This window comes from Magnetovibrio sp. (genome assembly GCF_036568125.1).
GTDB lineage: Bacteria > Pseudomonadota > Alphaproteobacteria > Rhodospirillales > Magnetovibrionaceae > Magnetovibrio.
Window position 1 is genome coordinate 171,788 of the sequence record NZ_DATCTF010000019.1, and the last position, 115,343, is coordinate 287,130.

The 115,343-nt window shown below is 56.8% G+C and carries 102 protein-coding genes and 1 pseudogene (1 of these 103 cut by a window edge); 41 read left to right on the plus strand and 62 right to left on the minus strand.

Annotated elements, in window-relative coordinates:
* Nucleotides 1-563: 563 nt before the first annotated feature.
* From VIN96_RS16055 to VIN96_RS16145, 19 genes are all read right to left on the minus strand, one after another.
* A complete protein-coding gene (locus tag VIN96_RS16055; protein ID WP_331897598.1) occupies nucleotides 564-1,499 on the minus strand; it encodes a flagellin in 936 nt (311 codons plus the stop codon).
* The gene (flgK, locus tag VIN96_RS16060; RefSeq protein WP_331897600.1) at nucleotides 1,483-3,228 is read right to left on the minus strand and encodes a flagellar hook-associated protein FlgK; all 1,746 of its coding nucleotides are present in this window, start codon (nucleotides 3,226-3,228) and stop codon (nucleotides 1,483-1,485) included. The genes VIN96_RS16055 and flgK overlap by 17 nt, the downstream gene beginning before the upstream one ends.
* A 12-nt stretch (nucleotides 3,229-3,240) precedes the next feature.
* Complete coding sequence (locus tag VIN96_RS16065; protein ID WP_331897602.1) at nucleotides 3,241-3,684, minus strand: hypothetical protein; 444 nt, start codon at nucleotides 3,682-3,684, stop codon at nucleotides 3,241-3,243.
* Nucleotides 3,665-4,018 carry a hypothetical protein gene (locus VIN96_RS16070; RefSeq protein WP_331897604.1) on the minus strand — a complete coding sequence of 118 codons (354 nt, stop codon included), beginning with the start codon at nucleotides 4,016-4,018 and terminating at the stop codon, nucleotides 3,665-3,667. The genes VIN96_RS16065 and VIN96_RS16070 overlap by 20 nt, the downstream gene beginning before the upstream one ends.
* Before the next feature lie 36 nt (nucleotides 4,019-4,054).
* Nucleotides 4,055-5,332: a flagellar hook protein FlgE gene (gene flgE, locus VIN96_RS16075; protein WP_331897606.1), complete on the minus strand. Its 1,278-nt coding sequence runs from the start codon at nucleotides 5,330-5,332 to the stop codon at nucleotides 4,055-4,057.
* 30 nt (nucleotides 5,333-5,362) lie between these two features.
* Complete coding sequence (locus VIN96_RS16080; protein WP_331897608.1) at nucleotides 5,363-6,031, minus strand: flagellar hook assembly protein FlgD; 669 nt, start codon at nucleotides 6,029-6,031, stop codon at nucleotides 5,363-5,365.
* Nucleotides 6,032-6,197: 166 nt separating this feature from the next.
* On the minus strand, nucleotides 6,198-6,728 hold the full coding sequence (locus VIN96_RS16085; RefSeq protein WP_331897610.1) for a hypothetical protein: 531 nt from the start codon (nucleotides 6,726-6,728) through the stop codon (nucleotides 6,198-6,200).
* 23 nt (nucleotides 6,729-6,751) lie between these two features.
* A complete protein-coding gene (locus VIN96_RS16090; RefSeq protein ID WP_331897612.1) occupies nucleotides 6,752-7,237 on the minus strand; it encodes a hypothetical protein in 486 nt (161 codons plus the stop codon).
* A complete protein-coding gene (locus VIN96_RS16095; RefSeq protein ID WP_331897613.1) occupies nucleotides 7,234-7,938 on the minus strand; it encodes a sigma-70 family RNA polymerase sigma factor in 705 nt (234 codons plus the stop codon). The genes VIN96_RS16090 and VIN96_RS16095 overlap by 4 nt, the downstream gene beginning before the upstream one ends.
* A complete protein-coding gene (locus tag VIN96_RS16100; protein WP_331897615.1) occupies nucleotides 7,938-8,396 on the minus strand; it encodes a flagellar protein FliS in 459 nt (152 codons plus the stop codon). Before VIN96_RS16100 ends, VIN96_RS16095 begins: the two co-directional genes overlap by 1 nt.
* A 15-nt stretch (nucleotides 8,397-8,411) precedes the next feature.
* On the minus strand, nucleotides 8,412-10,109 hold the full coding sequence (fliD, locus tag VIN96_RS16105) for a flagellar filament capping protein FliD (protein WP_331897617.1): 1,698 nt from the start codon (nucleotides 10,107-10,109) through the stop codon (nucleotides 8,412-8,414).
* Between the two features lie 62 nt (nucleotides 10,110-10,171).
* Complete coding sequence (locus VIN96_RS16110; RefSeq protein WP_331897618.1) at nucleotides 10,172-11,014, minus strand: flagellin; 843 nt, start codon at nucleotides 11,012-11,014, stop codon at nucleotides 10,172-10,174.
* 202 nt (nucleotides 11,015-11,216) lie between these two features.
* The gene (locus tag VIN96_RS16115; protein ID WP_331897619.1) at nucleotides 11,217-14,315 is read right to left on the minus strand and encodes an efflux RND transporter permease subunit; all 3,099 of its coding nucleotides are present in this window, start codon (nucleotides 14,313-14,315) and stop codon (nucleotides 11,217-11,219) included.
* Nucleotides 14,312-15,646 carry an efflux RND transporter periplasmic adaptor subunit gene (locus VIN96_RS16120; protein WP_331897621.1) on the minus strand — a complete coding sequence of 445 codons (1,335 nt, stop codon included), beginning with the start codon at nucleotides 15,644-15,646 and terminating at the stop codon, nucleotides 14,312-14,314. The genes VIN96_RS16115 and VIN96_RS16120 overlap by 4 nt, the downstream gene beginning before the upstream one ends.
* Nucleotides 15,647-15,758: 112 nt before the next feature.
* Entirely contained in the window at nucleotides 15,759-16,358 is a 600-nt protein-coding gene (locus tag VIN96_RS16125) for a TetR/AcrR family transcriptional regulator (RefSeq protein ID WP_331897623.1), read from the minus strand.
* A gap of 5 nt (nucleotides 16,359-16,363) precedes the next feature.
* Entirely contained in the window at nucleotides 16,364-16,765 is a 402-nt protein-coding gene (locus VIN96_RS16130) for a hypothetical protein (protein ID WP_349257171.1), read from the minus strand.
* Nucleotides 16,766-16,769: 4 nt separating this feature from the next.
* Entirely contained in the window at nucleotides 16,770-17,093 is a 324-nt protein-coding gene (locus VIN96_RS16135; protein ID WP_331897627.1) for a hypothetical protein, read from the minus strand.
* A 346-nt stretch (nucleotides 17,094-17,439) separates the two neighbouring features.
* The gene (locus VIN96_RS16140) at nucleotides 17,440-17,796 is read right to left on the minus strand and encodes a hypothetical protein (protein WP_331897629.1); all 357 of its coding nucleotides are present in this window, start codon (nucleotides 17,794-17,796) and stop codon (nucleotides 17,440-17,442) included.
* 108 nt (nucleotides 17,797-17,904) lie between these two features.
* The gene (locus tag VIN96_RS16145) at nucleotides 17,905-18,381 is read right to left on the minus strand and encodes an RT0821/Lpp0805 family surface protein (protein ID WP_331897630.1); all 477 of its coding nucleotides are present in this window, start codon (nucleotides 18,379-18,381) and stop codon (nucleotides 17,905-17,907) included.
* A 562-nt stretch (nucleotides 18,382-18,943) separates the two neighbouring features.
* Here VIN96_RS16145 and VIN96_RS16150 point away from each other — a divergent pair.
* Entirely contained in the window at nucleotides 18,944-19,396 is a 453-nt protein-coding gene (locus VIN96_RS16150; protein ID WP_331897632.1) for a group III truncated hemoglobin, read from the plus strand.
* 262 nt (nucleotides 19,397-19,658) lie between these two features.
* On the opposite strand, the gene VIN96_RS16155 is transcribed toward VIN96_RS16150, so the two are convergent.
* A complete protein-coding gene (locus tag VIN96_RS16155; RefSeq protein WP_331897634.1) occupies nucleotides 19,659-20,255 on the minus strand; it encodes an HPP family protein in 597 nt (198 codons plus the stop codon).
* Between the two features lie 284 nt (nucleotides 20,256-20,539).
* On the opposite strand from VIN96_RS16155, the gene VIN96_RS16160 reads away from it, so the two are divergent.
* The 5 genes and pseudogenes from VIN96_RS16160 to VIN96_RS16175 all read left to right on the plus strand — a co-directional run bounded on the left by VIN96_RS16160 (nucleotide 20,540) and on the right by VIN96_RS16175 (nucleotide 23,475).
* Complete coding sequence (locus VIN96_RS16160; RefSeq protein ID WP_331897636.1) at nucleotides 20,540-20,995, plus strand: Rrf2 family transcriptional regulator; 456 nt, start codon at nucleotides 20,540-20,542, stop codon at nucleotides 20,993-20,995.
* A 52-nt stretch (nucleotides 20,996-21,047) separates the two neighbouring features.
* On the plus strand, nucleotides 21,048-21,374 hold the full coding sequence (locus VIN96_RS16165) for a TusE/DsrC/DsvC family sulfur relay protein (protein WP_331897638.1): 327 nt from the start codon (nucleotides 21,048-21,050) through the stop codon (nucleotides 21,372-21,374).
* 18 nt (nucleotides 21,375-21,392) lie between these two features.
* Entirely contained in the window at nucleotides 21,393-22,016 is a 624-nt protein-coding gene (locus VIN96_RS16170) for a CBS domain-containing protein (protein ID WP_331897640.1), read from the plus strand.
* A gap of 610 nt (nucleotides 22,017-22,626) precedes the next feature.
* A pseudogene (locus VIN96_RS16720) lies at nucleotides 22,627-22,782 on the plus strand (HNH endonuclease); the annotation flags it as partial.
* 45 nt (nucleotides 22,783-22,827) lie between these two features.
* Nucleotides 22,828-23,475 carry a hypothetical protein gene (locus tag VIN96_RS16175; RefSeq protein ID WP_331897641.1) on the plus strand — a complete coding sequence of 216 codons (648 nt, stop codon included), beginning with the start codon at nucleotides 22,828-22,830 and terminating at the stop codon, nucleotides 23,473-23,475.
* A gap of 23 nt (nucleotides 23,476-23,498) precedes the next feature.
* Here VIN96_RS16175 and VIN96_RS16180 read toward each other — a convergent pair whose 3' ends face one another.
* The 4 genes from VIN96_RS16180 to VIN96_RS16195 form a co-directional block, all read right to left on the minus strand.
* Nucleotides 23,499-23,948, minus strand: a complete 450-nt coding sequence (locus tag VIN96_RS16180; protein WP_331897642.1) for an ASCH domain-containing protein — start codon at nucleotides 23,946-23,948, stop codon at nucleotides 23,499-23,501.
* Nucleotides 23,941-26,061 (minus strand): GNAT family N-acetyltransferase, encoded by a 2,121-nt coding sequence (locus VIN96_RS16185; RefSeq protein WP_331897644.1) that lies wholly within the window; start codon nucleotides 26,059-26,061, stop codon nucleotides 23,941-23,943. The genes VIN96_RS16180 and VIN96_RS16185 overlap by 8 nt, the downstream gene beginning before the upstream one ends.
* 176 nt (nucleotides 26,062-26,237) lie before the next feature.
* Nucleotides 26,238-27,371, minus strand: coding sequence for a hypothetical protein (locus tag VIN96_RS16190; RefSeq protein ID WP_331897646.1), 1,134 nt, complete (start codon nucleotides 27,369-27,371; stop codon nucleotides 26,238-26,240).
* A gap of 36 nt (nucleotides 27,372-27,407) precedes the next feature.
* Nucleotides 27,408-28,607, minus strand: coding sequence for a hypothetical protein (locus VIN96_RS16195; RefSeq protein WP_331897648.1), 1,200 nt, complete (start codon nucleotides 28,605-28,607; stop codon nucleotides 27,408-27,410).
* Nucleotides 28,608-28,963: 356 nt separating this feature from the next.
* Between VIN96_RS16195 and VIN96_RS16725 the strand changes: the two genes are divergently transcribed.
* Complete coding sequence (locus tag VIN96_RS16725) at nucleotides 28,964-29,107, plus strand: hypothetical protein (RefSeq protein ID WP_414675633.1); 144 nt, start codon at nucleotides 28,964-28,966, stop codon at nucleotides 29,105-29,107.
* Between the two features lie 332 nt (nucleotides 29,108-29,439).
* Here VIN96_RS16725 and VIN96_RS16200 read toward each other — a convergent pair whose 3' ends face one another.
* From VIN96_RS16200 to VIN96_RS16210, 3 genes are all read right to left on the minus strand, one after another.
* Nucleotides 29,440-30,690, minus strand: a complete 1,251-nt coding sequence (locus VIN96_RS16200) for a site-specific integrase (protein WP_331897650.1) — start codon at nucleotides 30,688-30,690, stop codon at nucleotides 29,440-29,442.
* A gap of 197 nt (nucleotides 30,691-30,887) precedes the next feature.
* Nucleotides 30,888-31,274 (minus strand): (2Fe-2S) ferredoxin domain-containing protein, encoded by a 387-nt coding sequence (locus VIN96_RS16205; RefSeq protein ID WP_331897651.1) that lies wholly within the window; start codon nucleotides 31,272-31,274, stop codon nucleotides 30,888-30,890.
* A gap of 128 nt (nucleotides 31,275-31,402) precedes the next feature.
* The gene (locus tag VIN96_RS16210) at nucleotides 31,403-31,780 is read right to left on the minus strand and encodes a hypothetical protein (RefSeq protein ID WP_331897652.1); all 378 of its coding nucleotides are present in this window, start codon (nucleotides 31,778-31,780) and stop codon (nucleotides 31,403-31,405) included.
* A 159-nt stretch (nucleotides 31,781-31,939) separates the two neighbouring features.
* Here VIN96_RS16210 and VIN96_RS16215 point away from each other — a divergent pair, with 159 nt between their 5' ends.
* Nucleotides 31,940-32,500: a hypothetical protein gene (locus VIN96_RS16215; protein ID WP_331897654.1), complete on the plus strand. Its 561-nt coding sequence runs from the start codon at nucleotides 31,940-31,942 to the stop codon at nucleotides 32,498-32,500.
* Between the two features lie 5 nt (nucleotides 32,501-32,505).
* Here the strand turns inward: VIN96_RS16215 and VIN96_RS16220 are convergent, their stop codons facing one another.
* The 12 genes from VIN96_RS16220 to VIN96_RS16275 form a co-directional block, all read right to left on the minus strand.
* Entirely contained in the window at nucleotides 32,506-32,931 is a 426-nt protein-coding gene (locus tag VIN96_RS16220; RefSeq protein ID WP_331897656.1) for a universal stress protein, read from the minus strand.
* A gap of 2 nt (nucleotides 32,932-32,933) precedes the next feature.
* Nucleotides 32,934-35,042 carry a TRAP transporter permease gene (locus tag VIN96_RS16225; protein ID WP_331897658.1) on the minus strand — a complete coding sequence of 703 codons (2,109 nt, stop codon included), beginning with the start codon at nucleotides 35,040-35,042 and terminating at the stop codon, nucleotides 32,934-32,936.
* Between the two features lie 100 nt (nucleotides 35,043-35,142).
* Nucleotides 35,143-36,168, minus strand: a complete 1,026-nt coding sequence (locus VIN96_RS16230) for a TAXI family TRAP transporter solute-binding subunit (RefSeq protein ID WP_331897659.1) — start codon at nucleotides 36,166-36,168, stop codon at nucleotides 35,143-35,145.
* A gap of 189 nt (nucleotides 36,169-36,357) precedes the next feature.
* Nucleotides 36,358-37,743 (minus strand): sigma-54 dependent transcriptional regulator, encoded by a 1,386-nt coding sequence (locus VIN96_RS16235; RefSeq protein ID WP_331897661.1) that lies wholly within the window; start codon nucleotides 37,741-37,743, stop codon nucleotides 36,358-36,360.
* A complete protein-coding gene (locus VIN96_RS16240) occupies nucleotides 37,736-39,514 on the minus strand; it encodes a sensor histidine kinase (RefSeq protein WP_331897663.1) in 1,779 nt (592 codons plus the stop codon). Before VIN96_RS16240 ends, VIN96_RS16235 begins: the two co-directional genes overlap by 8 nt.
* Nucleotides 39,515-39,532: 18 nt before the next feature.
* Complete coding sequence (locus tag VIN96_RS16245) at nucleotides 39,533-40,522, minus strand: NAD(P)H-dependent glycerol-3-phosphate dehydrogenase (RefSeq protein ID WP_331897664.1); 990 nt, start codon at nucleotides 40,520-40,522, stop codon at nucleotides 39,533-39,535.
* A gap of 47 nt (nucleotides 40,523-40,569) precedes the next feature.
* Nucleotides 40,570-41,424 carry an ABC transporter permease gene (locus VIN96_RS16250; protein ID WP_331897665.1) on the minus strand — a complete coding sequence of 285 codons (855 nt, stop codon included), beginning with the start codon at nucleotides 41,422-41,424 and terminating at the stop codon, nucleotides 40,570-40,572.
* 9 nt (nucleotides 41,425-41,433) lie between these two features.
* Nucleotides 41,434-42,297, minus strand: coding sequence for an ABC transporter permease (locus tag VIN96_RS16255; protein ID WP_331897666.1), 864 nt, complete (start codon nucleotides 42,295-42,297; stop codon nucleotides 41,434-41,436).
* On the minus strand, nucleotides 42,294-43,439 hold the full coding sequence (locus VIN96_RS16260; RefSeq protein ID WP_331897667.1) for an ABC transporter ATP-binding protein: 1,146 nt from the start codon (nucleotides 43,437-43,439) through the stop codon (nucleotides 42,294-42,296). The genes VIN96_RS16255 and VIN96_RS16260 overlap by 4 nt, the downstream gene beginning before the upstream one ends.
* A 105-nt stretch (nucleotides 43,440-43,544) precedes the next feature.
* Nucleotides 43,545-44,621 carry an extracellular solute-binding protein gene (locus VIN96_RS16265; protein WP_331897669.1) on the minus strand — a complete coding sequence of 359 codons (1,077 nt, stop codon included), beginning with the start codon at nucleotides 44,619-44,621 and terminating at the stop codon, nucleotides 43,545-43,547.
* Nucleotides 44,622-45,108: 487 nt separating this feature from the next.
* Nucleotides 45,109-45,324 carry a hypothetical protein gene (locus tag VIN96_RS16270; protein ID WP_331897671.1) on the minus strand — a complete coding sequence of 72 codons (216 nt, stop codon included), beginning with the start codon at nucleotides 45,322-45,324 and terminating at the stop codon, nucleotides 45,109-45,111.
* Between the two features lie 81 nt (nucleotides 45,325-45,405).
* Nucleotides 45,406-48,291 carry a hypothetical protein gene (locus VIN96_RS16275; protein WP_331897672.1) on the minus strand — a complete coding sequence of 962 codons (2,886 nt, stop codon included), beginning with the start codon at nucleotides 48,289-48,291 and terminating at the stop codon, nucleotides 45,406-45,408.
* Nucleotides 48,292-48,633: 342 nt separating this feature from the next.
* Here VIN96_RS16275 and VIN96_RS16280 point away from each other — a divergent pair, with 342 nt between their 5' ends.
* The 3 genes from VIN96_RS16280 to VIN96_RS16290 all read left to right on the plus strand — a co-directional run bounded on the left by VIN96_RS16280 (nucleotide 48,634) and on the right by VIN96_RS16290 (nucleotide 50,982).
* Complete coding sequence (locus VIN96_RS16280) at nucleotides 48,634-49,137, plus strand: DUF4402 domain-containing protein (RefSeq protein WP_331897674.1); 504 nt, start codon at nucleotides 48,634-48,636, stop codon at nucleotides 49,135-49,137.
* 192 nt (nucleotides 49,138-49,329) lie between these two features.
* A complete protein-coding gene (locus VIN96_RS16285; RefSeq protein ID WP_331897676.1) occupies nucleotides 49,330-49,989 on the plus strand; it encodes a DUF4402 domain-containing protein in 660 nt (219 codons plus the stop codon).
* Between the two features lie 117 nt (nucleotides 49,990-50,106).
* Nucleotides 50,107-50,982, plus strand: a complete 876-nt coding sequence (locus tag VIN96_RS16290; protein ID WP_331897677.1) for a fimbrial biogenesis chaperone — start codon at nucleotides 50,107-50,109, stop codon at nucleotides 50,980-50,982.
* A gap of 11 nt (nucleotides 50,983-50,993) precedes the next feature.
* Here VIN96_RS16290 and VIN96_RS16295 read toward each other — a convergent pair whose 3' ends face one another.
* The 5 genes from VIN96_RS16295 to VIN96_RS16315 all read right to left on the minus strand — a co-directional run bounded on the left by VIN96_RS16295 (nucleotide 50,994) and on the right by VIN96_RS16315 (nucleotide 55,571).
* Entirely contained in the window at nucleotides 50,994-51,452 is a 459-nt protein-coding gene (locus VIN96_RS16295) for a DUF4402 domain-containing protein (protein WP_331897678.1), read from the minus strand.
* A gap of 192 nt (nucleotides 51,453-51,644) precedes the next feature.
* A complete protein-coding gene (locus VIN96_RS16300) occupies nucleotides 51,645-51,962 on the minus strand; it encodes a Flp family type IVb pilin (protein ID WP_331897680.1) in 318 nt (105 codons plus the stop codon).
* Nucleotides 51,959-53,278, minus strand: a complete 1,320-nt coding sequence (locus VIN96_RS16305; protein WP_331897682.1) for a hypothetical protein — start codon at nucleotides 53,276-53,278, stop codon at nucleotides 51,959-51,961. The genes VIN96_RS16300 and VIN96_RS16305 overlap by 4 nt, the downstream gene beginning before the upstream one ends.
* A gap of 167 nt (nucleotides 53,279-53,445) precedes the next feature.
* Entirely contained in the window at nucleotides 53,446-54,114 is a 669-nt protein-coding gene (locus VIN96_RS16310; RefSeq protein WP_331897684.1) for a hypothetical protein, read from the minus strand.
* A 53-nt stretch (nucleotides 54,115-54,167) separates the two neighbouring features.
* Nucleotides 54,168-55,571 (minus strand): diguanylate cyclase domain-containing protein, encoded by a 1,404-nt coding sequence (locus VIN96_RS16315; RefSeq protein ID WP_331897686.1) that lies wholly within the window; start codon nucleotides 55,569-55,571, stop codon nucleotides 54,168-54,170.
* Nucleotides 55,572-55,764: 193 nt separating this feature from the next.
* Between VIN96_RS16315 and VIN96_RS16320 the strand changes: the two genes are divergently transcribed.
* Together VIN96_RS16320 and VIN96_RS16325 are read left to right on the plus strand one after the other, a co-directional pair.
* Entirely contained in the window at nucleotides 55,765-56,961 is a 1,197-nt protein-coding gene (locus VIN96_RS16320; protein WP_331897688.1) for an iron-containing alcohol dehydrogenase, read from the plus strand.
* Nucleotides 56,962-56,978: 17 nt separating this feature from the next.
* A complete protein-coding gene (locus VIN96_RS16325; protein WP_331897690.1) occupies nucleotides 56,979-57,422 on the plus strand; it encodes a hypothetical protein in 444 nt (147 codons plus the stop codon).
* Here the strand turns inward: VIN96_RS16325 and VIN96_RS16330 are convergent.
* Nucleotides 57,404-58,801 (minus strand): mechanosensitive ion channel family protein, encoded by a 1,398-nt coding sequence (locus VIN96_RS16330; RefSeq protein WP_331897692.1) that lies wholly within the window; start codon nucleotides 58,799-58,801, stop codon nucleotides 57,404-57,406. The two genes, VIN96_RS16325 and VIN96_RS16330, sit on opposite strands and share 19 nt — an antisense overlap.
* Nucleotides 58,802-58,966: 165 nt before the next feature.
* Here VIN96_RS16330 and VIN96_RS16335 point away from each other — a divergent pair, with 165 nt between their 5' ends.
* The 3 genes from VIN96_RS16335 to VIN96_RS16345 all read left to right on the plus strand — a co-directional run bounded on the left by VIN96_RS16335 (nucleotide 58,967) and on the right by VIN96_RS16345 (nucleotide 60,541).
* Nucleotides 58,967-59,746, plus strand: a complete 780-nt coding sequence (locus VIN96_RS16335; RefSeq protein ID WP_331897693.1) for an AzlC family ABC transporter permease — start codon at nucleotides 58,967-58,969, stop codon at nucleotides 59,744-59,746.
* Nucleotides 59,719-60,081, plus strand: coding sequence for an AzlD domain-containing protein (locus VIN96_RS16340; protein ID WP_331897694.1), 363 nt, complete (start codon nucleotides 59,719-59,721; stop codon nucleotides 60,079-60,081). Before VIN96_RS16335 ends, VIN96_RS16340 begins: the two co-directional genes overlap by 28 nt.
* A 127-nt stretch (nucleotides 60,082-60,208) precedes the next feature.
* Complete coding sequence (locus VIN96_RS16345; RefSeq protein WP_331897696.1) at nucleotides 60,209-60,541, plus strand: hypothetical protein; 333 nt, start codon at nucleotides 60,209-60,211, stop codon at nucleotides 60,539-60,541.
* 2 nt (nucleotides 60,542-60,543) lie between these two features.
* Here VIN96_RS16345 and VIN96_RS16350 read toward each other — a convergent pair whose 3' ends face one another.
* From VIN96_RS16350 to VIN96_RS16365, 4 genes are all read right to left on the minus strand, one after another.
* Nucleotides 60,544-61,422, minus strand: a complete 879-nt coding sequence (locus tag VIN96_RS16350; protein ID WP_331897698.1) for a 50S ribosomal protein L11 methyltransferase — start codon at nucleotides 61,420-61,422, stop codon at nucleotides 60,544-60,546.
* 436 nt (nucleotides 61,423-61,858) lie between these two features.
* The gene (locus tag VIN96_RS16355; RefSeq protein ID WP_331897700.1) at nucleotides 61,859-64,123 is read right to left on the minus strand and encodes an ATP-dependent helicase; all 2,265 of its coding nucleotides are present in this window, start codon (nucleotides 64,121-64,123) and stop codon (nucleotides 61,859-61,861) included.
* Nucleotides 64,124-64,171: 48 nt separating this feature from the next.
* Nucleotides 64,172-65,959 (minus strand): chloride channel protein, encoded by a 1,788-nt coding sequence (locus VIN96_RS16360; RefSeq protein ID WP_331897701.1) that lies wholly within the window; start codon nucleotides 65,957-65,959, stop codon nucleotides 64,172-64,174.
* An 89-nt stretch (nucleotides 65,960-66,048) separates the two neighbouring features.
* Nucleotides 66,049-67,044 (minus strand): GGDEF domain-containing protein, encoded by a 996-nt coding sequence (locus VIN96_RS16365; protein ID WP_331897702.1) that lies wholly within the window; start codon nucleotides 67,042-67,044, stop codon nucleotides 66,049-66,051.
* A gap of 298 nt (nucleotides 67,045-67,342) precedes the next feature.
* Between VIN96_RS16365 and VIN96_RS16370 the strand changes: the two genes are divergently transcribed.
* The 6 genes from VIN96_RS16370 to VIN96_RS16395 all read left to right on the plus strand — a co-directional run bounded on the left by VIN96_RS16370 (nucleotide 67,343) and on the right by VIN96_RS16395 (nucleotide 73,358).
* On the plus strand, nucleotides 67,343-68,107 hold the full coding sequence (locus VIN96_RS16370) for a glycosyltransferase family 2 protein (RefSeq protein ID WP_331897703.1): 765 nt from the start codon (nucleotides 67,343-67,345) through the stop codon (nucleotides 68,105-68,107).
* A 15-nt stretch (nucleotides 68,108-68,122) separates the two neighbouring features.
* Nucleotides 68,123-68,845: a TVP38/TMEM64 family protein gene (locus tag VIN96_RS16375; RefSeq protein WP_331897704.1), complete on the plus strand. Its 723-nt coding sequence runs from the start codon at nucleotides 68,123-68,125 to the stop codon at nucleotides 68,843-68,845.
* A 14-nt stretch (nucleotides 68,846-68,859) separates the two neighbouring features.
* Nucleotides 68,860-70,533 carry a phospholipid carrier-dependent glycosyltransferase gene (locus VIN96_RS16380; RefSeq protein WP_331897705.1) on the plus strand — a complete coding sequence of 558 codons (1,674 nt, stop codon included), beginning with the start codon at nucleotides 68,860-68,862 and terminating at the stop codon, nucleotides 70,531-70,533.
* A gap of 189 nt (nucleotides 70,534-70,722) precedes the next feature.
* On the plus strand, nucleotides 70,723-71,034 hold the full coding sequence (locus tag VIN96_RS16385) for a co-chaperone GroES (protein ID WP_331897707.1): 312 nt from the start codon (nucleotides 70,723-70,725) through the stop codon (nucleotides 71,032-71,034).
* Between the two features lie 68 nt (nucleotides 71,035-71,102).
* The gene (groL, locus tag VIN96_RS16390) at nucleotides 71,103-72,767 is read left to right on the plus strand and encodes a chaperonin GroEL (protein WP_331897709.1); all 1,665 of its coding nucleotides are present in this window, start codon (nucleotides 71,103-71,105) and stop codon (nucleotides 72,765-72,767) included.
* A gap of 111 nt (nucleotides 72,768-72,878) precedes the next feature.
* Nucleotides 72,879-73,358, plus strand: coding sequence for a GNAT family N-acetyltransferase (locus VIN96_RS16395; protein ID WP_331897710.1), 480 nt, complete (start codon nucleotides 72,879-72,881; stop codon nucleotides 73,356-73,358).
* Between the two features lie 6 nt (nucleotides 73,359-73,364).
* Here VIN96_RS16395 and VIN96_RS16730 read toward each other — a convergent pair whose 3' ends face one another.
* On the minus strand, nucleotides 73,365-73,751 hold the full coding sequence (locus tag VIN96_RS16730; protein WP_414675635.1) for a VOC family protein: 387 nt from the start codon (nucleotides 73,749-73,751) through the stop codon (nucleotides 73,365-73,367).
* 3 nt (nucleotides 73,752-73,754) lie between these two features.
* Between VIN96_RS16730 and VIN96_RS16400 the strand changes: the two genes are divergently transcribed.
* Nucleotides 73,755-74,534, plus strand: a complete 780-nt coding sequence (locus VIN96_RS16400) for a sensor histidine kinase (protein WP_414675636.1) — start codon at nucleotides 73,755-73,757, stop codon at nucleotides 74,532-74,534.
* A gap of 17 nt (nucleotides 74,535-74,551) precedes the next feature.
* Here the strand turns inward: VIN96_RS16400 and VIN96_RS16405 are convergent, their stop codons facing one another.
* The 4 genes from VIN96_RS16405 to VIN96_RS16420 all read right to left on the minus strand — a co-directional run bounded on the left by VIN96_RS16405 (nucleotide 74,552) and on the right by VIN96_RS16420 (nucleotide 79,212).
* The gene (locus tag VIN96_RS16405; protein WP_331897714.1) at nucleotides 74,552-74,983 is read right to left on the minus strand and encodes a hypothetical protein; all 432 of its coding nucleotides are present in this window, start codon (nucleotides 74,981-74,983) and stop codon (nucleotides 74,552-74,554) included.
* 58 nt (nucleotides 74,984-75,041) lie between these two features.
* Nucleotides 75,042-77,831 carry an ATP-dependent DNA helicase gene (locus VIN96_RS16410; RefSeq protein WP_331897716.1) on the minus strand — a complete coding sequence of 930 codons (2,790 nt, stop codon included), beginning with the start codon at nucleotides 77,829-77,831 and terminating at the stop codon, nucleotides 75,042-75,044.
* Nucleotides 77,832-77,912: 81 nt separating this feature from the next.
* Entirely contained in the window at nucleotides 77,913-78,233 is a 321-nt protein-coding gene (locus VIN96_RS16415; RefSeq protein ID WP_331897718.1) for a P-II family nitrogen regulator, read from the minus strand.
* Between the two features lie 10 nt (nucleotides 78,234-78,243).
* On the minus strand, nucleotides 78,244-79,212 hold the full coding sequence (locus VIN96_RS16420; protein ID WP_331897720.1) for a sodium-dependent bicarbonate transport family permease: 969 nt from the start codon (nucleotides 79,210-79,212) through the stop codon (nucleotides 78,244-78,246).
* 259 nt (nucleotides 79,213-79,471) lie between these two features.
* On the opposite strand from VIN96_RS16420, the gene VIN96_RS16425 reads away from it, so the two are divergent.
* Nucleotides 79,472-82,507: a FecR domain-containing protein gene (locus tag VIN96_RS16425; RefSeq protein WP_331897721.1), complete on the plus strand. Its 3,036-nt coding sequence runs from the start codon at nucleotides 79,472-79,474 to the stop codon at nucleotides 82,505-82,507.
* Here the strand turns inward: VIN96_RS16425 and VIN96_RS16430 are convergent.
* The gene (locus VIN96_RS16430) at nucleotides 82,485-83,822 is read right to left on the minus strand and encodes a TolC family outer membrane protein (protein WP_331897722.1); all 1,338 of its coding nucleotides are present in this window, start codon (nucleotides 83,820-83,822) and stop codon (nucleotides 82,485-82,487) included. The two genes, VIN96_RS16425 and VIN96_RS16430, sit on opposite strands and share 23 nt — an antisense overlap.
* A 290-nt stretch (nucleotides 83,823-84,112) precedes the next feature.
* On the opposite strand from VIN96_RS16430, the gene VIN96_RS16435 reads away from it, so the two are divergent.
* The 5 genes from VIN96_RS16435 to VIN96_RS16455 all read left to right on the plus strand — a co-directional run bounded on the left by VIN96_RS16435 (nucleotide 84,113) and on the right by VIN96_RS16455 (nucleotide 93,901).
* Nucleotides 84,113-84,853 carry a peptidylprolyl isomerase gene (locus VIN96_RS16435; protein ID WP_331897723.1) on the plus strand — a complete coding sequence of 247 codons (741 nt, stop codon included), beginning with the start codon at nucleotides 84,113-84,115 and terminating at the stop codon, nucleotides 84,851-84,853.
* A 401-nt stretch (nucleotides 84,854-85,254) separates the two neighbouring features.
* Nucleotides 85,255-86,055 (plus strand): peptidylprolyl isomerase, encoded by an 801-nt coding sequence (locus VIN96_RS16440; protein WP_331897724.1) that lies wholly within the window; start codon nucleotides 85,255-85,257, stop codon nucleotides 86,053-86,055.
* 63 nt (nucleotides 86,056-86,118) lie between these two features.
* Nucleotides 86,119-89,187 (plus strand): peptidase domain-containing ABC transporter, encoded by a 3,069-nt coding sequence (locus tag VIN96_RS16445; protein WP_331897726.1) that lies wholly within the window; start codon nucleotides 86,119-86,121, stop codon nucleotides 89,185-89,187.
* Nucleotides 89,188-89,250: 63 nt separating this feature from the next.
* Nucleotides 89,251-90,744 carry an HlyD family efflux transporter periplasmic adaptor subunit gene (locus VIN96_RS16450; RefSeq protein WP_331897728.1) on the plus strand — a complete coding sequence of 498 codons (1,494 nt, stop codon included), beginning with the start codon at nucleotides 89,251-89,253 and terminating at the stop codon, nucleotides 90,742-90,744.
* A 31-nt stretch (nucleotides 90,745-90,775) separates the two neighbouring features.
* Entirely contained in the window at nucleotides 90,776-93,901 is a 3,126-nt protein-coding gene (locus VIN96_RS16455; protein WP_331897730.1) for an ABC transporter transmembrane domain-containing protein, read from the plus strand.
* 113 nt (nucleotides 93,902-94,014) lie between these two features.
* Here the strand turns inward: VIN96_RS16455 and VIN96_RS16460 are convergent, their stop codons facing one another.
* Nucleotides 94,015-94,347: a hypothetical protein gene (locus VIN96_RS16460; protein ID WP_331897732.1), complete on the minus strand. Its 333-nt coding sequence runs from the start codon at nucleotides 94,345-94,347 to the stop codon at nucleotides 94,015-94,017.
* 423 nt (nucleotides 94,348-94,770) lie between these two features.
* Here VIN96_RS16460 and VIN96_RS16465 point away from each other — a divergent pair, with 423 nt between their 5' ends.
* From VIN96_RS16465 to VIN96_RS16505, 9 genes are all read left to right on the plus strand, one after another.
* Complete coding sequence (locus VIN96_RS16465) at nucleotides 94,771-95,883, plus strand: Glu/Leu/Phe/Val dehydrogenase (RefSeq protein ID WP_331897733.1); 1,113 nt, start codon at nucleotides 94,771-94,773, stop codon at nucleotides 95,881-95,883.
* A gap of 58 nt (nucleotides 95,884-95,941) precedes the next feature.
* The gene (locus VIN96_RS16470) at nucleotides 95,942-96,856 is read left to right on the plus strand and encodes a 2-oxoacid:acceptor oxidoreductase family protein (protein ID WP_331897735.1); all 915 of its coding nucleotides are present in this window, start codon (nucleotides 95,942-95,944) and stop codon (nucleotides 96,854-96,856) included.
* The gene (locus VIN96_RS16475) at nucleotides 96,853-98,103 is read left to right on the plus strand and encodes a transketolase C-terminal domain-containing protein (RefSeq protein ID WP_331897737.1); all 1,251 of its coding nucleotides are present in this window, start codon (nucleotides 96,853-96,855) and stop codon (nucleotides 98,101-98,103) included. Before VIN96_RS16470 ends, VIN96_RS16475 begins: the two co-directional genes overlap by 4 nt.
* Nucleotides 98,100-99,023 carry a thiamine pyrophosphate-dependent enzyme gene (locus tag VIN96_RS16480; RefSeq protein WP_331897738.1) on the plus strand — a complete coding sequence of 308 codons (924 nt, stop codon included), beginning with the start codon at nucleotides 98,100-98,102 and terminating at the stop codon, nucleotides 99,021-99,023. The genes VIN96_RS16475 and VIN96_RS16480 overlap by 4 nt, the downstream gene beginning before the upstream one ends.
* Complete coding sequence (locus tag VIN96_RS16485; protein ID WP_331897739.1) at nucleotides 99,010-100,689, plus strand: AMP-binding protein; 1,680 nt, start codon at nucleotides 99,010-99,012, stop codon at nucleotides 100,687-100,689. The genes VIN96_RS16480 and VIN96_RS16485 overlap by 14 nt, the downstream gene beginning before the upstream one ends.
* A gap of 39 nt (nucleotides 100,690-100,728) precedes the next feature.
* A complete protein-coding gene (locus tag VIN96_RS16490; protein ID WP_414675637.1) occupies nucleotides 100,729-101,322 on the plus strand; it encodes an ABC transporter ATP-binding protein in 594 nt (197 codons plus the stop codon).
* Nucleotides 101,319-102,122, plus strand: coding sequence for an ABC transporter permease (locus VIN96_RS16495; protein WP_331897742.1), 804 nt, complete (start codon nucleotides 101,319-101,321; stop codon nucleotides 102,120-102,122). Before VIN96_RS16490 ends, VIN96_RS16495 begins: the two co-directional genes overlap by 4 nt.
* Nucleotides 102,123-102,191: 69 nt before the next feature.
* Nucleotides 102,192-102,467: a hypothetical protein gene (locus VIN96_RS16500; protein WP_331897743.1), complete on the plus strand. Its 276-nt coding sequence runs from the start codon at nucleotides 102,192-102,194 to the stop codon at nucleotides 102,465-102,467.
* Nucleotides 102,468-102,565: 98 nt separating this feature from the next.
* Nucleotides 102,566-103,000, plus strand: a complete 435-nt coding sequence (locus VIN96_RS16505; protein WP_331897744.1) for a hemerythrin domain-containing protein — start codon at nucleotides 102,566-102,568, stop codon at nucleotides 102,998-103,000.
* A gap of 4 nt (nucleotides 103,001-103,004) precedes the next feature.
* Here the strand turns inward: VIN96_RS16505 and VIN96_RS16510 are convergent, their stop codons facing one another.
* Nucleotides 103,005-104,651 carry an FAD-dependent oxidoreductase gene (locus VIN96_RS16510; RefSeq protein WP_331897746.1) on the minus strand — a complete coding sequence of 549 codons (1,647 nt, stop codon included), beginning with the start codon at nucleotides 104,649-104,651 and terminating at the stop codon, nucleotides 103,005-103,007.
* Nucleotides 104,652-105,272: 621 nt separating this feature from the next.
* On the opposite strand from VIN96_RS16510, the gene VIN96_RS16515 reads away from it, so the two are divergent.
* A complete protein-coding gene (locus VIN96_RS16515) occupies nucleotides 105,273-105,920 on the plus strand; it encodes a hypothetical protein (protein WP_331897748.1) in 648 nt (215 codons plus the stop codon).
* A 53-nt stretch (nucleotides 105,921-105,973) separates the two neighbouring features.
* Here VIN96_RS16515 and VIN96_RS16520 read toward each other — a convergent pair whose 3' ends face one another.
* The 4 genes from VIN96_RS16520 to VIN96_RS16535 are packed head-to-tail and all read right to left on the minus strand — an operon-like array spanning nucleotide 105,974 to nucleotide 112,110.
* Nucleotides 105,974-106,480 carry a TIGR00645 family protein gene (locus VIN96_RS16520; RefSeq protein ID WP_349257172.1) on the minus strand — a complete coding sequence of 169 codons (507 nt, stop codon included), beginning with the start codon at nucleotides 106,478-106,480 and terminating at the stop codon, nucleotides 105,974-105,976.
* Nucleotides 106,481-106,502: 22 nt separating this feature from the next.
* On the minus strand, nucleotides 106,503-110,201 hold the full coding sequence (gene metH / locus VIN96_RS16525; protein WP_331897752.1) for a methionine synthase: 3,699 nt from the start codon (nucleotides 110,199-110,201) through the stop codon (nucleotides 106,503-106,505).
* A 14-nt stretch (nucleotides 110,202-110,215) separates the two neighbouring features.
* Complete coding sequence (metF, locus tag VIN96_RS16530; protein WP_331897754.1) at nucleotides 110,216-111,139, minus strand: methylenetetrahydrofolate reductase; 924 nt, start codon at nucleotides 111,137-111,139, stop codon at nucleotides 110,216-110,218.
* A complete protein-coding gene (locus tag VIN96_RS16535; RefSeq protein WP_331897756.1) occupies nucleotides 111,136-112,110 on the minus strand; it encodes a metalloregulator ArsR/SmtB family transcription factor in 975 nt (324 codons plus the stop codon). The genes metF and VIN96_RS16535 overlap by 4 nt, the downstream gene beginning before the upstream one ends.
* Nucleotides 112,111-112,530: 420 nt before the next feature.
* Here VIN96_RS16535 and VIN96_RS16540 point away from each other — a divergent pair, with 420 nt between their 5' ends.
* Together VIN96_RS16540 and VIN96_RS16545 are read left to right on the plus strand one after the other, a co-directional pair.
* Nucleotides 112,531-113,424, plus strand: coding sequence for a VacJ family lipoprotein (locus tag VIN96_RS16540; protein ID WP_331897758.1), 894 nt, complete (start codon nucleotides 112,531-112,533; stop codon nucleotides 113,422-113,424).
* 123 nt (nucleotides 113,425-113,547) lie between these two features.
* Nucleotides 113,548-114,099, plus strand: a complete 552-nt coding sequence (locus VIN96_RS16545) for a cytochrome C (protein WP_331897759.1) — start codon at nucleotides 113,548-113,550, stop codon at nucleotides 114,097-114,099.
* Nucleotides 114,100-114,169: 70 nt separating this feature from the next.
* Here VIN96_RS16545 and ettA read toward each other — a convergent pair whose 3' ends face one another.
* Nucleotides 114,170-115,343, minus strand: partial view of an energy-dependent translational throttle protein EttA gene (gene ettA, locus VIN96_RS16550; RefSeq protein ID WP_331897760.1) — the 3' portion only. 506 nt of this gene lie beyond the right edge of the window; only the last 1,174 of its 1,680 coding nucleotides appear in the window; the start codon falls outside the window, past its right edge — the gene reads right to left on this strand; it ends in the stop codon at nucleotides 114,170-114,172.

The following is a 115,343-nucleotide window of genomic DNA, read 5'->3' on the forward strand; positions in this document are numbered from 1 at the left end:
GATCAAACCAGTTTAGCCAGCGATCCAGCACACCTGAAATCCAGTGCCTATACGGTTACAGGTATTACGTTTCGCTATTCCTGCAAAACCTATGGCTTAGTCTTGACGCAGATAACGAATTGAAATTAAAAATTGTTTTATGCTTCGATCGATAACGCGAAAGCTTTGATTGTGGCGTCGCATTAATTTTTTACAAATCTGTTGTGACTGCCTCCAAAATGGATGTGGCCCTATGCATTTTACTCGTGGCGCACCACAAATCACCTGTAACCCTCAGCCAATCGGTTGTGACCCATTTTTGAGGCAGTAGTGATTGACTGAGCAGTTCCTAAAATTGGGGAGCAACAAGGGGAGTTTTTTTATGATGACAACCGAAACGAACCGGGATTATTTGCTAGGTAATCCGACAGGATCAGACTACTTCGTTCGCTACCTGACAGGCCAACTGACGCCAGATGAAATTACCGAAGTCGAACGCCAGTTTCACGGACCACGAACTCCGTCCTGGCCACCAACTAATTGCCCGCACACGACGTCACTTATCATTGGGTGATGTTTTCTACTCATAGAAAGTCACTTAGTCTTAACTGAGATATTTTGGCCGTGGCTGAATAACTCGCTTCAAGCTGTGCTTGGATTTGCTCCTGTTGAGTAATTACGGCTGCAAGGTCGACGTGCTTGATATCGCTAACCATCGCATCCAAATAAAGCTGATACTCGATTTCGCCATCAATCACATCCGACAAACTGCTCGCGCTTGCAGACAGGCTGGATTGAATCACCAAGAGTTCATCAATCGCTTGATTGACCAAGTCGTAGGCCTCGTTAAGGCTAGTGTTGTCCTGCGGGTTTTCCGAGGCATTGGCCCCGATGCTCAGGGCCCGTATCGCTTTTTCGAAACCACTGGCGTTGGCCGTAACGCCGTATTCAATTTCTCTGGTTTGCGACGTACGGATCGAGGCAATCGCGTCATCGCCTTGGTAATAAGAGGTGTCCGCCGATGTCGGCGCCGTTTGTGGCGCATACGGCGGGTTGCCTATATCGACAGGAGGGCGATCCGTAACACCGCCGCCAAACAGATAGCGCCCCGAAACTTCAAGGTTGGCAAGATCCGCGAAACTTTCCAGAGCCACCTGGGCATTCTCATTGAGCGCCGAAGCCCCAGCATTTTGCCCACTGATCGCGGAACTCAGGTCCACCTGATAGTTTGACAACACATCCACCATAGCGTCGACGGCGCTGTACTGGGATTCGATCCGCGCTTGCACAAGCCCACCCTGCTCGACCACCTTGTTCGAACGCGTCACTTCATTTTCCAAGCTCACCACACGTTCGGTGTTGGAAGACAAGTCCCTGTAACTTTCGGCCTTTTGTTCCGATGAAAGTTGTTTTTGAACGGCCGCGAAGTCGGATTCGATCCGCATCATGCTTGTGATGGACATCTGATACTGGCCCATGGTTGAGACTCTACTCATGGCTTCCTCATCTCGATACGGCATGTAAAAGGGAATCGAACATTTCCGAGAGTACGCCGAGCACTTGAGCCGAAGCCGAATAATGTTCTTCGAGGGCGGTTATTTTCGCGGTTTCTTCATCCAAGTTGACGCCGCTTTCGTTGTTCAACTGCAGCTTCAAGTCGTCGTGAACAAGGGCCTCGGTTTGGGCCGCATCATCAACAATCGATGCTTCGACGGATAGGGAGGAGAGAATACTCGTCGCATACTCCGAAAGCGTCGATGTCTGAGCGCCAAGATCACCGATCTGGCCGAACGCATAATCTTGAGACAAAGCCTCCTCCATCGCTTGCGCGACACTTGCATCCCCGGCACTCAGAGCCTGATCCCCCACCGTCAGCCCTGCCGCTGCGTTCAATTGGCCCGTAGAAAGATGTTTGGGGTTATCGATGAGGTCTTGGTGGACAGCTATGGTGTCTGATGAAGTGCCCGTAAACACGGAGTTGAAACCAAAAAAAGAAGACACCCCAATTCCTGAAGCCCCCACAGCACTGTCCATTTCACCGACCGACACCCCCAGGCTGGGGTTATCGCTGGATATCGTCAGGTGCCCACCCGCATCGAATCCCGCGCTGAGACCGGGGATGGCGTTGATGGCGTCGGCCAACTGTTGGTTGGTGGGGTAGAGAGACAAGTCCAGATCCGCAACGGAAACCGCTATGCCCGTGCTGTCCACCAAAGCCAACCTCATCGTGCCGGTTCCCGAAAAGGCATTGCCGGGGATCTGAACCTCAGATCCCGTCACGGCATTGAGCGGTGGGTTGGGTGTGCCGACATTGTGCGCCGCGTTAACCCCATCTATAAGGGTTTTGGCAAACGCATCCAACTCGGCCTGTTTGGCGACAAGCGTGTCATCACGAAGTTCAATCAAAGCGCCAATTTCGCCAGATTTGAGCGACCCTGTAATATCTCGACCGCTGAGCACAACTGCATCGAAACCGCCCGGGTAGGCCGTTCCCGATGTGACGGTTCCTGCGGGGGTGTAGCTCAATTCACGTGCGTGACTGTCAACAAGCGGCTTTCCGTCCGTTGTATAGATATGCAGTTCTTTGTTTGCCGTCTCGAAGTACGTCACCTCCAAGAGACTGGATACCTCTTCGAGTTCGATACGACGACGGTCTTGTAAGTCAGCTGTCGATTCACCTTTAACGGTACGCGTCGATATTTCTGCGTTCAGGCTCTCGATGTTTGCGAGCTTTTGATTGAGTTCGTCGACTTTCTGATCAATCTGAGAATCAATCTGCGTGCGTTGCTTTTGGATACCATCGCTCAGCGTATTAAGTTCATCGGCGAGCGTGCCAAAAGACGAAACCGCGGCTTCTTTTTGCGTCGTACTTTCCGGCGTCACCACCAGATCGCCAACGGCCGCTTGTACGTTCACGGTCTTATGGGACAAGCTATCCGCGCTATACGGCGTACCGAACGTATTGAGCGTTTTTTCAAGATAAGCCGATTTGGTGGTGCTGTAAGCATGACGCGAGGTCGCATCGACCAACGACTTGACGAGATCCTCGTTCATATACGACGACACCTTGTCGGCCCTGACGCCCGTGGCGACCCCGCCGCTCATGGTGGTTTGCGAGGCCGATCTTTTAACGCTGTAACCTTCGACTGAAGCATTGGCGATGTTTTTCGACGAAATCGAAGTCTGATATTCGCTGGTCGTCAAAGCGCTGACGGCTGCGTTGCGAGCTGCACGTAGATCCATAGCCATCTTGCACGATCCCTATATGAGCCGCCCCAGGGCAACCCCCAAAGGCAGACCTTGATCACATGTATCCCCATCGGCGCGATACGGCTGCAACGTGCGGTTTTGATGCCGCTTCCAAGCACCGATGCCGACACTTATTTTTTCTGCGCTGGATATTTTTTGCGCCGTCAACAACCTGATGTTCATTTTCATGGTTTCCCTGACCGCAGCCAACTGCGGCTCGAGATTTTCCAGATGATTTTGCGGCTCATCGAGGCCGTCCAAAAACTGTTCCCGATACGATGCCCATAAACGCTGCAAGTATCTCCCTGTGCGTTTTTTCGAATCTGCTGTTTGCCGTAAAACGTTGATATCGCCATTTTGAATCGCGCTGTTTTCCAGCACCAAAATGTCCTCCAAAGCTTGCAAGGCATTGTTCAATTCGAGGATGCAGTCCAGTTCAGGTTTTGTTTCTCGCAATGTGATGCCCTCCGTTTGCGTAGCAAGACGCCACTTGACGTCGCACCGTCAAAGCATGAATTTCCGCGCCGACCTTGGCTTGCTCGTCACCAAGACGGCGCGCAATGCTCTGAATGCTTTCAAGGTTGCTGATGATTTGAGCCTCGATGCGGCGGCGCTCTGGACCCTGTACACTTGAGAGAGCCTGGGTAATGTTTGTCGCCGCCAATTCAGCAGTCTTCGGGGTCAGTTCATCAACACCGAAAAAAGCCCGACACTGAGCCAATACACGCTGGCTATCGGCATCCAATTTTGCGTCATTTTCTACGCTTTTGTATTGGTTCTTGGGTTTCATGTCGGCAACCTCTTTTCACAGAATCAAAGGGACGGGTTACAAGGCGTTCATCAACTCTCGGAACATATCGTCAGAGGTGCTGATGATTTGCGAAGCCGCCGAATAAGCTTGCTGGGCAACAATCATGTCGGTCAGTTCTTTTGATGTATCGACGGTTGAGGATTCCAACGCGAACCCCATCACAAAACCCGCGCCGCCATGCCCTGGGTTGTTGAGCACGTAATCGCCGGATTGTTCCGAGGCTAGGTAAACGTTTCCTGTGCCGGCGATAAGGCCATCCGGGTTGTTGAACGTGGCCAGGGGAATTTGATAAATCGGCCGCTCCTGGCCATTATCGAAGGTGGCGACGATACGGCCGCTGTTATCGATATATGCTGTTTCAAACGCACCAAGACGCAGACCGTTTTGCGAGGCCGAAGTCAAATCGACGGCGGGGTTGCTTCCATTGCTGCTGGCATATTGGCTCAACCCATCTGCACGCCCGACCGTTCCGAGATCATATGTGATCGTGCTGTTCGCGGCGCCTGAGGTCCAGCCGGTGACCGTCAAATCAACCTGTGCCGGGGTAGTGCTGGCAAGTGTGCCATCGGGATTGAAAACGATTTGCACCGGTCCGCCCGCCGAGGTGCCTGTGGTGATTGTCGGATCGGCGGTGCTCACCGGATCGGAAAAGCTAAGCTCCCAAGTGTTGATGCCGGTTTTCTGCCACGCATAATCGATGGTATGGCTGACACCAAGCGAATCATATGCCTCCGTAGAGGTGACGAACGCATCACCCACCGCTGCGTCCGCAGGTAGGTTGGCGACAAAGCCAATGTCTGTGGTTGCCGCCGCAGACCCCGTTACAGCCGATACATTTACGACCTCCAGGCTAGAAACCGATCCGTTGGCAGCCGTCACAGCATTGCCCGCTGAATCGAGCGGCCACCCTTGAAGGTAATACCCGCTGTCATTCACCAGATAGCCTTCAGAATCGGTCGAGAACCCTCCCGCGCGGGTATAAGCGAAATTCTCACCGTTTGCCGTATCGCTGACCACGAAGAACCCATTTCCGTCGATGGCCATATCCGTTGACGACCCCGCGCTTTCGACCAAGCCCTGCATCGCCACGTTTTGCGTGGAGCTATAAGTCACCCCGCCACTGCTGGTCGAGTTTTGCGAATATGGGTCCGTTATCAATGTACGGAAACTCATGTCCGCCGCCTTATACCCAACGGTCCCGGCATTAGCCAAGTTTGTCGATATCATAGACAGGTTGGTGCTCTGTGCATTCAAGGCCGTGGTTGCGATGTACAACGCCGAATTCGAACTCATCTGCTTTCCTCCTCATTCCAATTCAAAGCGTTAGAGCTGCATGGCTGTAACGGTGCTTTTGGGAACGGCAACATTGTCAAGAAGCAAGGTCGCGCCATCACCGGACGCTTCGACTCCCGTCACGGTTCCGCGCACGGATGTGGTTGCGTTGACGGCTTGACCGCCGACCCCCACCGCACTGACGGACAGAACATATGCGCCGTCGCTCGCCACGGCGCCGGTGTTGGTCACGCCGTCCCAGGTAAAGTCGTAATCACCTGCGCTGACGTTGTGTTTGCTGGTGGAATAAATTAGATCACCGTTGCGATCAGAGATCTGGATCGTAACATCGCTGGCTTCAGCATCGAGCGCATAGCGCCATTCGGCCGTTCCGCCAGAAAGCGGTGACGTGTCCCCCTCGGCCGTGATCGTCGTGCCCAGATAGGAACTAGCACCATCGTTCTCGATCGATTGCGCCATATCCAAAATGGTCGCAAGGGTGTCGTTAGTCAGCGATTGCTGCTCAATCTGCGACAGCGACATGAGTTGGCTGGTGTACTCGGTGGTGTCAACCGGATCGGTCGGGTCCTGGTGCTCCAATTCCGCAGCCAGAAGCGTTATCCACGTGTTGTACAGTTCCTCGCCGGATTGCACCTCCGACGAGCCGAGCACTTCATTGGTTGAATAGGTCCCCGTTGACAGGGCGGAAATGGTATCCATTTTCAGTTTCCCTTGAATCTGAACCTTGCCCAATACGGCACGGCCTTATTCGTTGCTCCCCTATACACGGCAAGGGGACCGGAAAACTGGCGCAAAAAAATTTGCCCTGGAATTATCCAGGGCAAATTTTGGTTATTGTTAACCTGCGTCTAACGAACGAAAGTCATCAATCGCTGGCAAACTCCCCCATTGGGGGCAAACTCATACGATCCTCAACACTCAACAAAGGAATGGCCTCAGCCAGGATCTTGGTCATCACCGACACCCTTACCATAACAGCTATAGGAAGCGGCTTCAGAGCTTCACGCAGTTCTTGTTCGGTAACATTTTCACTACGAATTTTTGCGGCAAGGTCCGCGTGAAAGCCGACAATAAAACTATCCATCCCGCTGAGCGATGACATATGTTTTGCGTATACTCGCAAAAAGGTTTCCACACCTTGTGGGGAAAGGTTAGCCGTTAAACGTTTGATGAGCAAACCTTCTAAAATACCAATATCACTGTTGACCTGCGTTTGAGAATACAGCGACATTTCCCACGGATCTTTGCTCGCTTGTTTGACAATTGCCTGTGTCGCGAACCAAGCCAGGCCGAACAAGTTCAACGCCAAAGAAGCCGTAAGCGTAAGGCTTACGAGGCGCCCGCATTGCATTTTCTTTTTGACTTGGTGTCCGTCTGTTCTGTCTGTGTACGACATGGCTCTATATCCAGGGGCTTTCATTACAGTGGAAACACAGCAACCACATAGGCCAACACAAGGTCGACAGGTTGTTCAGTTTCTCTCATCCCATCAAGCAGACCAAGGAAGACCCCCGCTGCAGTGCAAGCCCCCAGGATGAGTTCCGGGCGGGTCACCATCCTGCGAAACGGAGCCAGCACATCCCTCACCCTGCCCCAGGATAGAGTCCTGCCAGAAGCCGCGTATCCGGCTTCATTTCGCGCCGCCTCGGCCTGCGCATGACCGGCAACTTTTTGCAGCAGATCATCGACTGCACTTGGTTGATGTGCAGGGATAGGATCGGACACAAGCGCGCTTTCCATGACCTTAAAGGCGTCAAACATTGCCTTAGCCTGAGGGTCATTGTCGAGCAGCCGCAACGCGACAACTTTACGCCCTTCAGGCCACGCGTCGGGTGTGGCCCCGAATGCATCGAGCAGGTCCTGAAATTCCTTGCGCGTCATGACGGTACGATTTTCCGGTGTCATTCTTGAATCGCCTCGATCAGATCTTCAGATGAGTTCTGCAGCAGCACCCGCAACCTTTTACGGGCTCTTTTTAGCAGAGATTCCATTGCATTGACACTTATATCGAGGACTTCTGCGGCTTGCGCATTGGATAACCCTTGGTGATAAAAAAGCGTCAATGCGGTTTGCTGTTGTAGCGACAATTTGATCATCGCTTGGCGCAACGCTAAATTCGTTTGCTGGCGATGGATTAACGTCACGGCGGTCGGTTGAACATCAGCGGGATCGTAACCTTCCGGCATCGATGCTGCCCGCGGTTTGCGTTTGTAGTCGATACACGCATTAACCGTCACACGATAAAGCCAGGTGGTGATCGCAGCGCCTTCGCGCTTCCAATCTTGACGCTTAAGCCACAGCTTAAGAAACGTCTCTTGGGCGATGTCCTCGGCGTCGGCACCGTGATAGATCATTCTATAGGCAAGCACATAGATCCGTTCGAAATGGCGTTCGACGAGCAATCGATACGCGCCCTGGTCGCCTTCAACGACCATCGCCATAAGCTCGATATCGGGCACATCGTGGGAAGTGAGTTGCGCTTCGACGTTCTGCGCATCTCGTTCTTGCGCACCAGTTCTGTCCGACCGCTCCGAGGGACGTTCGCAAATACCCTCATGCTCGACAATATCGTCCTGCACCGGAATAATCGCACTCACGCTCGACATCAAACCACCCTAACGCCATCCTCGGTCTGTTTGACCGCGACGTCTTGCGTAGAGTTCAACATCACTGGCTTATTTTGTGCCGCAACATCTGCCCATGCATCCCGCATCAAGGTCAAGCGGGTCACAATACCGTCGAAAACTTTTGGTTCGAAACGGTGCGAAACCAAGGCCGAAACGGCAACAATATTGAAATCGTAAAATGTACTGAGGTGATCAGCCAAGGTCGGTGAACCTTCATAGCGCAGGTTTCTCTGCAACCCACAAAGGACCTCCGATACAGTGTTCAAGGTTTGCATACACTGAGAGATACGGCGCGTTTCAAATTGTTCTTTTGCGATGTGGAGGTGGTGCAACAGGCCATTATAGACAGCTACCACCACCGGGATGTAGGAGATCGGATCGGAGGCTTTTTGATAAGCAAAGGCCGCTTGGCTGGCGTTCGGTTTCGAATAGGACATCGTAGAACCTTTGCTTCATTTACTGTTGCTGTAGATGGATTCAAGAAGGCTCTTCATGCTGTTCGCCTCAGCGATTTTGGCTTCCAACGCGGCATAGTAATTAATCAACCTTTTCTCGTATGCGGCGGCCTTAACCTCAATGGAGGTGATTTTTTCCGCTTTCGTTTCGTTGCTCCGTTCAAGCCCCTGCTGGGCCAACGTCAAAGAACCGTTCACTGCGTTGATGTAAGATTCGATATCATTGTTAAGCTGATCGGCGATGCCCTGGGATGCGCTGAATGTGAGCGTGGTTGCTTGGGTGCCCGTGTAAACCATTTTCAACCCCTCATAAGCCGACCCCGGCGCGCCTTCTATGATGTTTCCCTTCACCGTAAATTGGTTACTTTGTCCATCGACCGTTACTGCGGTCATCGCCCCGGCGGCATCGACTTGGATATCCAAAACATGTGCCCCCGACGGCACCGTTTTATCGTGGGCAAGAACCTGAAGATCCGCATCGCTCGACGTGAATTGAAATTCGAACAATGTCGCGACGTCATCAAAGTTGTTGAGCAATGCGCTGTCCAAAGCGCTTTCATCAATGACCAAGTGATTGCTGATATCGAAACTCAGACCTAAATCGGCAATTGAAATACTTCCGTTTGACGTCGCCACGTTTCGCGTCAACGCGCTGTATATGCTGTTGTTCGCATTGCGCAGTAGGCCGTCGCCAAAGAGCACGGCGCTATCCGTCGGTGTGCCGCCGTAACTGGTTTCTTGATGGACCAGGGCAAAATCGCGATAGCTGTTATAGGCATCTACAAACGCGACGATGGCGTCCTTCGAAGCGGCATAGGATTGATCTATATCGACCTTGAAGGTGGTGCCGGGGGCAGCGGCATACAGGTCCAGAGTGATTCCACTAATCGCATCATCTACTGTATTCGTGGACCTTTGAATCGGCACCCCATCAACGACCACGATCGAATCCGCAGCCGCTTGCAATTCATTGAGATAGCTACCGTCTGCTGCGGTGAGGCCAAGGGCGAGTCCGATGTCCGCACCGGCGCTCGAGGTGTAATTGATGCTCTGTCCCGTATCCATCGCCGAGAGAACCAGCATCGCTTGGGTGCTTGATATCTGTAAAATGGAAGCGTGGACGCCTGTTGTATCCGCCTGGGCGTTGATCGAGGCCTCTATATCCTGAAGGGACATTGTCGATGTGACTGCAATGGTTGCCGGCACACCGAGCCCCGTACTGAGTTGAAAGTCTCCCGTCAGTCCGAGGGCCGTTGTGGAATCCGCAATGGCGTTGGACCCAAGTTTCTGAGCGGTGGCGGTTTGCTGAACCTCGACATTGTAACTGCCATTGGGCGTCCCCGCTACGACATCGACCCCGAGATGGTTTTCTGCGCCGATGGAGGTATTGCTGCTTAAATAAGCGGTTTTGGTTTCGAAGACACTTTGCGCCCCCAAAGTTCCCGGCTCATTGCGCAATACGCTAAGCGTGTCTTGCAAATTACTGAGGTCACCATTCATTTCGCCGTACGCGGCTAGGCTCGCCTCACCTTTTGTAATTTCTGCTTCCAAGACATAGGCAGGCTGCATCTTTTTTTGCACCGCAGCCTCAATCAAAGCACTGCTGTCGAAGCCGGATGTGCCGCTGATATACGATGTCGAACCTGTACTCACCAGCGTCGTCGTATCCGATGTCAGAGTGGTGCTGTCAGCCATGATAGAAGCCCCTAAACGAATGACGGGAGGCACAAGATTGCCCCTCCCGTCTGTTTCCTAGATTAACGAAGCAAATCCAGAAGTTTCATCGGCAGTTCGTTTGCCTTACTCAGTGCCGATATCGCGGCGTCGGTCTTCACCTCATTGGAAGACAGTTCCGCCTGTTCGGCGGCGATATCCGTGTCCATGATCGCCGACTGGGCGGCATCGATATTTTCCGTCGATGTGGCCAGCATGTCGCTTCGATATTCAAAACGCGACATCTGCGCACCAGTTGCGGCGCGCGCCGTCGAAAGAGAATCGATAGCCGTATCGATGGCTGTTAAGGCCGCCGTTCTTGATGCTGCATCGGTTACCACATCTAGGTTGGTAACGCCCGCCGTGGAAAGCCCCAACGTATTCGCGTCCACGGCGTTGATGGTCACTGTCAAAACATCCGTGGCCGATGTACCCGCCATAAACGCCACACCCGTGGCGTAAGAGGTGGTCCCATCCAACAGCGATTGGCCATTGAACGAAGTCGCCGCAGCGATATCGTTGACTTCAGAGACCAAGGCGTCCAGTTCGCTTTGAATAAAACCCAGCTCGGTGGCGCTGTTGGTGCCGGATACGGACTGGGTCGTCAGAACCTTCATACGCTGCAAAATATCATTGATGCTGGCCATCCCGCCATCCGCCGTGGATAGAACGGAAACGCCATGGGAGGTATTGGTCGAAGCTTGTTTTAAGGTTGCGACGTCGGTCTGCAACGCGGTGCCAATCGCCAATCCGGCTGCGTCGTCCGAAGCCCGCGTAATCCGCGAGCCGCTAGCAATTTTCGCCAAATTGTCATTTTGCTCCGCGCTGTTGATGTTCAAATAACGCAATGCGGTGTTGGCGGAAGTGTTGGTGGTGATTGTAGGCATCGTACCGTTCCCTTCTGGTTAGATGACCCAAGCACTATGCGGGTCTTCCTGTTCTGGAATATCGGTTTTTTCCCGATACCTCTTTGCACGGTGGGACACCTAAAAACTGGCGCATAAAAAATAACAACATGATTTGGGGCGGGCACAACGTCTTGACGTAATCATCGCGACAAGGATGTTGAGATCTGCAAATGGTTAAGGCCTAGATCTCCTGCCGCCCCGCTCGCGCGAAACCAAAGTCATCAAGAATGGAATACAGGGCGGGAAGAACCATAAGCACCAGAACCGTCGATGTCATAAGGCCGAACACCACTGAAATCACCAGCGGCTTCAATGTCTGCGCTTGAGTACTGGTTTCGACGAGCAACGGGGCCATGCCCATGATCGTCGTCGTGACCGATACGAAGATCGGACGAAACCTTATCCTTGCGGCCTGTCCAGCGGCCTCGGCGACGCTTAAGCCTTGCGCCGTATGGGATTTTATGACCTGCACCAAAAGGATCGCGTTATTGACCACGATCCCAGCCAGCGACGCCGCGCCAACGAGCGAGGGCATGGAAATGTTGTAGCCCATAAGGGCATGCCCCCAAATGACGCCGAGGAACGCCAAAGGGATCGTCACCATCACGATGATAGGTTCGACGTAACTGCGAAACTGATAAGACAGCACGACGAATATACCGATCAGGCCCAAGAGGAAACCTCGCAGAATCGATCCTACTGTTTCGGCCGAATTAGCACTTTGACCGCCTATCTCGAAACTCAGTCCGGACGTGCGGCTGGTAAGTTCTGGCAAAAACGTCCCTGCCATACGCGACACAATTGCATCGGCATTGCCCAGTCGCCCATCCACATCGGCCTCGACCGTCAAGGTGCGCGCACCATCCACTTGGGTGATGGTGCCCCATCCCCGCGCCTCTTCGATCTGGGCGACAGTGGACAGCGGCACCGTGCTGCCATCCGGCAAGGTGATGGTGAACGCTGCTAGATCGGCACGTGAGTCACGATCACTTTTGACCTGAATGATCTCGACCTCATGGGCGATATTGCCCCGTCGCACCGTGCTGATGGTGGTTCCCAAAAACGCCGCGCGCAACTGTCCCGCCACATCCTGCGCCGACACCCCCAGTGCCTGGGTGCCCGGGGCAAGCGTCAGGCGCAATTCGGGTTTGCCCGGATGTAAATCGAACGAACCATTTCGCACACCGACATAAGTTTGAAGTTCCGCCAATGTTGCGTGGCCAGCGGCTTGAAGCACATCAAGGTCCGGCGCGGAAATCCTGATTTCCACTGCGATCCCCTGTGGACCGATACCCGGTTCAGTCAAGATCAGAGAGCTCACCCCCGCCAATGGCCCCATAGCCGCACGCCATTCAGCGATCAACTCGTCAAGGGTAGTCGTGCGTGTCTCCGCCCCCAGGAGGTCGGCTGAAACGGTGGCCACATGGGCGCCGTTTTCTCCTGCCGATCGGTTGTGATTGAAGCGCATGATCACACGTTGGACCAATGCCTGTCCACCAGGCTGAGACGAGCTGAGAGCGTGGTCTACGTCCTTCAGCGCGGCAACGACCTGCGCAGCCACATCTTCGGTGCGCGACAACGGCGTACCTTGCGGCATCCAGATACGCGCTTCGAGAACATCGCCGTCAATCTCGGGCATCGCTTCGCGCTTCACCACCCCTCCCGCCAACGCACCGATGGTGACCAAGAGCAGGCCAATCGCCAATCCCGCCACTAAATAGCGTCGCTGAATGGCCACATCGGCTAACCGACCAACGCCACGTTCGCGCAGAACTGAAAAAGCCGCTTCAAACCGAACCCGCAAATGGGAAGGCGCACTTTGCGCGCGTTTCAGCCCATGCTTTAAATGGTGAGGTAAAATCAGAAAGGCTTCAGCGAGACTTGCGGCCAACGCCGCGAGCAACACCACGGGCAGAACCTGCAACACTGCACCCAACTCGCCAACAAGAAAGGACAGCGGGGCGAAGACGGCAACTGTGGTGAGAAAGGATGAAGCGACGCCGGGAGCCACTGCCATCACGCCGCGCACCACGCTCGACAGCGTCACCCCTTCTTTTTCGGCCTCAACCGCAATCGAGTCCGAAATCACGATCGAGTCGTCCATCACGATGCCGATCGCCATCAACAACCCCACCAGCGTCATCATATTTAGAGATAAATCGAGTAGGGCCATGACCGCGAATGCGCCGAGAATAGCCACGGGCAATCCCATTGCCGCCCAGATCGCAAAGCCGGGACGGAAGAACATACTCATCACCGCCACGACCAGCACAAGCCCCATCACACCATTCTTGACCAGCATGAACAAACGATCGCGAACGATCGAGGTTACATCCTGAACCACCTCTAACCGTAACGTAGGCGGCAATTTGGCATTCTCAGCACCGACCAAATCACTCAAACTATCCAAGGCGCGCAAAGCATCCGCATCCAGGGATTTGTGCACCTCCAGCAACACCGCACGACGACCATTTAAAAAGACACGCTCTTCATCAGGAGAAAACGCCTCGGTGATGGTGGCAATTTCTCCCAAAGTTAGCGTGGCGCCCTCGGCCAGGGTCAACACCGGCAACCGTTCGAGGCGTGACACGCTGCGCCGTTCCTCGGTGAATCGTAACCGCAGATCGACCGATGGCGTTTCCAGTGTCCCCGCAGGCAGATCCAGGCTTTGCGCCCCAATCGTCGCAGCAAGGCCAGAGGCGGTCAGACCATGTTGCAACAGCACCGCGCGCGGCACTTCGATACGAATTTGACGCGTGCCAAACCCTGACATCACCACCCGCGCAACATCAGGTAAGTCGGCGACGCGGTCCTGTAGATCTGCGGCATACCGTTCTAGGGCAGGTGCAGGCAAATCCCCAGCGATGGCGATTGAGGCGACGATGTCGGTGCGATGTAATTCACGCACGATGGGCAGATCGGCATCATCGGGAAAATCGTCAATTGCGGAGACTTCTGTGCGGATATCGTTGACGAAACGCAGCGCATCCGCGCCCTGTTCCATGGTCGCCACCGCGCGCGCCACGTTATCCTGTGCGCTACAGACCAGCTCTTCCAGTCCCTCGACCGGTTGCACAGCATCCCAAATAGGACGGCAAATTGCGTCTTCCACATCGCTTGCTGCCGCCCCCCGGTAGGTGATGGTTATTTCGGTCTCGACGGGGCGGAAATCGGGAAAGGTCTCGCGTTTGAGGCCAGGTGCGGCCATAACCCCAGCCGCGAGAAACAACACCAGCAAAAGGTTAGCTGCGGTCGGGTGCCCGGCGAACCAGCGTATCACGGTCGCGCCTCCAGTGGAGCCAGAGACATACCGGGAATGGCGGGGGCTAGGTCATCCAGAACCAGCGCCTCTCCTTGGACCAACCCATTGCTGATCACCGCACGCCCCTGTTGCCTGAAGGCCACCGTTACAGGGCGAATTTCCAAGCGGCCATGAACATCACGCACATAGACCGTGTCGCCATGATGCACCGCCGCTTCCGGTACGACCACCTGCGGCCCCAACGTCATGCCGGTCAGCTTCACCTCTAAGTACATATTGGGGACCAAAGGAAGACGGTCAGGCAGGCTGGCGCCTGCGTAGGGGTTTTCCACACTCACCACCACCTGAACGGATCGCGCCCGCGGATCGAGGGCGCCCTCGATCCGGCTGACTTTCCCCTGCCACACCTGGTTGGGATTTGAGACGAGGCGGACTTCCGCTTCAAACTGCGCCGCAGGGCCTTCACGCAATGCAACCATTCCCGTCTTATTGCCGTCGTGACTTGCACCGATGAGACGAAGGAACGCATCAAAGGGCACCTGCGCGACAACTTCAGCCCGATCGACGCTATCGCCAGTAACGAGTCGCTGGCCGGTATTCACATACTGGAATCGTTCAGTCTCTATTGTCCTTACCCGTAGATCGAACGGCGCGATGATCGCGGTATTAGCCAAATCACGCTGAGAGCGGGCCAATCCGGCCCTAGTCCGTGCAACTTGCGCTGCAATGCCCTCGCGACGTGCTGGTATTAAAGCCAATGTATTTTGCAATTCCGCTACCGTTCGGCGGATCTGCAGGGTCATGCGCTCTTGTTCATCGCCACGAACTTGCGGGGACGTACCTTGCGCGACCAATTTATGGGTTCGGGCCAGGTCTTTTTCCGACAACTTCAGGCGGGCCTGTTCAAGAGCCAGCACACTACGCGTATTTGCTTCCTCGATGTCGAGTTGCCCTGCCTCCGCAGTAAGGACCGCGAGATCGGCAGCCGCCTGACGGATGGACAACTCATAATCGGCCGGATCAATTTCCAGCACCTTTGTTCCCGCAGCGATCAACCGCCCGGTCTCCAAATCGGGATGACGATATATAATGCGCCCATTCACTTCGCTTACCGAAGCCCAGGTTTCCGCTGCTCGGGCGTTACCCCAACCAATTGCAATCGGTCTGACATATTCGGAAACGGCTGTTGCGATGCGCACCGGGATGGAGGGCGTCACAGTCTCCGTACGCCCCGGTTCCGGTGCAAACAAAATAAAATATGCTGCTATCGCAACACCTGCCGCGATCGGCGGCAGAAACCAGAGAACCCTGCGCATCAGCCGTGAGTTCTCTCCATGGAATTTTTGCATCGTCAAAAAACCTTCTGTATCGCACGGTGAAAATCCGCCGCACAAACTTCAGGAGGGTACGCACCCATTTTCAATCAAGGCTGAAAGCCCTCATCTTCCTGACGCAGCAGATTTATTTGAAACTATCGAGTTGCAGATCAAGCAACCTTTTCCCTTCGGCCACTAAATCAAACCCCCGTGCATTGAGCGACCATCGCATAACAAGCCCCTGTATCAGGGCCAAAATAAGATAGGCGGCATCATCGGCATCAAGTGTTTGACGGAATCGGCCTGAGGCAATTTCAGCCTCGATCAGCTTGGCAAAATGGCGTTGTCGGCTGGCCATTAACGCGGCAAAGAAGGCCCGCAACTTTTCATTTTCAGAATGAAGTTCGCGCGAAAATAAAATCGCGTGGATTGCCGGGGTCTTCTCCAAAAAACCCAAATGCCCGAGCACAAGTTTCCTCAATTTACCGGCTGGGATGGTTTCCTCTTTCTCGCTCGCACCTACTTTTTTACCCATCATTGCGCTAATGCGCTGAGCGACAGCCCACCAGATATCACCCTTCGTCGGGAAATGCCGGAAAATGCCGGGTTGAGAAATTCCAACTTCCTTAGCAATCCGTTCCGTGGTGATTCGGTCCGGTCCGATATCACCAGCCAATCGGATGGCGACATCTACAATCTCAGCTTTGCGTTCATCAGCACTTTTTCTGGTGCGAACTGTGGTCATTTAAATCATCCCATTATCCAAGCCTTGCGGGTAAAGAAGGCGATGGACAACCATACCACGGTCCGCAAACTCATGGCACCGACAGTACGTGCTTCAAAGTCTCCGCCCGCTAAAATATGGAAGCCAAAGGCGATAAACACGATCACCGTCGTCGCAGCGAGTAGCCAAGATAACTTCACCGCCCAACCACGCCCCCAAAAGAGGCCCGCGCCAGCGAGGACATAAACAAACCCAGCGAAAAAATTAAACCACAGGACGAAGGGCACATAAGCGCCTGCCGCAGCCCTCGCAGGACCATCAAAAAACAACACGGCGCCACCGGACTTAATCGTTAAAAGCCCAAACAACACAGCAACGATTGAGGCGACAACGGCCACCCACGGTCTTGACGGTGTTATCCCTTGCATGATGTCACCTTTGTTTGGCATCTAATCGGTACGCGGCATGGCAAGCCGTACAATTGAGCAACAATTCGCTCACTTTAGTGAGAATGATCTGTTCATCGCCCATGTCTTGCGCTTCTAAGGCGAGCGCATCGAAGGCCTGGTGGGTCTTCATCCCCAGGGATTTGAATTCAAGCGGCAATTTGCTCATCAAGGCGACCGGAACATCTTGCGCATTGGCCATGCCAACCGCATGCGCACTGTCCGATATTACGGCCATGTCCTTTGCGGCAAGCCCTGAGGTGATCGATTGCACACTTTCGAGAAATCCACGCATTTCGGCGAGAAGCATATCCCGCTCACCTGCGGATAGATTTATGGTCATTCGTCCATCATCGTGAGACGTTACATCGCCACGGATAACAAACACGTAGGCTAAGGCCACAACGGCTAAGCCCAACAGAGCCGTAGTTCCCCAACATAATTTGCACGTTCTTTTCATGTCATCTGCTTCCAAACCCTAGCTAAATCGTAAGATAGCGATTAATCACTAACATAATAAATTTGTTCGTCAACTACATTAAAGTTTAGCTCTTCGTTATAAGGTGGTGGGGCGCCCCCCTGCCAAAAACACAGTGCGCAAGGTAAGTGCCCTCTCTGCAGTGAAGGGCCGTCAGTCACAAGAATTTGCCTTGAACTTAGTTTTCAACGCTCAAAGTCACACCTTCGGAGTTGCGGTATTTACCCCCGCCAAGCGACACAAACGTTACGCAACTCTTTGTGAGATGCGAACCGCGAACCAAATCCATACAGAGGCCATCTTGGCCGTAACGCCATTTTCCTGACCCGGACAAGATCGGCGAGTTTATCGTCACTGCGCCATCCTGATGATAGATAACCCGGACCGCCATCCCCATGCGTCTTCCCACAAGCGTTTTGCCGATGATCTCTTGATCAATTTGTGCTTTCGAGAGCAGCTCCTCGGAACGGGCTGTCGCGGAAGAGACGGCAAGCCAAAAGAAACTACAAACCATAAGGGGGCGAAGTGGCGACATGAAGATCTCCAAATTTATCTTGTAACCATGCTCACAGTTGTCGGTGTTCCAAACCGCTATCCAACACGCGGCGCATATGGAACGTGCGCACAAATGAGCGCACAGGGCCTAGGAAGAAACAATTTTCCACTGACCATCTGGCTGCCGACATGCTTTGCCGTAGGCTTGCTCCGTCTTTCCACCGACGGTGATTTCTTGCTGAAACTCACGGCAAACCTGTCCGGTTGCATCTTGGTGTGCCGGCTTTGGCGTGATCGCCCCCGCATGTCCCGTGTCAGGGTTTTTCCATCGCACCGGTTGATTGGAAGCGCCGTTTTCAAGCGCATCCTGCTGACTATTCGCAGCCATCATTTGGTCCACTTGGTCTAAATTCTTGCCTATGGATTTACCCAGAAACGCACCACCGAGCACACCGGCGGCAACAGCCACCAATCGCCCATCGCCTTTGCCCACTTGCGCACCGGCCAAACCGCCCAACCCAGCACCGCCGAGCGTTCCGACCAATTCTTTTGATCCTGTGCTTTGGCAACCCGCTAGCATGATCAGACCAACAAAACCAACCGCCACCTTGCTTATTTTATGCATCGTATTTTTCTTTCATAACGCCATCGTCATGGATGGATCTCGTTGAAATAAAAAAGGGGGGAGCGACATAACCATCGGGGGAATAATTATGACTTCAGCCCCCCCCTCTCCCCCCCCGGCCTAATCTCAGAAGGCCTGTACTCAGGGGGAATCGAATGAACATCAACCGCTGGTCAGCGCTATTTCCACTGCGCGGTCTGCGGCATAAACAGCCTTAAAATTTCCTACGCTTGAGGACCGACCTGTACATACCCTCTTCATCTTTCCTCGCTTCGAGACCCTGTTTTGTAAGGGCGAAGTTCCCTCACCAGTCACGAAACACCATAACCACACATGCCACAACGGCATTTAGTTAGTTATTAATTGCTAACTTATTGCCGCCAATCTTATTTGTAAAGCCCCAATTATCACCCCAAGCGAACACCATATGCCGAGAGCCCGGGACTTGGTAATCAGCCTCTTCTATCACCGCCCTGAACAGCCGCGTCACGTAATATCCATTTGAGGCTTAGCGTCGAACATGATAAAGATGCATTTAATATACCTCTTTTAAGGAACCCCCATGTCTGAATCACGCCGCACAGAAATCAGAAATCAAATAGTTGCCGGCACCGGCATCGACGAAGCGATGATCGAGCACCTTGTGCATACTTTCTATGCCCGCATCCAGGGTGACGAGGTGCTCGGCCCCATCTTTGCTGCACACATCACCGACTGGGGGCCTCATTTGCGAACCATGTGCGACTTCTGGTCATCCGTCACATTGATGACTGGGCGCTTTCATGGCAACCCTATGGGCAAACATGCGAATCTGCCTGTCGATGCTCGCCACTTTGACCGTTGGTTGGAGCTGTTCGAAAATACTGCACGAACCGTTTGCCCTCCCACTGCCGCCAACCACTTCATAGAACGCGCTCGCCGCATCGCAGAAAGCCTGGAGCTCGGCATCGCCGTTGGACACGGGCATATTTTGGCCAAAGGCCAACGTTTCATCAAAGATGATCTCAGTGTTTGACCCACCACCGAAGAGGTGATCAATGAGCAACCACCACAATGATGATGCACCCACGTCTTATGCATCCCCACCGTGCTTCATGCACGAACTTGATTCCAGGTATTCAGGGCTTCTCCGCCCATCAGACAGCCCTCAACACATGGGGGGCGTGTGTTGGTGTAAAGCAGATCGCGACAAGCCGATTTTACAAGACATACGATTGGGGGGCGAAGCAGGTATTTTCCTCCTACATGTTGAATAGGAAGGCACTCGGACAACGTCCTTACTCTTGCGTTTGGCGTCTCCAAAAGCGCCGCGACACGCGCGAGACTGGGAACCAGAACAAAGGCCACGACTTTTTGCCAAAGACGTTGTTGGTGGCGAACGCAACAAGCAAAAGCACAGCCACACCAAGCGCCACCGGAGACGCCACATATTGGAACCCGAGATCATGAATCCGATCTGTGCCAATCACCGCGATCAATGCGGACGCTCCCCCCGGCGGATGTAGACTGCGCGTGAGTTGCATACCACCGATGGCCAGAGACACCGCCAGCGCCATCGACACGCCGTTCGATACACCAACCGCTTTATATGCCGCGACTCCGATTGCGGCAGACAGCACATGTCCGACTAACACGTTATAGGGTTGTGCAAGGGGGCTGTTCGGCGCACCGAACAACAGCACCGCCGAGGCGCCGAACGCACCAATAATCAATGGAGCATCGTGCCCGATTACAATCAAACTTTCCAATTCTGCCAGAACGAAAATGGCGAGACCAGAGCTGACCACCGACCAAGCTATGGCGCTCAACGGGGGACGCGCCATCGGTACATGATGAGCCGGTTGATGATCTGGTTTTCGTTCCTGATTTTGCATTCATCGTTCCCCTGAACATTCAAAACCAATATGTGGAGGCCGTTTGTTTTCAATACCGCTCGAAACGCTCCCCTAGAAGTTCGATGGTGTTCGAGCAGAAGAATTCGAAGCTCATAGGCCTATTGAGTTGCACCAACCCAATAACATGCATATAATATGCATGTTATTGGGTATAATGATGCGCTTGTAAAGCATCTTTGCATGCGTATCGTTACTCCCGGTGACAACCATCGCACAGGCTGTTGGGTCACTAAGAACGTTCAACGGATGAAAGCAATACCCCAATGCGTCTGACCGCACACACGGATTACGCTCTTCGCGTACTTATCTATTTAGGGCTGCAGCCTGATCGCATGGCGACTATTCGGGAAATTTCCGAGCGTTATGAGTTATCGCGCGACCACATTATGAAAATCGCACAAAAGCTGAGCAACGCAGGCTTCATCGAAACAGTCCGCGGCAAGAATGGAGGCATTCGGTTGGGGCGCGAACCGGCAACGATTGTGGTCGGCGACATTATCCGAACCATGGAAGGCCGCATGGATTTGGTTGAATGCCATGGTCATGGCAAAAAAAACTGCTTGATTGCACCGGTGTGCCTCCTACAGGACGTTATGCACGAAGCGTTGGAAGCTTTTCTGGTTGTCTTGGACCGCTACACCCTCGCGGACCTTCTCCATCCATCTAAGGAGCTGACCAAATTGGTACAGCTTGATGTGAAATACATCAAATCGGCATGAGGCAGAATATCCACGTAAATTCCCCCATGATAAATGAGATAACGAGGGCATTATGACTGCACAAACATTCTACATTGGGGCTCTAACCGGCGATGAAGGCTATCTGTTAGACCCAAGTGACTGGAGTGAAAGAATCGCGGAAACATTTGCTGCTGAAGAAGACATCGTGTTGACCGAAGAACACTGGCATGTGATCCGCTTCGTTCGGGAATGGTATGGCGAGCATGGCGTTGCCCCCAGCTCGCGCGACGCCGTTATGTTCATGAAAAACAGCGGCGCCCCCCGCAATCGTCTGTTCGAGTTGTTTCCCTATGGTTATGTGCAGCAGGTCTGCAAAATATCCGGCATGAAAAAACCGCGGTCTTGGAGTACCGGATGACACATATGGAGAAACCAGATGAGCGACAATGGAAGATTGAGACGCCCGCAATTGGTAGACTACCAACGTGCTCTTGAGAGTATGGGGACCATCATTGACGTTGCGGCGCAAGACGTGATGACTTTAGCCGAACGCGCGCAGCACTTTTCTCATCAGCGCCTCAACGAGATATTAGGCGTAACCCAGATCATGAGCCAGCCAGTTCGGTTTGTCCATCCGCAGACTCTGATGTCTGAGGCGGCTCACCTTATGGTCAAGGAGCGCATCAGCGGACTCCCAGTCGTGGACGATAACGATCAGCTCGTCGGCATCATCACCGAAGCCGATTTTCTTCGTGGGCTTGGGTTGCCTGCACATTACCCAACACACAATATATGGCAAACGCTTGAGGCTATGTTCAGCCATCTTGGACAACAATCTCAACTAGAGGCGCCAAACGACGCGGTCTCCGCTTACATGGTGCGGGACGTTGTCTCCACATCTCCCGATGACAATGTGCATGGTGTTCTGGAACTGATGAAGCGCCATCAGATCAAAAGAGTGCTCATCTGCGATCAAGACCGTCATTTGTTAGGGGTGATCACGCGTTCGGATCTGGTTCGAGTATTTTTTGACCGTTACAAGCAAAGCGGCGAAAAATGAACGGCAAAGTTCTCTGTAGATGAGCGCACATAGTTCCAAGAGGGAAAAGTTGAAGTCTAGTGCTGTCTTCTTTTTCAAATACGACTAGGCTTTATATTCCGAACGTCAAAGTTGTAGTGCGTGCACTACAACGACCGAATTTCATCACTTCCGGAGAAGCTTTCCCACGGCTGAGCCATTTCTAGCTTAACCATTGATATTATTGGTTCCGAGGGCAAGATTTGTTCCCCAAAATACGTCTTTTGGGGAAAGTCTATATCCCAGGTGTCGTATGTTGTGTATAGCGTGCTTACACAGGTTCCGCAGACATTACGCCCAATTTCGGCACAATTGAGTCGCGTTTGATCTTCACCTTGCAAACTGGTTTGTGGATTTCGTCGGTATCGTTTTTCATACGAAGGGTAAAAAGTTTATTTGTCACGTTGTCCGCCATTTTTTGAGCTCCATTCACAGAGGCTTACATCAATATCTGGCATATATTTGCAGGAGAAATGATGGATTTTTGTCTATCATTGCGTGTTGAAATGATATGAAATGAATCTGTGGCGAATAATTTTTCAATTTTGGTAGCGGTCAGCTTCCCTTTTTAGCAGAATTTTAGACTCACAGAATGAATTGCATTTTTTGTAGAAACTCTTCCCTTAACAGCAAATCCGAAGAACACATAATCCCCCAGTCGCTAGGGAACAGTCTTCACACCCTGCCCAAAGGCATTGTTTGCGACACTTGCAATAATTATTTCTCGCGGAAGGTGGAAAAGCCAGTTCTCGATCATGTTTTTTTTCGCACTTTGCGGAGTGAACAGCAGATCATGTCAAAGAAGAACCGGCCTTCTCAGATTCCCATTTATCTTCCTGAAATTGATTTGGGGACAGAAGCAGCGTTTCACATTCCTGAAGATGAAAGTGCAATATCTGTTCACTTTAGTGATGAGAGACATTTCAGGTTGATCACAGAAGCGGTCTCCCGAGAGAGAGCAATGAGGATGTTATTTCCGATCAATACAGGGTTGCCTCCTTACGGATTGATGGACCGCCTATTGGCAAAGATGGCATTGGAGGCCCTGGCCTACCGTATCCTCAGTTTTGAGCATGATGCGAGCATCGCAGGCGGCATAAAGGAAGTCGTTCTTGATACACAACTTGATGAATTAAGAAATTTTGCAAGGACAGGGATGAAACCCAAATCCTGGCCTTATCATCAAAGGCGTATTTATGATGCTTGTCATGCGTATGTTGAGGATAATGGGGAACTCGTCCAACGGCTTCATGAATTTGATATTCTAGTTACAGATCACAGTGAGTATTTTTTTGTGATTGCAATTCTTGGGATTGAATTCGCAATAAATTTCGGCGGCCCAGAAATAAGTGGCTATGAAAAATGGCTATCTGAAAACCATTATAAATCACCGCTTTATGCGGAAAAGACGATGCCAAAACTCCTCTTGGAAAGAGGCTAAAAATGGATACCGCAGTCTATAATTTATTCAGCCGGACTCGCAAGCGCAGTCTCGAAGAACGCTAGTTCTGGCCCGCTTTGGGAGAGTCTCTTAAAAAATTGGGGAGGCTGAAAATGAGATATTTTTTCACGGATGGAAGCAAGACTAAGGATTGGTGCTAATGGCTTAACTTCTTCGAACACGATTGCATATCCTGCTCGTGTGTCCGCGAAGTAAGCATCAAATTCTTTTTTGGAGATCGCACTTTTGGCCCCATATGTTTTCCAAATTTCTTTAGGCGCATCGGCAACAACCTCTTCGACAATTGCAAGTGCCTGAATTTCTCCGCGAGGAAGTTTGCTATAGACCCAAACCCGTGTTCCTGTGGGAATGTTCAAGGGCTTACGCCTAAGCTCAACAGTTTTTCTTCCCGCGAGCATGTTTGACGCATGGCGTTCTTCTACTGAAATGAGGATGTCGTGGGAATTATTCATTTTGCAGCCCTTCATTGATCACCATTATTAAATGGTCAGGCTTAATTCGTTTTGCAGTAATAAAATTGGCCCCATCAGCACAGCCAATTTCACGAAGCCTTTTCAATGTGATAGAGTTTTTCAGAGGCATGATGTTATCAAAGGCCGTGACCAATTTTGTCTCGCTGTTTCCAATGCGTTTCAGGCCTTCTTCATCAAGAACGCCCTTGCGTTTCATATCAGAATTTACTTGATCGTACGTTAATATGTGAGATTCCGTAGCACGCCCAACAGCGACGATGCCCTTACGCCCTCCTGCCTCAGCAGATTCATAAAAAAGGATTGGGGTGCCCGGTGCCAGTATCGATACGGCGCGGGGTGTGTTGTAGTAAACGCGTTCCTTTAAAAGAACTGCCTCGGGAGGGGTTAAAAGGGACAATTGATCTGCCGTGCCAAGCAACTCGTCTGCAAAGACGCGTTTAATTGAAACTGCCGCAGCAGGTCTTCCTGGTAGAATTATTAACGTTGGTGATAAGAGGGTTTCCAACTCGCGAAGAGGAATTGGAACTGTTTCGCCGGAATTGTTTTTTATTTCTATAGGGGTCTCTGCGTCGTCAAATTGAGGGATATTCTGCGGAAGTTCGACGTCAGCAAGAGCCCTTAAGGCCCTTCTCATATGATCCCAATTCTTTTCGCTGACGACAGTGCCAAGGGCTACTTTGTGCAGAGTTGTGCCATGTTCTTCTTTGCCTGGTTCGGGCCTAAAGCCATGAGCCAAAGCGGCCTTACGGGTAATCGGGTTGCCTGGCAATATGTTGAGGCGGACCCTTGCTGGTGTATTGGAACTGACCGTCTTGCATATCCGATTAAGAGTATGTTCGATCGCAGTTGCTGCTGCCGGTACATTCTCATCCGCGCATAGAAAGACCTTAGCTGTTGGCCTCGGGTTTTGAACCATTGTCCAAGAAGAGAAAGAGACAATGCCTGCTTCACTTCGAAGTATGACCTGCCTTTGAGGTGAGATTGCATCACCCTGAGAAATGGCATCATCAATAGATTTTTTAGGGACATGGAGTTGCTTGAGAAAGGCTGTTGTCTCTTGAAGCAATCCTGCAGTTAAAGAATTGGAAGTCAATTCCGTATCTTCAGCTTGTGCAATTTGCTCGACTGGAATGTCGTCACCGTTTGATGATTCCGTATCAGAGAAATCTGAAACACCCAGGATATCTAAACCGTATTCTGATCGTAGATGGTCGTGAGCTCGAAGGATTGCGTTTTCGCTGGTAATAAAGCCCGCTGCATTGTGATGAATGGCTGTTGCCAAATGTCGGACGTCAGACTTGTCTTGCAGCTTTAAGATATTTTGGGTGTGCCTCTCAGGAAAAATTAGAGCAGCTAACTTCTTTTCTATCGCTCCAATTTCTTTTGGCCTGGGCATGGGCAGCACGTTCATTTGGAGGGCGAGTTCAAGATAGGGATCATTGGAAGAGTCTTGTGATGTACGCTTCAGTTCTTCAATGAACTCTTGAGCAATAACAAGGCGTACGTCGTTACGGAAACTTGCTTTGAAAACCATGCCAGCATTACGGCTGCGCATTCTCTTTTTGCCAACATCGAACAGGACATTCAAATCAATGGCGTACATGGGAGTAGTTGAACTATAGCCGCCAGATATTCCAAGGCTTGAAAATGTTCCATGGCTTTGGGGAGACATGAAATCGAATAAGCTAGGTGTACCTAGATCACGTACCCTGTAGTAGAGAAGCCTGTTTCGCGTCTTGCCACCTGGTCGCGTTCCAACGATTTGAAACCCCATTCGTTCATAGAACTGATTTGCTATATCTAAGTCATTTGCGACTTTGGCACTAAGGCTTAAATAACCCCTCTCCTGAGCGTAATCGACAAGCTGTTCCATAAGAAGTTGGGCAATGCCAAGTTTCCGAAATGCGGGAACGCTGTATATTTGCATAACCTTGCAGTGAGGGAATACCCCGCCATACATTAGATGCCCAAGAAATTCGCCGGAGTCATTGATGGCAACCAGCAATTTTCCTTGCTCGGCAGCTTGGCTAAAAGCATTCGGCGGCAGAAAACCGAGCGCATACTTCTCCGAGTCTGCTCCTGCACGTGCCAAGTCAACATATGGCTCGACGTCGGTGTAAGAGGTCAGGACTGTAATTATCGGCTTCAATGTATATTCTCGCGCTTGCGTATGACGAATTAACGAAGAATAGCATTACAATCATAGCGTGCCAATCGGCAGAGACTCCAATACTCCTCTGCCAACATCACCGTGAGTACGCGCGTGGTTTACTCTGGCTCTCTGGATATTTTGGCTAGGTGCTGTAAATCACTAATTACATCATGTGGAATTGTATCAAAAAGTTCGGTCATCAGGTTGTCTACGCCCCCCATAATTCTTGCTGAAGCAGTCCTGAAACCCTTAAGAGTCGAAAAAGTTGATGGAGTAAGGCAGGCAACAGAATCGAACCTTTTAAGACGCTCGAATGTTTCGGGGTGTGTTTTTTGAGGTTGAGTGCGCTTGCCTATAACTAATGCTTTAATTTTTTTCAGAGTGTCGCTTGCCATCAAAACAATAACCCCTCCTGCCCCTGATGCTAAATACGGGTTCTGGAATATCACTGGAAAGCGCTCAACTTCGTAGCAGATTTTTAGCGCAAACTGATCAGCCTCAAACTCTTCTAGTTTGGAGTCACTCTCAATGTGACCTCCGTGCCTATGGTGATGATGTCCAAATTCATGTGCCACAGAAAATATTTCCATTGCCCGGGCGACTTGTTCGAAAAGTATAACTTCCCTTTTTGACGCGGGGCGGAATGATGTGAGTGCATGAGTTCCTGTTGCAGCAAAGGACAAGTAAATAGTCATCCAGTATGAAAGAATTCTGGGATTTGCACGTAGGAGGTCCCGTAGTAATTGATCGTTATAATCTGGCGCCTCCCATAACCATGGCTGCAATTGCAACGTGCGAGTAAATGCTCGGGCAATTAGGCCACAGAATCGAAAGAAAAAAGAGCCTACTGTTATGATGTTTTGATCGGTCATTATGACGTTAATCATCGAAGCATGATGATCCGTCCGTGGCTCCACACCTCTAGCGGCACGAGAGGCTGAGTCAACATGCAAACGCCGCATCGCCTCTTCAACACTTGTGCATATTCTGTCCAAATGGCTTTCAACAAATGGATTTACACCCGGACTAGTAACGGGCGCATTGGCGAGTTCTTCGTTATGAAAATTTATACGGGCTTCAATCTCAGAAGAGTTCCACCCAGCATTTGTCAGAGCTTCTCGAAAATGTTGATCTTCTATGCCGTTATCGGTGTCATCATCTATGATTGTTGCAAATTCTGAGTTTGCCAACCTCTCAAACACCTGCTCCCACAGCTGGATAGCAGCCTCATTATGCGCCTTGTTAGACATATAATTTCCTATCCTCCCCCCCCTTTGTTTTTAGTGCTAGCTCGTCGCCTTTTCACGAATTAAGTAGTGGTAATAGAAGAGAGATTTAATGAGCTGATGTAGTCTGTTCATTTCCCTGTAGGCGATCAAAATCCGTCTCATAAAATCCAGGAAATACATTTCCTCGGATTTGGCTTGCTTAATACCCTCTAGTCGAGGGTAGTAAGTGATTTTCTGGGTGATCTCGTCATAGTCCGTTTTGACATGTGCAATCGCGTTCCGAAGCTGGTTGTCTGCGGCATCATCGCCAAATGCATACCAGCTATCATCAATAAAATCTTGTTTCCTTCCAAAAGGGATGTCGGCAAAGTCGTGCAGGGATTTTGGCGTGAAATCTTTGCCGCTTTTGGTTTTGCCAATTTCAGGTTTGAAGAGATTGTGATCCCCTCTCTTGAGTAAGTTATTTAGGCCTGCAACCAACACAAACTGACGAGAAATGATTTCTGCAATGTCTTTATATAAGTCCTTGTAAGTCTCAAATTCGTCTGCCGAAACGCGCATTGGGATGGCATGATCCTGGTATTCTTGGTCAAAATCGAGAAAGAGTACTGGGCGTAATGGTATCTCTGCTTTAAGTATCTTGGGATATATGCCTATGCATGCAATTTGCAGGTTTTTAAGAAATCCCGAGTTCAGCATTTCATCCAGGAATGCATGGAATGCCTGCTTGTGATTTTGGGCCAAGTCTATTTGGACTTGCATATATAATTGGATGTCTTCCTCAGCTTGATTGGGCATCGCAAAAGGGGCCATGATTTTGGCAATTGCCAGATACAAGGCCGCATTCCGGTCCTGCATTTTGTCGGATGCTACTTTGCCCCCAAAACGTTTCTCGATAGCGCTTTTGAAGGGTGTCCACTTTTCACGTATGTAGAATTTGAGCAGCGTTCCAAAGACATGAAACTCGGTATATGTGGCGTCTAACTGACTTAGACGCCTACCATGTATTGCGATGTTATCGATCCCAATACGCTCTGCGGCTCTCATGAATGGCGTTTCACCCATTACGTACTTTCCAAAATGCACAGGAAAGTCCAAGTGCAGGTCGACGAAGTTTGTTTTGTCGCCAAATGGTTGCTCGCCTTCAACTTGGGTCGCACCTGAGATGCCCGGATGTTTTCCCCCAATCACGATATCAATTGGGGAGCCGCAATCCGGGCAGCAAAAACGCAACGGCTGTTCTGCTCGGTTTGACATGCCGATCCGGCAATTCGTGATTTCGCCACAAGCGTCACATTGGAGAGAAATATTTATATTCATGCGATGTCACAAATGAGTGTTGGAGAACACGCTCAATATACATGAAACGGGATGAACCCTCATTTTTTCATCCCGTCATGGGTGTGTCTAGGCTATGATAGGTGTCTTAATTATCAGCATATGGACAGCCATCATCTGACCATGACTGATGCGGGCCCAATTGCTTACTTGAACCTGGGCGATGCCTCGACGCTGGAGACACAGCGCGAGGGCGCGGGGTTGTCCAGTCCACACCTGTGCCACGGCCGGAACCGGCGAAGCCGACCATTCATCCCGAAGCTTAACTGGTTTCAGTGAAGAACACGATGGCGCTGTTGGGCATTGGACGTACTAAGCTCTACGACCTCATCAACACTAAAGAACTGAACTGTGTTAGAATCGGGACGCGCACATTGAACAAGCATGCGTCGATCCGTCGCCTGACGGAAGCCGTCTGACCCTCCGTGTTCGCGCCTGTTCAGGCATATTGGTCCCGAATTGGACCTAATCCGAGTATAGGTCAAAGTATGGTTGAAAAAGTTCGATTTTCACGTGCCCCTATCAAAATAGTCTTTAATCAATAAGTTAAGATACCACTCTCTCCGCCATCGCGGACTCCCTGTCCTCGTTCTTTGCTCCAGCTTGCAGAAGCTTGAACTTCGTCGCTTAGCCTCTGCTTACCCGGCAAACAAAAACGGCTTAGCCGATGAAGGCTAAGCCGTTGATATTATTGGTTGCGTGGGTTGGATTTGAACCAACGACCTTCAGGTTATGAGCCTGACAATCACAATCAGCCCAACCCTATATTTGGGAACGATTTGCGGATCGTGTCACTGATGTAGTCTGTCGACAGGTGCGCATAATGTTTCTCGGCCATGCGGGTGTCGGAATGGCCGAGTTGGCGAGCGATGACGGCTAGTGGCGCATCGTTCATGGCGAGGTGACTCGCGTGGGTATGACGCAGAATGTGGAACGATATAACGGGTTCAATCGCGGCCGCCTTACAAGCTTCAACCAAACGACGATGCTGATGTGACCGGCCCCAGGCCTGTCCATTTTTCCGCGTAAAGATCAGATCACTTTCCGCTTTATCCTTCACCAGGCCTGCAAAGAAGGCCGATGATTCTTCGGTCAATACAACATGACGACCCTTGCCGTTCTTGCTGGTGCCGACCCACAATCGGCCTGCCTCGGTATTCAGATCACCTGCCGTCATGTGGGTGAGTTCGCCATAGCGGCACCCCGTGAGAATTGCGCCCCGCACCAAGGGGGCAAATTCAGGGGCGCAGGCCTTGATTAAGTTTCGACATTCTTCCGCGGTCAGGTAGCGTACCCTGGGCACGTTGACTTCGCGGAACGGCTTCACGCGCCGCCATGCATCATCGCGTGCGATCTTGCCTTCGTCATAGGCGCGATTGAGCGCCGCTTTGAGCATGTTGAGGATCTTGTTGGCCGACGCCTTACGCCGACGCCGTTCGTCATCCGTTTGGGGCGATTCACGATACCGCTGCTCCTCCCCAGCGCGCGTTCGCAGACGGACCGGCGTCGAAGCCAGACTCTCATGAAAGGTTCGAATACGCGCGGGCGTCAGCTTGTTGGTGTCCAGCTGACCAAGCTCGGGAATAATATGCCCGTCGATAACGTAGTTGAGTTGCGACAACCCTCGACGGTGGATGGTAAACCAAGCGCGGTAGTCTTCCATGGCGTCCCGAACCCGGTAACCGCCCCGCCGCGTTCCGGCACCCGCTTGCAGGCCAACTTGATCAGCAAACCATTTGCGCGCCTTGTGTTGGGCCTGACTAAAGGTGAGCACGGAGACACCGTCTGCATCGAGAACATCATCGGCCATGCCGACCACGGTTTTCAGGTAACCACCACCCTCGCTGCGGAACCGCGCCAGCCACGAGCCTTTACGTTTACCCTTGCGGTAGCCCAGATGCATGCCTTCGTCGATGGTCCGCCAATAGGGCTCATGACGCACGGCGAGCTTTAGCCGAGCGGTGGGGCTCTCAATTCTGGCGTCTCGAACGGTGCGGGCCATGACACATCCATTTTAGGTAACTTTTAGGTAATAAGCATGGATATACTGCCATGAACCGCATAATACGGCAATGAACTAAATTCAATTAAATCAATATACTATATCGTAATATGCTGTCCTATATTGTCCTCAACGCCATTCTCTCACGGCGGCAACAGGGGTTCGAATCCCCTAGGGGATGCCAAGAACTAAATGCATTAGCTCGCCTTTTGGCGGGCTTTTTTTGTTTTGCGGGTCTGTAGGACGTTCAAGATCTCATCCACATCATCAACCTGCACGTTGTGGAAGAACGCACCGCCGTGGATTTTGACATTGGGGCCTTGCCCGCAGTATCCCATGCATGTGCTTTCGATGACGTCTATCTGCTCAGCGTGCTGTTGGGCTCGCGCTTTCAAAACACTCAGAACCTCACGCGCACCGGGGCTGATGCAGCCGGCCCCTCCGGCTCTTTGATTACCGCACATGTAGATTTTAAAGGTCTTGCTCTTCACGTCCGCCGTCTCTTCATTCGGGCTCGCCGTCGAGAGCCGCTTGTTGTTCTTTGACCAACCGATCCAGCACACACGAGCACAAGCATTGATCACTTTTAAGATTTTCGGGGATCTTCACGACCGGATAGGCTTTGCACCAGCAATCGCCGTCAGGGTTGCAGGTGAAGGTCTTTCCGCATTCTGGACATGTGCGTTGCTCGGCCATTGTTACCCCTACGCTGTCATTTGGCGTCTTTTTTGCCTTTGGATTTTTTGCTCTTTTGCTTGTCCTTGGTCTTTTTCTTTTTCGACTTTTTCTTTTTATCTTTTTTGCTCTTTTTGTCAGTGGGGAGCGTTTCTGCGACCTCAGGCTGGGAAGTTGTCGGCTCGTCCAGCACCTGCACCTCGCTCGGCGTTACCTCCACGGCAGTCGGTTCCGGTGGCAGTGCGACGGTCTCAGGTTCGGCGGGTTGTGGGGCGGGCGTGATCGTCGCAGCACTTGGCATCGTCCAATTTTTACGCAGTGTGCGTGCGGCGCGCTCGGCCGCCGTTTTCGGGCCAAGCAGGCTCATTTTGCGCGGGACCAGTTCTTCCGTCCCTGAGTTTGGTTTTTCGTTCATTGCGCCATTCTATCTTGTTGTGACGGTCGCTTCATATGATTTGATGTTAGGCCGCATAGAGGCCGGCGTTCAAGCGGCGCTTTGCAGCGATCGCCACCACCTTACACCTCAATATGAGGTAAAATAACAGATGCTCTCGGATATAAGGAGGATGACGCCATGCCCCGTCTGGCGCTGCTTGTGTCGGCAAGCCTATTGCTGTCCTCTTGCGTCACCGCGGGGCCCGCCCGCCCGCCCGTCGCCACCCCGCGCGACGCGGGGCCTGCAACGGCGGCGCTGTTGCCGTGGTACACCAACGACCCCAACCTATCGCGGATCGCCTATACGCAATTGAGCGAATGCCTGACCCGAACCGGGGTGTTCACGTTCGCCCCGCGCGAAACGGTGGAGGCCGCCGTCTACACGGCCGGTGTCGATCTGCACAAGACCTTCGGCCCATCCGACGCCGATTTCAAAGCCGTCGGCCAAACGCTCAAAGTCGAATATGTGCTGGGTGGGGCGTTCACGGTTCTCAAGGATTTGACGTTTGCCGGTTGGCGCAAGGACATCACTGCCGATATGCGCCTACACCACGGGAACAGCGGCGCGGAAGCGGGCTACTGGCGATCAAACACCGGATTTACCTGGACCGACACGACAACGGCTTTGAGCGCCGAAAAAATGAGCGAAAGCGCCATGAACCATATGTGCGCGGAGATCTCCCAACCCGGTGCGTTTTAGTACCTTTAAAGGCGCACCACAAACACCGACATCGGCGCGTGACGCACGACCTTGGCGGCATTGCTGCCCAGCAGGTAGTCGCCCAGTTCGGGTTTGTGCGAGGCGATCACGATCACATCGGCCTGCCACTTTTTCGCTTCGTGCAAAATCTCGTGATAGACCGCACCCTCGACAACGCGCAGGGATACCTTGATGTCGTCGGGAATGCTGGCTTTCAACAAATCCGTCAAGCGTGCCTCGACGTCATGCACCGTGTCCATCTCGACGCTTTGCGGCAGGTACGGCGCGACCATCGAGCTGATGGGCGGCACCACGGTGACGGCATGGATCTCACCTTGCCAATGACGCGCCATTTCAACGGCGATGGAAATGACCTTGTCGTTGCTGGCGACGTGCCCCAAATCGATGGGCAGCAAAATTCGGCGGTACATGATTATCCCTCCAGCGTTTTCGCTTGGCGCACATTCACGGCGAACAAAATAGCGAACAACACCAAGCCCGCCACATGTATGGTTATGGAGGTCGGCCACAACAGCAACACTCCTGCCACGCCGACGCCGAGACGTGACAGCAGATCGAGGCGGTTTTCCAGATAGCCTTGAATTGCACCGGTCAGCGCATACAGTCCAACCAGGGCGAAGGCGAAGATCAACAAGACGTCGACGATTGGCCCGCCAAGGAACGGCGTGTAGGCGAACAGCAACGGCATCACATAAAGTCCCTTGGCGATTTTCCACGCCGTCATCCCGGTCTGCATCGGCGGGGTTTTGGCGATCGCGGCGGCGGTGAACGCCGTCAAGCAAACCGGCGGGGTGACGTTGGAATCCTGGCTCAGCCAAAACACGATCATGTGCGCCGACAGCAGCGCAAACGTCAACGTGTCGGCGCTTAAGGCCTGTTCGCGAAACGCACCCATCAAGTCCGGCGGCACCATGGCGAGAATGGCTTGAGCGCTTTCCACCGACATCGCCGAGCCCAGGTTGGCCGCTTGCTCTGGCGCGGCCAGCATCAAGATCGCCTTGGCGGTTTCGGAAACCGTCCCATCGGCGATGGCGTGCACCAATTGGCTTTCGGTGATGAGACTGAACAACGCCGGCGCCGACAAGGTACCCAAAACAATGTAGGCCGCCGTCACCGGCAACCCCATACCCAACACCAGCGACGCGATGGCGATCAACACCACCGCGATCAGCAGGCTGTTGCCAGCCCATTGGGAAATCATCAACGAAAATGTGTTGCCGATGCCTGCCGTGGCGATGACGTTGACGATCAACCCGACGCTGCACAGCAACACCGCCGTCATGATCATATTGCGCGCGCCCAGCGCCAACGCTTCCATTATCGCCTTCACACCCATTTTGTTGGGCGTTAACCAAGACGCGACGACGATGGCCAAAATGCTGATGCCGGCTGCATAGGTCGGCGTGTAGCCATAAACCAACAACCCGATCAAAACCGTAATCGGCAGCAAGAAGGGCAGGCCGCCGCGCTTTAAGACTTCACTGGCCTTGATGCCATCATCCACCGGCACGACGTTGCTGCGCTTGGCTTCCACCCGCACGAAAAACGCCACGGTGGCGAAGTACAAAACTGCCGGAAGGATGCTGACCAACACAATCGTGGTGTAGGGAATCTGCGTATAGCTGGCCATCACGAACGCACCGGCACCCATGATCGGCGGCATCAACTGACCTCCGGTTGAAGCCGCGGCCTCGACCCCGGCGGCGAATTTCGGCGGGAAGCCCGCTTTCTTCATCAGCGGAATGGTGATGACCCCGGTGGATGCGGTATTGGCCACGGCAGAGCCGGAAATGGTGCCCGTCAAACCGGAAGCGAACACCGCCACCAAACCCGGACCGCCGACCGTTTTACCCGCCACCGCGCGGGCCAAGTCGATGACAAAGTCGCCCGCGCCCGAACGCACCAAGAATGCGCCGAACAAAATGAACATGAACACGAAGGTCGAGGAAATCCGCGCGATGTTGCCGAACAGTCCATCGTCGCCATAAATGCTGCGAAACAAAATGGTTTCCGCGGACAATCCGGAAAACGAAAAAATGCCGCCGATCTCTGCGCCCCACCAACCGACGTAGCTGAGCGCAACCACAATCAAAATCGGAATGATCCAGCCTGTGGTACGGCGGGTCAGTTCGATGGCGGACAAGATCAAGATGATGCCGAACACCCACTCGGTGGTGCTCAGACGTACACCGCGTTCGTAAATCGCGTCTTCCATCGAAATCATGTAGATGGCCGAAAAGGCGATCAACAGGCCAAAGGCGATATCGAAAAGCAGAACCATGCGTCCCGCCCATCGTTCATGGGTGTGCACGGATGGATGCAGCAAAACGCACAACAAGCCAAAACCGGCGAAGTGCAACGCGTTCTGCCACAACGTCGGCAGAATGGTGAAAATGTTAAAATAAATATGCAACAGCGAGATGGCCACGCCCAACGCCATCAGCACCAAGGCCAAGAGCCCATGGTCGCGACGGAAACCTGTATCCGGCTCGTCGATTTCAATGTGTGTCTGCTCGCTCATCTTCCCCTGCCCCTCATCAGATGACCACCCAGCCCCCATCGACTGCCGCCACGAAAATATGTGGCGACAGTCAGTGTGGGAGATCCGTCTTCTTCTGTTTTTATTTGGCGATCAGGCTATCGGGAATTTCGATGCCGACTTCGCGGTAGTATTTTGCCGCACCGGGGTGCAACGGCATGGGCAGACCGGCGATGGCCTTGGAAATATCCATGGCTTTGGTTGCCGAGTGGATGGCGTTCAAGAACGGCAGGTTTTCATAGAACGTCTTGGTGATCTTGTAGACCGCGTCTTCATCAACGTCCGCGTTCACCGCCAAGAAGTTCGGCTGCGCGATGGTGGTGACGTCTTTGTCCAAGCCGGGATAGGTGCCCGCCTTGATCGTAAACGGCGTCCACAGGCCCAACTCGCCATTGGCTTTTTTGACCTGTTCGGGGGTGAAACCCAACAGCGTCACTTTGTCGCCCATGGAAGCGAAGACCTTGGTCACCGCACCGGTGGGCACGCCTGCGGGCGTACCGATACCCGCCACCTGACCGTTCTGCAAAGCATCGCCGCTGGGGCCATAGCCGCCATAGACCAGGTTGTAATCTTTTTCGATGTCGATGCCGAGGTTGCCGAGAAGCGTCTTGTTGGAACCGATGGTGCCCGAGTTTTTGGTCCCCAGCGCCATCGACTGGCCCTTGAGATTCATCAAATCGTCAGCCGTACCGGTCTTGGCGAATTCCTTGAGCACCGTGAACTGCTCGACGTTCTGCCACAACATGGTCACGGATCGCATGTTCTTTTGCGGACCATCGGCAGCAACCGGGCCGACGCCTTTCCAAGCGTAGTACCCGTAAAGGCCTTGCAAAATGGCGAATTGAACTTCGTTTTCGCGCAACAACTTGACGTTTTCGCCGGAGCCCGCGGAGTTGATCGCGGACATGCCGATTTTTTCTTTCGGCTGCAGCTTGACCTTGACCAACGTGGACAGCGCCACGCCGACCGGATAATAGGTGCCGCCGGTGCTGGCGGTCGCCAGCAGATAGTTACGAGCTTCCGCGGCCTGAACCGTAGCGGTGGCCGCGACGGAAGCGCACAAGGTCGCAACCGCAATCGCGCCTTTGTATTTGCCGATGAATGACATAGTCAGTCTCCCATGCTTTTGATTTTATAATTTGGCCGCTTTTGCGGCCTCTCCCGCCGTTGCCATCGCAAAAGCCGGGCCAACACAGAAAACAATTAGACAATTGATTTTACTGAATATTATCATGGCGAGGCCGCGCTATCGGCAATGAACCGCCGACAAGGGCCCTTTTAATCGGCGAAAATCCGCCTATTCGACCTTGTCCGGATGACGCGCCAAGGCGTACTTCATCATCTTTTCGTTCAGCGTGCGCCGGGGGATCGCCAAGTCCTCCATCACGGCGGAGATATTGCCGCCGTGACGCGTCAAGGCTTCTTGCAGCAAGTTCTTTTCATACAGGCGCACCTGTTCGGCCAGCGACAATTTGCCATCCGCAACCACCTGCTCGTCGGCATTGAGAAGATGGGCCAAACGATCTTCAAGCGGAAGCGACGACAACACGAAGCGTTCGGCGACGTTCTTCAACTCGCGGACATTGCCGGACCAATCGTGGGCCATCATCGCCGCGTATCCGACGGCGTCCAGTATGGGCACCTCGCGCCCATAGGCATCGCCGGCCAAATTCGAAAACAGCTTGAACAACAGCCCGATGTCTTCACGCCGGGCATTTAACGCCGGGATTTTGAGCGCGATCGTGCTGATGCGATAAAACAGGTCCTTGCGCAGCCGCCCCGACTGTACGGCTTCTTCCGGGTCTTCTTGAATGGCCGCGACCAAGCGGAACGACACGGGAATTTCTTTATTGCTGCCGAGCGGCACCACCACGTGTTCTTCCAGGGCGCGCAGCAGCTTGCCTTGCACGTCCATGGGCGTGCTGGTCAGTTCGTCCAAAAACAAGGTGCCGCCGTTGGCCGCTTCCAGCTTGCCTTGACGGCAGGCTTGCGCGCCGGTAAAGGCGCCCCGGGTGTGGCCGAAAAACTCGCTTTCCGCCATTTGCGTCGGGATGGCGGCGCAGTTGACGGCGATAAAGGGACCATCGGGATTGGGGCCCAAGTCATGCAAGCAGCGCGCGACGACCTCTTTGCCGCTGCCGGTTGGACCGCTGATCAGCACCGAAGCGTTCGTCGGGGCGAAATCGACGATTTCGCGTTTCAAGCGCCGCATTTCCGGACTGTGGCCGACCAAGCGCCCGTCCAGTCCTTCCGAAGCCGCCAAATCTCGCATCAAGTTACGATTGTCGAGCACCAGTGCACGTTTTTCCTGCGCCCGTTGCACGATGTCGAGCAGGTGTTCCGGGGCAAACGGTTTTTCGATGAAATCATACGCGCCTGCGCGCATGGCCTGCACAGCCAAGGCAATGTCGCCGTGGCCCGTCACCAAGATCACCGGGATGTCGGGATCGCACTCACGCACCCGGCTTTGCAGTTCGATCCCATCCATGCCCGGCATTTTGATGTCGGACACCAGCACCCCGCGAAACCCCTGATCGATGCGTTCCAACGCGGCCGAGGCGCGGGTGAAATCGTGGACCTCGAACCCGGCCAGTTCCAGCCATTGACGGGTGGCGTCGCGCATCGACTTTTCGTCATCGACGAGGAATATCAGACCCGAGTTCTGCGGCATGTCGTCAGTCATTGTCTTTCTCGTACAAAGGCAGCTTCACCACGAACACCGCGCCGCCGGACGGCGCGTTGGCGACGCGAATGTCACCTTCCAAGTCGGTCACGATACCATAGGTGATCGATAAACCCAGCCCCACGCCGTCGCCGACTTCCTTGGTGGTGAAGAACGGATCGAACAGGCGCTCTTGCACGTCGCTCCCGACGCCTTCGCCGGTGTCTTCGACGGTGATTTTGGCGTGCGTCTCGGATCGTTCCAGCGTCAAGGCAACCTTTCGTTCCGCCCGGCCACGGACCGCATCCAGGGCGTTGCGCAGCAGATTGATGAAAATCTGTTCCAGACGCACGATGTCGGCTTTGACGATCACCGGGCTGTCCGGCATCTCGACCACCAATTCGCTCTCGTCTTCGATGGCCTGTAGCTGCATGATCTTTTCGACATTGACGATGGCGTCGCGCACATCGAGCGGATCGAGGCGCACCGGTGCTTTGCGGGCAAAGGTCTTCAACTGTCCGGTGATCACGCCCATGCGTTCGGTCAACGCCGAAATTTCTCCGAGCGTCTTGTCGAGGTTTGCGCTCATGCCCTTTTCCAGCATCAACCGTGCGCTGGCGCTGAAGGTCCGGATCGCGGCGATGGGCTGATTGATTTCGTGCGCGATCGCCGCCGACATCTTGCCCAGTGCCGCCAGCTTTCCGGCTTGCACCAGCTCCGCCTGGGTTTCGCGCAACACCGCTTCGGCGCTGCGGCGTTCTTCGATTTCCAGTTCAAGCTGTTGGTTGATGGCAGAAAACTTTTCGGCTTCGCGCGCGCGGCGGCGCGAAATGATCTTTTGTTCGCGTTCGCGCCAATACAGCAACAGCGTCGCAAGCAAGATCAAAACCGCACCGCCCAGCAGCAACGTCGCTTGTCGGCGCTCTTCGACGCGCTGGACGGGCGACAGATAATGCAGCCGCCAACCCAAATCGTTCAGGGCACGCGACGCATGCAGGTAGCGCCGCCCGTCGATCGCGACGCTGTCCGCGTCGGCGATGGCCCCGTACTTGATGTTCAAAACATCCAGGCTTTGCCCTCGGTACTGCTGCTGTTCGTGAATCAGGGTCCTCGTGCCATCCGACAACGGGGCCAGGGTGCGAAAATTCCACCGCTCCTGGCTGGACAGAAAGATCACCCCATTGTGGTCGGATACGAACACCGTTTCACCACCGTCGCGCCAATCGTGCTGTAGCGGGCTAAGGTCGATTTTCACCACCGCCACGCCGACGATGCCGTGTTTGTTCCGCACCGGGTGAGACATGAAATATCCCGGTTCCCCTGTGGTCGCGCCGATGGCGAAAAAGCCGCCTTCGCCTCCTTGCATGGCGTCGTGAAAATAGGGCCGAAACGAATAATTGCGGCCCACGAAACTCAGGGGCTCTTGCCAGTTGGACGCCGCCACCGTGGTGCCTTCCGTGTCCATGACGAACAAAGCATCGGTACCCGACTTGGCGTTGATTGCGACCAGCGCACGACTGGCGTTCGCCGACGTGTCGTCGCTGTGCATGGGATTGGACAACAGCGCTTTCACGCTGTCGTCGCGGGCGACGAGAAACGGCAGATAGCGATATTTCGCCAATGCCGCATGCAGCGTGCTTTGGTAAAGATTCAGGCGCTCCTTCGCCACCGCGCCCAGATCATCGACCACCACGCGATCGGACCAGATGCTGCCTTGCCAAACGGCCATGACCGCCAAGATCATGACCGCCAGAGCGAACAATGCCGGTTTTACGATTGCGACCTTTGCCACGCTCACGCCCCTGCGCGTTTATTCGTTGACCAACGGGCGCGACAGCAAACCGTGGATGATCGCGTCCAAGTCGGCATCTACGGTGAGCACCGCTTCGACCGCCAGGCAGATCGGCATATCGACCATATTGCGCCGCGCCAGTTCGGCGACCGTGTCGGCGTTGTGCACTCCTTCGGCGACGGTTTTGCGTCCCGCCAGAATGTGTTCCAACGTCTCGCCTTGGCCCAACCGATAGCCGACCGAAAAATTACGCGATTGCATGGCATTGCAGGTCAAAGTCAAATCGCCCAATCCCGACAGGCCCATCAAGGTGTGGCTTTTTGCGCCCAACACCATGCCCAGCGCATTGATTTCCGCAAGCCCGCGGGTGATCAGCGCGGCGCGGGCGTTGTCGCCCAGGCCCTTGCCAGTGACGATGCCGCACGCGATGGCGAGGACATTTTTGGTCGCCCCGCCCAATTGCGCGCCGACGATGTCGTCACTGACGTAGGTGCGAAAATGCGGCGAGGCCAAGGCCTGAGCCAAGCGTTCCGCGACGCCGGTGTCGGGGCACGCGACCAAGGTCGCGGCGGGCAAATCGCGGGCGATTTCGGCGGCGAACGTCGGCCCGCCCATGGTGGCGATGACGGCGTCCGGACCAAGGCAATCGCGAACCACGTCGGCCATCAGTTTGCAGGTGTCTTGCTCGACGCCCTTGGAACAGATCAAGGCCGGAACCCCAGTTTTCCAGTGGGCGGCGGCTTGGGATACGACCGAGCGCAAAAACGCGGTCGGCACCGCGATCAACACCGCATCGTTATCGCAGACCGCGGCGAAATCCCGGGTCGCGCGGATGTTCGGGTCAAGCGGCACTTCGCACAGATAGGTGTTGTTGGTGTGGCGCGAATTGATCTCTTCGACGACTTCGGACTCATAGGACCAAATCGTGACCTCGCGTCCCGCACGGGCCGCCACGGTGGCCATGGCGGTACCGAATGCCCCTGCGCCGATAATACCGATCTTTTGCATTTACAGTCCCTCGCTCTTTAAGCCTTGCGCGCCAGGGATGATCGGGATCAATCCTTCTCGCGCTGTACAAACACGCTCAGCAACGCCAAGCCGCCCGATACCGCCATCAACAGCAACGATAGCGCATTCAGTTCCGGTGTCGAGCCTTCGCGCAAGCGCCCGTACATGGCGATGGTCAAAGGCTGATCGGACCCAACCAGCATCAAGGTGGTGTTGAAGTTTTCAAACGACATCAAAAATGCCACGATCGCCGCACCGATGATGGCTGGCTTCAAATACGGCAGCGTGACCGTCCACACCGCCGTCAGACGCGACGCGCCCAAGCTTTGCGCAGCCTCTTCCAAGGCGGTGTCGAACTTGCGCAGTCTCGCCGCGATCACCAAGGTGGTGATGGTGGCAATGAACGAAAATTGGCCGACAATCACCAAGAAGGTGCTGGGGCGCAAAAATTCCACATCGATGCCAAAACTGTTTTCCAACCAGTTGGCGATGGTGCTGGAAAACACCAAAATGGAAATGCCCAAGATCACCCCCGGCACCACCAACGGCAACAACATCAGCATATACAGAAAGCTCTTGAACGGAAAATCGCGACGTTCGAACAAAAACGCATTGGTCGTGCCCACCGCAACCGACAGCACCGTCACCCAGCAGGCAATGAAAAACGACGTCCAGATGCTTTCCAGCAAGCGCCCGTCGTGAAACAAGCCCAATCGCGGTTCCGTTGGGTTAAAGAACCAATCCATGGTAAAGCCGCCCCACGGCAGCGACGGAAACATCGAATCGTTAAACGCAAAGATCGCGACCACCGCCAGCGGCATCACCAGATAAACGAAGAACATCACGATGTAGGCGGCGTACATCGCGCGAAAGCTTTTCGGTTGGGGGATTGAAGGGATCATGACACGCTCCTACCCCATGGTTTCTGTGAGAGTTTGACGACTGAGCTTCAACCCCGTCCACACGATCAGCGATGACAGACCCAGCAGCAAGAACCCGAACGCCGCGCCCAGTTCCCAGTTAAACCGGGTGATGAACTGGGTGTAGATCTGCGCCGTAAACCACAAATTGTCTTTGCCGCCCAGCAGCACCGGCGTCAGATAGTTGCCCAGCGTTAGCATGAACACCACGATACAGCCCGACACGATGCCCGGCATGGCGTGGGGAATGATGATGGTGCGCAACACTGAAAAAGCGTTGCCGCCCAGATCGTAACCCGCTTCGACTTGCGCATCTTCGAGGCTGTCGAGCGTGGTCACCAGCGGCACCACCATAAACAGCATCGAGGTGTAGACTAGGCCGACCATGATGGTGGCGTCGTTATAAAGCATCTCCACCGGCCCGTCGGCAAGCCCCACCCATTGCAACAGATTGCTGAATACGCCCGATTCCCGCAGCAGAATCATCCAGCCGAAGGTGCGCACCAACTCGCTGACCCAAAACGGCACCAGACACAGCAGAAACAAGAACGCCTTGAGCCGTCCGCGCAGCATTTTCGCAATGTAATACGATACCGGAAAGCTGATCAGCAGCGTTAGCGCCGTGGCCAACGTCGACATGATTGCGGTGCGCGCGAAGGTGCGCCAATAAAGCGGTTCGGTGAAAAATTCGGTGTAGTTGGCGAAACTGAATTCGTAAGTCCGCAACGCGACGCGTTCGCGCAAGGAGATGGCGAACATGTCGGCGTGGGGCAAGATGATCAGGCCGATCAACCACACCAGCAGCGGCGCCAACAACAAAAACAAGCTGAGTTGAGTGGCGGCTCTTAAGTTCATATCGCGCCCCCGTCGTCCTCGGCCCCGTCACCCGTGGCGGCGAACGCCTTGGCTTGGGCCATGCCCCAACCGAGATAGACGTGCTGGCCGCGATTGAGCGTCGAGAATTCGCCCGTTTGCGGCAGCGCCACATCGAGCTCGCCGCCGGTGGCGCGGTCGCGGATCAGGGCGCGGGAATTTGCGCCGTTGAACAGGATGCTCACCAGTTCGCCTTCGATGCGGTTTTCCATGGCGGAGATCCGCTCGGCGCTTTCGGCCAACACCACCGATTCCGGACGGACGAAAATATTTACCTCGGTGCCGGCATTCAGGGCGACATCGCCTGCTGGCGTGGCAAGCAGCTCAACGCCGTCGGACGATACGACCTTAACGCCGTCCTTGTCGGCCCGCTCGACCGTGCCGTGCCAGCGGTTGCTGTCGCCGACGAAACCCGCGACGAACGCCGTGGTGGGATGGTAATAGAGTTCTTGCGGGGTGCCGATTTGTTCAAACCGCCCGGCGTTCATCACCGCGACGTGGTTGGACATGACCAACGCTTCGGACTGATCGTGGGTGATGTAAACGAAGGTGGTTTCGAACTGATCCTGCATTTTTTTCAGTTCGACCTTCATGTGTTCGCGCAATTTCAAATCCAGCGCGCCCAACGGCTCGTCCAACAACAATGCCGCCGGTTCCAACACCAAGCACCGGGCAATAGCGACGCGCTGTTTTTGGCCGCCCGACAGTTGCTTGATGGCCTTGTCGCCCGAGGTGGGCAGATCGATGCGTTCCAACGCGGATTTCACTTTCTCGGCGATTTCGTGTTTCGGCAGGCCTTTGCGCACCAGACCGTAGGCGATATTTTCCGCCACGCTCATCATCGGAAACAACGCTAGGTGTTGAAACACCATGTTCACCGGACGCTTGTTCGGCGGCACGTCGAGAACCGAACTGCCCTTAATCAAGATATCGCCGGAGGTGGGATGATCGAAGCCCGCCATCATGCGCAAGATGGTGGTCTTGCCGCAGCCGCTGGGGCCCAAAATGGAAAAGAAGTCGCCTTGCGGAACGCCAAACGAAACGTTGTCGACGGCGGTAAAGCTGCCATAACGGCGCACCAAATTGCGGCATTCCAGATCATAGCTTTCGACGGTGTCAGACATCGGTCCCCCGGGGCGTTCAGGCAAAACAAAAAATGGCTCAATAAATAAGACAGTGGCGCGGGACGTAAAAACGCCCCGCGCCAATCCTAGGCTTGAAAGCTCAGATCACTTCGCCGCTTGCACGCGGTCGAGGACTTTGCCTTCCATGTCTTCCAAACCGGCAGGAACCGGCGGATACCATTTGATGTTGTCGATGGCCGCAGCCGAGAACGTGTCTTGATAGACTTTGCGCTTGGCTTCGGTGACATACATGTCGCCATCCTTGGCGGCGGTGAAGTTACCGGCCGCTTCGGTGATCATGGCCGCGATTTTGGGCTGCATCACAAAGTTGATCCACTTGTAAGCAGCGTCTTCGGCCTTGGTCTTTTTCGGCAACGCGAAGGTGTCGATCCAACCCAGCGCACCGGAAGTCGGAGCGATGGTTTTCACTTCAGGCTTTTCCGCGTTCACTTTCCAGCCCGAGCCGTCCCATGCCATGGCGGCGACGACTTCGTCGGAACGAATCAGGTTGATCAACGCATCCCCACCCGTCCAGTAAGCTTTGACGTTGGATTTACATTCGATCAGCTTGGCCTGAACCTTGTCGAGGATATCTTGGTACTTGGCCTTGTCGTTGTAGGCCGCAAACGGATCCATGCCCATGGAGAACGCAAACGCGATCAAGGTCGGACGTTTCATGCGATACGTCACTTTGCCCGCGTATTTGGGGTTGCACAGATCCAAGTAGTCTTTGACATCAGGCGCTTTGGTGGTGTTAACCGTCAGCGCGCTGGTGCCCCACACATGAGGAACGCCATAGACCGCGCCGTTCAACGAGGTGTTTTTCTTGGTGCCTTCGAGCATCGACGGAATCATCTGCGCGGCATTGATCTTAGCCAGATCGATGGGTTTGTAGATGTCGTATTCCGCCTGCGCGCTGGTGATGCGGTCCTGAGACGGTTGGGCGAGATCGAAGCCCGCGCCGCCGGTGGCGCGCAGCTTGGAGATCATTTCTTCGTTATTGGAGTTGGTCACTTCGACGTCAATGCCGGTTTCGGCCTTGAACATTTCGACGACCTTTTCCGGAGCATACCCGCCCCAGGTGAGAAGACGCAGCGTTTCGGCCTGCGCCGAGGCGGCTGCCAGAATCAGTCCGGTGCTCACCAGAACGCCGGTGAGAAAGTGGGTTTTGGGTTTGAACATTTGGAACTCCTCCCAAAAGTGGAAATTACTCATTGCACGCATACGGCCCGCTTTGCTCACGCTGACGTGATGCAAAAACAGACTCTGTGAAATCCGCCGGGTGTCGCCATTAGGGATGAGGCCCCGGATCTAACGATTGTGTGTGTCAATTGTTCGTTGGGTAAAGGCAGCCCTCTGCAGTATCCCCTAGTCCTGCGTTCCTCCGTGACCGGCATCTCGCGCAACCACACGTGAGCAACCGATCCACCCGCCTATTAGCGTATGTCCGAGAATGAGCATTGGCAACCGCAATATGGTATTTTTCTGGGGTGAGCTGTTGAAACCCAACGGTTTTTAGAAATGAAGACTCGACGTTTTTCACGCCGGGCATCTTCTCAGGTCCATGTTGCACGGATATGACGACGCAAGGATTAGGGTCATCCAACGCCCCGCATCAATAATCGTACAAATTGTGCAGCAGAGCCCTTCTATAGAGAGCTCCCCCCGCTCAGAATTTTTTGATCGTTTTGAAGACCTGCTCATGGAGCGCGAACGCGCCTTCCATCCGTTCCGACCACACGCGGTGTTCCGGGTGATCGCCGCCAATCGACGACAGATCGTATTCCAAGGCTTCCAACAACAGCGAAGCGATTTCGTGCTTCTTTTCCTCACACGCGATTTTGTGGGCGGCAATGATCTTATCACTCAAGCGTCGGCTTAACATCACGCACCTCCTGCGTTCCATCTCCACCTTTCAGTGTAGCACATCAACGCCCTTTGCACGGGGCGCTATTTGCAGGGGGACTTATTTCAAGACGAAATCCTGGCCGCTGACGATGGTGCCGCCACCGTCGATTTGAATGGTGCGTTCGGTGTCGACGCTGAGTTCCAGACTTTGCAACTGCTCCGGCGAGACGCGTAGCGTGTAGAGCCCCGGCGCGACGAAATCGAACAGGAAGAAGCCGTCGTATGCGGTTTCCAACTCGCGTACCACGGTGCCGTCTTCTTTCAACAGTTGCACCACTACACCCGACACGCTGCCGGGTCCTTCTTTCCAGATGCGAAACACCGATCCATCGATTTCGCCGGTGGACACGATGGGGAAATCGAATCGTCCCGTGGTGCCGGGACGTGGCACCATGCGCACGCCACCCGGATGGGCAATCCAATACGGATCGCCCAGCGTCGCGACATCGACCTTCAAGTCCATTTCGCGGTATGGCTCCAGGCCGTTGACGTAGGCGTAACCGTCCTTGTCGGTGCGCCCTTTCAACGGCGCATCGTTGGCGGTGAAGCCGATGCCTTCAAGCGGCTCGTCGCCATCGGAAAACACACCATTGTCATCGTTGTCCAAGAATACCCTCGACGCCACGGCGCCCTTGTTGGCGATGTTGCCGCGCGCCATGTCGATGGAACCGGTGTTGGGGTCGCGGGTCAGGGAAAAGTTCAACGTCAGCTTCGCGACCATTTCCCGCGCACTGGTGTAGTCGAACGCCAAGCCCGCCAACAGTTGATCAAACGACGAGTTCACGCCCAGGGAATACGCCGTGCCGGGGGTGTCGCCCAAGGTACGGGTGACGTTCGCGCTGCCTTGGTAGGTCTTATTGATCGACCAATCGCCGCTGAGCGACATGGAGCTGATTTCTTTCAGCGGTGCAATGGAATAGCCGACCAAACCGCGCACGCGAAACGCATCGATACGCCCGCCAACCAGCAACGAACCGCTGGCGCTTTTGTCGATGCTGCCATCGGCGCTGCGGTTGTAGGCCACGTTCAAGGAATTGGTCACCGAGGCCGGCCCGATGGCCTGGGACATGCGATTGGTCAGGCGCGTTTCGGTGGCCTTGGACTCGCGCACCGAATGTTCCAGCGTGATGCCGAACGGGATGCGGGGAATCACCGATTCGGGGATTGAACCATCCAGGCGCAGCTTCGACACGCTGGTCAAAGGATCGCCGCTGCTGGCGATGTATTCGCTGAAATAATCGTAATAGCGGTCATGCTGACCAATCACGCTGACGCCCGCCACGGAGGTTTGCGCCGACAACCGCCCCGCCGTTCCGCCGCCCTGGCGCTTGGTGACTTCGGCACGGGTATAGATATCGCCCAATGACGTGCCCGCGCTGAGACCGACATAGCGTTGCTGACCGCTTTCGTCGGGAACGATCGAGGCGTTGGCGCCAATGGAAATGTTTTTCGAGATCCCCAATTGCGCTTCGCCGAACATGCGCATGTCGCCGTCGACGTCCTTGACGGTGTTTCTTTTTTTATAGAGCAGGCGCTTGTCGTGTTGGGCGCCGCTGACGCGAAACTGCACCTCGCCGGGCTTGACCAAGGTCTCGCCGACACGGAACTGCTGAATCTCTTCGCGGGTCTGGCCTTGCGGTCCGTAGAACACCAGCTTCACCACGTTGACGCCGAACAACAGCGGCACGTCGCCAAAGCTGTATCGGCCATCGACGGAACTGGCCTGAAACGCGATCAGCACTTCATTGCGGTACAACTCGACTTCCCAGCCGATCGGCAAATCACCGTCGAGGGTGATCTTGTCGAATTCAGTCGGACTTCCGAGCGGCTTGGACGACACCTTGAACCCACGTCCCAACTGGGTGCGCGCCACCAATGGAATTTCCGGGGTGTAAATATCGCCCACGGACATTTCCGTGATCGGGGTTTTGCCCAGGCTCTCACCGAAGACCTTGCCGTTTGGATCCTTGCGTTCGAACTTCAGGCGGGTGCCCGTGACCTTGTCTTTACTGGTGCCGGCGACAAACAGTTCCGCGTTGGCGTAACCCAGGTCAGCCGACGACAACAGGTTGTAGTCGGTAAAAAAGCTGGCGCTGGCGCCGCGTGGTTTGTTGAGGCGGGTGCTGGTATCCAAACTCAGCATCGGCCAGTCCGCCAATTTGTGCGGGATAATGGCTTCCGGTAAATCTTGAGTTTGCTTTTTCGCCCCGAACATCCGTTTGCGATATTCGTCGCGAGCCAGCTTGCGTTCCACCGCAAGCGGTTCGCGGGACTGAACCTCGACGGTCAGCTTGGAGACCTCGAACCGAATATCGAGCGGGAACCACTTCGACAACAACCGAATATCGACAAAAATATCGTCGGGGTGCAATTCCACCAACCCCGCGTCGAAGGTCGATTGACGCCCTTCGACCACCACGTTGGCGCGGCGCACATTTAGGTAAAACAGTTTGTTTTCTTGAATGAACCAGCCGTTGGCGGTGCCCGCGGCCGGATCGACGCCGATGGGAAACTCCAAAACTTCCGCCACGTCGCGCAGCGGCAGCAACAGGCTGGAACCGTTCAGGTAACCGAGCATGGCGTCGGCGAGAATCTCGCCGCCCAGACGCATTTCCAAAAGCAGCATTTCGTCGTCAGAGCGATGCACGATTTTACTGGCATCGGGATCGAAGTCGTCGTTTGCCGTGTCGGCAGCGGCCCCGCTGTCCGGTGCGGTTAGATTGCGTCCATCGACCTCCAGTCCCAAAGCGTCGGCATTTCGGTTGCCAGCGCCTTCGTCTGTCATGGTCACGGGCGGCACCGGTGATGCCACCGGCGGCGGCGGTTCTGGCGCTTGCGCCAGCGCGCACGTGGGCGACCCTGCCCAGAGGCAAACGGCAAAGCCGAATCCGAGCAAGGTGAGGGGAACGTTTTTATGGGTGCGGTATCCGCTCAGTCGCCTCATGTGCGCTCAATCTAACCGACGGAACTGACATCTAGCTGACAGAATTTTGCAGAGGACTTTTCTGCATCGATGGGTGTGCGCAGGAAAACCTGAATACCTCCTGTGAGTTACGGACGCCTATGAAATTCCTTAAAAAAGTATTTACTGAAATAAAAGTGTAATTCGCCGTTTCTTGTCAGGTTGATGTCAGGAAGCGCGTGTATAAGCGGTGCAACAAGTGCTCTTGAAAAATGCAGAAGCAGATCAAAACAAAGCAGTTACAACGTGTGGCAATGGAAGCAGAAGCTTGAGCCGAACGTACACTAGATGAAACCTAGGCGGCCCATGCTAAAAGGATTTTTTATGAGCTACACGACCAAGATTTCCGCGATTGCCGCGCTGGCGGCAATTGCTTTCACCGGCACTCAGGCCCTGGCGGCCAACAGCGCAAGTGGTTCCGCTAGCGCGACCATCGCCTCTCCGATCTCCATCGCTGAAACCACCGGATTGAGCTTCGGTTCCGTCACCGCTTCCGCGACGGCCGGCACCGTTGTGGTCGCCCCTGCGGGCACCGTGACCTATGGCGGCGGTGTCGCCAACTTCGGCGGCGGTGCCGTTCCGGCGGCATTCTTGGTGTCCGGCGCGGTCAACACCGCGTTCTCCGTCACCATCGATCCGTCCGCCACGCTGAGCAGCGGCGCCAACACGATGACGGTCGACACCTTCGCGACCAACCTCACCGGTGGCGCGGGCACGTTGTCCGCTACGGGCACCGCGACCGTAAACGTCGGCGCGACCTTGAACGTTTCCGCGAACCAACCTGCAGGCGCCTATACGGGTACCTACAACATCACCGTGAACTACTAAGCGGCTGATTTGATTTAGCACGGGTTTCGCGTTTCATCGCGATCGAGCGGGAGCAACTTGTTGTTCCCGCTCGATATGCATTTCCGCCAGACCTGTTGAAAGCGCGTTTTCCGAGAATCATATCGAAAATGCGGCCGGTTTGAGGGTATAGTTGAAAGAACGCTTCAAACCACACTCCGTTTGACTGACGACATGAGGCTACCTGACGTGTTCGGGCAACGCACATATTCCAGATCCGTCACAATCGCCGTGGCCGTTTTGGCCGTGGAGGTTGCCGTCGGTGTGCCGTTGATCGTCGATGCGGCGGGAACCAGTGGGGTTGCATCCGTCGAGGTGGTGGCATCGCCGTCGACGCTGGGGGCCCTTTCTAATTTTCAAATCGGCGTGCAACGGCCGGCCTCGGGCTCGACCGTGATCAACGTTTCGCCCGACAACATTCAAATGCAAACGGCCAGCGGTCAGACGGACAACGGCCTGGGACGTATGCAACCGGCTTTGTTCAGCATTTCCGGCATTCCCGACCAGACATTCTCGATCAGCGTGCCGCAGCCGGGTTCAGCGACGTCCAAACAAGGCAAGGTGCAATTCGTTTCCTTCGAACACAATGCCGGCACCACGCCGACCATCGGCGCGGACGGCACGGCGGTGTTTGCTGTCGGCGCGCAAGTTAAATTCACCGAGTTTCTGCAACTGGACTTAACCATGGACACCGGTCCGGGCGGGGAACCCAATATTTCACAGGCTGACCCAAACGGCACACCTGCCGAAAAAGTCGGCATGCCCAAGGTCAATCCTTTCGGCGTGCAAGCCGTTTCAAACGGCTTTCTTAACATTCTCGTTTCCTACAACTGATTGACAAACCCGCCAGCCCCCATCACAAATTGTTAGCGCCTTAGCGCAAGACTGGACATCGGTCCGAACCAGATGCGCCCCGGATGCGACCATGAGACTGTAAGGATAATGGATACCATGATGAAACGGGTTTTGCTTTGGCTGGCGTTCTTATCAGCGGGGGCCGCGATCGCTGGTCCGCTCTCCGCCCAAGCGCAAGGCGGTGGCGATCTCGTGGTATCGCCCACCCGCGTGGTGTTCGAAGATCGCACCCGGTCAGCCAAGGTAACCTTGGCCAATCGCGGCAGTGCGACGGCGACCTTCCGCATCTCCTTGATTGACATGAGCATGGACGACAATGGACAGATGAGCCAAGCCGTGCCCGGAGAAACCCCGCCGTCTTCGATCCCGTCTTCGGCCCAGGATCTGATCCGCTACGCGCCGCGTCAGATCGACATTGCCCCAGGCGCCACCCAAGTGGTGCGTTTGTCGTTGCGCAAACCCGCCAATCTGGCCGACGGCGAATATCGCTCTCACATGTTCTTTCGCGCTGTGCCACCCGAAGACGCCGGTCGGAGCGTCACCGACGACACGCCGCTGGAAAAGGGCGAACTGCGCATTCAACTGGTCCCGATCTACGGCGTCACCATTCCCATCATCGTGCGCAATGGAAAGCTGAGCACCGACGCGGGGATGAGCAATCTGGTACTGAGCGCTGCCACCGACACCGAGCCGCAGAAACTGGAAATCGAGCTGACCCGCGCGGGCGACCGTTCGGCTTTTGGCGACTTGATGGCAATCTACCGCCCCGCCAATGGTGGCGAGGAAATCGTTGTCGGACGCATAAGCCGCGTCGCGGTCTACACCCCCAACACCAAGCGCCGGGTCGTCATGACGTTGCGCGTGCCCGATGGCGTAACCCTCAAACCGGGCGGCACCCTTCATGTCAATTACCGCGAAACGGATGAAGAGGGCGGCAAGGTGCTGGCAGAGTCCGATCTTGCATTAAACTGAGGATCCAGCCTCTACTGGGGGTCCACGTATACGGTGAAATCGCCGCTGTATTCTCCGCCCGCCTGACCGGTAGGAATATTCAACGTCGCGCCCATCTTCAGCGTCAACTTACCCCTTCCATCCAACTGCGCAGCACCGGCCGGCGGACTGGACACGAAATTCGTCAACAGCGCCGAACCGGCGGGGCCACTTACCGTCACGGTCGTGGGTAGGGTGATGAAGACGGTGGCATTTTTCCGCCCTTCGATCTTGAATTCGGCTGCGCGCGGGTTGCCGTCCAGATGAACGGCGGTGCCGCCGGTGGTCAAGATACCATCGGGGCTGACCGTCGCCGTTCCCGGCCCGGCATAACTGCTGGCGATGGTGGAAAATTTCAGTTCCTGTTTCTCGCGGATCTCGATTTCGTCGCGATCGTCGTGATCGTCATCGCCCTTGTCTTTACCCGCCCACGCGCTGTGCGGCTGGCCCAAACACAGCCCTAAACACAGAACGCCAAACGCCAACAATAACCATCTGGACGAACGAAACCGCCTGGGAGAATCTACCTCACAGGTGTGTCCGGCGGCCCATTGCAAAGATGGTTCGAAATCGAACTTCATTGTAGCCAGAGTATCTCATACCTGCGACTTCAAGGCGATACCTTTAGCACGAAAACCACACCTTTAGTCGTCGTGCTCGTGGTCGTCGTCGCCCTCATCGTCGTCGCCGTGGTCATCGTCGTCGTCACCATGACCGTCGTCTCCGGAGTCATCGGAATTGTCGCTGCCTTCACTGTCGTCGCCGCTGCTGGCGCCACCGCCACCATTGTCGATCGCCGAGGCCAGTTCGTTCAAAGGATTGTAGATGTTGGATCCCAACAGCGGCAAAGCAAACAACAGCGAGCCCGAAATCATGACGATGATGACGCCATATTCAATGGCCGTAACCCCGTCTTCGTTGCGGCAAAAAGTCTTCGCCCTTGCCCACACCCCAGTCATCATTGGACTTCTCCCAATGCTTCGAGATTAAGTTGCGCTTGTTTGTAACCCTGATCGGCAGCCAATCGATACCACCGGCGCGCTTCCTCAACGTCGGCCCCGACACCCTTGCCGAATTGATACATCACGCCGATTTTGTTTTGCGCCCGAGCCGAACCCTGCGACGCGGCGTTCCTGTACCACTCCATAGCCAGGCCATAATCCTTATCCACACCACGCCCCGCCTGGTACATGAAGCCTAGATTTTCCTGAGCCTTGGCGTCGCCTTGCTCGGCGGCTTTTTGGTACCACGACACGGCGGCGACATCGTCGATTTCGGTGCCATAGCCGAATTGATACATAACGCCGAGGCTTCGTTGCGCCGGACCAAAGCCTTGCAGAGCGGCAGTTTTCAGCAGGTTGAAGGCTTGCCCCTGATCCTCTTCGACACCTTCGCCTCTTCGGTAAAGACGCGCCAACGCCGTTTGCGCCCGGGCATAACCGCTTGTTGCCGCTTGTCGATACAGGTCTGCCGCACGTTCCGCATCCTGCTCTACGCCTAGGCCTTTTAGGTAGAGAACACCGAGACTGTATTGAGACCGGGCGAACCCCTGGTCCGCAGCTTTTTGATACCAACGCGCCGCCCGCGCCGAATCTCTTTCCACACCGGTCCCCGCCAGATAGAGGTCGGCGAGATTGTCTTGCGCACGCACGTCGCCTTGGTCCGCCGCTGCCAGATACCAATCCCTGGCAGCCGCGAAATCACGGCTGATGCCACGGCCTTTTTCATAGCGTAAGGCCACCCGGCGTTGCGCCACGGCATCGCCGGCTTTGGCTTTGTCCAAAAGCTCCGCAAAGTTTTCGTTGTCCTGCTCGAGGCTTTGCTTGAGGCCTGCTTCGACCTCTTGCCATTTTTGTACCGCCGCCGGGTCCGGCTCCACGGATGTGTAATGGTGATACAGATCCTGAAAAGCCGCCAGTTCGCCTCCGTGCGCGGCCCTGCCCAGCCACATGATGGCGTCTGGATACGACAACGCCACGCCCTCGGCGCGCAGATGCATCAGGCCGAGTTTGCGCTGCGCCTTTGCATTTCCGCCTTTGGCGGCCTTGCTGTACCAAGCCGCCGCCAAACTGTAGTTATGCAAAACTCCGCGCCCCTGCATATGCAGGTCGCCCATTTTCAATTGAGCGATGGCATCGCCGGAGCGGGCGGTTTTCAATAGGCTCTGGACATCGACGGACGCTAAGCTTGCGTGTTGCGCAGCAGATGCCGACGTTTGCGCATCGGCTTCCCCTATGTGCAACCAAGACGCACATACGAGCGTGACCAACGCCGTCATCTGAAGGCATAAATAGGTTGTTCTAAAACTGCCCATGAGATCCCCAAATGCAATTCATCACCAACTCTATATCTTGGGGGATGATATAGGCTCTGCGCGGAATATGAAAGTCCCACAACCATTAATTAGTAAGATGAATTGCCGGCATCGATTTGTTTATAAATGAGTTACCAGTTACCACAGGCGCCAGATGCGTCATATGCACCGCCTGGCTTATCTATCAGAGCGTGTTGCGCATCGATCTCTTTGTGGAACTGCGTCGTGAGTTGGTTCACGACCTTTTGCAATACGCGTTGCGCTTCGGCCTGACCGCTCTGCATGGTATGGACCACACGAGGGCTGAACCCAGTCATTGCTTTTGCCAGATCGCGTTTGAGGATCTTGGCGTACTTGCGCACGCCTTCGCGGTTGACGCGTACATGCTCCATTTCGTGTTTGAGCACCGTGGTGTACTGACAACTGCCCCGCGCGTATTCCTTGGGAACTTGAATGTCGAGCATACTGTGGCCGAAGCTGACGTCGACGCGATCGACTGTCATGCACGTGCGCCCACCCTGCTGGTAGCCGCGAAAGCCGATGTTAAGCGACGTCTCAACCTCGCTTTGCGTCAAGCCCAACACCAAATTGTTACGCTTAAGCAAACCGTGTGCCTTGGCTTTGGAGTTGATCTGGTGGAGGCTTGAGGTTGTCACCACCTTGGGCGCCGGGTCAATCAGGCGAACCTCGACCAAAGTGCTGTATTGCGCTGCGCAGACCGCCGCCGACACGCTGGAGGCGCTGCACAGCACCCCAACCGACACCACGATTCCAAGCGTACGCGAAGCAAACATCATCATGCCGTCTAAATAAGCATGATTGGGGCGGAAAGAAAGGCTGATGTGCAGGACGCTCAAACGACGCGCAGGTTCGCCACGTTGGTGTTTTTTTCCATGTACATATTCTTATCGGCTAAATTCACCAGACGCTCGACATCGTCGGCATCTTCGGGGAACCGCGCAACGCCCACAGAGGCCTGCACAATATGTTCCCGTTCGCCCAGCTTCATGGGGCGGTTAAGGCATGTATGCAGCTTTTTCAAAACGCCATCCAAAGTCGAAGCGTCCGTGACGCCCGGCAAAACGATCACGAATTCGTCACCGCCCACGCGGGCCACGGTGTCTGACTTTCGGGTCAACGCCATCAGTCGCTCACCGACCTCGACCAACACCTTGTCGCCAACATGGTGGCCGAACTCGTCATTGATCGGTTTAAAGCCATCCAAATCGATATACAGCAGCGTAAAACCGAATTTGGAACGGTCGCCGAGCGCCGCCAACTGGTTCAGGCGGTCATACATCAAACGCCGATTGGGCAAACGGGTCAGATGATCGTGCAGCGCCAAATCGCGATTGCGCCGTTCCAGCGACAGCAGAGAATACACCAGTCCGCCAAAGATCAGCGCCACGACGATGCCAATACCGCGCACCGCAAGCGAGGTTTTGTCCGATGCCCCCCATCCGGCTGCGGGTGCCGCCGCCATCTGCCACGCGCCGTTCGGCAATGTCACAGTTTGCGTTACCACACCAGGGGTGGAAAACAACTCCGCATTGCCGAGGAATACGTCACCCTCCGCACCGAGGCCATCCTTGCCCCTGAGCGCAACGTTCAAATCACCGACCCGCGCCGCCACGCCCGCTGTCGAAAACAGCGATGGCGTGTCCATGACGATCGCCGCAATGCCCCAAAATTTAGGCGGTACGACGGGATATGCCGTCCGGTCTTGCACGTAGATCGGTGTCCGCGCGATCAGTCCTTCGCCGCCCTGGACCAGTTTGAGCGGACCGGCAACGATGGTGTTGCCCAAATCGATGGCCCGCTGAATGGCCGGCCACTGCTGCGCGTTTTCACGGTAGTTGAGCCCCAACGCCCGTTCATTGCCCGCAAGGGGATAAATGAATTCGATGACATTGTCCGGCGCTAGGGCGAGATTGCGAATGTGACGGCCCGCCGTCACCATCTCCATCGCCAGTGGTTCGAAATCGTTCCAGGTCAGATCGGGATGCGTGGCGACATAACTGATCATGCCGCGGGTCAAATAGAGCGTCGAATTGATTTCGCCTTCGAGGCGTGCGCGGATCAGTGACAGTTCCTCGACCACGTCGGCGCGCTCTTGATCGATGGCTTTGCCGGTGCTGAGAGAAGCGACGAACTCGGTCACTGCCAACACGAATACGACCACCGCCAGCGCAAACACGATGCGGGCGCCACGCCCGAACTCTTCAAGCCATCTCAGTACGGTGTCTCTGACCTGCATCCCGCTTCATCCCAACAGCGTCTTACAGATAGCTTAGAGTGATTATAACACAGGCGACATAAGGGATTTGTACTATATGGTCGGCTGTCTTGGGTGCCCGCCATGGATTGATGCGCGCCGATGTCCGGTTTATGGTCTTGATACGAAACACATTCCCGCACACACCATCAGCTCGACAGAGGACCCGCCCGTCATGCCTGAAACTTTTTCCATCGCACGACTGCCGAAAATCATCTTCGGCGCGGGCACGCTGTCGCAGTTGCCGGATGAAATTTCGCGCTTCGGCACCAAGGTTTTGCTCGTCACCGGAGACAAATCGTTCCTTGCATCCCAGGCGTGGGTCGAGCTGCAATCGCAACTGGATCGACACGCCATCGCCTTCGACGTTATTCCCGTTCGTGACGAGCCGTCCCCCGAACTGGTCGACGCCGCCGTGCGCGATCATGCCGACGGTGGCTTCGACGTGGTGGTCGGCATCGGCGGCGGCAGCGCGGTGGACGCCGCCAAGGCCATCGCGGGGTTGCTCATCCCCGCCAATTCGGTGATGGATCACCTGGAAGGCGTCGGGCCGGAGTTGCCGTATCGAGGTCCCGCCACGCCGTTGATCTGCGTGCCCACCACCGCCGGCACCGGCAGCGAGGCGACCAAGAACGCGGTGCTGTCGCGCCACGGTGCGGACGGCTTCAAAAAATCGTTTCGCGACGACGCCTTGGTGGCGGTAAGCGCCATCGTCGATCCCGACCTGCTGACCACCTGCCCCAAATCCGTGATCGCCGCCAACGGCATGGATGCGTTCACGCAATTGCTGGAAAGCCTGACCTCGACCCGCTCCAACGCCATGACCGCCGCGTTGGCATGGTCGGGTTTGGAACGCTTCGCCCAAGGGTTTTGGGACATGTGGTTGCTGGAAGGCGAGACCGGGCCGCGTGCCCAAGAGGCCCGCACCCACATGGCCTATGCCTCACTGATGTCGGGTATTTGCTTGGCGCAAACTGGATTGGGATCGGTGCACGGCTTGGCGCAACCGCTGGGCTCGCTGTTTCCCATTCCCCACGGCGTGGTGTGCGGCACCTTGGTCGCGGAAGCCACCGACATTAACATCCGCGCGCTGATCGAACGCGCGCCGTCGAGCCCGGCGCTGAGCGTTTACGCCCGCGCAGGCGCGCTGATGCTGAGCGACAACTTGCGCGGTAACGACGCCCTCGACGGTTTGGTGCGCACGCTTAGAGATTGGACCGAACGCCTGGAGCTGCCGCGCCTGGGCACTTTCGGCGTCGGCGATGGCGACGTGGACCGCATCGTCGCAAACAGCCGCGGTTCGTCCATGCAGACCAATCCGGTCGTGCTGAGCGACGGTGAAATCGCCGAACTGGTGCAACGCCGGATCTGAGTTCCTATATAGATGTCATGAGCGACACGAACTTCACCCCGCAACTGACCCCGCAAGAGATGCTCGAAATGGGCGTTTTCGGCGGCTGGTATTTCGGCGACGATCCCAACGGCGTACCCGAAGATTTGCCGCAAAGCTGGTTCGCCAATGCCAAGTTGTCGACGCATGGGTTCGACAAGAGCCTCAATTATTTTTCCGTCGCCGCCGGTCAGCCGCGCGAGGTGTGGCAGCAAAAGGGCTGGATCACGCCCGAAGATCCGCTTGGTTGGTTTCAGTGGTATTGCCGCTACACCCTGGGGCGGCGCGTGCCAGGCGTGGACGATTTTCAAATCAAGCGTTGGAAAGCGTTCGGCGCGCGCCATATCCCGCAAATCAAAAAGAACTGCCAGCCCGCCGATGTTTTTTGCCGACCGCGCCAACGCCAGGCGGTGCTGCAATGGGCCTACGATCCTTTGATCTGAGGGCCGTCATTCAAGCCGACCGCGCCGCCTTCGACGGCGCCGCTGACTGAATCCGGCTCGTCGTCGGGCACCAAGGTGCCGTCGAACATCAAATGCACCGGGCCTTTGACATGAATGTCGCGCTGCGGATAGGGGAAGGCGATGCCGTGTTCCGCAAACAATTCCATGATGCGCAGGTAGATTTCGCTTTTGATGTTGGACACGCCTTTTTCCGCATCCTCGATCCACACCCGAAGTTCCAGATTCAAAGCGTTGTCGCCGTAGCCTTTGAGCAAGCAGCGCGGCGCGGGGTTTTTCAGAATGCGGGAAAACTCGCCCCCCGCATCCTCGGCCAGTTTGATCGCCAGCTTGACGTCGGAATCGTAGGAAATGCCGATGGGCAGGCGCTGACGCACCAAGCGGTCGGAATGCGACCAGTTTTCCACCGGCGTCGAAATCAACACTTCGTTGGGAATCAAATGCTCGATGCCGTCGCGGGTGATCACCGAAACGTAGCGCGCACCGATGGCGTTGATCCAACCATAGGTGCCGCTGATGGACACCACGTCGCCGGGCTTGACGGAGCGATCCATCAACAAGATCACCCCCGACAACAGGTTGCTCACCACCTTTTGCAAACCGATACCAATGCCCAGACCCAACGCGCCGGAGAACACCGCCAACGCCGTGAGGTCGATGCCGACACTGTTGATGGCGATCAAAATCGCCACCGTGATGAGCAACACCCGGGCCAGCTTTCCGATCAGCACTTTTTGCGACGGGGTGAATTGAGCGATGCCCCTGAGACGATTTTCCACCAACCGCGCCGCCCAATTGGCGAGCCACAGCAAAACGACCAGCGCCACGATGCCCTTGGCCACCAGCAACAGCGACAGGCGGAAATCACCGAGATTTATGGACAGGCGATCGAGAAAGATTAGGGTCGGGTCGAGCAGTCCGACGATGTCCAGGGCAGCCACCACCCAAACGAACACCGCCACCGCTTTCGACCACCACGGGTCGGCGATGAAATTCAGCATCAGGCGGATCAACACCCAGGCCCTGAGCAAGCTGACCGCGATACCGATGATGGCGCTTGGCCAACCCAGCTGCAACGCCGTGAACTGCGTCGCGCCGGCAAACACCAACCACGTCAGCGGCATCAGCAAGGGCTTGAGGATCAGGCTGACCTGATAGCGATACTTGTTGGCCCAGGCACCGGCGAGGATTTTGTCCAACACCTTGACCAACGGCCGCGCCACCATACGCGCCAGCAAATAGGTCAGCGCGACCACCGCCAACTGAATCAAGTTGGGGATCACCAGAATATGCATTTGAACGAACGTCTGAATCTCGTTCAGCACTTGGTTCAATTGCGTGATGTCGAATAAACTGTCCACGGCGCCGCCCCCTGACGGACATATCTTTCCTAGGTCTACCAGAGCCTACGACCCACGCGCGCGCATGTCCATGCGTTCGCGCACACCACCTCGTAAACGATTTCCATTGAGGTTCTGATTGTCGCGTTGCACACTCTGCCCGTCCTCCCCACATGCAGTTTCATCATGACCGATACCCATGCCCCCGATAGACCATCCGCCTTTTGTTCGCCGCGCGCGGCGTTCTGGGGCGGCGCGCGCGAAGCCGCAGGCGTGCCGATGATGGTCATGGGCGCCAGCTTCGTCGGTTTCGGATCGATGATCCACGACCTCGATTGGTCGGTGTGGCATGCGCTGTTCTCGACCTTGTCGACGTGGGCGTTGCCGGGCCAGATCGCCATGGCGGAAATGGCCTACAGCGGCGCACCCCTGATGGCGTTGGTGTTGGCGGTCGGCTTCATCAATGCTCGACTGTTGCCGTTGGCGGTGTCGTTGTTGCCTCACGTGCGCCGCCCGGAGGTGTCGGCATGGACCTATTACGCCGTCGCCATGTTGATCGCCGCGACCAGTTGGGTCGGCACCATGCGCCGCTTGCCCGATCTCAGCCAGGACCAGCGCCTGCATTATCTGACCGGGTACGGTTTGGCGCTTTATCTCAACATGCCGTTGGCCACCGTGATCGGTTTTTACCTCGCCGGTCAGGTACCCCAACCCATCACCTTGGCGTTGGTGTTTTTGAACCCGCTGTATTTTCTGCTGCTGTTTCTGTTCGATCTGCGCAACGTCGCCAAGGTGCTGTCGCTGACGATCGGCGCGCTGTTGGGCCCGCTGTTGTATCAGGTCGCACCGGATTGGAGCCTGATCGCCACCGGCCTCGTCGGCGGCACGGCCGCTTGGTGGGTCGGGCGCAGCCCCTGGGGGCGGAGGGTGCAATCGGCATGGCTCCAACGCGCGAGCAAGCCATGACCGACGCGACTTTATATACACCTATGACCGCGATCGCCTTGGCGGCCGTCGCCACCTATGCCTCGCGCGCCGTGGGTGCGTTTCTGTCCGGTAAAATCGGAACGGAATCGGCGGTGATCGAATGGATCACCTGCGTCACGTACGCCTTGTTGGCGGGCTTGGTGGTGCGCATGATCTGGATGCCCGTTGGCGCCCTGGCCGCAACCCCCGACTGGATGCGCTTCGCCGCCGCCGGGACGGGATTGGCGGTGTTCGTTATCGCGAAAAAGAACGTCGGCCTCGGCGTGCTCAGCGGCAGCTCGGTGCTGATCGCGCTGACGTGGGGCCGTTTTTAGGACAAGCGCTCACGCGAACCCAAGAGTCATATTTGAATCAAACGTTTACCATTTTTTTAGTCCTTGCGGGTCATTGTTAGGACTACTTCGCATATCTGCGGGCGCTGACCAGAACGGTACAGATCTCATGACACAGGTTTTTGGCATTCTCGGCTTTATCCTTTCGCTGCTGGCGCTGTTTTTCGCCAGCGAGGTCATGCGCCGTGCATCGCACAGCCAAAGCGAGTTGGAAGCGGCGTTGTTCAAGGCCATGACGCGCATCCAGAAGCTCGAAAGCAACGTCTTTCATGTCGAAAAACTCGCCGCCGAAATTCGCCATCAACGCAAGCGCCAGGCGGAAACCCTGACGGCGTTGGCGAAAAAGGGCGAAGCGCAAAAGACCGAGTATGCGGAAGGGTCCGGCGAGCGTTTCACGCCGTCGACGCACGCCGCGCAAAGCGCGAACCGAAAGGCCGGTTAAGCCTAACCGCGCTTTTTCAACACCAACGTCAGCCAACCATCGCGCACGTAACGCCGTTTCAGCTTCAAGCCCTGGGCCAGATACGCGGCCAGGACGAACCGCTCGTCACGCACGATCAGCCCCGAAAGCACGGCATACCCCCCGGCCGACAACCGCCGCGCCAAGCCCGGTGCCAGCGCCGTCAACGGCCGGGCGAGAATGTTGGCGACGATCAAATCGAACCGGGCGTGGTCCGAAATCGGTTTGAAACCGGGACCGGCGCGAAAATCCAACAGGTTCGCAACGCCGTTCAGATGCGCATTTTCCCGCGCCACCCGCACGGCTGTGGGGTCGATGTCGGTGCCCAGAACCTCCAACTTCCACAACTTGGCCATGGCGATGGCGAGGATGCCGGAACCGGTGCCGACATCCAAGGGACGTACGAACTCATGGCGGCGGCCCAAATCTTCGATCGCTTGCAGACAGCCCGACGTGGTCGCATGGGTACCGGTGCCGAACGCCGCGCCGGGGTCGATGCGCATCGGAATGCGGCCCGGCAACGGGCGTTCCTCGACATGGCTGGCATAGATGAAGAAGCGCCCGGCATCGATGGGCGGAAATTCCTTCAGGTTTTCCGCTACCCAATCGCGCGGTGCGAGTTCTTCGACGGTCGTCTCCGGCGCATCGATGCCCAGGCTTTCGGCCACGGCCGCAAGCGCCGACGAAATCGTCGCCGGGTCGGGCTCGGTGGTGGTGTAGCCCTGCATGCGCTGAACGCCGCGCGGTTCATCCACCGTCCACATCAATGAATCCACCAACGGCTCGAGCGCCTGCTCGAAAGCCGTCACGTGTTGGTCGGCTATTTCCAAGGAAATCGACCAGATTTGCGTATCGTCTGTCATGTCCCAAGGTATGGAAGAGCCCACGAGGTACGTCAACGCACAATCGCGCGGTGCCGGCACATTTTCCACCGCGCCGCCCCTCTATTTTCCACATATTAGAGGGTATTCATATTAAAAGACCCTAATTTGTGGGTGGTTATTTTTTATGGTACAGTGCGATCAGAAAAATAAAATGCGGGACAGCGATACGCTCACGTTTCAAGAGGTCGAGAAAGCCTCTGAGGATCCTGGGGGGATCAGGAGCAACAACATGTGGACAACACATTTGGGAGATGAGTGATGACGGACATGACACACAAATACGGTTTGGCCATGCTGGGCGGCCTGGTGATGATCGCATTTATCGCGATCGTCTATATGTAAACCCAGAACCTCTAGAACGCCAAAACGCGGGCTTCGGCCCGCGTTTTTTTATGTGCACGGCAACTGTCAGCGTTCACGCTTTTTCGACGAAGCTGGCCATGACTTTTTTCAACCCGGCCTTTTCGAACTGAATGTCGAGCTTGTCGCCATCCACCGACTTGATCGCCCCGTAACCGAATTTCTGATGAAAAATGCGTTGCCCGACGCCCAAACCGTCCGCCGTCATGCGCGCGGGTGCGAACACCAGATCGTCTTCGCGCTTGCGGCTCTGCGCCCGTTTCCATCCCGCGCCATAACCCTGTCCGGAACCCGAGCCCCCATATAGGGTTTGACCGTCATCGAAACCGCCGCGACTGAGGCCAAGGTCGCCACCACGTTCGATATGTTCGTTGGGCAGTTCATCGACGAAACGCGACGGCAGCGAAGATTGCCACTGGCCGTAGATACGCCGGTTGGCGGCGAACGTCACGTTGGCGCGCTTGCGCGCCCGGGTGATGCCGACGTAAGCCAAGCGGCGCTCTTCTTCCAAACCTTGGGTGCCGGTATCATCCAGCGCGCGCTGGTGGGGAAACAGCCCTTCTTCCCAGCCGGGTAGAAACACGGTGTCAAATTCCAACCCCTTGGCGCCATGCAAGGTCATCACGGTGACTTTGTCGTCGCCCTTGTTGTCTTCGTTTTCCATCACCAACGAAACGTGTTCCAAAAAACTGGTCAGAGTGTCGAACTCGCTCAGCCCGATCACCAGTTCCTTGAGGTTGTCGATGCGCCCTGGCGCGTCGATGGATTTATCGAGCTTCCACATCTCGGTATAGCCCGACTCATCCAACACGATGTCCATCAGTTCGGCCGGGCTGTGGTCCTGCGCCATACCCTGCCAGCGATCGAAATCGGTCATCAGATCGGCAAAGGTCTTTTTCGGCTTGGGTTTGAATTCGTCGGTGGTGAGCAGCTCGCGGATCGCCGCGGTCAGGGAAATGGCGCGGGCGCGGGCGTGCATGTGCACCGTCTGCAAGGTCGCTTGGCCGAGGCCGCGTTTGGGCAGATTGACGATGCGCTGAAACGCCAAGTCGTCGTCGGGTTGGGCGATCACGCGCAGATAGGCCACCGCGTCGCGAATTTCTTGGCGTTCGTAGAACCGCAGTCCGCCGATCACTTGGTACGGTATGCCCAGCGTGATCAGGCGCTCTTCGAACTCGCGCGTTTGCGCCGAGGTGCGCACCAAGATCGCCATCGTCGACAAACGCTCGCCCTTGCTGTGGCGGGCTTCGATCTCGTCACCGACCCAGCGCGCTTCTTCGGTGGAATCCCACACCCCGTGCACGCGGACTTTTTCGCCTTCGTCCAGGTCGGTCCACAAGGTCTTGCCGAGACGTCCTTCGTTGTTGGCGATCAGGCCGGACGCCGCACCGAGAATGTGCGGGGTGGAACGATAATTACGTTCCAACCGCACCACCTTGGCGGCGGCGAAATCCTGCTCGAAACGCAAGATGTTGCCGACCTCGGCGCCACGCCACGAATAGATCGATTGGTCGTCGTCGCCCACGCAGCAGATGTTTTGATGGCCCATCGCCAACAGCCGCAGCCATAGATATTGCGCCACGTTGGTGTCTTGATATTCGTCGACCAAGATGTAGCGAAAGCGGTTTTGGTAATATTTCAAGGTTTCCGGCTGGCCCTGAAACAGGTCGACGCACAGCATCAGCAGATCGCCGAAGTCCGCCGCATTGAGGCGTTGCAGCTGCTGCTGGTAGTCCTTGTAAACCGCGATGGCGTGACCGTCCAAGGCGTCGCCCGCTTCGCTGCTCGGAACCTTATCCGGCATCAAGGAGCGATCTTTCCAGCGCTGAATGACGGCGGAAAAGGTCCGCGGCGGAAAGCGTTTAGGATCGATGTCGCGAGCGTCGAGAATCTGCTTGAGCAGCCGCACCTGATCGTCGGTGTCCAAGATGGTGAAATTGGGCTTCAGCCCCACGGCTTCGGCGTGACGGCGCAGGATGCGCGCGGCCAGGGCGTGAAAGGTGCCCACCCACCAGCCTTCGACTGGAGTGCCCAACATCGTGCCGACGCGTTCTTGCATTTCGCGCGCGGCTTTGTTGGTGAACGTCACGGCGAGCATCTCGCCGGGGCGTGCGCGGCCTTGCAACAAGATGTGCGCCAAGCGCGTGGTCAGCACGCGGGTTTTGCCGGTGCCCGCACCTGCCAGCACCAACACCGGGCCGTCGGTGGCCTCGACCGCTTCGCGCTGGCTTTCGTTGAGCGTGTCCAGATAGGGCGCGGGGCGCGTCGGCGCGCCAACGGGCTCGTCGGCCGGGTCCATCAATTCAAAGGGATCATTCATCCAGGATATATAGCACGTGCATCCATGGCGAAAAGACCTGAAAGGCCCTTAAACGTCACGTTCTTCGTGACGGCTTTGCAACAGGGCGCGGTTGTAGGCGGACATGACGTGCTTTTCTTCCACCGTGCCGAGGAATTTACGGCTCTCCAGGTCGTCGACCACGGCGATGAGATGTTCCCCCGAACTGCGGATTTTCTTCAAGGCGTCTTCCAGGTGATCGTCGCACTGCAACACCGGCGGGCGGCGGCGCGCCACGTCGGCGGCGTTGATCAGCATGTCCATGGCGGGATCGAACGCGGTCTCGCTCAAATCGGCCAACGTGATGGTGCCGATCAATTTCCCCTCGCCATCGACGACGAACAGTTCACCCAACTTGCTGTCTTGCAGGCTCACGCGCAATTGCGACAAGGGCATTTCCGGGCTGACCAGTTCACCGCTTTCTTCCATCACGTCACACACCCGGCTGGCGCGCAGCAAGGCGCTTTCGAAACCGCCCTTCAAATCCAGACCGCGCCGTTCCAACTGCAATTGGAAGAAGCTGTTTTTGGAAATGTGGCGGGTGATGCCGGTGGACACCACCACCGCCAGCATCAAACCCATGGTCAGTTCATAATCGCCGGTCATTTCGAACACGATCAAGGTGGTCGAAATCGGCGCACCCAAGGTGGCCGCCGCCACTGCGCCCATGCCGATCAAGGTGTAGCCGCCGGTGCCGGTCTGCAACGTTGGCATCAGGCCGGTGGCGACGATGCCGAACGCCCCGCCCAACATCGCGCCGACCACCAACGAGGGCGAAAAGATCCCGCCGCCGAAACCGAAGCCGAGGCTGAGCGCCGTGGCCACGATTTTGCCGACCAACACCGCCGCCAGCAACCACAGCGCCACGCTGCCGCTCAAGGCGTCGTCGGTGATGCCGTAACCGACGCCTAAGACTTGGGGTAGAAACAGCGCGATCACACCGACCAACAAACCACCGATGCCGGGGCGCAACCAAGACGGCCCCGGTAGTTTTTGCGACACGTCTTGTGCGGTGAAAATAGCCTTGAGCAAAAGGCTCGCCACCAGTCCCGCCAGCACGCCAAGCACGATGAAGGCGGGAAACTCAAAATACGAGGTGATCGCATGAGGCGGCAACACGAACGCGGGAAAGTCGCCGTAGTACGCCCGAGATACCGCCGTGCCGGTGACCGACGCGATCACCACCGGGGCGAAAGCTTTCAGTGCGTAGTGACCGATCACCACCTCGTTGGCGAACAGCGCGCCCGCAATCGGCGCGTTGAACGATCCCGCCACCGCCGCCGCCACCCCGCAGCCCAGCAGGGTGCGCGACAAAGAACGGCTGAGGTGAAGCTTCTTGGCAATCCAGCCCGCCAATGACGCCCCCAAATGAACCGCCGGGCCTTCGCGTCCGACCGATGCGCCCGCCCCGATGGAAAGCGCGTTGACCACCGCCGCACGCAAGCCGGTGGACACCGACATGCGGCCACCGCGCAACGCGCTGGCCTCGATCACATCCGCGACGCCTTGAGCACGTCCGCCGGGCATGGCGTAACGAATCAGCAGACCGACCGCCACGCCGCCCAGGGTCGGCACCGCCACCACTTGCCACCACGGCAACCCGGCGACGGTGTCGTACAGCCGCTCACCCGGCGCGCCGTAAAAATGAAATTGAAAAAACGAAATCGCTTCGCGCAACCCGATCACCAGGGCTCCGCCCACCAAACCGATAAACAGCGACAGCAGCGCCAAAATCAGTTGGTCGTTGCGCAACAAATTGCGCGCCCCTTGATAGAGGCGTGTCGGCAGAAGCGATAGGGAGAACGGCAAGCGCAGCATACGAACGGTCCAAATGCGCGAAATCAGGCGAACAATTCTTTGATAATAAAGAAGGAACGCATTCAATACCAGAGACGCTCGTGAAAAACTCAGCTAAACGTCAATTCGCCGTTTTTCAAATCCGCCTGACTGACCACCCGATTGCGGCCAATAGCCTTGGCTTTATATAAGGCTTGATCCGCGCGTCTGATCAGGTCACTCAGTGGTTCACCAAATTCGAACGTCGCCGCGCCGACCGACACCGTGATGCGGCCAAGGTTCTGGTTGGTGGCGCGGTTGACCAGTTTTTTGGTCGAGATGCGATCGCGAACGTGTTCGGCGACGTGAACCGCGCCGTCCAGGTCCGTACTCGGCAAAATCACCGCGAATTCTTCGCCGCCATAACGCGCGGGAATGTCTTCGCCTTTGACTGCTTTGGTCATGGTGCTGGCCAGCAGCTTCAACACTTCGTCGCCGGTTTGATGACCATAAGTGTCGTTGAAGGTCTTGAAGTGGTCGATGTCGATCATCAACAAACTCAAATTCTCGCCCGATTCCATGGCATCCCGAGCGTGTCGGCGTAGCTCCATGTCGAACAATTTGCGGTTGGCCATGCCGGTCAGCGCGTCGGTCAGGGCTTCGCGTCGCATGTCTTCGAGATCTTCGCGCAATTGGCCGATCTCGTCGGTCGATTGCGCCAGCTTCGATTCCAGCGTCAGGTTGATTTCTTCCATCTTACGGGTATCGGCGATGACCTTGGTAACCGCGTTTTTCAGTCCCTCGACATCCTTGGCGCCGAGAATATCGCCTTTGACCGAAGCCAGGGATCTGCCGTATTCCGCCGCGCCTTCGCCCGCATCCCCAACATACCTGAGGATGTGCTGCAATTCGGTCTCGATCCGCGTGGTGGTTTCGTGCAGGGCCTGATCTTGCTCTTCGAGGCTGAAGAATTTGAAGTACAGATCGGTATTCACCGCTTCGGTGAAATCTTGATTGTTGTCGATCAAGATGGAGATCATCCGCGACAAATCCGGTTCACGGCCCGCGACGTGCGTATACCAAACCAGGAAGTTATTCGGCGAGGCGGGCACAGCGTGCTTCACCATCTGCTCTAGTGCTTGTTTCGCATAATCTAATGCTTGCTCGAATGAATCGTGCACAGTCGTCGTGTTCCCAAACTTTAAAGCGCCCGGCCGCCCATTTTGTATGCTTTTATACTTTCGGATGATACCCCGAACGACCGATAGACCAAGCAGGAAATGTAAAAACCTTGTCATATATGGGGTATTTTTCACCAAAATTACCCCCTCGGCACTGGCATGGCGCTTTCAGAGCGTGTACAAGGCAAGGCAAGCGCGCTGAGGGCGCGGATTCGCACAGGTTTGGCGACCATTCGGAACGACCATGACAGCACACCCAGAAACCAACCGCCCGTTTGAGATCGCCGTCGTGGTGCCGGTGCACAACGAAAGCGAAAACATCCGCCCGCTGATCGAAGAAATTTCAGCGGCGCTGGATGGCGTCGCCAACTATGAAATCGTTTATGTTAACGACGGCTCGACCGACGACACCGCCGAGAAACTTGCCGAAATGGCGGCTGAGCAGCCCCGTCTGAGCGTCTACAAACACGAAACCGCCTGTGGCCAGAGCGCCGCGGTCGCCACCGGTGTCAAACGCGCCCGCGCGACCTACATCGCGACCCTTGATGGCGATGGACAAAACGACCCCGCCGACATTCCCGCCTTGTTCGCCCGCCTCAAAGAAGCCCAAGATCCTGATTATCTGCTGGTGGCCGGATGGCGTGCCAAGCGCAAAGATACCGAGTGGAAACGCTTTCAATCCAAGCTCGCCAACGCGGTGCGCCAAAAGCTGTTGGGCGACAACACACCCGACACCGGCTGCGGACTGAAGGTCTTTACCCGCGCGGCGTTCCTCGACATGCCGCGCTTTGATCACATGCACCGCTATCTGCCTGCGTTGATGATCCGACGCGGCGGCGCGGTGGTGTCGGTCGAAGTCAATCACCGCCACCGCGAACGCGGCATCTCCAAATACGGCATGTGGGACCGTTTGTCGGTCGCGGTGCGCGATGTGCTGGGCGTGATGTGGTTGACGGCGCGCGGCTCCAAACCGCGTGTCAGTGCGGTTCGCCAGGCAAAGTCCGAATAAGCCATGGGAAAAGGTATGAACCCCGGCCTGATCCTGCGCGGCATCGCCGTGATGGCGACCCTGGCTGGAGTATTGTATTTCTGGGAAGCCGCCGATCTGGGCAACGTGCTGAGCAACGACTGGATTGACTCCCACATCAAGGATCGAGGTCTCACCGGCGAATTTTTGTTCTTAGGGCTAGTGGCTTTGGCGACCGGTGTGGGATTGCCGCGCCAAGTGGTCAGCGGCCTAGCCGGATACGCGTTCGGCTTGGCTATGGGCACCGCACTGGCGCTTTTGGGCACGGTCTTGGGCTGCATCGGGGCATTTTATTATGCCCGCCTGCTGGCCCGCGCACCGTTGCAAAAAAAGTTTTCCGGCCGGGTGCGCCGCCTTGACGATTTTCTCCACGACCATACCTTCTCGATGTCGCTGTTGATCCGCATGTTGCCGGTGGGCAGTAACGTCGCAACCAATTTGGCGGCGGGGGTGTCGAGCATTCGCGCCGTGCCGTTTTTCACCGGCTCGGCCTTGGGCTACCTGCCGCAAACGGTTATTTTTGCTTTGCTGGGCAGCGGCGTCGCCGTTGATCCGGTCTTGCGCATCACGCTGAGCGTGGTTTTGTTCGTGGCGTCCGGATTACTGGGCGTTTATCTTTATCGCCGCTTCCGCCACGGCAAATCGTTGGACGCCACCATCGACGAAGAGTTGGGCGCCCAAGACCAAGACGCCGAACGGCCGAGCCAATCGAACCCATAAGGATCCCGCGCATCGTGAACGCCTCATCGACCAAAACGGATACCGTTCTCATTGCCTTGATCTGGTGCGCCCTGCTTGCCGCCGCGTTGATCCTGCGCCCGTTGCTGCCCATCGACGAGACCCGCTACATCACCGTGGCATGGGAGATGTGGCAAAGCGGGCATTTTTGGGTGCCGACGCTAAACGGCGAGCTCTACAGCCACAAGCCGCCTTTGTATTTCTGGTTTATGAATTTGGGTTGGGCGTTTTTCGGCGTGTCAGAGACCTGGGCGCGACTGGTCGCACCGTTGTTCGGACTGGGCACGCTGTGGCTCACCGCCAAACTGGCGCGCGAGTTGTGGCCCGATGTCGCCCAAGAAATCCGCAACGCCCGCGCTGTGATGGCTGCGCTGATGATGCTCACGGGCCTCTATTGGACGGTCTTTTCGACCATGACCATGTTCGACATGATCGTGACCTTCGCCGCAGTGATGGCGATTTTGGGCTACGTCAAGGCCTGGAAGGGCTTTGCCACCGGCCAGGGTTTCTGGTTCGGCATCGTCTTGGCCGGCCTGGGCATGGGGCTTGGCGGCTTGGCCAAGGGCCCGGCGATCTTGGTCCACACCTTGCCGGTGGCGCTGTTCGCACCACTGTGGGGCCCGGCGACGGCGCACGGGCGCAGCGCGGCGGGTTGGGGCAAATGGTACGGCGGCGTCTTGGTGTCCGTGCTGGTCGGCGTCGCCGTGACCTTGGCGTGGGCAATCCCGGCGGCCATCATCGGCGGCGAGGAATACCGCAACGCCATCTTCATCAAGCAAAGCGCCGACCGCATGGTCAAGTCCTTCGCCCACCGGCGCCCGTTCTATTGGTTCTTGTGGGTGGTGCCGTTGATGCTGTTGCCGTGGTCTCTGTGGCCCCGATTGTGGCGTGGAATCGGCGCGCGCGCGGCGTGGAAAGAAGGCCGCGGCCTGCGTGCCGCGTGGGCCAACGGCGGCGTGCGTGTGCTGTTGATCTGGGCGGGCGTGGCGTTCGTGATCTTTTCCGCCATCAGCGGCAAACAGCCCCATTACCTGTTGCCGATCTTCCCGGCGCTGGCATTGTTCGCTGCCTATCTGCTTGGTAGCGAAGAAACCCCGTGTCGCGGCCACCGCGTGCCCGCGCTGGTACTGGGCGTCATCGCGCTGATCTTGCTGATCGGCTTGCTCGGCCAAGACGCGATCGCGCCGCTGTTGAAAAAACCGTTGCCCGATTGGGTCCACGTGGCTCAACCGCTGTGGCTGATCCCCGTGGTGATTTTGGCGTTTGTCATTGCGTTCATCAAAACCAACGGTCCGCGCGCCGAGGTGCGCCTGATCGCGACCCTCGCCGCCAGCGTCATCGTCATGGTGCACTTGACCGCCGCCCCGGCCTTTTCCCTGGCCTACGACCTGGAACCCGCAGCGCAACGGGTCAAGGCCTGGCAGGATCAAAGCCGCCCGGTGGCCTATATCGGCAAGTATCACGGCGAATTTCAGTTCCTCGGCCGGTTGGAACGCCCCGTCGAGGTCATGCAAACGATGGCTGACGGTAAGGCCTGGGCGCAAGGCAACCCCACCGGAGTGCTGATCGCAACCTTGAGCGAAAGCGAAATGGAACCCTATGGTACGCCGATTTCCGTGCAGCCGTACCGGGGCAAGGTTCTGGCGATGTGGGATGCGGCCCGATTCTGACGTTCTGGCGCGCGGATAAATTGCTTCATTTTGGCTAAATACCGCCCTTTAACAAAAATTTCTTGTCGCGCCGGTTGACAGGCCGCATCAGGCCCCGTAAATCCCTAGCACTCGGTTAAGGGGAGTGCTAACAACCGTAAGCGCTCCCCCGACCATTTTATTTCTCAAGAATTTCTGGAGGATTCAGAAATGAAGTTCAGGCCTCTCCACGACCGCGTGCTGGTTCGCCGCGTCGAGACCGAAGCAAAAACCGCTGGCGGTATCATCATTCCCGAAACCGCTCAGGAAAAGCCTTCCGAAGGCGTCATCGTTGCCGCAGGCACCGGCGCACGTCGTGACGACGGCACCGTTGTGCCGCTGGAACTCAAAGCCGGTGACACCGTGCTGTTCGGCAAATGGGGCGGCACCGAAGTGAAAATCGACGGCGAAGATCTGCTCATCATGAAAGAGAGCGACATCCTCGGCGTGATCGAAACTTCCGCCAAAGGCAAAAAGAAGTAAGCCCACCGGCGCTTCTCAAACCTCCCCACTCATTGCTTTAAGCCAATCCAGACGTAAGGAAATTCAACATGGCTGCTAAAGACGTAAAATTCGGCACCGATGCGCGCCAGCGCATGCTCGCCGGCGTCGACACGCTGGCGAACGCCGTTAAAGTGACCCTCGGCCCCAAAGGCCGCAACGTGGTCCTCGACAAGTCGTTCGGCGCTCCGCGCATCACCAAAGACGGTGTTTCTGTCGCCAAAGAAATCGAACTGTCCGACAAGTTCGAAAACATGGGCGCGCAGATGGTCAAAGAAGTCGCTTCGCGCACCAACGACGAAGCCGGCGACGGCACCACCACTGCAACCGTTCTGGCTCAGTCCATCGTGCGTGAAGGCTGCAAAGCCGTCGCCGCGGGCATGAACCCGATGGATCTCAAGCGCGGCATCGACCTCGCTGTCGAAGCCGTCATCAAAGACGTGCAGCGTCGCTCCAAAAAGGTCAAGACCTCCGCTGAAGTCGCTCAGGTCGGCACCATTTCCGCCAACGGCGAAGCTGAAATCGGCGACATGATCGCTCAGGCGATGGAACGCGTCGGCAACGAAGGTGTCATCACGGTCGAGGAAGCCAAAGGCCTCAGCACCGAGCTCGACGTCGTCGAAGGCATGCAGTTCGACCGCGGTTACACCTCGCCCTATTTTGTCACCAACGCCGACAAAATGACCTGCGAGATGGAAAACCCGTTCATCCTCATCCACGAAACCAAACTGACCAGCCTGCAAGCCATGCTGCCGGTGCTCGAAGCCGTTGTTCAGTCCAGCCGTCCGCTGCTGATCATCGCCGAAGACATCGAAGGCGAAGCGCTGGCGACCCTGGTGGTCAACAAGCTGCGTGGCGGCCTCAAGGTTGCCGCCGTCAAAGCCCCGGGCTTTGGCGAACGCCGCAAAGCCATGATGGAAGACATCGCCATCCTGACCAACGGCCAGGTGGTTTCCGAAGATCTCGGCATCAAGCTCGAAAACGTCACTCTCGACATGCTCGGCACCTGTAAGCGCGTTTCCATCACCAAGGAAGAAACCACCATCGTCGATGGTGCGGGCGCAAAGAAAGCCATCCAGGCGCGTTGCAACCAGATCCGTGCGCAAGTCGAAGAAACCTCTTCCGACTACGACAAGGAAAAGCTGCAGGAACGTCTCGCCAAATTGGCTGGCGGCGTTGCCGTGATCCACGTCGGCGGCGCTTCGGAAGTCGAAGTGAAAGAACGCAAAGACCGCGTCGACGACGCGCTGCACGCAACCCGCGCAGCCGTTGAAGAAGGCATCGTCCCCGGTGGCGGCACGGCTCTGCTGTACGCTTCCAAAGCGTTGGCTAAGCTCGAAGGCGACAACTCCGACCAGAATGTCGGCATCGACATCGTACGTCGCGCCATCCAGACCCCGGTCCGTCAGATCGCCGAAAACGCCGGCGCCGACGGTGCCGTGATCGCCGGTAAACTGATGGAATCCAAAGACACGTCGTGGGGCTACAACGCCCAGACCGGCGTGTTCGAAGATCTGGTCAAATCCGGCATCATCGACCCGACCAAGGTCGTGCGCACCGCGCTGCAGGACGCCTCGTCCGTGGCCGGCCTGCTGATCACCACCGAAGCGATGATCGCCGACAAGCCCGAACCCGCAGGTTCCGCTGGCGCTGGCGCCGGTGGCGACATGGGCGGCATGGGCGGCATGGGTGGCATGGGCGGCATGGGCTTCTAAGCAAGCTCACCTCCACCATCCGGGCCTCAAAGCTCGAAACGAAAGCCCCGCGTCTTCGGATGCGGGGCTTTTTTTCTTGATGACGGTCGACGATTGCCTACTGTTCCCTTCATGAGCAGATCGATACCAATTTCCGACGGCATCGGCGTTCTCGACGACGTCGAGGAGGCCGAACGCATCGCCCGTCTGATCCACCACGAATGGGAACGCGACAACCCCGGCGAAACACTGGACATGTGCCGCGCGGACCTCATCGCCGGGTTGGGCCCGGGCATTGCGATACCGCGCACGTTCGTGTATCGCCGCAACCAAGCCATCGTCGGCTGGGCCAGCATTCTGGAAACCGACTTGTTTTCTCATCGCCATTTGGGGCCGTGGTTGGCCAATATGATCGTGCTGCCGGATCATCGCGGTCAGGGGATTGCCCGCGCCTTGGTGCGACACGCCATGGATTACGCCGCCACCGTGAGCGACACGCTGTATCTCTACACCGACAATCTACAGACACACTATCTGTCTTTGGGCTGGCGGGTGGTCGAAACCCTCGAAGTCGACGGTCGCCCCACGGTCATCATGAGTTGGCAACCCTAAATCATCTCACATACCTACGGACTGGAATTTTAAGACCGCAGCAGTAATATCGTGTGTTGAGAAAACCTTCTGCGGGAAATGTGCCTCACGATGACCGACATCATCCTTGAATCCGTTCGCGCGATTGTTTTGTTGATCCTCGTGATCTTTCTTTTCATATCGGGACGCGGCCGGTTTCATCAGTTCCAAAGAGGCTGGACCCTGATCCTCCTCGGCTTCTCGCTTTTGCTGTTCGGCAGCATTTTGGACATCACGGACAACTTCCCCAGCCTCAACCCGTGGATCTTTATCGGCGACACGGAGGTTGAAGCCTTTTTGGAAAAATTCGTCGGTTTTCTCGGCGGCTTCGTTTTCCTGGCGATCGGCCTGGTTCTGTGGATCCCCCAAGTGCAAAACATGGCGCAGTTGGTTGACGAACGCACCCGCGACCTACAAGCTGCCAATGACAAGCTTAGCCAGGAAATTGCCGAACGCAAACGCGCTGAATTGGTCAAGCAAGAGTTTACCTCCACGGTCAATCACGAACTGCGCACGCCGTTAACCTCCATCAAAGGGGCGCTGGGGTTGATTCGCACCGGCACCATCGCCCCCCTACCGGACCAGACGCTCGCCTTGCTGGACATTGCGTATCGCAACGGCGAACGCTTGGAAGCCTTGATCAACGATCTTCTGGACGTGGAAAAATTAGAAACGGGCGAAATGGTTTTCACACTGGCTCCACTAGACATCAGAGCCTTAATTGATGAAGCCATTGAGCTCAATCAGGAATGCTGCGAAAAATACGACGTCACCTTTTCGCTTGGAGATTGCGCCCCAAACGCTTGGGTCGAAGGTGATCGCGACAGGTTGCTGCAAGTCATGTCGAACTTGATGTCGAACGCCGCCAAATTTTCCGAGAGCGGAAAAGCCGTCGAAATTACGCTTGCAACGAAGAACGGCGCGGTCCGCACGTCTGTTCGAAATTACGGCAAAGTTATCCCCAAAACGGTCGGCAACCACATCTTCGAAAAATTCTCACAACTGAACACATCCGATAATCGCCAAGTCGGGGGAACCGGATTGGGCCTCAGCATCGCCAAATCCATTGTCGAAGAACATAGCGGTTCAATCGGTTATCATTCGAACGCAACGGATGGCACCACGTTCTATTTCGCCTTGCCATCAATTGATCGGTAAGAGACTCAGCGCGCCGCTCAGTCCTCGAATTGCTTGCAAATCCAATGTGAGAATTCGATTGCGAATTTAGCCCGCGCGGCGTCTTCAGACGCTTGCCAATGACCCAATTCGTCGACCAGGCGGTCGAACAGGACCGAGTAATCCTGGGCTTTTTTACGTTCCATCAGCCACTTGTTGTGCATTTTGTCGAGGTCGTCTTGCAACTCCAACTCGTTCTTGCGCGGTGGCGCGGCGGCTTGACGGCGGCGGGCGGTTTGGCGGATCAGGCTCATGCGCTCCGACACCTTGGGGTCGAGCATGTTGAGTTTCGGCGAAATGCTTTTGACGGCGTCAAGTTCGACCGCGCCTTCAAACCCTTCGATACCCGCTCGGCACAGGCGTTCGCACAGTTCATGGCGGTCGATGCCGAGCAACCGTGCGGCTTTGGCGATGCTGATACGCTCCCCCATGAGCGCTCTCCCATCCTGGTTCCTGACCCTTAAAACGTGGGGAGGCGCGATGACGGCTTCAAGAACTCTCTGACAGAAAGGTCGAGGTCAGCGAAATGGCGTCTTTGAGGCCGATACGCTGAATTTCAACGTCCTTGGGAAACGCCGCGGCGATGCGCGAAGGCAACGCACCGTCCAGCATCACGAACACGCCGCGATCGTCTTTTTTGCGCACCAAGCGGCCATAGGCCTGCTTGAGCTTGAGCCGAGTGAGCATTTCGTCATACGCCCGCCCACCGAAGCGGTCGCGGCGTGCGCGGGTGAGAATGTCGGGGCGCGGCCACGGCACCCGGTCGAACACGATCAAACGCAGCGAGTTGCCCGGCACATCGACGCCGTCGCGCACCGCATCGGTACCGAACAGGCACGCGTCCGTTTCAGCCTTGAAGATATCGACCAAGGTTCCGACGTCGAGCGGGTCGATGTGCTGAGCGTAAAGTGGAAAACCGTGCGCATCGAGGTCCGGGGCGATGCGCTCATAGACCGTGCGCAACCGGTGGATGGCGGTAAACAGGCCCAGCGCGCCGCCCCGCGACGCCAAGAACAGTTCGCGATACGCCGCCGACACCTGACTGACCGAGTTTTTATTGAGGTCCGTCACCACCAAAATGCGGGTCTGCTGGGCGTAATCGAACGGCGATTTCTGGGCCACGTAGACGACCGGACTTTCCAGATGACGGGCCCCGGTGCGGGTTTCCGCCGCGGCCCAATCGCCGTCGTCACGCAAGGTCGCGGACGTCACCAAAACCCCCTGCGCCGTTTGCGCCATGCATGCGGCAAACGGTTTGGTCGGGTCCACCCAATGACGGTTGAGACCGATATCGAGATCGCGGCCCTGCATGCGCTCGACGCTCATCCAGTCGACGAAGTCGCTGCGGGCTTCCTCGCCCGGATCGCCTGACGCGCCTTCTTGCAACGTTTTCAACATCGCCCGCCACGCTTGCACCGGCAAAAGCGCGCGGCGTTCCAAACTGCCCGCCAAGCCTTCGATACGGGTGCGTTCCGACGTTTCCAGTTCCACTGCTTCGTCGTCAAGCTTACCCAGCAGGCGCTTGATCAATCCCTTGAGCGGCAGCTCCAGCGCCAACAACGCTTGATCCAATTCCAGCGAAACTTCGATCAATCCGTCAATGGGTGGTGCGCTGTCGCATTCCAACGAATAGCCGCCATCCGCGCCCTTGTCGCGGGCGTAGACCTGCTGGCGCACAAAAGCCAAAAATGCCTCGGTCGGACCACTGGCTTGGCCGTCGGTCAAGCGCGCGCGCCAGTTGGGACCGGGCAGCGCCGTGGCGTGCTGGCGCACGTCTTGAACCAGATGGTCGAGCTTTTCATCGTCGGCCGTCAGATCGTCGAGTCGCGCCTTGAGTCCGCGCGAGCGCGAGCGCCGTCCTTCTTCCGCGCCCAGCAGCCAACGCCGCAGATCGGCGGTTTCCTGCCCCGACAGATGGGCCGCGAAGGCGCTGTCGGCGGCGTCGAAAAGATGATGGCCTTCGTCAAAGACAAACCGGGTCGGCGCACCGCCTTCCGCAGCCGCACCGCCACCCGCGTTGAGCGCGGTTTGCACCATCACCAGCGCGTGGTTGGCGATCACCAACTTGGCGCGCTTGGCGCGGCGCTTGGAATGTTCGATGAAACAGCGGTTGAAATGTTCGCAAAGGGTGTAGGTGCACTCGCCCTTGGTGTCGGTCAATTCCTGTGTCAGACCACGCCCGAGCAGACTGCCGATCCAGGCGGGGAAATCGCCGCCGATCATGTCGCCGTCGCGGGTCGCCGCCGCCCATCGCGCCACCAGTCCCAGCGCGATGGCGCCTTCGGGACGCATTTGCAAACGGCCCAGGGCTTCTTGAAAATTCAAGATACAGAAGTAGTTTTCCCGTCCCTTGCGCACCACCACGTAGCGTTTCTTTTGTTCCGCATCGGGGTACAAGCGATCCATTTCACCGTCCAACTGGCGTTGCAAGTTGCGGGTGTAGGTCGACAACCACACCGCACCGGCGTTTTTATCCGCCCACACGCTGGCGGGCGCGATGTAGCCCAAGGTCTTGCCGACCCCGGTTCCGGCTTCGGCCAACACGAAACGCGGCTGTCCCGGCACGTCGCAGGGATCGAACGCCGCGGTGACGCCGGCGGTGAATTGTTGCTGCTCGACACGGTTTTCCGCACCGCCACCCGCCAGCAATGCGTCCAGACGCTGGCGGGCTTCCTGGGGGCTGACCGGGGCGTCGCCGGGTGGTGTTTCACCGCCGCGTTCTTCCCATTTGGGCAAACCTTCCCAAACGCGAAAGGCGCGCACCGCCAATTGAGAATGCGGCGTTTCGCCTTCGCCCAGCGCCGCTAGAACCGGCCGCCCCCACGGCCATCCCCCGGCGTTCATGGCGTGAGCCAACCGCGCCGCGGCGCGGGCATCTTTGGCGTCGGAACTCAGACGCGTCGCCATACGGCTCAACAAGGTCCGCGCCACACCGATCAGGCCGATCGCTTCGTCTTCATGACCGTGGGGCACCGACAGCCCCAAAGCCTGGGCCACGCCACCCGGCGTAGGCAGACAAAACCGCGCCGGTTCGACGAACGCAAACAACTCCAACACATCGAAACCACGCAAGGTATCGAGACCAAGGCGCGCCGCCGTTTGACGGGCGTGACAGACCAACGGCATGCCTTCGGTGCGCACCCGCCGGGCGGCGTCGGCAAACGATAGCGTCACCACCTCGCCGGTGGGTTCGACCACATATGCCGCGCGCACCCCCGCCACCAGGGCGAAGGTATCGGGCATCAAAATCTCGGGTTGGGCGTGCGGCGGATTCGGCATGTCGGCAGTATAGCTGGATGCCAGAGCGAGGAAACGCGGGATCTTGCAGCCTGCACCATTCCTCTTCTCTATCCATTCGGCTCAGAACAATTCGGGTCGCAGAACCTCGACATCCGACAAGCTGACGATACCGATCTGTCGGTCCAACACGCTGCGCACCGCCTGCAGCACGCCGGGTACTTTTTCCAAATCCAAAACGACCAGAACCTGAACCATGCCGCCGACGTTCGACGACAACGCATCGCGCCGCCACGATCCGCTTTTGCCTTTGCCCGCCACGGCCGGAAGCGCGGTATATCCGGGCACATCCAGGGTGTCGAGGATATCGAGTAAGCGATTGAGGAACGGCTCTTCAATGATGATCGAGAGCCTTTTTTTCGGATACGTCGTAAGGTTTTCCATGTCGATCATCCTAAGACAGCCAGTCGGCAAGTTGGATATATAGCGGAATCCCGATCGAAAGATTGAACGGGAACGTCACCGCCAAGGAAAGGGTCAGATAAAGCGATGGCTTCGCTTCGGGCAACGCCAAACGCATCGCTGCGGGCACCGCGATATAGGACGCGCTCGCCGCCAACACTGAGAATAAGGCCACGCCACCCGTTTCAAGTCCGATCAAGTTCCCCGCCAGCGCACCGATCAGCGCGCCGATCAGCGGCATGTACAGACCGAAGCCGAGCAACGCGGGCGTCAAGGTTTTGCGCACTTGCCGCAACTCGCGCCCGGCGACCAGCCCCATGTCCAAAAGAAACAGGCACAGCACGCCCTTGAACGGTTCGGTGATGAACGGAGAAATGTCCTTATAGCCTGTTTCGCCCGTGGCCATGCCGATGATGAAAGCCCCGATCAACAACACCACCGAACCGTTCAAGGCGACTTCCCGCCACGAGATCTGCCCCCGGCTCTGATCCGGTTGCGCACCGCGATGGGCCAGGAATAATGCGGTGACGATGGCCGGCACTTCCATCGCCGCCGCCGCCGCGATCATGATGCCGGGATAGGCGATGCCGAGCCCCTCCAGCGCCGCCATCGCGGCAATAAAGGTAACGATGGATATCGATCCGTAGTGCGCCGAAATGGCGGCCTTATCGACCTGGGGCAGCGCCGTCGTCGCGCTGAGGCAGCCGAACGCAATCATCGGAATGGCAAAGCTCAGCGCCGTCGCCGCACCGATCACCAGCAGCAAATCGACCCCCAAGCCATGCGTGCCCGCCGCCACGCCGCCCTTGAAGCCGATGGCGAGCATGAGATACAGCGACATGGCTTTGGCCACCGCTTGCGGAATCGCCAGATCAGACCGCACCAACGCGGCGAAAAGACCCAATGCGAAAAACAACACAGGCGGCGAAATCAGGTTTTGCGCCGCAAGCGATAGATCCATTCTCGAACACTCCTCCTGCCGTTCAGCTCGGCGAAACAAAGGCCTATAATTTGGGCTATCTTATGGCGACGTTCCCATCGCGGGCAACGCCACGGTGCTTACATAAACAGGACGATGCCCAGAACCGGCATTTCTGTTTATATAAAAAATAATATTTTTTTCAGTATGTTATATATAAGTGTAGAATGATGTAATCGATTCGCCCATATGGAGTACATTCATGCTTGGCCCCCAGACTGATGGCTCCCAGGGCCAGCCAATGAAACTGCTTACGGGCGATGGTGACGCACCTGTCCTGTTGCCCGCAAATGGCGATTTTCTCCGCGCCGATTTCTCACGGCTCGGACCCGACCTGCGGATCGAAAGCCCAAGCGGCGAAGCATATGTGCTTCCCGCTTTTTTTATGTCGGAATCATCGCCTGACTTGATCACCCATGACGGCGCCGTTTTGAACGCTGCGTTGGTCGCGACGTTGGCGGGACCGATGGCCCCGGCGCAGGTGGCGCAACTCGGCCAAGGCGCCGTGACTGCCGAGGTCGGATTGGGACAGCCCATCGGCCAAGTGAGCGATTCTGAGGGTAGCGTCACGGTCACCCATCCCGACGGCAGCCAAGCGACCCTCGCCACCGGTGACAAAATCTTTCAGGGCGATGTCGTACAAACCGGAACCGCGTCCAATATCAGCATTATTTTCGTCGACGATACGATCTTCACGCTGGACGAAAGCGGCCGCATGGTCATGGACGAAATGGTCTACGACCCCGATACCCAAACCGGTGCGTTCAACACCACCGTGGTTCAGGGCGTGTTTTCGTTCGTCAGCGGTCAGGTCGCAAAAACCTCGCCCGATGGCATGGTTGTCAGCACGCCGACGTCGACCATCGGTATTCGCGGCTCCACCGTGGTCGGCAAAGCCGCCGCCGAAGGCGCGGAAAACAAGATCACCCTGATCAAGGACGTCGACGGCAACGTCGGTGAAATCATCATCTCCAATGCGGTAGGTTCGCTTACGCTCAACAGCGCGGGGGCCAGCACCACGGTGTTCAGCGCTACCTTGGCACCGACACCGATCGTGATTTTGTCGCCGACCGAACTGCAACAAACGTTCGGTCAAAACCTGACCAAACTGATCCAGACCGTGTCCAACAAGGCCAAGCAGGACGCCAGCCAAGCCGAAAGCAAAGCCCAAGAGACCCAGCAAGAGGCCAAGCAGGCCGAGGCCGAAGCCAAACTAGCCGCAGACGAGGCCCAACAGGCCGAAGACGAAGCCGCGCAAGCCCAAGCAGAAGCAGAAGCCGCCGCCGCCGAAGCCGCCGCCGCCAAGGCCGAAGCCGAAGCGTCCGGTGATGAAGTCGCCGCCGCCAAGGCTGCCGCCGCCGAAGCCAAAGCCGCCGAAGCGGCGCAAAAGGCTGCCGAAGCCAAAGCTGCCGCAGAAGCCGAAGCTCAAATCGCCGCCAAGGCGCAGGCCGAGGCCCAAGCCAAAGCCGGCGAAGCCGAGGCCGCGCAAGCCAAGGCCGAACAGGCGCAAAAGTTCAGTTCGCTGGCGGATTCAGCCTTCAAGGCGCAAGCCCAAGCGTTCGAACAAAACAAACAAACCGAGGCCGAAAAAGCCGCCAAGGCCGAAAAAGCCGATACCACCACCGACAAAGCCGACACTGCGGACGACGGCGCGACAAAGGGCCAATCTTCCGACGATGCCGCAACCAAAGCGGCGGCTGAAGCTGCGACCCAGGCGGCCATAGAAGCTGCAGCCAAGGCCGCAGCGGAAGCCGAAGCTGCGGCAAAAGCTGCGGCGGAGGCCGCCGCCAAAGCGGCTGCCGAAGCGGCCGCAAGAGCCGCTGAACTGGCCGCAGAGGCGGCAGCCGAAGACAAGACGCCGACACCGGAAGAGACGTCCCCCGTCACAACACCGACCACCAGTTATAGCTATACCGATCACGCCTACGCCGTCACCGTCGTTTTCAACGGTTCGACCGCCACCGTGACGGATGCGTATGGTTTGAACACAACACACAGCAACGTCAAATCGTTCACCGGCACCAGCTATAACGACACGTTTACATTGAGCGGCGTGACGCTGGATAAGCTTAGCGTCGGTTCCGGGACGGATACGATCACGGTCGATGCAACAACCCGTATCACCACTCTGTCCAACCGGCCTGCACACGAGAACACCTTGAAGACCCTGGGCAACGACGGCACCTCGGGCGACATGGATTTACGCGGCACCACCGTTTCGGGCGATTTTCTCATTACCCTCAACACGCAGGGCAATACCGATAGCTCGACCATCTTGAAAGTAGACAGCTCAACCAACTTCACCAGCGGCAGCACCACCATCTCGATCGGCCAGAACAGTAACGCCCGCAACATTGAAAGCGATGACGGCATGAATTTGTCGGGTGTCAGCTTCACCGGCCTAAACGCGGTCATCCTCGACAGTTCCAGCGACACCGTCGGTGCCGCCTTGACCGTCACTTCGGCAAGCAGCTTTTCGGGCATCGCGATCACCGGCAGCGGCGACGACAAGATCGTGTTCAACGACAGCGGAACGTTTTCGTTTCACAACAACACCGTGACCGGCATAGCCAATTTCACCTTCAATGGCACAGGCACCAACAGCCTACAGGTCAACCAAGCCGATCTCGCCAGCGTCACGACCATCACCGGCAACACCGGCAGCGACACCATCACCACGGCGGACAGCAGTCTCGATTTATCCGCCATCACCTTGACCAGCATCAACCTCATCACCACCACCAACACCACGCGCACCACGTTCAAAGGCAGCGCGGGCAACGACACCATTACCGGCGGCAGCGGCAGCGATGTGATCGCAGGCGGCGTGGGATCGGATACCCTGACCGGCGGCACCGGTGGGGACGTGTTCGCCTATCAAACGCTCAGCAATCAAGGGGTCGACAATCTGGTCGATTACACCATCTCACAAGGCGATCGCATCTATATCGAGAAATCGGTGATCGGCAACAAAGACACCACCTTCGACGCCGGTGAATGGTTCAATCTCGGCACCAAAGCCGACGACGCCAGCATTCAAGCGGCCATCAATGCACAGTCTCATGTCGCGGGTGCAATTTTCGGGGTATACAATTCCAGCACCGGCCATGCGGAAGCTTGGTACGACGTCACCGACCACACGACCACCGGCGACGCCAACAAGGTAGCCTATTTGGGGGCGTATTCACAGGCTGTGACCAACGCGGCGACAAACCCCACCAATTTGGGCATCGTGCTCGCCGACACTTCGGACCTTAGCGTGTTGAATCTTGGTTGATGCCTGAAGTGAAGAGATTCCACTTCGCATCGTCGACGTCGATTTGCGGGTTGTAGAGGTCGATCGGCAAGTCCAACCCGCGCGCCGTAAGCTGCCCCGTTGAACGCAAAACCGTATAAGCCTGAACGACCAGGTCGCGACGCGAACTGGCGAGGCTGATTTCCGCGTTGAGCAGTTCCAAATCGGCGTTCAAAAGATCGATCAACGACCGGCGGCCGACATCCAGTTCCTGCACGATGCTATCGCGGGCGACGCGGGCGGCTTCGGCGTTTTGTTCGAAGGATTCAAGGCTAGCCTTGGTGCTTTGCAGGTTGCTCCAATCCGAAATCGCGGTTTGGCGCGCGGTACGTTTCGCAGCATCGAGCTCCAGCAAGCGTTGATTGGTTTGGTAGCGCGCCGCACGAACCTGGGACAGCTCGGAACCTGACTGGTACAACGGCACGGACAATGTCACGGTGCCGCTCAAATCGCGCGTGCGCGTGGCGATCGCGCCGCCCAGTTCCTTGGAACGCGAATGGGACATGCTGGCGTCGAACTGTAGCGTCGGCAGCCGCGCGCCGGTCTGAATTTTAACATCCTCGCGAGATTGCTCGAGCGCATATTCGGCCGCCAAAACCGCAGGATTGAGATCGTCGATCTGCGCCAAAACCGTATCCAGGCTGTCGGTCATCGACGCCATCGTATCGGGCATCGAAAGTTCCGCAGGCGGACGACCGATGACCTGAACGTACTGTTCGGTCGAACTGGCCAGGGTGCTTTCCGATTGCACGAACGTCGCCTTGGCCTGGCTCAATCGCGCCTGCGCCTGCGACAGGTCGGTCAGCGTGCGCCGCCGCAAATCGTATTGTGTCTGGGTGCTTTCCAGGCGCTGTTGCAGCAAATCGACGTTGGCTTTGCGCAAATCCCGAATGCGGCGGTCGCGAATGACGTCCATATAGGCCGTGATGGCGGCGAGGATGACCGTTTGTTCGGCGGTCGTGTAGGTGGCGCGCTGCGCATTGACGGCGGCTTCGGCCTTGCGCAATTCCGCAAAGTTGCGACCGCCGCGATAAATCGGCTGGCTGAGCGAAAGGGTGTTTTTCAACTCGCTGGTGCGGCTTTGCGAACGCGTATCGGTTTTCGAACGGCTGAGCGTATCCGCCGCCGTCGCCGAAGTGCTCAATCTGGGCATCCAGTTTGCTTGCGCCTGGGGATACTGTTCGATGGTGACGCGCAACGCTTCGCGCGCGGCCAGCAGCGTCGGATTGCTCTGATACGTCGCGCCCAGGGCTTCTTGCAAGCTGTCCGCTTGGGCGGCAGAGACAGAAAAAACCATCGCCCCGATCAAACAAACACTTGCCACCGATGCGCGCAAGGCACTTCGATAGCGTGAATTGAAACCGCGATGAGAATTGAATGCTTGGCTTGCCATGCGCTAAGCTAAGCTTTGTGATTGTTCGCGATCAAGGGCAAATCATCATATCCGTGCAGAAAGATACGGACGCGAGCGAACGGCCCCGCTCACAAACATATCCGCATGACTGCGGCTTCATCCATAACAATCGCAGTGAGAGAGTCCTCCCCACTCTTAATCCGCTTCAACAATTCGTGTGAGTCTTTGATATTATGGCATTTTTGATCGTGAACGGTGAAAAGGTCGAACTGAAAGATGCCCTGCACTGGTCATCCGTCAGCGACGCGCATCCTTTTCTGGAAGCAACCGTCGAGCGCACCGTCCTACACCAATATGCGCACAAGCAAGGCCACTCTGTGACGGCAGAAGAGGTGCAGGCCGAATCGGACCGCACCCGCTTCGCGATGGGTCTATCCGATCCCGACGAGACCAAACATTGGCTCAAACGCCAACGCCTGACGACCGAAGAGTTCGCCGCCGCCTGCGCGCACGCCGTGCTGAGAAACAAAGTGCGCGCCAGCATTTCGGATCAAGCGTTGGAAAATCATTACGCCGAAAACCCGGACCAGTTCACTGAGGTCGACATCTACATCATCCGCCAGCGTAACGCGAAAAAGCTGCACCAATTGTCCGAACGGCTGCGCGACGGAAAGGCGAATTTTCATCTCGAAGCCATCAGCCAATCCGAGGACCCCGAAACCGCGCTGCATGGCGGCTATCTCGGGCGCATGCGCCGTGATGAAGTCCCGGAAGAATTGGCAATCGCAGTGTTCAGCGTCGATGCCGGTGACATCATCGGCCCCATCGCCGATCAAGATGGTTCCCTTTTGATTCTGGTCAAGGGCTGGAGGCTGTTACCGTTCGACGACGTTCGCGATGAGATTCGCGACATCGTATTCGGTGAACTGATTTCCGATCTGACCAAGGTCGCAGTGATCTCACTTCCTTCATAAAAATTTCACGCATGGTTTAGTCCCTGACAAACCGCCCTAACCCAATGGCGGCCCAGCGCTCTAGTTGCTTTAGATTATGCAGGCACGCTCATTGGCTTATTGCGACAGTGACATTCTCGCCATAATCGAATAATGCAGTGATTTCGTTGGGTTATTACGAAGCTTAACAGTTGTCTCGCTTCGCCGATGGCCGTAAACTTAATTGGAGATCGCTACAACAAAAATACACGTGAGGATGCGACAAAGGGCACGGCAAATCTCGGTGGAAAATGAGATGGGTCTGCCCAAGCAATCTTTGATTCTTTAAAATCGCCTGCCGGGATGTGCTCGCCTGCGCTTTCTAAAATTTCCGAAGCGCCGGTTTCTCTCGTCAGGTTGGGGTATCTCAGGAGGGGTTAGTTATGACCGACTTTATCAGTGTAAACGGCGCACCGATCGACATGAAAACGGCGCTTCAATGGCAGCTCGTGATGGGCAATACGGATTTTACCGACGCCACCATTCAAAATGCTGCAGTGCTGCAATACGCACGCGCCAACGACTTGTCCGCCACCGCGGAAGAAATCCAAGAGTTTTTCGGCAACGTCCGTTATGACCTTGAGCTGGAAAAAGCCGACGACTTCAACGTCTGGCTCAAAGCCAACAATCTGGACCTCCACACCGTTCAAAACGTCTGTGAAATCGGCGTGTTGCGCAACAAAATCCGCTCTTCCATCAGCGATGCTGATGTCGAGGCTTATTTCACGCTCAACAAAGACAGCTACGACGTCGCCAATCTCTACAGCTTGACCGTCGACAGCGAAGACCTGGCCAACGAATTGATGGCGCAGATTGAAGACGGCGAAGACAGCTTCGTCAATCTCGCCTTGGAGCATTCCACCGACGGCGACACCTTCCGCAAGGGTGGTTACGTTGGTGAAGTGACCCGCGAAACCGTTCGCGGCGAAGTCGAAGCGGCTGTGTTTTCCGCTGCTTCGGGCGCATTGATCGGACCGATCAAAGACGATGATGGCTACACCATCTATATGGTTGGCGACATCATCGCCCCTGAACTCGACGACGTTAAAGAAGCCATCCGCGATGAAATGTTTGAAGAAAAGCTCGACATCATTTCCGCGGAAGCGACCGTCGATCAAGTTGTTCTCGGCCTCAAAGACACGCCTGTCTCTGACATCGCCGAGGATGATGAAGAGGACGCGTAAAGTCAGAGAAAAAGTACCTGCGTTCCCCGTCACCCACTGTGACGGGGAAGTGCGGGGCTTGCTATGAGCGTAGATAACATCTCCGACACGATTGCCGGCCACCCTCTCTTCGCGGGGGTGTCTGATGACGTTCTCAATCTGATTTCGGGAACGGCGGCTGTTTACAGCTATAAGCTGGGCGAATCGATACTCCGCCTTGGTGACGATGGCGATGGCTTCTACGTCATTGAACAGGGTAAGGTCCGCATCGTCGATGACAGTGGCGAAGGCAAGCCGATCACCTTGGCCTTGCTGAAAGAAGGCGACAGTTTCGGCGAACGCTCGCTGTTGCATGACGCCAAAGTCTCGGCCACCGTGCGTGCCGCCAGCAATGTGGTGGTGACCCGTATCGGTGCGGATGCCTTTAAGTCCATTCTCGAACAACGCCCCGAACTGCGCGCGCAACTTGAATCCGCAGCCGCCAAGCAAGACGAATTCAATTTTCTCAAGACGCAAAACCTACTCGCCGCGCTTAAACCCAAAGAGGTTCAGGCCTTGGTCGGCGTGGTGCAGAGACGCACCCTCAGCGACGGAGAAGCCTTGTTTCATGAAGGCGATCCCGGCGATTGTCTGTATCTGGTCAAATCCGGGTCGCTGAAAATCGTCAAGGAAAGCGCGGGCGGAAAAGTTCTCGGCTTCAAAAAAGAAGGCACCGCCTTGGGCGAGATGGCCCTGGTGTTCAACGAGCCGCGATCCGCCGGTGCCGTAGCGGATGGCGAGACAGTGGTGCTGTCGCTTAGCCGCGCGGACTTCGAAAAAGCGGTCGGCACCAACACCAACATTCAAGACATGCTCGCCGATCAGGCCAGCCGCCATCTGAAGCAGCAGCAAACGCTGATCTCCGCGCCGCCTGCGGCCAAATCCACCAGCAGCCGTGCTTCTCGCGCAGCGAAGAAACGTTCCCGCATCGAGGTATCGAAAATCAAAGTCGGCCATTGGCTGTTGCCGATGAGCGTATCGATGGCGACCACGGATGCACCCGAACTTGCCGGGCTGGCGTGCCTGGCGATGGCAGGTGCCTTTTATAAAAAGCCGGTGCCGCTGGAAAAGCTTGAAGAGCGCCAAATCGAATACGGCCTTCCCGACGATTTGAACTCCTTGAGCCGCAAAGCCGAGGGCGCCGGGTATGTGACGCGCCTGATGAAGGTCGAAAAAGAAACTCTTCCCGCCATCCAATTGCCGGCCGTGGTGCAGTTGGTGGACGGCACTTTGGCGATGGTCTTCAAGATCACCAAAACCTCGGTGTGCCTCGCCAATCCGCTCGAAGGCTATCAAGAAATCGATCGTCAAACGTTCTTGAAGGAATGGGACGGGCAAATTCTATCGATTTCGTACGCCCCGGATTTCGGTGCGGTGGGGCAAAACGTCACCAAACTCTACGCGCAGTTCCTGCCTATCTTGCACCCCTACTGGCCGCTGGTCGGTCGTCTTGTGGCGGTGATCGTGTTGCTCAACGTCATGGGTTTGATGCCGCCATTGTTCACCAAGATCCTCATCGACGACGTGCTCGTGGTCGGCGACTGGGATCTGCTTTATGTGATGCTGGTCGCCATCTTGGTGGCGGCGCTTTTGGCGATGGTCACCGGCGCGGTGCGCGAATTTCTGACCCTGCACCTGATGCGCAGGCTGTCCAATTCACTGTTTGTGCGCTTTTTCGGCCACGTCATGTCGTTGCCCGTCAGCACCCTGCACAAATGGGATACCGGCGCGATCACTGCGCGTTTCGAAGAAAACGAAAAAATTCTCGAAACGGCCTCCAACGGCGGTCTGACCGTTTTGATGAACAGCATCAACATCGTCATCTATACGCCGATCCTGTTTATCATGGAGCCTCGGCTGGCGGCTTTGGTGCTGTTTTTCTCGCTGTGCATGGCGGCGATTACGATCACCTGCGCGCCGAAGATGCGCCGTTTCGAACGTGAATCCTTTGAAATCGGCGCTCAGCGGGAATCTCATGTTATCGAAGTGGTCAAAGGGATCGGCACCGTCAAAGCGTTGGCCCAAGAAAAAGATTTCTCGCGCAAGGGACTGGATAAGTTCCGCGCCGAGCAGGAAATCGACTACCGCAGCGAAATGTTCGACAACAAGATGGAACTCGCCATCGAATTTTGCGATCAGGCCGCGGACATTTTGGTGCTGGGCTTGGGTGCCTACTTCGTTCTCGAAGGGTCGCTGTCGGCGGGCCTGCTGATCGCGTTTACCGGCATCGCCAACCAAGTCACCGATCCGGTCGAGGAATTGGCCGATTTTTACGACGAGTACCTGGAACTTAAAATCGCGCTAGAACGCATCAACGATATTCTCAGTTCGCCGCGCGAACCACTCAACAGCGAAGTGATCTGCCCACCGCTCAAGGGTCACCTGCGGTTCGAAAACTTCAGCTTCAAATACACCGAAGACGGACCTTGGATTCTCAAGGACATCAACCTCGACATCAAAGCGGGCCAGAAGGTGGCTTTCGTCGGTCGCAGCGGATCGGGCAAATCGACCCTGGCGCGGACGGTCAACCGCCTGTTGGTGCCGACCGAAGGCAAAATTTATATCGACGACATCGACATCAGCCGCGTCGACGTCACCTCGTTGCGCCAGAAAATCGGCGTGGTCGAACAATCGCCGTTTATTTTCAGCGGCACCATCCGCGACAACATCTCCATAGCCCAGCCGTCCCTGCCCTTGGAAGCGGTGGTCTCGGCGGCGACGCTCGCCGGCGTTCACGAGTTCGTCGATCAATTCCCGATGCGATACGACACCCGTATCGGCGAAGGTGGACGCAGCCTGTCGGGCGGCCAATCGCAACGCCTGATCATCGCCCGCGCGCTGGCGGCGGATCCGAATATTTTGATTCTCGACGAAGCGACTTCGGCGCTGGACACCGAAAGCGAACGCGTCATCCAAAGAAATTTGGACAAGATCATGAAAGACCGAACCAGTTTGGTGATCGCCCACCGTTTGTCGACCATCCGCAACGCCGACCTGATCGTGGTGCTGGACGAGGGACGTATCGCCGAACAAGGCTCGCACGATGAATTGATGAAGAAAAAGGGCCTGTACCACTATCTGGCAACCCGCAGCGTTGCTACAGCCGATGCGTAACGGTGCAAGCCACAAGTGCCCAGTGCCATTTAAGGGGGCGCGAAGAGGGAAAGTGAACGAGTCATGACGGAAAACGATCAAAACGTTCAAGTCGATATGGGAACCTCCGATATGGAGGTGTTGGACCGCCATGCAGAACGCAATCGTAGCGACGCCCAACATTCCGAAGTGATCGAAGCGGTCCCGCCTGTCTTGATGCGTGGCGCGTTGTACAGTTTCATCGCCGTCACGGTGATGGCGCTTAGCATTTCGATCTTCACCAAAATCCACGTCAAGGTGCCGGGCAAGGGCCTGATCGTGCCCGAAGGCCAATACGTATCGGTCGAATCCCGCGAGGCCGGCGTGGTCGTGACCGTTCACGTGGCCGAAGGCGATCACGTCGCAAAGGATGCGCCGATCGTGACGTTGCAACGATCGGAATCGCAGATCGATTTGGCGACCTTGCGCGACACCTTGAAATTGGAACGGGCAAAACTCGACCAATTGCTTCGCGCGCGTGAAGTGACCCTGGAAATCATCGCCGATCCCCAGATCGTGTTGCGCAACGACGTCTCCAGCTTCGTCGATTCCGGCCCCGCTTTGGTCTATGTCAATTCGATGCGCAAGGCGCTCAAGGACCAAGAACAGGCCGACCAGAACTTAAAGCGCTTCAACGAACAAGAGCGCGCCTTGACCCTTTCGCAAATCGCCATCAGCAAGGACACCTTGGGTCAACTGCAAAGCAAAATCACCAATGGCCAGACCATGCTCGCGGCACGCCGTCAGACGCTGCAGACCAAGCAAGAAGAATTGGCCCAGATCGAAATTCTTGAGGCCAAGCGCATCGTGCCCCGCTCGCAACTCACCGCCGCGCGCGATGCCGTGAATTCGGCCGTCAACGAGGTCAATCAGCAACAACAAGAAATCAATCAAAGCAAGCTGACGGTTGCCAGCACGCGCCTCAGCATCGCCAACCTGGAATCCGACCTCAATAAAAAAGACAAGGAATTCAACCTGGCGGTCGAACAGGCCAGAGCTGCGGTGGACCAGGCGGTGGCCGAGATGGGTTCGGCGATCACCACCCTGACCAACACCATCAATTCGGCCGAGGCCAACCTTGCGGGAATCGAAAGCAAGCTGAACCTGCAAAAAGTCCAGATTGACGACCTTAAAATCGTCAGCCCCGTCGACGGCGTGGTGACGGCACTGAACGTCAACACCGCGGGGCGTCTGGTTGGTCGAGGGAATTCAATCGCGACCATTGTACCCGATGCGGAAAAGCAAATTGTGATGGCCAATGTGTTGAACAAAGACACCGCGTTCATCACCGTGGGCTTGCCCGCGCGCGTCAAAGTAGATGCCTTTCCTTATCGCAAGTTCGGCACCATCGACGCCACGGTCGAAAGCCTCTACCCCATTCCCAACAAAGCCGAGTTCACGGTGAGACTGGCGTTGGATAAATCGACGATCAAAGTGCGCGGCAAAGACATGCCCCTCAAACCGGGCATGACGGTCGAGGTCGATCTGTTGACGGAGAAACGCCGTCTCATCGAAATCTTCCTCAGCAAGATGAATTAAGCATAGCCCAGAGGGTTAAAAGGGTTCGTTCATGGCAGTGTCATTGGCCAGCAAATTATCGGAACTGTCGGCGTTTTCGGGTTTAACCGATGACGAAGTCCAGGCTATTGCGGCGCTGGGCCGTTTGGTGCGCCTAAACCCTTCCGAAACGCTGTGCGAACAAGGCGACGTGCCGCTCGGCCTTTATCTGGTGATGTCTGGATCCATTTCTCTGATCCGCGACGCCAAATCGGCGACCCCGGTGACCGTTGACGTTTTGCATGACGGCGCGGTTTTCGCCTTGCAGTCCGTATTCGAAATCGCGGCGCTGCCGTATCGCGCCCAAGTCGGCCCAGAACCTGTGGTGTGCAAGCTGATCGAACGCACCACCTTCGTCAACTTCCTCAACACCAACGCCGAAATTGGCCGCAAGGTGGTGAAATCCCGGCAGATGTCGTCGTTGGTGTCGTTCTTGGAAACCTGCCCGTCGCTAGCCGGTTTGCCCCGGGAGGCGTTGGAATCTCTGGCGACCCACGCCGAAGTCAAAACCGTCGCCGCCGGGCAGCAGTTGATCAAGCAAGGTGAGCGCGAAGACCATATGTACATCGTCCGTGACGGTCGCTTTGCCGTTACCCGCGATGAATCGTTGAGTTCGCGAATCTCGGTGTTGAGCCGCGGCGACGTCATCGGTGAAATAGCCGTGCTTTCGGGCGAAGTCCGCAACGCCAACGTCACCGCCGACGAAGAGGGCAAGGTCTACGAAATTCCCGGCCAAGTGATCCGCGACGCGGTCCATTCGCACGAGGCGCTGCAAAACAACCTCGACAACTTGATGCGCGTGCGCGTCGAAAAAGTCGACGAGCGCGAAGAAAAGCGCAAGCAGCGCGCGGCCGAACAGGAACGCAAAGACGCCGAGCGGCAAAAAAGGATTGCCGAGACCCAGGCCCGCAAGGAAGCTGAAGAGGCCGAGTTGGTGCAGACCCACAGCTTCTGGCAAGCTCTGCGCCACAAGTTCTTCAAGCCCAAACCGCCAGCGGTTCGCCAACACAGCCAGATGGACTGTTCCGCCGCATGCTTGTGCACGGTGATGCAGACCTACGGCAAAACCATTTCCATCAACGTCGCGCGCGAAGTTGCGCGGGTCCGCCAGGATGGTGCATCGATGACCAACATCGTGCGCGCGGCCAAGGAATTCGGCTTCGTCGCGGAACCGTTCGTCAGCACCATCGAACAGATGCGCGAACGCAAATTGCCGGCCATCGCCAACTGGAAGGGCTATCACTGGGTCGTCGTTCATGAAGTCACCGACACCCACGTCGTCGTCGCCGACCCTGCGCAAGGTCTTGAAACAAAGACCATCGAAGAGTTCGAAGACGGCTGGTCGCGCTACACCATTTACCTCACCCCGACGCAAAAATTCGAACAGGTGGAAGAAAGCAAACCTTCCCTGCGCAGTTTCTGGCATTTCTTCGAGCCGTATAAACGGGTCATCGGTGAAATTTTCATCGCCGCCATTTTCCTGCAGATTTTGAGCGTCGCCGTACCGTTGTTCACCAAGTTCGTGGTCGACGACGTGATCTTGAAAGGCGACACCCAATGGCTGCTGTCGGCCTTGGTGTTGATGGCGGGTATCGCGTTGGTGTCCATGTCCATGGAATTCATTCGCGACAGTATGATTTTGCGCCTGTCGATGCGCTGCAACCTCAATATGCTGAGTTCGGTTTATGACCGAATGCTGCGTTTGCCGTTGGAATTTTATGAAAACCGACGGACCGGCGACATCACCAACCGGCTTGAACAGCACGAAGAAATTTCAGATTTCATCACCGAAGATGGGCTTGAGACGTTCCTCAGCCTGATGACCGCAGTCGTCTATCTGTGTTTCATGATCTACTTCAACGCGACCCTGACGGTCGCGGCGATTGGGTTCATGGCCTTCAACTTCTTTTCCATCCGCTACATTTCACCGCGCATCCGCCAAGTAAATAAAGAGCAGTTCGTCAAGGAAGCCGAACAGGAAAGCCACCTGATCGAATCCATTCAAGGTGCGGAAACCCTCAAGACCATCGGCGCAGATTTCATGGCGCGATGGAAGTACGAGAACCACTTCGCGGCCGTCGCCAACCTGGAATTCAGAACCGCCAAGCTGTCGCAGGTGGCCGGATTGATCGGCGGAACGCTCGACACCCTCGGCGACATCGCGATTTTGTTCCTTGGCGGTGCCTATGTGATCTGGGGTCAAATGAGCGTCGGCGAACTGATCGCCTTCACGGTCTTCGCCAATGGCGTTCAGGGCCCGATCATGGCGGTGATCGGCAAGTGGGACGAACTGCAAGAAGTCTACGTCGCGATCGAACGCCTCAATGACGTTTTGGAAAAAGAGCCTGAATTCGAAAACGACAGTAAGGACCAGACGGACAAAGTCTCTCTTCCCGGTTTACGCGGCGAGGTCGAATTCCGCAACGTCGCGTTCCGCTATGAACCGGACGACCCATCCAACGTGGTGCAGAATATCGATCTAAAGATCAAAGTCGGCCAAAAGGTCGCACTGGTCGGGGCCAGCGGTTGCGGCAAGTCCACCCTGATTAAATTGCTGTACGGTTTTTACATGCCCAGCGACGGGCAGATCTTGGTCGATGGCTTCGACATCAAAGACCTGTGGTTACCGTCGTTGCGCCAAAAGATCGCCATGGTGCCGCAAAAGAACATGATGTTCCGAGGGACCGTGCGCGAAAACATCGCCTTGTCCTATCCCGACGCGACCATCGAAGACATCCGCGAAGCGGCGACCTTGGCCGGTGCCGATGAGTTCATCGCCAAGATGCCGGCCGGTTATGAAACGGAGCTCGACGAACAGGGCGCGAACCTCAGCGGCGGTCAACGACAACGCTTGGCGATCGCACGCGCGTTTTTGCAGCCGGCCTCGATGCTGGTGTTGGACGAAGCCACTTCGGCGCTGGATAACGAAACCGAACGGGTGGTCATGGACAACATCAAAACCCACTTCAACGATAAGACCGTGTTCATCATCGCGCATCGTCTTTCGACCATTCGCAATGCCGACTTGATCGTGGTGTTGAACAACGGTCTGATCGTCGAAAGTGGCAGCCATGACGAGCTGATTGCGCAAAACGGTTTTTACTACCACTTGGCATCGAGCCAAAAGTCGGTGGGCTGACGGCGCGATCTCGAACCGTTCGGCGAGACGACAGCAATTCCTGTAAGCACGAATAAGACAAAAAGAAAGGGAGGGCCAAAGCCCTCCCTCGCTCATGTAATTTTTGTTTACCGTTAACCGCGAGCGGCGCGACGGTAAGAAGCGGCCAGGCGGCTGTGATAAGCGGCCTTACGCAGGTAGAAGGACCGTTTGGAACGGCGGCGCGCTGCAGCAGCGCGTTGACGGCGACGGGCAATCGCTTGAGAGCGAGCGCGCATCATCGCGGCGCGACGACGCAACATCGCCTGACGGCGCATAGCGCGTTGGCGCATGGCACGAGCGCGGCGGTTACGGAACCAGCCAAAACCACCGAGAACATCGCTTTGCTGTTCTTCGGACAAGGATTTTGCGCGCGGAGCCAGGTCGTCTACGGAAATCGTGAGATCGGAAAAGATAAGGTCGGTCATGGTCGTCTCCATGGTTTGATGATTACGTGAAATTATTGTTTTTGTTTGGACTTATTATTGTTTTTGCGGCTTCACGGCGCTTTTGCGCACCGCTGTCCGGATTGCGAAAGGCGTTGCCCTTCACTTTCTTTAGTATGATACATTCGAAATGCTTTTGCACCCCAAAATTTCATAAAATTCTCAGAAAAACACGCATTCCATGCCGAATCATGCGCAAAAAAGCGGATGCGATTCATCCATAAAGACTAGAAAACAAATACGAAACGACTAGATCCTGACGCGCAACCCTGACCACCGTGTCAAATTTACGCCGATTCGTACGTAGATACGCTCTCGCGCCCCCCAAAGCCCCCCAAGCTTAGTGATCGACATGCGCAGTCGTGCCATAATACCTTATGGTGGAAACCACGAAGGGGATGGATCATGACCGACGTATTCTCATTGTCCGACGACCTTGGCCCCCTCAAAGTCATTCACGTCAACGTTCCCAAACACAACGTCAAGGGCATCTTGGTGGTCGACAACGTCGCCGCCGGACCGTCCATCGGCGGTTTGCGCATGGCCCCGGACGTGACCTTGGCGGAATGCTTTCGTCTGGCCCGCGCCATGACCATGAAAAACGCCGCAGCGGGTCTGCAACACGGCGGCGGCAAATCCGTGATCGTCGGCGACCCGCACATGTCGCACGCCCAAAAGGAACCGATGATCCGCGCCTTCGCCAAGGCCTTGGCCGGTGAACAGCACTACATTTTCGGTCCCGACATGGGCACGGACGAACAGTGCATGGCTTGGGTCAAGGATGAAATCGGCCGCGCCGTCGGCTTGCCCCGCGCCATCGGCGGTATCCCCTTAGACGAACTGGGCGCAACCGGTTACGGCCTGGCCGTTGCCGCCGACGTGGCTATCGACTTTTGCGATTTCAAACTCGACGGTGCGCGCGTGGCCGTACAAGGCTTCGGCTCGGTCGGCATGCACGCGGCACGGTTTTTGATGCAAAAAGGCGCGCGCTTGGTCGCGGCGGCGGATTCCCAAGGCACACTTGTTGATGCCAACGGCATCGATGTCGAAGCCCTGATCGCCCACAAAAAATCCCGCCAGTCCGTTACCACGTTCGGGTCAGGCGAAGCGTTGCCCCCCGCCGCCGTGATCGGCGTGGATTGCGACATCTGGATTCCCGCCGCCCGCCCCGACGTCATCAACATGAGCAATTGGCAGGATTTCAAGGCCAAGCTGATCTTACAAGGCGCCAACATTCCCATCACCTTGGAAGCCGAACGCAAGTTGGAAGAACGCGGCGTGGTGATCGTGCCCGATTTCATCGCCAACGCCGGCGGGGTGATTTGCGCGGCGATGGAATATCACGGCCAAACCCAAACCGGGGCGTTCGCCGCCATCGCGGAAAAAATCTCGCACAACACACGTGAGGTTCTGGAACGCGCCAAACGCGAACACGGCACCACCCGCGATAGCGCCGTGCGCTTGGCATCCGAACGGGTGCGTGCCGCCATGGCGACGCGCCGCTTCGGGGTGTTTTAACCCCCGAATAAGGCTTAGAATGAAATAAGTAAAATGCAACCTACAAGGTAGGTGTGACATGTTACGCATTCGCTTTCATGGCCGTGGTGGCCAAGGCATGAAAACCGCAAGCCGCATGCTGGGCAGTGCCTTTTTCATCGAAGGGTTCGAGGTTCAGGATGCACCGCGTTACGGTGCGGAACGCCGCGGTGCGCCGATTTTCGCCTATGTGCGCGCCGACACCGCCCCGATCCATGAGCGCGGCGTCATTCCTTACCCCGATCTCGCCCTGGTCGCCGACGACACCTTGGTCGGCGTTCCTGCTGCAGGTGTTCTGCAAGGCCTCGATGCGCATGCCGTGTTGGCGTTGAGCACGACTGAAGACGCCGATACTTGGCGCGCGCGTCTCAACACCGATGCACAAATCGTCATCTTGCCGCCGTTTTCGGCCGAAGATCCGGCCCAGCGCCCTTATGTCGGCGCACTGCTGGCGGGCGCGGCGGCCTGCCTGGTGGGCCTGAAAGCCAACAGCATCATCCAGGCCATCGCCCAAGAGCTCGACGGACATGGCACCGACGTCATCGCCGCCAACCAACAGCGCGCCCATGCCGCCTATGAGGCCATGGCCGCGCATGCCGCCCTGACCCACCCCCGCGCCGAGGACAGCACACCGCCCGACACCCATTGGGTGACACTGAAGCACGAAGACGCGGATACCTCCGCCCCGACCATTCACGGCGCGGCGACGTCGGTGCAGATCAAAACCGGGCTGTGGCGCACCTTGCGCCCGGTGGTCGATCTTGAACACTGCAACCGCTGCAATTGGGTGTGCGGATCGTTTTGTCCCGACGGCGCGATCAGCGCAGACAAAGACGGCTATCCGGTGATCGATCTGGATCACTGCAAAGGCTGTATGATCTGCGTCGCCCAATGCCCGCCGCACGCCATTCATGCGGTACCCGAAAAAGAACCTGAAAAAGGAGCTGCGTCATGACCCGTCTTTTGCTCACCGGCAATGCGGCGGCGGCATGGGGCGCACGCCTGGCGGGGGCCGAATACTTCCCCGTGTTCCCCATCACCCCGCAGACCGAAATCATCGAAACGCTGGGCCGTTGGATCGACCGCGGCGAAATGGGCGGACGCATGGTGACGCTGGATAGCGAGCATTCGATGATCACCGCCGCCGGCGCTGGCGCGGCGGCGGGCGTGCGGACCTTCACCGCAACGTCGAGCCAAGGGCTGCTCTATGGCATGGAGATGCTCTACACCGTCGCCGGATGGCGGGTGCCGCTGGTGATGGTCAACGTGTCGCGCGGACTGAGCGCCCCAATCACGTTGGAACCCGACCACAACGACATCCTCGCCGCGCGAGACAGCGGCTGTATGATCTTGCACGCCGCGACCTGCCAGGAAACCGTCGATGCGATCTTGCTGGCGACGCGCATCGCCGAAGACCCGCGCGTGCGTCTGCCGGTGATCGTCAACTTGGACGGCTTTTATCTGTCGTTCACCCGCGAACCCGTGACCTTGCCCGACGCGACGCTGGTCAGTCGCTTTCTGCCCGACCTGGACCCGGAGGATTATGCCTTTCGCGCCGACAAACCGGTCAGCGAAGCGGTGGCGGTTCTGGGCGGCGGTCCGTATTCGTACTTCCGCTATGAAACGCATTTGGCGTCGTTGGCGGGCGGCACCGCATTCGATGAAGCCACCCAAGATTACGCCGAGATATTCGGCCGCGAATACGGCGCGCTGCAAACCCACAAATCCGACGATGCCGAGGTGGTGTTCGTGCAAATGGGTTCGTTCGCCACCAAGGCCCAAGATGCCGTCGACCGCCTGCGCGACCAAGGCATCAAGGCCGGATTGGTGCGCCCGTTCCTGATCCGTCCGTGGCCGGGCGAAGCGTTGCGCCATGCCTTGAAGAACAAAAAGGCCGTGGTGGTGGTGGACCAAAACATCTCGATGGGCATGGGCGGGGTACTGCACGGCGAAGTCGCCAGCGCACTTTATGGTCACGCGCAAATGCCGCCGGTGTTGATGAGCGCTATCGGTGGCCTAGGCGGGCGCGACATCGTGTATGGCGAATACGCGGCTTTGGCCAACGAGGCTTTGCAGGCGGTCGAGCGTGGCGAAACCCCGCCGCCGAGATTGCTTTACACCGAGACCGAACTGCGCGAAATCCGCAAGCTGCAAGCAATCGCCGCCGTCGAGCATATCGAGCATGAGGAGGATGCGTCATGAGCACCATCAGTCGCTTCGCCCGCATGAAAGACCTGCCTTCCGCCCATCTGCTTGGCGCGGGCACCGCCATGTGCGCGGGCTGCGGTGGGCTGGAAGCGGTCAAGGAAGTCTACGACGTGTTGGGCAAAAAGACCGTGTTCGTCAATGCGGCGGGCTGCATGACGCTCACCGCCGTCTATCCGTTCACGCCGTTTCAAGGCTCGTGGCTGTACACCGCCATGGCCTCGGCCCCAGCGGGCGCGCAGGGCGTGCGCGATGCGCTCGACATCCTCAAAGCCAAGGGCCGCATTTCCGACGACGACGACCTCGACGTGGTGGTGTTGACCGGCGACGGCTCGGCCTACGGCATGGGCTTGTCCGCGACCTCGGGCGCGATCGAACGCGGATTGGATTTCTTGTATCTGTGTTACGACAACGAAGGGTACGGCAACACCGGCCAGCAGACCTCCGGCGCGACACCGTTGGGCGCACGCACCTCGACCAACACGCTTGGTTTCACCGGCGACAAGAAAGACCTGTTTTCCATCTGGGCGGCGCACGACCCGGCCTACGTCGCCACCGTAATCGCGGCCGAGCCCTTGGATCTTGCGCGCAAAATCGAAAAGGCCGCCTCCATGAAAGGCCCACGCCTGATCCTCGCCCTGTCACCGTGCCCCACCGGGTGGGATTACGACCCCAAGGACACGGTGGAAATCGGCAAACTGGCGGTGAAAACCGGCATCTGGCCGTTGAAGGAATATGTCGATGGCCGCGTAACGCACACCCGCATTCCGCACCCGCGCGTGCCGGTGGAAGAATATCTCAAGCTGCAAGGCCGCTTCAAACACCTGTTCACGCCGAAACGCGACAACTTCACCATCGCCGACATTCAAGCGCGTGTGGACGCCTATTGGGCCGAGGTGGAGAATGACAAAGGCTGACGCCCCATATCTCAACAAACGCCGTCTCAGCTATCATCATCGCGGCGGCGACGAGCCGTTGTTGTGGGCGACCATCCCCGACCACCTGCGTGCCATCGCCGAACGCTTTCCGGACCACGATGCCATCGTGTCGTGCCACCAAAACAAGCGCCTGAGTTATCGCGACGTGAGGACGCAAAGCGATGCCGTGGCGAAAGGTTTGCTGGCGTTGGGCTTTGCAAAAGGCGAACGCATCGGCGTGTGGGCGACCGATCAGGTCGAATGGCTTTTGCTGCAACTGGCCACCGCGCGCATCGGCGTGGTGCTGGTCAACATCAACCCCGCCTACCGCCCGCGCGAACTGGAATACGCACTGCAAAAATCCCAGGTGCAAGGCTTGTTCGTCATGCCCCGGTTCAAGAGCAGCGACTATCTCGCCATGCTCAAGGAACTGGATCTTCCAGGACCGCGGTGTCCCGACTTGCGGCGCATTTTCGTGTTCGATCCGCAAGGCGAGTCTGAGGATTGGCGCGCCATACTCGACACCGGAAAAGCGGTCACGGACGCGCAACTCGATGCCGTGAGCCAAACGCTCGATCCCGACGACGCCATCAACATTCAATACACGTCCGGCACCACCGGCTTTCCCAAGGCGGTGGTGTTGTCGCATTTCAACATCTTGAACAACGCGCTGTTTTCCGCCCACGCCATGCGCTTCACCGAACGCGATCGCTTGTGCGTGCCGGTGCCGTTTTATCATTGCTTCGGCATGGTGCTGGCCAACCTGTTGTGCATGAGCGTCGGCGCGGCCATCGTCGTTCCTTCCGAGCATTTCGACGCGCTGGCGGTGTTGCAATCCATAGAAGTCGAAAAGTGCACCGCGCTACACGGGGTGCCGACCATGTTCATCGCCGAACTTGAACACCCGGAGTTCTCGGCGTTCGATCTGAGCACACTGCGCACCGGCATCATGGCTGGCGCACCGTGTCCCGAAGCGTTGATGAAACGGGTCATGCGCGACATGCACTTGACCGAAATCCTCATCGGTTACGGCCAGACCGAGGCCTCGCCGCTCACCCACCTGACCAACGCGGGCGACAGCATCGAACTGCGCACGCAAACCGTGGGCCGCAACCTGCCGCACCAAGAGGTCAAGATCATCAATCCCGACAGCGGCGCGACGCTACCCACCGATGAGGTCGGCGAGGTGTGCTTTCGCGGCTACCACATCATGCAAGGCTACTATGGCGACGCGGATGCCACCGCCAAGGCCATCGACCCTGCCGGGTGGCTGCATTCCGGAGATCTCGGCACCATGGACGCAAACGGTTACGTGCGCATCACCGGACGCATCAAGGACATGATCATCCGCGGCGGCGAAAACATCTATCCCGCTGAAATCGAAGCGTGGCTGTACGAGCATCCCGCCATCGCCCAGGCTGCCGTGTTCGGCGTACCCGACGCGCGCATGGGCGAGGAAATCATGGCATGGATCGAACTACACGCCGGTCAGTCCTTGTCAGAAGACGATGTCAAGGCGTACTGCCGCGAAGGTTTGGCGCACTTCAAAGTTCCCCATTATGTCGAGTTCGTCGATGAATTTCCGATGACCGTCACCGGCAAATTGCAGAAGTTTCGCATGCGCGAAATCGCCGCCGCGAAATTGGCGGCTGCACACGCTGTTTGAACTCGTCACGGTCCATGATAAAGCTGACGTATGCTAAGCGTGCGCAATCTCAAACGTCTGTCCATCGGCCCCATCGACCTCGATGTCGCGGGCGGCGAGATCATTGCTTTGACCGGACCGAGCGGCGCGGGTAAATCCTTGCTGCTGCGCGCCATCGCAGATCTCGACCCCAACGAAGGCCAATTGAGCCTGTCGGGTGAAGACCGCAATGCCATATCCGCACCCGCATGGCGCAAGCAAGTTATGTACGTACCCGCCCATACCGGTTGGTGGGCGGATACGGTGGAACCGCATTTCGCCGATCTGTCGCGCGCGCACGTCAAAAACACTCTTCAACGTCTCGGCTTGGAAAGCACCGCGCTGAATTGGCAGGTCGCCAACCTGTCGACCGGCGAACGCCAACGTCTGGCATTGGCGCGGGCCATGGCCCATGAACCCAAAATTTTGCTTTTGGATGAGCCGACCTCGGGCCTGGACTCTGAAAACGCCGCGCGCGCCGAAAAGCTCATTTCCGAGATCGCCAAAAGCGGCACAGGCATTGTGTTTGTCACCCATGATGTCGCACAAGCCGAACGGCTGGGTACGCGGCGGCTTTATTTTTACAACGGCGGACTGCATGAGGCCGCGCCATGACCGGGGTTTACGTTCAGCTCAGTTATATCGACCTGGTCATCGCATCGGTGCTGTTGTTGCTGGCCGGTGGACTTTCGGTGGCGCTCAACCTCGGCCTTGAAAAATCCCTAGGCGTCGCTGCCGTACGCACCACCGTACAATTGACCCTGATCGGGTTGGTGCTGAAAATTCTGTTCCAACTGGTCTCGCCGTGGTGGACCGGCCTGGCGGCGCTGACCATGATCTTGTTGGCGGGGCGCGAGGCCACCGCCCGCCAGACCCTGCGCCTGCAAGGCGGATGGAGCTATTCCATCGCCACCACCGCGCTGATCACGGCGGGCGGCATCGTCACCATCTTGGCGCTGACCACCGCAATACGACCAGAACCGTGGTACGACCCACGTTTTGCCTTGCCGCTTTTGGGCATGATGCTGGGCAATACCCTGACCGGCATTTCGGTGGGCATGGAACGCCTCAGCGCGACGCTCAAGCGCGAACGCGACGCCATCGAGGCACGCTTGGTTTTGGGTCACACCCGCCGCGACGCGGTGCGACCTTATGTCCGCGAGGCCATGCGCGCCGGTCTGATGCCGATCATCAACGCCATGTCGGCGGCCGGATTGATTTCCCTGCCCGGCATGATGACCGGGCAAATTCTTGCCGGTGTCGATCCCACCGAAGCCGTGAAATATCAAATTCTCATCATGTTCTTGCTGGCGGGCACCACATCCATTGGTGCCCTGATCGCGGTGCTGGCGACGTCTTGGCGCTTAGGCGACGAACGTGATCGCCTGCGCCTGGATCGATTGCGTGTGCATTGACTTGTGCACCAACCCCGCTACCTTGTCGGCGAGAACCCACTCGGAAGCCCATGAACAGGAACCGACCCTATGATCATTTTTTATCGCTCATGGCTGCTGACCGCGATTTTAGGCTTCGCCCTGCTTGGTGGCACGAATGCGTTCGCCCAAGCGGCCCATGACACCAGCTTATTGACCGATGCGGAACGCACGCATTACCGCGCGTTGCTGGCCAAATCAAACGATTCTGCGGAACGCGCCAAGGTGAAATCGGAAATGAACCGCCTGATTCAGACCCGCCGGTTAGAGCTGCGCAAGAAGCAACAAAATCCCGACGCCACGCCCACAACCAATTCCGGCTCATAAACCCAGGTTGGATCTCTTAGCCCTGGGCTCCTACCGGTTTTTAATTGTATAATAATTCGAGTCCATGACGATCATGTCACCAAGCGAAGGGGGCCTGAATGAACATTTCGCTGCTCGACACATTCATCACGGGCCATCCGGTGGTTGATGCTGAACACCGTAAAATCGTCGATTCGATCAACGGTGTTTCTCAGGCTGTAAGTGCTGGCGAGTATGAACGATGCTCAACGCTTCTGGACGAATTTCTCCAAATCTGCATCGATCATTTTGATTCAGAAGAAAGTCTGTTGAGCGAACTTGGATATCCAGGCCTCGCCGACCATACGGCCTTTCACCGTGAACTGATTCTCAAAGCCAAGTCCGTGAAGGTCCTGTGCATGGACAGAACCCGCCCCGACAGCATCCAGCGCTGCTTCGATGAAATGGCGACGCTGCTGATCGAAGACGTGGTCAAGGGCGACCTGCAATTCGTATCGTTTCTGGTCGAAAAAGGCGTCGTAGACCAACGCACCAGCGTTCATACGCCGAGCTAAGCGTCTACTTTTGCTCACCCGGCGGCTCGATCCCTTCGGGTTGGAGATCTTTGGGGAATTTCTCTTTGATGTAATCGCGGAAATAGTTTTCCAGCATCGGCATCGAATGGGCGAGATTCCAGAAATCCTGCTTTTCCAGACGCAACACCACAGAATCCTCCAACGCCTCGACACGGCCCGTGTGCATGCGTTTGTCTGGGCGAAACAACACCCGCTCGCCGAAGTGGTCGCCTTTTTTCAGCACCCGCTTAAAGGTTTCACCACCCTGGGCGGATTCGATGCAGATACTGAACGAACCCTCGACGATGGTGTAAAAACCGTTGGCCGTCATGCCCGGTTCGAACACCGTCTGTCCTTTGGTAAAGCGCATAAACTTTGCCGAACCGGTCTTAAGCTCCGAAATCTGACCCAAATTGCGCGGCGCGAACAAGTCCATCACCCAATCGATCACCACGCGGATTTTGGTCACCATGCCGGGCAGCATGCCCAGATAAAACACCCGCCACATCAGCCACGCCAGAACCCCCGACAAGCGCACCCCCATGGCGTCGGCGACGGCGCGGTAGTTGCCGATCGACGCCATCGAGCCGCGCGGCACGTAGTGAAAGGCCTTGAGGCCCTGGCCTTTGAGTGACGCCGCGATGTTGCGCGCCAACTGCGCCCCCTCACGCACCGCGAATTGTGCGGTCGGCGGGGCGAACGTATCGTTGCCTTTTTTGTCCTTCATCGGAATCAACGCCACGTCGCCGACGGCCCATACGCCGTCGACGCCCGCCACGCGCATGAACGCATCGGTTTTGATTTTGCCGCGCTCTTTGTCGACAGGCATGGCCTCGATCAGCGGCGATGCGCCATTGCCGATGGTTGCGACAATGGTCGAGGTGTCGATCACCCGGCCATCGTTCATTTCCACGTTAAAGAAACTGGCGGCCTTGACCCCGGTGTTCAGCCAAATTTCGATACCTTGCTTTTGCAGGCGCTTTTCGGCGTATTTTGCCAAACTTTCCGGCAGTTCGCCCAGGATGCGTCCGGCGAACTCCACCAGCACCATGCGCACCTCGTCTTTGGCGATGTTGGGGTAGAACTTGAGCGATCGGTCGATCATATCCTTGACCTCGCCGATGGTTTCCACCCCGGAAAAACCTGCGCCAATGACGACGAAGGTCAGTAAGCGCTTGCGCACCTCAGTGTCTTCCAAACCATCGGCATATTCCAAGCAGTTGATGACGTGATTGCGCAGACGATGGGCGTGGGCCGTGGTCTTGACCGGAAACGAGTGTTCCGCCAAACCCGGCACCCGGTCCAAACGCACCACCTGGCCCATGGCGATGACCAACTGATCGTAGCGCATATCCTTGATGCGACGTTTCGAGCCCTGGGTCACCGTCACGGTCTTTGCACTAAAGTCGACGTTCAGGACCTCGGCTTGCACGACTTTAACGTTCTGGCCCTTGAGCAACTGGCGAAGCTGGGTCACGGAATCGGATGCGCTCAAAGCGCCGGCGGCGACTTCGGGCAACAATGGCTGAAAGGTGAAATAATTGGTTTCGCTGACCAGCACCACTTCGGTACCTGCCGGCGCCGACTTCGCAAGATTCTTGGCCGTGAAAACGCCAGAAAACCCACCACCGAGAATCAATACCCTTGCCATCGCTCACTCCACGGCAGCCCTTTTGCGCCCAATGCGCGACCGCTTATAAATTTGCGCCTTCATACCACTATAACCGCCATCGTCAACGTTCAGGCGGCCGAAAGCCATGCTTCTTGTACCGGTCAGCCATGCGTTGGCAGACTCCAAATATCACCAGCTCGTTTCGGATCCGTTGCGAACGGAAGGCCTCGACGGCCTTTGTTTTCCCTCCATTGACATGGGTATCAAAAAAAATTCACTGCTTTTTTTCGCCATCCGTCGACGGATCGAAGTCCTTTGGAGATGGTGTCGTAAAAAGATCGTAATTTTCTTGAACTTATGTGCGCCTATAGGCGGAAATATTACTTTATTCTAATGCGCCGCGCTCCATAAGGGCTGCGTGCAGCCATTGAGGACAAAAGCGGCCCTTCGATGAGCAAATTCACCGCGCTTCAAGGTATGTGCGTCATTATATTTACACTATTTTCTTGCACTTTACACGCTTCTATAAGAAAATCGTAATCTGTTACGGGGGAAAGAAAAGTTCTTTCAGAACGATGCGGGCGTGCGCAAGAATGGGCTGCATACAACAAAAAAGATCATTCAACGTGCACCTGGATGTCTGACAAGAGGAGGTATTTTATGAAGAAGTTTAAGTTATCCGCACTCGCGGTATTTACGGCCATCGTCGCCGCACCGTTGATCGTGCAGGCAGATCCGCCCACCAAGGCGGAGTACGACACCATGGCCGATCAAGGGATTATCATCCCAAAGACTCACGCTGCGGACCCGCGCAAGGTTGGCGGTAAGGCCTATTACGAAGCGTTGCAAAAGGGGGAGATCACCAAGGAAGGCCGCCATATCGATGAGCGCGTGCTGTCGGCCTTGGCGCGACGCAAAGCCGCTGATAAAGGCATCACGCTCGAAGCCGCGTCCAAGGAAGTGCTCGACAGTTTCGGCCTGGGCGACAGCAAGATCGACGTAAACCTGTCCGCGTTTGAGCCGGACGATTACACCGCCGATAAGATGGAGCAGTCTCCGATCCTGGAAACCCTGGCGACCAAGCATGCCGCTGAGGCCAAAGAGCCGATGACCAAAGCGCGTTACGACGTGCTGATGGACCTCGGCATCTTGCCGAAAACCGAAGCCGGCAGCGATCCGAAAATCGGCAACACCATGAATTCTCAATACGAAGTGAACATGGAAAAGGGCCGCACCACCGATGCGGAGCAGGATGTGAAGATCCGCACCACGACGCCGACCGTACACGAACAGAAGTACGGCAACTGATCACCTCCAACTTGTTGGTTCACTTTCGGCCGTCCCTCGGGGCGGCCTTTTTTTTAGTGCCCCTGTTCGTGGGCGCTGGCGACCAGTTTATCCATCAGCGCCAGCAGTACGCCCGACACCACGAAAGTGATGTGAATAATCAGCATCCACTGCAAATCACGATCCGAGGTGTTTTGCACGTCCATGAACGAACGCAGCAATTGGATGCCGGAAATGGCAACGATGGACGCGATCAGTTTCAGCTTCAAACCGCTGAAATCGACCTTGCCCATCCAGTCGGGCCGATCCTCGTGACCGCCAGTGTCGATTTTCGACACGAAGTTTTCATAGCCCGCGAAAATCACCATCAACAACAAGTTACCCGCCAACGACAAGTCGATCAGCGTCAGGATCGCCAAAATCACGGTGGACTCGCTCATGGAGAACACCGCGGGCGCGACGTGAAAAAGTTCCTGGGTAAACTTCACCAGCAACATCGCCAACGACACCACCAAGCCCAAATAAAACGGCGCCATGATCCAGCGACTGGCAAAAATCAGGCGTTCGAGATTGCGTTCGATCATATCCTCGTCCTCCCCTGAATCATTTCGGCGTGTAAGCCAAATTCGGCGCCAGCCAGCGTTCGGCTTCCTCGATGCTGACACCTTTGCGCTTGGCGTAGTCTTCCACCTGGTCTTTGCCGATTTTGCCGATGCCGAAGTAGCTGGCTTGCGGATGGGCGAGGTAGAAGCCCGAGACCGAGCTGGCGGGCATCATGGCGTAGCTGTCGGTGAGCTCGATGCCCGTCGCGTTGGTGGCGTCGAGCAGTTTGAACAGCGTGGTCTTTTCGGTGTGGTCGGGACACGCGGGGTAGCCGGGCGCGGGGCGGATGCCGTCGTAGGCTTCCTTGATCAGGTCTTCGTTGGCGAGGTCTTCTTCCGCCGCGTAAGCCCAGAATTCCTTGCGCACGCGTTCGTGCATGCGTTCGGCGAACGCCTCGGCCAGTCGGTCTGCCAGAGCCTTCAACAAGATGTCGCTGTAATCATCGTGAGCGGCTTGGAACTCTGCCGATTTCTTTTCGATGCCGATGCCCGCGGTAACTGCGAAGCCGCCGATGTGGTCATTGACGTCGGAGCCCATGGGCGCGATGAAGTCGGCCAAACAATTGTTGGTGCGGCCTTCGCCCTTGACCATTTGCTGGCGCAGGAAGTGGATGCGCGCCAAGGTTTTGCTGCGGCTGTCGTCGGTGAACAGTTCGACATCGTCGTGGCCGACCGATGCCGCGGGCCAAAAACCGATCACGCCTGCGGCCTTGAGCCACTTTTCTTCGACGATCCGTTTAAGCATCTCTTGCGCATCCTTGAACAAGGAACGCGCGGTGTCGCCGACGTCGCCGTCCGCGTCCAAGATCGCGGGGTAATTGCCCTTGAGCTCCCAGGTGCGGAAGAACGGCGTCCAATCGATACGCTCGACCAGTTCGTCCAACGGATAGTCTTCGAACACCCGCGTGCCGGTAAAGCTCGGCGCGGTGATGTCGTTGGCGTTCCAATTGATCTTCAGGCGGCGTTCGCGCGCCGTGATCAGGTTGAGCTGATCGCGATCGCGCTGACCGGCTTCGTGCTTGGCTTTGACTTCGGCGTACTCGGCCTCGATCGCGGCCACATAGCCGTCGCGCTGGGTTTCGGACAGCAACTGCGACGCCACGCCGACGGCGCGCGACGCGTCGTTGACGTGAATCACCGGGCCGGAATAGACCGGGTCAATCTTCACTGCCGTGTGGACCTTGGAGGTGGTCGCACCGCCGATCAACAACGGCTGGGTCATGCCGCGCCGTTCCATTTCCTTGGCCACCGTGACCATTTCTTCCAGCGACGGTGTGATCAGACCGCTGAGGCCGATGATGTCGACGTTTTCAGCTTGGGCCCTGTCCAAGATGTCGGCGTAAGGCTGCATCACGCCCATGTCGATAACGTCGAAATTGTTGCACTGAAGCACCACGCCGACGATGTTCTTGCCGATGTCGTGCACGTCGCCTTTGACGGTGGCCATCAAGATCTTGCCCTTGCTCGAGCCGGCGGCCTTGCCCGCTTCGATGTATGGCAGCAGATGGGCCACGCCTTGCTTCATCACGCGCGCGGACTTGACCACCTGGGGCAGGAACATCTGGCCCGACCCGAACAGATCGCCGACCACGTTCATGCCGTCCATCAACGGCCCTTCGATGACGCTGATGGGTTGATCGGCCTGCTGGCGGGCTTCTTCCACGTCATCGACGATGAATTCCGTGATGCCTTTGACCAGCGCGTGTTCAAGCCGCTTGGCGACCGGCTGCTCGCGCCACGCCAAATCGGGACCGCTGTCCTTGGTGCCCAAACCGCGGGCTTCTTCAGCAACTTCCAACAACCGCTCGGTGGCGTCTTCGCGGCGGTTCAAGACCACGTCCTCGATGCGTTCGCGCAGCTCTTCGGGAATGTCGGAATAAACCGTCAGCTGACCGGCATTGACGATGCCCATGGTCATGCCCGCGTTGACCGCGTGATAGAGGAACACCGAGTGCATGGCTTCGCGCACCGGGTTGTTACCGCGGAACGAGAACGACATGTTGCTGACGCCGCCGGATATCATCGCGCCCGGCAAATTGGCTTTGATCCATTTGCAGGCGTTGATGTAGTCGACCGAATAATTGCGGTGCTCGTCCAGGCCGGTGGCGATGGGGAAGATGTTGGGATCGAAGATGATGTCTTGGGGCGGGAAGCCGACCTCCATCAACGCATCGTAGGAGCGTTTGCAAATTTCGATCATGCGCTCATAACTGTCGGCCTGGCCTTGTTCGTCGAACGCCATGACGATCACGGCGGCGCCGTAGTTCATGATCTTCTTGGCGTGATCCTTGAACGCGGCTTCGCCTTCCTTGAGGCTGATGGAGTTCACCACGCCTTTGCCCTGCACGCACTTGAGACCCTTTTCGATCACGTCCCACTTGGAACTGTCGATCATCACCGGCACGCGCGCGATGTCGGGTTCGCCGGCAATCAGGTTGAGAAAGCGCACGACCTCTTTTTCGGCGTCGAGCATCGCGTCGTCCATGTTGACGTCGACGATCTGTGCGCCGTTTTCGACCTGGGTGCGGCCGATATCGGTGGCGGCTTGATAGTCGCCGTCGGCGATCAACTTTTTAAACTTGGCCGAGCCCGCAACATTGCAGCGCTCGCCCACATTGACGAAGCCGGTGACCTCGTCGATGACCAGCGGCTCCAGCCCCGACAGGCGGCACACCAGTTCGGACTTGGGCAGAACGCGGGGTGCTACGTCGGCGACGGCATCGGCAATGGCCTTGATGTGATCGGGCGAGGTACCGCAGCATCCACCAACGATGTTGAGCAAGCCTTCTTCGGCGAAACTGCGCAACACCTGGCCCATGTATTCGGGGGTGTCGTCGTAAGCACCGAATTCGTTGGGCAGGCCGGCGTTGGGATAGACCGACACGTGGGTGTCGGCGATCTTGCCGACCGCTTGCACGTGCGGGCGCAGATCTTCCGCGCCCAGCGCGCAGTTGAAGCCGATCGAGACCGGCTTGGCATGCGCCAGCGAGTTCCAGAACGCTTCCGCCGTTTGCCCCGAAAGGGTACGTCCCGACGCATCCGTGATGGTGCCCGATATCATCACCGGCAGCTCGAACCCTTCTTCTTCGAACACCGTCTTGACGGCGAAGATCGCCGCCTTGGCGTTGAGGGTGTCGAACACGGTTTCGATCAAGATCAAATCCGCGCCGCCTTCGATCAAACCGCGGGTCGCTTCGATGTAGGCGTCCTTCAACTCGTCGAAGGTGACGTTGCGCATACCCGGATCGTTGACGTCCGGCGACATCGACGCGGTGCGGTTGGTCGGGCCCAAGCCACCGGCGACGAAGCGCGGCCGGTCCGGGGTGGAATATTTATCTGCCGCCGCACGCGCCAATTTCGCGCCTTCGACGTTGAGCTCATAAACGATGCTTTCCAAGCCATAGTCGGCTTGGGAAATCGACGTGGCGCTGAAGGTGTTGGTTTCGATGATGTCCGCACCGGCTTCCAGGTACGCTTCGTGAATGCCTTGGATCGCTTCGGGCTGGGTCAAGATCAGAAGATCGTTGTTGCCCTTGAGTTCCGAGTTGTGATTGGCGAAGCGTTCGGCGCGAAAGTCGTCTTCCTCGAACTTGTGATGCTGGATCATGGTGCCCATGGCGCCGTCCAGAATTAGGATGCGTTTTTTCAGCGCGTCTTCGAGTTGAGCTTTGGCGTTCGGATTGTGCGGTTTGAGGGACATCGGTTTCGGTCTCTTTATTCAGCGGTCGAAGACAGGGGAGGGCGAACGCCAAGAATGTGGCAAATGGCGTAGGTCAGGTCGGCGCGGTTCAAGGTGTAGAAATGAAAGTCCTTGATGCCGTTGGCGTAAAGCACTCGGCACTGTTCGGCGGCAACCGAAGCGGCGACCAGCTTGCGGGTTTCGGGGTCGTCGTCCAGGCCTTCGAACAAGTCGGCCATCCAGCCCGGCACCGAGGTTCCGGTCTGGGCGGAAAATTCCTGCACGCGCTTGAAATTGGTCACCGGCAAGATGCCCGGAACGATGGGCACGTCGATGCCGGCTTTTTTCGCGCGCTCGACAAAGTCCAAGAACACCTCGACATCGAAGAACGATTGGGTGATGGCGCGGGTCGCGCCCGCGTCGATCTTGCGTTTAAGGTTGTCGAGATCCGCCTCGGCGCTTTTCGCTTGGGGGTGAACTTCGGGGTACGCCGCGACGGAGATTTCGAAATCCGCAATGGCCTTGAGCCCCTTAACCAGATCCTCGGCGTACGCGTATCCCCCCGGATGAGGGACGTATTGTTTTTCGATGCCTTCGACCGGATCGCCGCGCAGCGCGACGATGTGCTTGATGCCGTCGTTCCAATATTGGCGGGCGATGGCGTCGATTTCTTCGCGGGTTGCGCCGACACAGGTCAAATGCGCGGCCGGTTCCAAATCCGTTTCACGGCGAATGCGGGTCACGGTCGCGTGGGTGCGTTCGCGGGTCGAGCCGCCCGCGCCGTATGTCACCGACACGTAAGCCGGATGCAGCGGCTTGAGGCGTTCGATGCATTCCCACAGCTTCGCTTCCATCTGATCGGATTTGGGCGGGAAAAACTCGAACGAAACATTGGCGTCCCTCGGCAAGGGTGAAGACACCGCCATGCCGCAGAGTTTTTGTTGATTGATCGCGCTCATAGGGACGCTCCTTGGTTCATCGATTGAGTTTCCGTTCTCATGTTCGCGACGCCGATGCGCCGCGCCAGCCAAATGGTCACGCCCAGCTTACCGGGCAAATGCTTGATCGTTTCCAGCGTCAGGCCTTGAGCCTGCAACCAGTCTTGAACTTCTTCATCCGCAAAACCGAGGCGGCGGTGCGCGTGCTTTTCGCGCAGCTCTTCCACGTCGTGCGGCGCCAAATCGACGATCAACAGCCGCCCGCCCGGCGCCAAGGCGCGAACCGCCTCGCCAATCGCCGTCCACGGCCTATCGAGGAAGTGCAATACCTGATGCACCACCACGGCGTCAAACGTCCCGTAAACCACCGGCAAGGCCAAGATGTCGGCTTGGCGCAATTGGCAGTTGTCCAGCCCCCAGCGGGTCAGGTTGGATCGCGCCACGGCCAGCATTTCATGACTGTTGTCCAGTCCCAACGCCTCGCCCACATCGGGTCCCAACACTTGCAACATCCGGCCGGTGCCGGTGCCCAGATCCAAGAGCTTTTGACTGCGCGTCAACGGCAGCATGTCGCGCACCACGGTGGCGACGGCCTCTTCATCCACGTCGAGCTGGCGCAGGCGATCCCATTCGGGGGCGTATTTGCGGAAATAGTCTTCGGCCATTTGCGCGCGCTGAGCTTCGATCTCCTTCAAGCGCTGAGAATCTTGCGCCCGTAAGGGATCATCGTCGGGTATCAAATGCACCAAGGCGCGCGCCCGCGCGCCACCGGCGCCCAGACTCAAACGGTGAAAAACCCAACTGCCTTCGCGAAACCGTTCCAACAGCCCGGCGTCGACCAAGATCTTGAGGTGGCGAGAAACACGCGGCTGGCTCTGGCCGAGAATCGACACCAGCTCACTGACCGTCAGCTCCCCCGATTCCAAAAGGCCGAGGATGCGCAACCGGGTCGGATCCGCCGCCGCCCGCAATGCCTCTAGAACGCCATTCATTTCACCACACCGCCTCAATCCATGACAATTCAATATGTCGATATAACGATATCTTTATATCCATTGATTTGCGTGATGTACAGATGTTTTTAGCCACCTCTCATCATCCATTTAGACGATGCCGTGTTGCATTAAGGCAACACAGGGTGCGCAAGCATGGCATCCGCACAACGCCGTGCTGGTCAACCCGAAAACCGTGTGCTAATTCCAAAGGGTGTGGTTTGTTCGCCTTGCTGTGATCGCCGCATTGAGGCCCCGCTAAACGCCTTGCCCATTCATGAGCAAATGCGTGTGAGAGCAAAGGTCAGGTTGGTGTGGGAAATGGGCGTGTGAAAGCACGTCGGCAAGAAAGACAAAGTACGGTCTTCACTGTATGCCGCGTTGGCATCGCATGATGATTTTACTGTGACGGAGCCCTGAATGTTCGCTAAGACGATTGATGCACAAAGCTCGATGACGAGCCGCATATTCAATACTCTGCATCAAAACGTATTGCGCATTTGTGCCGTCTTTCTGCTGGGTTTTCTGGTCACCGCATGCGCCAGCGCCCCCGATCCCAACGACCCGGAAGCGGTCGCCGAATACAATGAAATCAACGATCCTCTGGAGCCGTTCAACCGCGCGATGTTCGAATTCAATCGCGGTTTGGATACGTTGTTGCTGCGCCCCGCCGCGACGCTGTATCGCGGATTCGTGCCGCCGCCGATCCAAGACATCGTCAGCAACTTTCTCAACAACCTGAAGACCCCGGTCGTGCTGTTGAACGACCTGCTGCAGGGCGAGGGTGATCGCGCGATGACCACGTTCTCGCGTTTCGCCATCAACACCACGGTGGGTATTTTGGGCTTTGGCGATCCGGCCACCTCCATGGGCTATCCCGCTCATAAGGAAGACTTCGGTCAATCCTTGGCGACGTGGGGCGTCGATGGCGGGCCGTACTTGGTTCTGCCGATCCTCGGCCCGTCCAACCCGCGCGACGCGGTGGGCAAGGTCGTCGACGTGCTTACCGATCCGGTTTGGCATTACGCACAAAACACCGATAAAGAATACATCCCCAACGAACGCTTCGTTGCCGAGGCCATCGACTTCCGCGCCAGAAACATGGACGCCATTGATGACATGGAAAAAACCTCGTTGGATTATTACGCCGCCGTGCGCAGCCTCTACCGTCAAGTGCGCGCCGACGAAATCCGCAACGGCGCCACCCCCACCCACGGCCTGCCGTCGATGAGCCAGAACAACGGTTCCATGCCGATGATGGAACCCATGGACGACCCGGACGCCGAAGAGCCGATGATGGCGACCAAGAACTAAGCGATCTGGACCTTAACGTCGAAAGCCCGCCTGATATCCGGCGGGCTTTTTTGTGCGTTCAGGGCTTGTTCATGCAGCACGCCTATGATGCCGACCAAACGACACATAAACGGGAATTACATCATGATGCATATTGTCCGCGCCGCGCTATTGGGCGCCGCCGTAACGGCGCTGAGCCTGCCCGTCGCAAGCCATAGCGCCCAGGCGGGGGGAACGTTTCCCCCGATCACCAACCCCAATGTGGTGCGTGAATGCTCGGACTGTCACGTGCTCTACCGCCCCGAAATGCTGCCGGTCGCATCATGGCGCGCGATCATGGGCGATCTTTCCAACCATTTCGGCGAAGACGCCTCGCTCGACCCCGCACTACGCGCCGAAATCGAAGCCTATCACACCGCCAACGCGTCCGACGTCAGCCAACACCGCCGCGCCCAGAAATTCCTCGAAGGCGTCGATCTCGCCAACCCACCCAAATCCGTGACCACCACGCCACGCTATATCCGCAAGCACGACGAACTCGACCCGGCGGTGTTCGCCTCCAAGGGCGTCGGCTCGAAAGCGCGCTGCGACGCCTGCCACATGGGCGCCAAGGACGGCGACTTCGGCGATGACAACGTCAAGATCCCCGGCTACGTCAACCTGCCGTTCGGTATCAACTTCAAACCGTTCTGGTAAGGTGCAACTGCAAGCCCACTAAAAAGCCCGCCTCAATGAGGCGGGCTTTTGATTTGTGGGCTTTGAGCCGTTAACGCGTCAGCGGCTTGTACTGGAGGCGGTGGGGTTCCACCGCATCGTCGCCGAGGCGTTTCTTCTTGTCTTCTTCGTAGTCGGCAAAGTTGCCTTCGAACCACACCACTTCCGAATTGCCTTCAAACGCCAAGATGTGGGTGGCGATGCGGTCGAGGAACCAGCGATCGTGAGAGATCACCACCGCGCACCCGGCGAAGTCGAGCAGCGCCTCTTCGAGACCGCGCAGGGTGTCGACGTCCAAATCGTTGGTCGGTTCGTCAAGCAAGATGACGTTGGCGCCGGTTTGCAGCATCTTGGCGAGGTGCACGCGGTTGCGCTCACCGCCGGAAAGCTGGCCGACTTTCTTTTGCTGGTCGCCGCCCTTGAAGTTGAACCACGACACATAGGCGCGCGACTGAACTTCCTTTTGACCCAATTGGATCACGTCGAGCCCGCCGGAGATTTCTTCCCACACGCCTTTTTTGTCGTCCAAGGTGGCGCGCGATTGATCGACGTAGCCGAGCTTGACGGTGTCGCCGATTTTCAGCGCACCGCCGTCGGGCTGTTCTTGACCGGTGATCATGCGAAACAGCGTGGTTTTACCCGCGCCGTTTGCACCGATGATGCCGACGATGCCGCCCGGCGGCAGTTTGAAGTTGAGGCCGTCGATCAGCAGCTTGTCGCCGAACGCCTTTTGCAGATTTTCCGCCTCGATCACCAGCGAGCCCAAACGCGGCCCGGCGGGTATGGAGATCTGCGCGCTACCAATGCGCTTGTCCTTGTCCTTGGCCAACAGTTCGTCATAGGCCGCGATACGCGCCTTGGATTTGGACTGGCGCGCCTTGGGCGACTGCCGGATCCATTCCAGTTCGTGCTTGAGGGTACGCTGGCGCGCGGTTTCTTCTTTTTCTTCGTGGGCGAGGCGTTTTTCCTGCTGTTCCAGCCAGCTCGAATAATTGCCTTCGTAGGGAATGCCGCGACCGCGGTCGAGTTCCAAAATCCAGCCCGTGACGTTGTCGAGGAAGTAACGATCGTGGGTCACGATCATCACGGTGCCCTTGTAGTCTTCCAAATGGCGTTCCAGCCACGCCACCGATTCCGCGTCCAAGTGGTTGGTCGGTTCGTCAAGCAGCAGAATGTCGGGCTTTTGCAGCAACAGGCGGCACAGTGCGATGCGGCGCTTTTCACCG

What these genes read in the sequence shown, in the direction of transcription:
- VIN96_RS16155 (WP_331897634.1), bottom strand. Translation starts at nt 20,255, where the DNA reads ATGCAAAATCAGGAACGAAAACCAGATCATCAACCGGCTCATCATGTA.
- VIN96_RS16285 (WP_331897676.1), top strand. Translation starts at nt 49,330, where the DNA reads ATGAGGCTACCTGACGTGTTCGGGCAACGCACATATTCCAGATCCGTC.
- VIN96_RS16340 (WP_331897694.1), top strand. Translation starts at nt 59,719, where the DNA reads ATGGCTCCAACGCGCGAGCAAGCCATGACCGACGCGACTTTATATACA.
- VIN96_RS16510 (WP_331897746.1), bottom strand. Translation starts at nt 104,651, where the DNA reads ATGGCAAGGGTATTGATTCTCGGTGGTGGGTTTTCTGGCGTTTTCACG.
- flgK (WP_331897600.1), bottom strand. Translation starts at nt 3,228, where the DNA reads ATGGCTATGGATCTACGTGCAGCTCGCAACGCAGCCGTCAGCGCTTTG.
- VIN96_RS16500 (WP_331897743.1), top strand. Translation starts at nt 102,192, where the DNA reads ATGATCATTTTTTATCGCTCATGGCTGCTGACCGCGATTTTAGGCTTC.
- VIN96_RS16365 (WP_331897702.1), bottom strand. Translation starts at nt 67,044, where the DNA reads ATGGTGAAGCACGCTGTGCCCGCCTCGCCGAATAACTTCCTGGTTTGG.
- VIN96_RS16095 (WP_331897613.1), bottom strand. Translation starts at nt 7,938, where the DNA reads ATGTCGAGCGTGAGTGCGATTATTCCGGTGCAGGACGATATTGTCGAG.
- VIN96_RS16195 (WP_331897648.1), bottom strand. Translation starts at nt 28,607, where the DNA reads ATGTCAAACCGAGCAGAACAGCCGTTGCGTTTTTGCTGCCCGGATTGC.
- VIN96_RS16325 (WP_331897690.1), top strand. Translation starts at nt 56,979, where the DNA reads ATGAGCGACACGAACTTCACCCCGCAACTGACCCCGCAAGAGATGCTC.
- groL (WP_331897709.1), top strand. Translation starts at nt 71,103, where the DNA reads ATGGCTGCTAAAGACGTAAAATTCGGCACCGATGCGCGCCAGCGCATG.
- VIN96_RS16265 (WP_331897669.1), bottom strand. Translation starts at nt 44,621, where the DNA reads ATGTTCAAACCCAAAACCCACTTTCTCACCGGCGTTCTGGTGAGCACC.
- VIN96_RS16170 (WP_331897640.1), top strand. Translation starts at nt 21,393, where the DNA reads ATGAGCGACAATGGAAGATTGAGACGCCCGCAATTGGTAGACTACCAA.
- VIN96_RS16465 (WP_331897733.1), top strand. Translation starts at nt 94,771, where the DNA reads ATGACCGACGTATTCTCATTGTCCGACGACCTTGGCCCCCTCAAAGTC.
- VIN96_RS16360 (WP_331897701.1), bottom strand. Translation starts at nt 65,959, where the DNA reads ATGCTGCGCTTGCCGTTCTCCCTATCGCTTCTGCCGACACGCCTCTAT.
- VIN96_RS16175 (WP_331897641.1), top strand. Translation starts at nt 22,828, where the DNA reads ATGTCAAAGAAGAACCGGCCTTCTCAGATTCCCATTTATCTTCCTGAA.
- VIN96_RS16245 (WP_331897664.1), bottom strand. Translation starts at nt 40,522, where the DNA reads ATGCAAAAGATCGGTATTATCGGCGCAGGGGCATTCGGTACCGCCATG.
- VIN96_RS16110 (WP_331897618.1), bottom strand. Translation starts at nt 11,014, where the DNA reads ATGCCTACAATCACCACCAACACTTCCGCCAACACCGCATTGCGTTAT.
- VIN96_RS16200 (WP_331897650.1), bottom strand. Translation starts at nt 30,690, where the DNA reads ATGGCCCGCACCGTTCGAGACGCCAGAATTGAGAGCCCCACCGCTCGG.
- VIN96_RS16125 (WP_331897623.1), bottom strand. Translation starts at nt 16,358, where the DNA reads ATGACCACAGTTCGCACCAGAAAAAGTGCTGATGAACGCAAAGCTGAG.
- VIN96_RS16445 (WP_331897726.1), top strand. Translation starts at nt 86,119, where the DNA reads ATGAGCGTAGATAACATCTCCGACACGATTGCCGGCCACCCTCTCTTC.
- VIN96_RS16310 (WP_331897684.1), bottom strand. Translation starts at nt 54,114, where the DNA reads ATGATGATGTTTGCTTCGCGTACGCTTGGAATCGTGGTGTCGGTTGGG.
- VIN96_RS16160 (WP_331897636.1), top strand. Translation starts at nt 20,540, where the DNA reads ATGCGTCTGACCGCACACACGGATTACGCTCTTCGCGTACTTATCTAT.
- VIN96_RS16120 (WP_331897621.1), bottom strand. Translation starts at nt 15,646, where the DNA reads ATGCAAAAATTCCATGGAGAGAACTCACGGCTGATGCGCAGGGTTCTC.
- VIN96_RS16215 (WP_331897654.1), top strand. Translation starts at nt 31,940, where the DNA reads ATGCCCCGTCTGGCGCTGCTTGTGTCGGCAAGCCTATTGCTGTCCTCT.
- VIN96_RS16070 (WP_331897604.1), bottom strand. Translation starts at nt 4,018, where the DNA reads ATGAAACCCAAGAACCAATACAAAAGCGTAGAAAATGACGCAAAATTG.
- VIN96_RS16130 (WP_349257171.1), bottom strand. Translation starts at nt 16,765, where the DNA reads ATGCAAGGGATAACACCGTCAAGACCGTGGGTGGCCGTTGTCGCCTCA.
- VIN96_RS16315 (WP_331897686.1), bottom strand. Translation starts at nt 55,571, where the DNA reads ATGCAGGTCAGAGACACCGTACTGAGATGGCTTGAAGAGTTCGGGCGT.
- VIN96_RS16435 (WP_331897723.1), top strand. Translation starts at nt 84,113, where the DNA reads ATGGCATTTTTGATCGTGAACGGTGAAAAGGTCGAACTGAAAGATGCC.
- VIN96_RS16460 (WP_331897732.1), bottom strand. Translation starts at nt 94,347, where the DNA reads ATGACCGACCTTATCTTTTCCGATCTCACGATTTCCGTAGACGACCTG.
- VIN96_RS16425 (WP_331897721.1), top strand. Translation starts at nt 79,472, where the DNA reads ATGAAACTGCTTACGGGCGATGGTGACGCACCTGTCCTGTTGCCCGCA.
- VIN96_RS16100 (WP_331897615.1), bottom strand. Translation starts at nt 8,396, where the DNA reads ATGTCCTATTCGAAACCGAACGCCAGCCAAGCGGCCTTTGCTTATCAA.
- VIN96_RS16485 (WP_331897739.1), top strand. Translation starts at nt 99,010, where the DNA reads ATGACAAAGGCTGACGCCCCATATCTCAACAAACGCCGTCTCAGCTAT.
- VIN96_RS16430 (WP_331897722.1), bottom strand. Translation starts at nt 83,822, where the DNA reads ATGGTTTTTTCTGTCTCTGCCGCCCAAGCGGACAGCTTGCAAGAAGCC.
- VIN96_RS16405 (WP_331897714.1), bottom strand. Translation starts at nt 74,983, where the DNA reads ATGGGGGAGCGTATCAGCATCGCCAAAGCCGCACGGTTGCTCGGCATC.
- VIN96_RS16210 (WP_331897652.1), bottom strand. Translation starts at nt 31,780, where the DNA reads ATGAACGAAAAACCAAACTCAGGGACGGAAGAACTGGTCCCGCGCAAA.
- VIN96_RS16150 (WP_331897632.1), top strand. Translation starts at nt 18,944, where the DNA reads ATGTCTGAATCACGCCGCACAGAAATCAGAAATCAAATAGTTGCCGGC.
- fliD (WP_331897617.1), bottom strand. Translation starts at nt 10,109, where the DNA reads ATGGCTGACAGCACCACTCTGACATCGGATACGACGACGCTGGTGAGT.
- VIN96_RS16475 (WP_331897737.1), top strand. Translation starts at nt 96,853, where the DNA reads ATGACCCGTCTTTTGCTCACCGGCAATGCGGCGGCGGCATGGGGCGCA.
- VIN96_RS16345 (WP_331897696.1), top strand. Translation starts at nt 60,209, where the DNA reads ATGACACAGGTTTTTGGCATTCTCGGCTTTATCCTTTCGCTGCTGGCG.
- VIN96_RS16270 (WP_331897671.1), bottom strand. Translation starts at nt 45,324, where the DNA reads ATGTTAAGCCGACGCTTGAGTGATAAGATCATTGCCGCCCACAAAATC.
- VIN96_RS16440 (WP_331897724.1), top strand. Translation starts at nt 85,255, where the DNA reads ATGACCGACTTTATCAGTGTAAACGGCGCACCGATCGACATGAAAACG.
- VIN96_RS16275 (WP_331897672.1), bottom strand. Translation starts at nt 48,291, where the DNA reads ATGAGGCGACTGAGCGGATACCGCACCCATAAAAACGTTCCCCTCACC.
- VIN96_RS16540 (WP_331897758.1), top strand. Translation starts at nt 112,531, where the DNA reads ATGTTCGCTAAGACGATTGATGCACAAAGCTCGATGACGAGCCGCATA.
- VIN96_RS16350 (WP_331897698.1), bottom strand. Translation starts at nt 61,422, where the DNA reads ATGACAGACGATACGCAAATCTGGTCGATTTCCTTGGAAATAGCCGAC.
- VIN96_RS16450 (WP_331897728.1), top strand. Translation starts at nt 89,251, where the DNA reads ATGACGGAAAACGATCAAAACGTTCAAGTCGATATGGGAACCTCCGAT.
- VIN96_RS16180 (WP_331897642.1), bottom strand. Translation starts at nt 23,948, where the DNA reads ATGAATAATTCCCACGACATCCTCATTTCAGTAGAAGAACGCCATGCG.
- VIN96_RS16335 (WP_331897693.1), top strand. Translation starts at nt 58,967, where the DNA reads ATGACCGATACCCATGCCCCCGATAGACCATCCGCCTTTTGTTCGCCG.
- VIN96_RS16080 (WP_331897608.1), bottom strand. Translation starts at nt 6,031, where the DNA reads ATGGATACCATTTCCGCCCTGTCAACGGGGACCTATTCAACCAATGAA.
- VIN96_RS16235 (WP_331897661.1), bottom strand. Translation starts at nt 37,743, where the DNA reads ATGACTGACGACATGCCGCAGAACTCGGGTCTGATATTCCTCGTCGAT.
- VIN96_RS16280 (WP_331897674.1), top strand. Translation starts at nt 48,634, where the DNA reads ATGAGCTACACGACCAAGATTTCCGCGATTGCCGCGCTGGCGGCAATT.
- VIN96_RS16135 (WP_331897627.1), bottom strand. Translation starts at nt 17,093, where the DNA reads ATGCTTCTCGCCGAAATGCGTGGATTTCTCGAAAGTGTGCAATCGATC.
- metF (WP_331897754.1), bottom strand. Translation starts at nt 111,139, where the DNA reads ATGAGCGCGATCAATCAACAAAAACTCTGCGGCATGGCGGTGTCTTCA.
- VIN96_RS16480 (WP_331897738.1), top strand. Translation starts at nt 98,100, where the DNA reads ATGAGCACCATCAGTCGCTTCGCCCGCATGAAAGACCTGCCTTCCGCC.
- VIN96_RS16055 (WP_331897598.1), bottom strand. Translation starts at nt 1,499, where the DNA reads ATGCCGTATCGAGATGAGGAAGCCATGAGTAGAGTCTCAACCATGGGC.
- VIN96_RS16545 (WP_331897759.1), top strand. Translation starts at nt 113,548, where the DNA reads ATGATGCATATTGTCCGCGCCGCGCTATTGGGCGCCGCCGTAACGGCG.
- VIN96_RS16370 (WP_331897703.1), top strand. Translation starts at nt 67,343, where the DNA reads ATGACAGCACACCCAGAAACCAACCGCCCGTTTGAGATCGCCGTCGTG.
- VIN96_RS16140 (WP_331897629.1), bottom strand. Translation starts at nt 17,796, where the DNA reads ATGTCGCCACTTCGCCCCCTTATGGTTTGTAGTTTCTTTTGGCTTGCC.
- metH (WP_331897752.1), bottom strand. Translation starts at nt 110,201, where the DNA reads ATGTCCCTCAAACCGCACAATCCGAACGCCAAAGCTCAACTCGAAGAC.
- VIN96_RS16415 (WP_331897718.1), bottom strand. Translation starts at nt 78,233, where the DNA reads ATGGAAAACCTTACGACGTATCCGAAAAAAAGGCTCTCGATCATCATT.
- VIN96_RS16495 (WP_331897742.1), top strand. Translation starts at nt 101,319, where the DNA reads ATGACCGGGGTTTACGTTCAGCTCAGTTATATCGACCTGGTCATCGCA.
- VIN96_RS16320 (WP_331897688.1), top strand. Translation starts at nt 55,765, where the DNA reads ATGCCTGAAACTTTTTCCATCGCACGACTGCCGAAAATCATCTTCGGC.
- VIN96_RS16250 (WP_331897665.1), bottom strand. Translation starts at nt 41,424, where the DNA reads ATGATCCCTTCAATCCCCCAACCGAAAAGCTTTCGCGCGATGTACGCC.
- VIN96_RS16260 (WP_331897667.1), bottom strand. Translation starts at nt 43,439, where the DNA reads ATGTCTGACACCGTCGAAAGCTATGATCTGGAATGCCGCAATTTGGTG.
- VIN96_RS16190 (WP_331897646.1), bottom strand. Translation starts at nt 27,371, where the DNA reads ATGTCTAACAAGGCGCATAATGAGGCTGCTATCCAGCTGTGGGAGCAG.
- VIN96_RS16225 (WP_331897658.1), bottom strand. Translation starts at nt 35,042, where the DNA reads ATGAGCGAGCAGACACACATTGAAATCGACGAGCCGGATACAGGTTTC.
- VIN96_RS16230 (WP_331897659.1), bottom strand. Translation starts at nt 36,168, where the DNA reads ATGTCATTCATCGGCAAATACAAAGGCGCGATTGCGGTTGCGACCTTG.
- VIN96_RS16505 (WP_331897744.1), top strand. Translation starts at nt 102,566, where the DNA reads ATGAACATTTCGCTGCTCGACACATTCATCACGGGCCATCCGGTGGTT.
- VIN96_RS16455 (WP_331897730.1), top strand. Translation starts at nt 90,776, where the DNA reads ATGGCAGTGTCATTGGCCAGCAAATTATCGGAACTGTCGGCGTTTTCG.
- VIN96_RS16145 (WP_331897630.1), bottom strand. Translation starts at nt 18,381, where the DNA reads ATGCATAAAATAAGCAAGGTGGCGGTTGGTTTTGTTGGTCTGATCATG.
- VIN96_RS16400 (WP_414675636.1), top strand. Translation starts at nt 73,755, where the DNA reads ATGGCGCAGTTGGTTGACGAACGCACCCGCGACCTACAAGCTGCCAAT.
- VIN96_RS16535 (WP_331897756.1), bottom strand. Translation starts at nt 112,110, where the DNA reads ATGAATGGCGTTCTAGAGGCATTGCGGGCGGCGGCGGATCCGACCCGG.
- VIN96_RS16385 (WP_331897707.1), top strand. Translation starts at nt 70,723, where the DNA reads ATGAAGTTCAGGCCTCTCCACGACCGCGTGCTGGTTCGCCGCGTCGAG.
- VIN96_RS16395 (WP_331897710.1), top strand. Translation starts at nt 72,879, where the DNA reads ATGAGCAGATCGATACCAATTTCCGACGGCATCGGCGTTCTCGACGAC.
- VIN96_RS16300 (WP_331897680.1), bottom strand. Translation starts at nt 51,962, where the DNA reads ATGATGACTGGGGTGTGGGCAAGGGCGAAGACTTTTTGCCGCAACGAA.
- flgE (WP_331897606.1), bottom strand. Translation starts at nt 5,332, where the DNA reads ATGAGTTCGAATTCGGCGTTGTACATCGCAACCACGGCCTTGAATGCA.
- VIN96_RS16410 (WP_331897716.1), bottom strand. Translation starts at nt 77,831, where the DNA reads ATGCCGAATCCGCCGCACGCCCAACCCGAGATTTTGATGCCCGATACC.
- VIN96_RS16090 (WP_331897612.1), bottom strand. Translation starts at nt 7,237, where the DNA reads ATGACACCGGAAAATCGTACCGTCATGACGCGCAAGGAATTTCAGGAC.
- VIN96_RS16255 (WP_331897666.1), bottom strand. Translation starts at nt 42,297, where the DNA reads ATGAACTTAAGAGCCGCCACTCAACTCAGCTTGTTTTTGTTGTTGGCG.
- VIN96_RS16420 (WP_331897720.1), bottom strand. Translation starts at nt 79,212, where the DNA reads ATGGATCTATCGCTTGCGGCGCAAAACCTGATTTCGCCGCCTGTGTTG.
- VIN96_RS16165 (WP_331897638.1), top strand. Translation starts at nt 21,048, where the DNA reads ATGACTGCACAAACATTCTACATTGGGGCTCTAACCGGCGATGAAGGC.
- VIN96_RS16085 (WP_331897610.1), bottom strand. Translation starts at nt 6,728, where the DNA reads ATGTCGTACACAGACAGAACAGACGGACACCAAGTCAAAAAGAAAATG.
- VIN96_RS16305 (WP_331897682.1), bottom strand. Translation starts at nt 53,278, where the DNA reads ATGACGGCGTTGGTCACGCTCGTATGTGCGTCTTGGTTGCACATAGGG.
- VIN96_RS16470 (WP_331897735.1), top strand. Translation starts at nt 95,942, where the DNA reads ATGTTACGCATTCGCTTTCATGGCCGTGGTGGCCAAGGCATGAAAACC.
- VIN96_RS16515 (WP_331897748.1), top strand. Translation starts at nt 105,273, where the DNA reads ATGAAGAAGTTTAAGTTATCCGCACTCGCGGTATTTACGGCCATCGTC.
- VIN96_RS16220 (WP_331897656.1), bottom strand. Translation starts at nt 32,931, where the DNA reads ATGTACCGCCGAATTTTGCTGCCCATCGATTTGGGGCACGTCGCCAGC.
- VIN96_RS16290 (WP_331897677.1), top strand. Translation starts at nt 50,107, where the DNA reads ATGATGAAACGGGTTTTGCTTTGGCTGGCGTTCTTATCAGCGGGGGCC.
- VIN96_RS16355 (WP_331897700.1), bottom strand. Translation starts at nt 64,123, where the DNA reads ATGAATGATCCCTTTGAATTGATGGACCCGGCCGACGAGCCCGTTGGC.
- VIN96_RS16375 (WP_331897704.1), top strand. Translation starts at nt 68,123, where the DNA reads ATGAACCCCGGCCTGATCCTGCGCGGCATCGCCGTGATGGCGACCCTG.